This is a genomic window from Embleya sp. NBC_00896, assembly GCF_045207785.1.
Classification (GTDB): Bacteria; Actinomycetota; Actinomycetes; order Streptomycetales; family Streptomycetaceae; genus Embleya.
This window is the reverse complement of the sequence record NZ_CP108777.1, coordinates 228784-344126: the sequence shown is the minus strand read 5'-3', so window position 1 is coordinate 344126 and position 115343 is coordinate 228784. Positions and strand designations below refer to the sequence as shown.

At 69.0% G+C, this 115343-nt stretch carries 105 protein-coding genes and 2 pseudogenes (1 of these 107 running past the window's edge); 55 read left to right on the top strand and 52 right to left on the bottom strand.

Annotated elements, in window-relative coordinates; translation table 11 throughout:
• Together OG928_RS34790 and OG928_RS34785 are read right to left on the bottom strand one after the other, a co-directional pair.
• On the bottom strand, nt 1–809 hold the 5' portion of the coding sequence (locus OG928_RS34790) for a sugar ABC transporter permease (protein ID WP_331765988.1). Its footprint begins 163 nt before the window's first position; the window shows 809 of its 972 coding nt (coding positions 1–809); it begins with the start codon at nt 807–809; the stop codon falls past the left edge of the window.
• Nucleotides 806–2164 carry an extracellular solute-binding protein gene (locus tag OG928_RS34785; RefSeq protein ID WP_331765987.1) on the bottom strand — a complete coding sequence of 453 codons (1359 nt, stop codon included), beginning with the start codon at nt 2162–2164 and terminating at the stop codon, nt 806–808. Before OG928_RS34785 ends, OG928_RS34790 begins: the two co-directional genes overlap by 4 nt.
• Before the next feature lie 134 nt (nt 2165–2298).
• Here OG928_RS34785 and OG928_RS34780 point away from each other — a divergent pair, with 134 nt between their 5' ends.
• From OG928_RS34780 to OG928_RS34770, 3 genes are all read left to right on the top strand, one after another.
• Nucleotides 2299–3015, top strand: a complete 717-nt coding sequence (locus OG928_RS34780) for a GntR family transcriptional regulator (RefSeq protein WP_331765986.1) — start codon at nt 2299–2301, stop codon at nt 3013–3015.
• Nucleotides 3016–3212: 197 nt separating this feature from the next.
• Complete coding sequence (locus OG928_RS34775) at nt 3213–5588, top strand: discoidin domain-containing protein (protein ID WP_331765985.1); 2376 nt, start codon at nt 3213–3215, stop codon at nt 5586–5588.
• Between the two features lie 166 nt (nt 5589–5754).
• Entirely contained in the window at nt 5755–5904 is a 150-nt protein-coding gene (locus OG928_RS34770) for a hypothetical protein (RefSeq protein WP_331765984.1), read from the top strand.
• Here the strand turns inward: OG928_RS34770 and OG928_RS34765 are convergent.
• The 8 genes from OG928_RS34765 to OG928_RS34730 all read right to left on the bottom strand — a co-directional run bounded on the left by OG928_RS34765 (nt 5891) and on the right by OG928_RS34730 (nt 13175).
• Nucleotides 5891–6301 (bottom strand): hypothetical protein, encoded by a 411-nt coding sequence (locus OG928_RS34765; protein ID WP_331765983.1) that lies wholly within the window; start codon nt 6299–6301, stop codon nt 5891–5893. The genes OG928_RS34770 and OG928_RS34765 overlap by 14 nt on opposite strands.
• Before the next feature lie 139 nt (nt 6302–6440).
• A complete protein-coding gene (locus tag OG928_RS34760; protein WP_331765982.1) occupies nt 6441–7472 on the bottom strand; it encodes a sugar kinase in 1032 nt (343 codons plus the stop codon).
• Between the two features lie 69 nt (nt 7473–7541).
• A complete protein-coding gene (locus OG928_RS34755; RefSeq protein ID WP_331765981.1) occupies nt 7542–8492 on the bottom strand; it encodes a DUF4432 family protein in 951 nt (316 codons plus the stop codon).
• 5 nt (nt 8493–8497) lie between these two features.
• Entirely contained in the window at nt 8498–9361 is an 864-nt protein-coding gene (locus OG928_RS34750; protein ID WP_331765980.1) for an SMP-30/gluconolactonase/LRE family protein, read from the bottom strand.
• 32 nt (nt 9362–9393) lie between these two features.
• Nucleotides 9394–10164: an SDR family oxidoreductase gene (locus OG928_RS34745; RefSeq protein WP_331765979.1), complete on the bottom strand. Its 771-nt coding sequence runs from the start codon at nt 10162–10164 to the stop codon at nt 9394–9396.
• 89 nt (nt 10165–10253) lie between these two features.
• Nucleotides 10254–11243: a substrate-binding domain-containing protein gene (locus OG928_RS34740; protein ID WP_331765978.1), complete on the bottom strand. Its 990-nt coding sequence runs from the start codon at nt 11241–11243 to the stop codon at nt 10254–10256.
• A 52-nt stretch (nt 11244–11295) separates the two neighbouring features.
• A complete protein-coding gene (locus OG928_RS34735; RefSeq protein WP_331765977.1) occupies nt 11296–12351 on the bottom strand; it encodes an ABC transporter permease in 1056 nt (351 codons plus the stop codon).
• Nucleotides 12348–13175 (bottom strand): ATP-binding cassette domain-containing protein, encoded by an 828-nt coding sequence (locus OG928_RS34730; protein WP_331768216.1) that lies wholly within the window; start codon nt 13173–13175, stop codon nt 12348–12350. The genes OG928_RS34735 and OG928_RS34730 overlap by 4 nt, the downstream gene beginning before the upstream one ends.
• Nucleotides 13176–13316: 141 nt before the next feature.
• Between OG928_RS34730 and OG928_RS34725 the strand changes: the two genes are divergently transcribed.
• From OG928_RS34725 to OG928_RS34715, 3 genes are all read left to right on the top strand, one after another.
• On the top strand, nt 13317–14036 hold the full coding sequence (locus OG928_RS34725) for a GntR family transcriptional regulator (RefSeq protein WP_331765976.1): 720 nt from the start codon (nt 13317–13319) through the stop codon (nt 14034–14036).
• A gap of 97 nt (nt 14037–14133) precedes the next feature.
• Nucleotides 14134–15165, top strand: coding sequence for a mannonate dehydratase (locus tag OG928_RS34720; protein ID WP_331765975.1), 1032 nt, complete (start codon nt 14134–14136; stop codon nt 15163–15165).
• An 88-nt stretch (nt 15166–15253) separates the two neighbouring features.
• Nucleotides 15254–15718: an SDR family oxidoreductase gene (locus OG928_RS34715; protein WP_331765974.1), complete on the top strand. Its 465-nt coding sequence runs from the start codon at nt 15254–15256 to the stop codon at nt 15716–15718.
• Between the two features lie 235 nt (nt 15719–15953).
• On the opposite strand, the gene OG928_RS34710 is transcribed toward OG928_RS34715, so the two are convergent.
• Together OG928_RS34710 and OG928_RS34705 are read right to left on the bottom strand one after the other, a co-directional pair.
• Nucleotides 15954–16673 (bottom strand): GntR family transcriptional regulator, encoded by a 720-nt coding sequence (locus tag OG928_RS34710; RefSeq protein ID WP_331765973.1) that lies wholly within the window; start codon nt 16671–16673, stop codon nt 15954–15956.
• Nucleotides 16674–16903: 230 nt separating this feature from the next.
• Nucleotides 16904–17887, bottom strand: a complete 984-nt coding sequence (locus OG928_RS34705) for a DUF5937 family protein (RefSeq protein WP_331765972.1) — start codon at nt 17885–17887, stop codon at nt 16904–16906.
• An 80-nt stretch (nt 17888–17967) separates the two neighbouring features.
• On the opposite strand from OG928_RS34705, the gene OG928_RS34700 reads away from it, so the two are divergent.
• Nucleotides 17968–19299, top strand: a complete 1332-nt coding sequence (locus tag OG928_RS34700) for an MFS transporter (RefSeq protein ID WP_331765971.1) — start codon at nt 17968–17970, stop codon at nt 19297–19299.
• 54 nt (nt 19300–19353) lie between these two features.
• Here OG928_RS34700 and OG928_RS34695 read toward each other — a convergent pair whose 3' ends face one another.
• From OG928_RS34695 to OG928_RS34685, 3 genes are all read right to left on the bottom strand, one after another.
• Nucleotides 19354–20040, bottom strand: a complete 687-nt coding sequence (locus OG928_RS34695; RefSeq protein ID WP_331765970.1) for a GntR family transcriptional regulator — start codon at nt 20038–20040, stop codon at nt 19354–19356.
• 118 nt (nt 20041–20158) lie between these two features.
• On the bottom strand, nt 20159–21331 hold the full coding sequence (locus tag OG928_RS34690) for a methyltransferase domain-containing protein (RefSeq protein ID WP_331765969.1): 1173 nt from the start codon (nt 21329–21331) through the stop codon (nt 20159–20161).
• Between the two features lie 217 nt (nt 21332–21548).
• On the bottom strand, nt 21549–21896 hold the full coding sequence (locus OG928_RS34685; protein ID WP_331765968.1) for a hypothetical protein: 348 nt from the start codon (nt 21894–21896) through the stop codon (nt 21549–21551).
• Nucleotides 21897–22096: 200 nt separating this feature from the next.
• On the opposite strand from OG928_RS34685, the gene OG928_RS34680 reads away from it, so the two are divergent.
• The gene (locus OG928_RS34680) at nt 22097–23773 is read left to right on the top strand and encodes a TerD family protein (RefSeq protein WP_331765967.1); all 1677 of its coding nucleotides are present in this window, start codon (nt 22097–22099) and stop codon (nt 23771–23773) included.
• Between the two features lie 155 nt (nt 23774–23928).
• Here the strand turns inward: OG928_RS34680 and OG928_RS34675 are convergent, their stop codons facing one another.
• On the bottom strand, nt 23929–24291 hold the full coding sequence (locus OG928_RS34675; RefSeq protein ID WP_331765966.1) for a DoxX family protein: 363 nt from the start codon (nt 24289–24291) through the stop codon (nt 23929–23931).
• A gap of 172 nt (nt 24292–24463) precedes the next feature.
• Nucleotides 24464–24958, bottom strand: a complete 495-nt coding sequence (locus OG928_RS34670; protein ID WP_331765965.1) for a cupin domain-containing protein — start codon at nt 24956–24958, stop codon at nt 24464–24466.
• Nucleotides 24959–25038: 80 nt separating this feature from the next.
• Between OG928_RS34670 and OG928_RS34665 the strand changes: the two genes are divergently transcribed.
• From OG928_RS34665 to OG928_RS34645, 5 genes are all read left to right on the top strand, one after another.
• Nucleotides 25039–25890 carry a LysR substrate-binding domain-containing protein gene (locus OG928_RS34665; RefSeq protein ID WP_331765964.1) on the top strand — a complete coding sequence of 284 codons (852 nt, stop codon included), beginning with the start codon at nt 25039–25041 and terminating at the stop codon, nt 25888–25890.
• Nucleotides 25891–26244: 354 nt separating this feature from the next.
• The gene (locus OG928_RS34660) at nt 26245–27117 is read left to right on the top strand and encodes a thermonuclease family protein (protein WP_331765963.1); all 873 of its coding nucleotides are present in this window, start codon (nt 26245–26247) and stop codon (nt 27115–27117) included.
• A 480-nt stretch (nt 27118–27597) separates the two neighbouring features.
• Nucleotides 27598–28251 (top strand): hypothetical protein, encoded by a 654-nt coding sequence (locus OG928_RS34655; RefSeq protein WP_331765962.1) that lies wholly within the window; start codon nt 27598–27600, stop codon nt 28249–28251.
• A gap of 373 nt (nt 28252–28624) precedes the next feature.
• Nucleotides 28625–29074 (top strand): hypothetical protein, encoded by a 450-nt coding sequence (locus OG928_RS34650; protein ID WP_331765961.1) that lies wholly within the window; start codon nt 28625–28627, stop codon nt 29072–29074.
• 197 nt (nt 29075–29271) lie between these two features.
• Nucleotides 29272–29886: a dihydrofolate reductase family protein gene (locus OG928_RS34645; protein ID WP_331765960.1), complete on the top strand. Its 615-nt coding sequence runs from the start codon at nt 29272–29274 to the stop codon at nt 29884–29886.
• Nucleotides 29887–30239: 353 nt separating this feature from the next.
• Here OG928_RS34645 and OG928_RS34640 read toward each other — a convergent pair whose 3' ends face one another.
• Nucleotides 30240–30545: a hypothetical protein gene (locus OG928_RS34640; RefSeq protein WP_331765959.1), complete on the bottom strand. Its 306-nt coding sequence runs from the start codon at nt 30543–30545 to the stop codon at nt 30240–30242.
• A 44-nt stretch (nt 30546–30589) separates the two neighbouring features.
• Between OG928_RS34640 and OG928_RS34635 the strand changes: the two genes are divergently transcribed.
• From OG928_RS34635 to OG928_RS34615, 5 genes are all read left to right on the top strand, one after another.
• Nucleotides 30590–30886, top strand: a complete 297-nt coding sequence (locus OG928_RS34635; protein WP_406291471.1) for a hypothetical protein — start codon at nt 30590–30592, stop codon at nt 30884–30886.
• On the top strand, nt 30876–31685 hold the full coding sequence (locus tag OG928_RS34630; RefSeq protein WP_331765957.1) for a MerR family transcriptional regulator: 810 nt from the start codon (nt 30876–30878) through the stop codon (nt 31683–31685). Before OG928_RS34635 ends, OG928_RS34630 begins: the two co-directional genes overlap by 11 nt.
• On the top strand, nt 31682–32680 hold the full coding sequence (locus OG928_RS34625) for a BtrH N-terminal domain-containing protein (RefSeq protein WP_331765956.1): 999 nt from the start codon (nt 31682–31684) through the stop codon (nt 32678–32680). The genes OG928_RS34630 and OG928_RS34625 overlap by 4 nt, the downstream gene beginning before the upstream one ends.
• 96 nt (nt 32681–32776) lie before the next feature.
• Entirely contained in the window at nt 32777–33217 is a 441-nt protein-coding gene (locus OG928_RS34620; RefSeq protein WP_331765955.1) for a VOC family protein, read from the top strand.
• 302 nt (nt 33218–33519) lie between these two features.
• Nucleotides 33520–34227 (top strand): signal protein, encoded by a 708-nt coding sequence (locus OG928_RS34615; protein ID WP_331765954.1) that lies wholly within the window; start codon nt 33520–33522, stop codon nt 34225–34227.
• Nucleotides 34228–34647: 420 nt separating this feature from the next.
• Here OG928_RS34615 and OG928_RS34610 read toward each other — a convergent pair whose 3' ends face one another.
• The 3 genes from OG928_RS34610 to OG928_RS34600 all read right to left on the bottom strand — a co-directional run bounded on the left by OG928_RS34610 (nt 34648) and on the right by OG928_RS34600 (nt 38682).
• Complete coding sequence (locus tag OG928_RS34610) at nt 34648–35208, bottom strand: PspA-associated protein PspAB (RefSeq protein WP_331765953.1); 561 nt, start codon at nt 35206–35208, stop codon at nt 34648–34650.
• Nucleotides 35208–36149 carry a zinc metalloprotease HtpX gene (gene htpX / locus OG928_RS34605; RefSeq protein ID WP_331765952.1) on the bottom strand — a complete coding sequence of 314 codons (942 nt, stop codon included), beginning with the start codon at nt 36147–36149 and terminating at the stop codon, nt 35208–35210. Before htpX ends, OG928_RS34610 begins: the two co-directional genes overlap by 1 nt.
• Before the next feature lie 1825 nt (nt 36150–37974).
• On the bottom strand, nt 37975–38682 hold the full coding sequence (locus OG928_RS34600) for a 2-phosphosulfolactate phosphatase (protein WP_331768215.1): 708 nt from the start codon (nt 38680–38682) through the stop codon (nt 37975–37977).
• Between the two features lie 160 nt (nt 38683–38842).
• Between OG928_RS34600 and OG928_RS34595 the strand changes: the two genes are divergently transcribed.
• Both OG928_RS34595 and OG928_RS34590 read left to right on the top strand, forming a co-directional pair.
• Complete coding sequence (locus OG928_RS34595) at nt 38843–39277, top strand: VOC family protein (protein WP_331765951.1); 435 nt, start codon at nt 38843–38845, stop codon at nt 39275–39277.
• A 33-nt stretch (nt 39278–39310) separates the two neighbouring features.
• A pseudogene (locus OG928_RS34590) lies at nt 39311–39480 on the top strand (IS5/IS1182 family transposase); the annotation flags it as partial.
• Between the two features lie 9 nt (nt 39481–39489).
• Here the strand turns inward: OG928_RS34590 and OG928_RS34585 are convergent.
• Together OG928_RS34585 and OG928_RS34580 are read right to left on the bottom strand one after the other, a co-directional pair.
• Nucleotides 39490–40044, bottom strand: coding sequence for an isochorismatase family cysteine hydrolase (locus tag OG928_RS34585; RefSeq protein ID WP_331765950.1), 555 nt, complete (start codon nt 40042–40044; stop codon nt 39490–39492).
• Nucleotides 40045–40186: 142 nt separating this feature from the next.
• Complete coding sequence (locus OG928_RS34580; RefSeq protein ID WP_331765949.1) at nt 40187–40855, bottom strand: class I SAM-dependent methyltransferase; 669 nt, start codon at nt 40853–40855, stop codon at nt 40187–40189.
• A 575-nt stretch (nt 40856–41430) separates the two neighbouring features.
• On the opposite strand from OG928_RS34580, the gene OG928_RS34575 reads away from it, so the two are divergent.
• Nucleotides 41431–42762, top strand: coding sequence for a protein kinase domain-containing protein (locus OG928_RS34575; protein ID WP_331768214.1), 1332 nt, complete (start codon nt 41431–41433; stop codon nt 42760–42762).
• Between the two features lie 410 nt (nt 42763–43172).
• Entirely contained in the window at nt 43173–43595 is a 423-nt protein-coding gene (locus OG928_RS34570; RefSeq protein WP_406291466.1) for a hypothetical protein, read from the top strand.
• A gap of 97 nt (nt 43596–43692) precedes the next feature.
• On the opposite strand, the gene OG928_RS34565 is transcribed toward OG928_RS34570, so the two are convergent.
• A complete protein-coding gene (locus OG928_RS34565) occupies nt 43693–44205 on the bottom strand; it encodes a hypothetical protein (RefSeq protein ID WP_331765947.1) in 513 nt (170 codons plus the stop codon).
• Between the two features lie 246 nt (nt 44206–44451).
• On the opposite strand from OG928_RS34565, the gene OG928_RS34560 reads away from it, so the two are divergent.
• Nucleotides 44452–45882 carry a cellulase family glycosylhydrolase gene (locus tag OG928_RS34560; protein ID WP_331765946.1) on the top strand — a complete coding sequence of 477 codons (1431 nt, stop codon included), beginning with the start codon at nt 44452–44454 and terminating at the stop codon, nt 45880–45882.
• Nucleotides 45883–46030: 148 nt separating this feature from the next.
• On the opposite strand, the gene OG928_RS34555 is transcribed toward OG928_RS34560, so the two are convergent.
• A complete protein-coding gene (locus tag OG928_RS34555) occupies nt 46031–46495 on the bottom strand; it encodes a MarR family winged helix-turn-helix transcriptional regulator (RefSeq protein WP_331765945.1) in 465 nt (154 codons plus the stop codon).
• Between the two features lie 143 nt (nt 46496–46638).
• Here OG928_RS34555 and OG928_RS34550 point away from each other — a divergent pair, with 143 nt between their 5' ends.
• The 3 genes from OG928_RS34550 (at nt 46639) to rox (ending at nt 49404) form a co-directional block, all read left to right on the top strand.
• A complete protein-coding gene (locus OG928_RS34550; RefSeq protein ID WP_331765944.1) occupies nt 46639–47010 on the top strand; it encodes a cupin domain-containing protein in 372 nt (123 codons plus the stop codon).
• A gap of 170 nt (nt 47011–47180) precedes the next feature.
• Nucleotides 47181–47783, top strand: coding sequence for a dihydrofolate reductase family protein (locus OG928_RS34545; RefSeq protein ID WP_331765943.1), 603 nt, complete (start codon nt 47181–47183; stop codon nt 47781–47783).
• A gap of 184 nt (nt 47784–47967) precedes the next feature.
• Nucleotides 47968–49404, top strand: a complete 1437-nt coding sequence (gene rox / locus OG928_RS34540) for a rifampin monooxygenase (RefSeq protein ID WP_331765942.1) — start codon at nt 47968–47970, stop codon at nt 49402–49404.
• Between the two features lie 265 nt (nt 49405–49669).
• Here the strand turns inward: rox and OG928_RS34535 are convergent, their stop codons facing one another.
• Both OG928_RS34535 and OG928_RS34530 read right to left on the bottom strand, forming a co-directional pair.
• Nucleotides 49670–50878 carry an ROK family protein gene (locus OG928_RS34535; protein WP_331765941.1) on the bottom strand — a complete coding sequence of 403 codons (1209 nt, stop codon included), beginning with the start codon at nt 50876–50878 and terminating at the stop codon, nt 49670–49672.
• 138 nt (nt 50879–51016) lie between these two features.
• Complete coding sequence (locus tag OG928_RS34530; RefSeq protein ID WP_406291462.1) at nt 51017–51175, bottom strand: hypothetical protein; 159 nt, start codon at nt 51173–51175, stop codon at nt 51017–51019.
• 314 nt (nt 51176–51489) lie between these two features.
• Between OG928_RS34530 and OG928_RS34525 the strand changes: the two genes are divergently transcribed.
• From OG928_RS34525 to OG928_RS34510, 4 genes are all read left to right on the top strand, one after another.
• Nucleotides 51490–52797 carry an extracellular solute-binding protein gene (locus OG928_RS34525; RefSeq protein WP_331765939.1) on the top strand — a complete coding sequence of 436 codons (1308 nt, stop codon included), beginning with the start codon at nt 51490–51492 and terminating at the stop codon, nt 52795–52797.
• Between the two features lie 122 nt (nt 52798–52919).
• Nucleotides 52920–53870, top strand: coding sequence for a sugar ABC transporter permease (locus tag OG928_RS34520; protein ID WP_331765938.1), 951 nt, complete (start codon nt 52920–52922; stop codon nt 53868–53870).
• Nucleotides 53867–54700 carry a carbohydrate ABC transporter permease gene (locus tag OG928_RS34515; RefSeq protein ID WP_331765937.1) on the top strand — a complete coding sequence of 278 codons (834 nt, stop codon included), beginning with the start codon at nt 53867–53869 and terminating at the stop codon, nt 54698–54700. Before OG928_RS34520 ends, OG928_RS34515 begins: the two co-directional genes overlap by 4 nt.
• Nucleotides 54701–54821: 121 nt before the next feature.
• Entirely contained in the window at nt 54822–56129 is a 1308-nt protein-coding gene (locus tag OG928_RS34510) for a Gfo/Idh/MocA family protein (RefSeq protein WP_406291459.1), read from the top strand.
• 249 nt (nt 56130–56378) lie between these two features.
• Here the strand turns inward: OG928_RS34510 and OG928_RS34505 are convergent, their stop codons facing one another.
• The 5 genes from OG928_RS34505 to OG928_RS34485 form a co-directional block, all read right to left on the bottom strand.
• A complete protein-coding gene (locus tag OG928_RS34505) occupies nt 56379–58067 on the bottom strand; it encodes an NPCBM/NEW2 domain-containing protein (RefSeq protein WP_406291457.1) in 1689 nt (562 codons plus the stop codon).
• A 232-nt stretch (nt 58068–58299) separates the two neighbouring features.
• A complete protein-coding gene (locus tag OG928_RS34500) occupies nt 58300–59340 on the bottom strand; it encodes an ABC transporter permease (RefSeq protein WP_406291455.1) in 1041 nt (346 codons plus the stop codon).
• Nucleotides 59337–60884 (bottom strand): sugar ABC transporter ATP-binding protein, encoded by a 1548-nt coding sequence (locus OG928_RS34495; RefSeq protein WP_331765936.1) that lies wholly within the window; start codon nt 60882–60884, stop codon nt 59337–59339. The genes OG928_RS34500 and OG928_RS34495 overlap by 4 nt, the downstream gene beginning before the upstream one ends.
• A gap of 130 nt (nt 60885–61014) precedes the next feature.
• Nucleotides 61015–62037, bottom strand: coding sequence for a substrate-binding domain-containing protein (locus OG928_RS34490; protein WP_406292079.1), 1023 nt, complete (start codon nt 62035–62037; stop codon nt 61015–61017).
• Between the two features lie 38 nt (nt 62038–62075).
• Nucleotides 62076–62255 (bottom strand): hypothetical protein, encoded by a 180-nt coding sequence (locus OG928_RS34485; protein ID WP_406291452.1) that lies wholly within the window; start codon nt 62253–62255, stop codon nt 62076–62078.
• A 215-nt stretch (nt 62256–62470) separates the two neighbouring features.
• Here OG928_RS34485 and OG928_RS34480 point away from each other — a divergent pair, with 215 nt between their 5' ends.
• The 4 genes from OG928_RS34480 to OG928_RS34465 all read left to right on the top strand — a co-directional run bounded on the left by OG928_RS34480 (nt 62471) and on the right by OG928_RS34465 (nt 66682).
• Entirely contained in the window at nt 62471–63262 is a 792-nt protein-coding gene (locus tag OG928_RS34480) for a DeoR/GlpR family DNA-binding transcription regulator (protein WP_331765934.1), read from the top strand.
• A gap of 317 nt (nt 63263–63579) precedes the next feature.
• Complete coding sequence (locus OG928_RS34475; protein ID WP_331765933.1) at nt 63580–63726, top strand: hypothetical protein; 147 nt, start codon at nt 63580–63582, stop codon at nt 63724–63726.
• Between the two features lie 107 nt (nt 63727–63833).
• Entirely contained in the window at nt 63834–64334 is a 501-nt protein-coding gene (locus OG928_RS34470; protein ID WP_331765932.1) for a GtrA family protein, read from the top strand.
• The gene (locus OG928_RS34465; RefSeq protein ID WP_331765931.1) at nt 64331–66682 is read left to right on the top strand and encodes a phospholipid carrier-dependent glycosyltransferase; all 2352 of its coding nucleotides are present in this window, start codon (nt 64331–64333) and stop codon (nt 66680–66682) included. The genes OG928_RS34470 and OG928_RS34465 overlap by 4 nt, the downstream gene beginning before the upstream one ends.
• 242 nt (nt 66683–66924) lie before the next feature.
• On the opposite strand, the gene OG928_RS34460 is transcribed toward OG928_RS34465, so the two are convergent.
• A complete protein-coding gene (locus tag OG928_RS34460; RefSeq protein ID WP_331765930.1) occupies nt 66925–68133 on the bottom strand; it encodes a phosphotransferase in 1209 nt (402 codons plus the stop codon).
• A 660-nt stretch (nt 68134–68793) separates the two neighbouring features.
• Between OG928_RS34460 and OG928_RS34455 the strand changes: the two genes are divergently transcribed.
• Genes OG928_RS34455 through OG928_RS34440 form a run of 4 tightly spaced genes read left to right on the top strand, consistent with a single transcriptional unit; the run spans nt 68794 to nt 72605 of the window.
• Entirely contained in the window at nt 68794–71217 is a 2424-nt protein-coding gene (locus OG928_RS34455) for a nitrate- and nitrite sensing domain-containing protein (RefSeq protein WP_331765929.1), read from the top strand.
• Entirely contained in the window at nt 71214–71648 is a 435-nt protein-coding gene (locus OG928_RS34450; RefSeq protein ID WP_331765928.1) for a roadblock/LC7 domain-containing protein, read from the top strand. The genes OG928_RS34455 and OG928_RS34450 overlap by 4 nt, the downstream gene beginning before the upstream one ends.
• Nucleotides 71645–72028 (top strand): DUF742 domain-containing protein, encoded by a 384-nt coding sequence (locus OG928_RS34445; RefSeq protein WP_331765927.1) that lies wholly within the window; start codon nt 71645–71647, stop codon nt 72026–72028. The genes OG928_RS34450 and OG928_RS34445 overlap by 4 nt, the downstream gene beginning before the upstream one ends.
• Nucleotides 72009–72605: an ATP/GTP-binding protein gene (locus OG928_RS34440; RefSeq protein WP_331768210.1), complete on the top strand. Its 597-nt coding sequence runs from the start codon at nt 72009–72011 to the stop codon at nt 72603–72605. The genes OG928_RS34445 and OG928_RS34440 overlap by 20 nt, the downstream gene beginning before the upstream one ends.
• A gap of 42 nt (nt 72606–72647) precedes the next feature.
• Here OG928_RS34440 and OG928_RS34435 read toward each other — a convergent pair whose 3' ends face one another.
• The 7 genes from OG928_RS34435 to OG928_RS34405 all read right to left on the bottom strand — a co-directional run bounded on the left by OG928_RS34435 (nt 72648) and on the right by OG928_RS34405 (nt 84608).
• A complete protein-coding gene (locus OG928_RS34435) occupies nt 72648–73652 on the bottom strand; it encodes an STM4015 family protein (RefSeq protein ID WP_331765926.1) in 1005 nt (334 codons plus the stop codon).
• A gap of 101 nt (nt 73653–73753) precedes the next feature.
• Nucleotides 73754–75163: a serine hydrolase domain-containing protein gene (locus tag OG928_RS34430; protein WP_331765925.1), complete on the bottom strand. Its 1410-nt coding sequence runs from the start codon at nt 75161–75163 to the stop codon at nt 73754–73756.
• 653 nt (nt 75164–75816) lie between these two features.
• On the bottom strand, nt 75817–78675 hold the full coding sequence (locus OG928_RS34425) for a discoidin domain-containing protein (RefSeq protein WP_331765924.1): 2859 nt from the start codon (nt 78673–78675) through the stop codon (nt 75817–75819).
• A gap of 126 nt (nt 78676–78801) precedes the next feature.
• A complete protein-coding gene (locus OG928_RS34420; protein WP_331765923.1) occupies nt 78802–81522 on the bottom strand; it encodes a hypothetical protein in 2721 nt (906 codons plus the stop codon).
• The gene (locus OG928_RS34415; RefSeq protein WP_331765922.1) at nt 81519–82454 is read right to left on the bottom strand and encodes a carbohydrate ABC transporter permease; all 936 of its coding nucleotides are present in this window, start codon (nt 82452–82454) and stop codon (nt 81519–81521) included. The genes OG928_RS34420 and OG928_RS34415 overlap by 4 nt, the downstream gene beginning before the upstream one ends.
• On the bottom strand, nt 82451–83350 hold the full coding sequence (locus OG928_RS34410; protein WP_331765921.1) for a sugar ABC transporter permease: 900 nt from the start codon (nt 83348–83350) through the stop codon (nt 82451–82453). The genes OG928_RS34415 and OG928_RS34410 overlap by 4 nt, the downstream gene beginning before the upstream one ends.
• Nucleotides 83351–83447: 97 nt before the next feature.
• Nucleotides 83448–84608 (bottom strand): extracellular solute-binding protein, encoded by a 1161-nt coding sequence (locus OG928_RS34405; protein WP_331765920.1) that lies wholly within the window; start codon nt 84606–84608, stop codon nt 83448–83450.
• Nucleotides 84609–84978: 370 nt separating this feature from the next.
• On the opposite strand from OG928_RS34405, the gene OG928_RS34400 reads away from it, so the two are divergent.
• The gene (locus OG928_RS34400) at nt 84979–85956 is read left to right on the top strand and encodes a LacI family DNA-binding transcriptional regulator (protein WP_331765919.1); all 978 of its coding nucleotides are present in this window, start codon (nt 84979–84981) and stop codon (nt 85954–85956) included.
• A gap of 217 nt (nt 85957–86173) precedes the next feature.
• Here OG928_RS34400 and OG928_RS34395 read toward each other — a convergent pair whose 3' ends face one another.
• Entirely contained in the window at nt 86174–87040 is an 867-nt protein-coding gene (locus OG928_RS34395; protein WP_331765918.1) for an AraC family transcriptional regulator, read from the bottom strand.
• 55 nt (nt 87041–87095) lie between these two features.
• Here OG928_RS34395 and OG928_RS34390 point away from each other — a divergent pair, with 55 nt between their 5' ends.
• The 3 genes from OG928_RS34390 (at nt 87096) to OG928_RS34380 (ending at nt 91000) form a co-directional block, all read left to right on the top strand.
• Nucleotides 87096–87638 (top strand): hypothetical protein, encoded by a 543-nt coding sequence (locus tag OG928_RS34390; protein WP_331765917.1) that lies wholly within the window; start codon nt 87096–87098, stop codon nt 87636–87638.
• A 183-nt stretch (nt 87639–87821) separates the two neighbouring features.
• The gene (locus tag OG928_RS34385; protein ID WP_331765916.1) at nt 87822–90218 is read left to right on the top strand and encodes an Ig domain-containing protein; all 2397 of its coding nucleotides are present in this window, start codon (nt 87822–87824) and stop codon (nt 90216–90218) included.
• Between the two features lie 392 nt (nt 90219–90610).
• Entirely contained in the window at nt 90611–91000 is a 390-nt protein-coding gene (locus OG928_RS34380) for a CDGSH iron-sulfur domain-containing protein (protein ID WP_331765915.1), read from the top strand.
• 155 nt (nt 91001–91155) lie between these two features.
• Here OG928_RS34380 and OG928_RS34375 read toward each other — a convergent pair whose 3' ends face one another.
• Nucleotides 91156–91971 (bottom strand): hypothetical protein, encoded by an 816-nt coding sequence (locus OG928_RS34375; RefSeq protein WP_406291443.1) that lies wholly within the window; start codon nt 91969–91971, stop codon nt 91156–91158.
• A 140-nt stretch (nt 91972–92111) separates the two neighbouring features.
• Here OG928_RS34375 and OG928_RS34370 point away from each other — a divergent pair, with 140 nt between their 5' ends.
• A complete protein-coding gene (locus OG928_RS34370) occupies nt 92112–92891 on the top strand; it encodes a hypothetical protein (protein WP_331765913.1) in 780 nt (259 codons plus the stop codon).
• A 162-nt stretch (nt 92892–93053) separates the two neighbouring features.
• Here OG928_RS34370 and OG928_RS34365 read toward each other — a convergent pair whose 3' ends face one another.
• From OG928_RS34365 to OG928_RS34355, 3 genes are all read right to left on the bottom strand, one after another.
• A complete protein-coding gene (locus OG928_RS34365; RefSeq protein WP_331765912.1) occupies nt 93054–93197 on the bottom strand; it encodes a hypothetical protein in 144 nt (47 codons plus the stop codon).
• Nucleotides 93198–93333: 136 nt separating this feature from the next.
• The gene (locus OG928_RS34360; protein ID WP_331765911.1) at nt 93334–93816 is read right to left on the bottom strand and encodes a hypothetical protein; all 483 of its coding nucleotides are present in this window, start codon (nt 93814–93816) and stop codon (nt 93334–93336) included.
• Nucleotides 93817–94001: 185 nt separating this feature from the next.
• On the bottom strand, nt 94002–94523 hold the full coding sequence (locus OG928_RS34355) for an ATP-binding protein (protein ID WP_331765910.1): 522 nt from the start codon (nt 94521–94523) through the stop codon (nt 94002–94004).
• A gap of 149 nt (nt 94524–94672) precedes the next feature.
• On the opposite strand from OG928_RS34355, the gene OG928_RS34350 reads away from it, so the two are divergent.
• Nucleotides 94673–94831: a hypothetical protein gene (locus OG928_RS34350; protein WP_331765909.1), complete on the top strand. Its 159-nt coding sequence runs from the start codon at nt 94673–94675 to the stop codon at nt 94829–94831.
• Between the two features lie 107 nt (nt 94832–94938).
• Here OG928_RS34350 and OG928_RS34345 read toward each other — a convergent pair whose 3' ends face one another.
• Nucleotides 94939–96966, bottom strand: a complete 2028-nt coding sequence (locus OG928_RS34345) for an AAA family ATPase (protein WP_331765908.1) — start codon at nt 96964–96966, stop codon at nt 94939–94941.
• Nucleotides 96967–97637: 671 nt separating this feature from the next.
• Here OG928_RS34345 and OG928_RS34340 point away from each other — a divergent pair.
• Together OG928_RS34340 and OG928_RS34335 are read left to right on the top strand one after the other, a co-directional pair.
• Nucleotides 97638–97937 (top strand): annotated as a pseudogene (locus tag OG928_RS34340) (DUF4913 domain-containing protein); the annotation flags it as partial.
• A 522-nt stretch (nt 97938–98459) separates the two neighbouring features.
• Complete coding sequence (locus OG928_RS34335; protein WP_406291440.1) at nt 98460–99290, top strand: helix-turn-helix domain-containing protein; 831 nt, start codon at nt 98460–98462, stop codon at nt 99288–99290.
• A 327-nt stretch (nt 99291–99617) separates the two neighbouring features.
• Here OG928_RS34335 and OG928_RS34330 read toward each other — a convergent pair whose 3' ends face one another.
• The gene (locus OG928_RS34330; protein ID WP_331765906.1) at nt 99618–100412 is read right to left on the bottom strand and encodes an alpha/beta hydrolase; all 795 of its coding nucleotides are present in this window, start codon (nt 100410–100412) and stop codon (nt 99618–99620) included.
• Nucleotides 100413–100495: 83 nt separating this feature from the next.
• Between OG928_RS34330 and OG928_RS34325 the strand changes: the two genes are divergently transcribed.
• The 5 genes from OG928_RS34325 (at nt 100496) to OG928_RS34305 (ending at nt 106534) form a co-directional block, all read left to right on the top strand.
• Nucleotides 100496–103255 carry an AAA family ATPase gene (locus OG928_RS34325; RefSeq protein WP_331765905.1) on the top strand — a complete coding sequence of 920 codons (2760 nt, stop codon included), beginning with the start codon at nt 100496–100498 and terminating at the stop codon, nt 103253–103255.
• Between the two features lie 89 nt (nt 103256–103344).
• A complete protein-coding gene (locus tag OG928_RS34320; protein WP_331765904.1) occupies nt 103345–104166 on the top strand; it encodes an alpha/beta hydrolase in 822 nt (273 codons plus the stop codon).
• Nucleotides 104167–104213: 47 nt separating this feature from the next.
• On the top strand, nt 104214–105023 hold the full coding sequence (locus OG928_RS34315) for an alpha/beta hydrolase (protein WP_331765903.1): 810 nt from the start codon (nt 104214–104216) through the stop codon (nt 105021–105023).
• A gap of 95 nt (nt 105024–105118) precedes the next feature.
• Nucleotides 105119–105919: an alpha/beta hydrolase gene (locus tag OG928_RS34310; protein WP_331765902.1), complete on the top strand. Its 801-nt coding sequence runs from the start codon at nt 105119–105121 to the stop codon at nt 105917–105919.
• Nucleotides 105920–105991: 72 nt separating this feature from the next.
• Complete coding sequence (locus OG928_RS34305; protein WP_331765901.1) at nt 105992–106534, top strand: DNA starvation/stationary phase protection protein; 543 nt, start codon at nt 105992–105994, stop codon at nt 106532–106534.
• A gap of 219 nt (nt 106535–106753) precedes the next feature.
• Here OG928_RS34305 and OG928_RS34300 read toward each other — a convergent pair whose 3' ends face one another.
• Nucleotides 106754–107059 (bottom strand): ferredoxin family protein, encoded by a 306-nt coding sequence (locus tag OG928_RS34300; RefSeq protein WP_331765900.1) that lies wholly within the window; start codon nt 107057–107059, stop codon nt 106754–106756.
• 187 nt (nt 107060–107246) lie between these two features.
• Between OG928_RS34300 and OG928_RS34295 the strand changes: the two genes are divergently transcribed.
• Nucleotides 107247–108329 carry a protein kinase family protein gene (locus OG928_RS34295; RefSeq protein ID WP_331765899.1) on the top strand — a complete coding sequence of 361 codons (1083 nt, stop codon included), beginning with the start codon at nt 107247–107249 and terminating at the stop codon, nt 108327–108329.
• Nucleotides 108330–108477: 148 nt separating this feature from the next.
• Entirely contained in the window at nt 108478–108684 is a 207-nt protein-coding gene (locus OG928_RS34290; RefSeq protein ID WP_331765898.1) for a hypothetical protein, read from the top strand.
• A 7-nt stretch (nt 108685–108691) separates the two neighbouring features.
• Here the strand turns inward: OG928_RS34290 and OG928_RS34285 are convergent, their stop codons facing one another.
• Nucleotides 108692–109072 carry a hypothetical protein gene (locus OG928_RS34285; RefSeq protein WP_406291434.1) on the bottom strand — a complete coding sequence of 127 codons (381 nt, stop codon included), beginning with the start codon at nt 109070–109072 and terminating at the stop codon, nt 108692–108694.
• A gap of 109 nt (nt 109073–109181) precedes the next feature.
• Nucleotides 109182–111518 carry a helix-turn-helix domain-containing protein gene (locus OG928_RS34280; RefSeq protein ID WP_331765896.1) on the bottom strand — a complete coding sequence of 779 codons (2337 nt, stop codon included), beginning with the start codon at nt 111516–111518 and terminating at the stop codon, nt 109182–109184.
• Nucleotides 111519–111633: 115 nt separating this feature from the next.
• Here OG928_RS34280 and OG928_RS34275 point away from each other — a divergent pair, with 115 nt between their 5' ends.
• The gene (locus tag OG928_RS34275; RefSeq protein ID WP_331765895.1) at nt 111634–111834 is read left to right on the top strand and encodes a hypothetical protein; all 201 of its coding nucleotides are present in this window, start codon (nt 111634–111636) and stop codon (nt 111832–111834) included.
• 154 nt (nt 111835–111988) lie between these two features.
• On the opposite strand, the gene OG928_RS34270 is transcribed toward OG928_RS34275, so the two are convergent.
• The gene (locus tag OG928_RS34270; RefSeq protein WP_331765894.1) at nt 111989–113314 is read right to left on the bottom strand and encodes a UDP-glucose/GDP-mannose dehydrogenase family protein; all 1326 of its coding nucleotides are present in this window, start codon (nt 113312–113314) and stop codon (nt 111989–111991) included.
• A 173-nt stretch (nt 113315–113487) separates the two neighbouring features.
• Between OG928_RS34270 and OG928_RS34265 the strand changes: the two genes are divergently transcribed.
• Nucleotides 113488–114483: a hypothetical protein gene (locus OG928_RS34265; protein WP_406291432.1), complete on the top strand. Its 996-nt coding sequence runs from the start codon at nt 113488–113490 to the stop codon at nt 114481–114483.
• A 127-nt stretch (nt 114484–114610) separates the two neighbouring features.
• Here the strand turns inward: OG928_RS34265 and OG928_RS34260 are convergent, their stop codons facing one another.
• Nucleotides 114611–115279, bottom strand: a complete 669-nt coding sequence (locus tag OG928_RS34260; RefSeq protein WP_331765892.1) for a hypothetical protein — start codon at nt 115277–115279, stop codon at nt 114611–114613.
• Nucleotides 115280–115343: the final 64 nt, after the last annotated feature.

The following is a 115343-nucleotide window of genomic DNA, read 5'->3' as shown; positions in this document are numbered from 1 at the left end:
GTGCCGGCGCTCTTGGTGACGGCGTAGATCAGTTGCGGTTCGACGAACAGTTGCAGGCCGGTCGCGAACGACAGGATCACCATGTAGAGCACGTACTTGCTCACCAGCGGGAGCTTGACGAACACCGCGGTACGGATTCGGCCGCAGCCGTCGATCGAGGCGGCTTCGAGCACGTCGTCGGGGACGTTCTGGAGCGCGCCGTACATGATCACGATCCACTGCCCCGCGCCCGTGGTGAACGCGATCAGCGCGAACACCACGGTGAGGTTGCCGCTTTGGAAGACGTCCGAGTTCTTCTCGAAGCCCATCGCGTTCAGGGCGGGGCCGAACGGGCTGAGCGTGGGGTCGAGCATGAAGTACCACAGGACCACGCTCGCCGAGCCGGTCACCGCGGCGGGCAGGAAGAAGACCATGCGCATCGCGCCGCTGAACCGGTTGACCCGGTCGTGCAGGAGCAAGGCGAGGATCAGCACGCCGACCACCATGATCGGCAGCCAGACGGCGAGGAAGATCGCGACGTGCGTGACGGCCGGCCAGAACCGGAAGTCGTCCATCAGGCGCGTGTAGTTCATCCCGCCGAGGCTGCCGTCGCCGCGTTCGTCGACGAACGACTCGAAGATCGCGTAGCCGGTGGGGCCGAGGCCGAAGCCGATCAGCAGGACGACGTAGGGCGCGAGGAAGAACCAGCCGTGCGGGTCGCGGACGCGGCGTTTGCGGCGCGCGCCGGGCGGGGGCGCGGTCGGGTGGGCCGGGCCGGTGCGCGCGCTCTGCGCCGCGTCGCGCGCACCGGGTGCGGTCGTGGTGCTCACTTGACCGTGTACCCGCTCATCTGGGCGAGCTGGGTGAGTTGCTTGTCCAACTCGGACAGGCCGTCGGCGATTTTTCCGCCGCCGCGAACCTTTTCCACGACGGTGGCCGTCATCGGGGCGTCGATCTGGTACCGGGTGTTGGCCTCGATCGGGTTGACCCGGTCCACGGCCCCCTGGAGCACCGGGAACGGGTCGCTCGCGTAGAAGCCGTCGGCGTTGACGCGCGAACTCCACACCTGTGCGGCGGGCCCGTACGCGGGGTAGGTGGCCGCGGTGCTCTGGTACTCGTTGCTCGTGGCCATCCACTGCGCCATGTCGTAGGCGCCCTTGGTGTTCTTGGTGTGCTTGGACACCATGTAGATGCCGCCGCCGGTGGAGCCGGACCAATTCGTCGACTCCCCCTCCCACTTGGGGTAGGCGGCCGCGGCGATCGTGCCCTTGGCGCTCTTGAACGAGTTGTCCGGCTTGAAGACGAAGTCGCCGTACCAGGACGCGCCCGGCATCATCAGGATCTTCTTCTCCTGGCCCAGCTTGATCACGTCGGTGTCGAACGGGCCGCTGCGGGAGACGGATCCGGCCGCTATCAGCGGGTCGAGCAGGTCCGCGACACGGGTGCAGCGCGGGTCCTTGGTGTCGATGACCACCTGGTCGGGGCCGGTGACCTGCTGGAGCGGGCAACCGCTGGCCCAGAAGAAGTCGTAGTACAGGAACTTGAAGCCCGCGGTGCCGACGAGGTAGCCGGGGTGTTCCTTGGCGACCTTCAGGCCCAGGTCGCGGTACTCGTTCCAGGTGGTGGGGACCTGGTATCCGAACTGGTCCATCAGGGATTTGTCGTACCAGAGCACCGACTGCGCCAGGTCGTTCTTGAGGCAGTACAGCTTGCCGTCGATCGTGCAGTCGGCGTTGGACTTGCCGAAGCCGGTCCGCACGTCGGCCGGGATGAGCGCGTCGAGCGGCTGCGCGAAGTCGTACTGCTTGCTCGACAACGCGGCGACGTCGTTGGGGACCTGGCTGAACAGGACGTCCGGCCAGCCCTTTCCGGTCCGATTGAAGAGCTGGATCTTGGTCAGCAGGGTCTCGCTGTCGTACGTCTCGATCTTCATCGGCACGTTCGGGTGGGCCTTCTTGAACTGCTCGAAGCCGGGCTGGCGGGTCGAGTCCGTCCATACCAGGAGTTGTGCGCTCGGGTCGTCGGCGGCGCCCGGCTTCTTGGCACCGCCGTCGCCGGATCCGCACGCGACCAGGAGCAGGGAGGCCGCCGCGGCGGCCGGGAGAGCGCGACACCAGCGGGACTGCCGGCGCGTTGCCGGTGGTGTGGTTCGTTGCTGCGGTCGCGGGGACGTGGGGAGGGTCACGGACACTCCTAGTGACTGAGCGAGCACATTGATTGAAAAATCGTGTACGATGTTCGAAGTTTCATGTTCGGCTGACGTCGTGTCAACCGGATGTGTCAAAATTGTTTCCACACGATGAACCCGAAGAGGGAGCCATGGCTGCGGTAGCGGGGACAGGCGAAGGTCTGCTGGGGGGTGCGTCCCTCCAGCGGCGCAAGATGCTCGCGGACGACGTCTACGACGTGCTGCGCGCCAACCTGGTGGCCAATCGCGTCGCGCCGGGCAGCAGGCTCAATCTGGATCGGCTCGCCAAGGAACTCGGCGTCTCCAACACGCCGATCCGCCAGGCGCTGGCCCGCCTGGAATCGGAGGGCCTGGTGCGCAAGGAGCCGTATCGCGGCTTCATCGTGTCGCCGCTGCTCGACCGCTCGGCGATCGAGGATCTCTACGAGTACCGGCTGATGATCGAACCGCTGTCGGCCCGCCGGGCCGCCGACCGCAAGGACCCCGCCGCGGTCGCGGCGCTGCGTGCGACGTGCTGGCCGTCGCTGGTCCAGGCCGCGGATCCCGCACAGGATCAGGGCCGGGAGAGCGCGGCGCGGGCCGACGAAGCGGGGCGCCGCGACGGCGACTTCCACGTCGGGATCGCGCGGATCGCGGGCAACCTCGTGGTGGTCGAGCACCTGGACCGCGCGCTGACCCAGATGAGCGTCTACTCGATGTACGGCCACAACGGCCTGGCCGCACAGGCGTTGGCCGAGCACGAGGAGATCATGCGGTCCGTCGAGGCGGCCGACGGGCGGGCCGCGCAGCGGGCGATGACGGCCCATCTGACCCAGTCGCGGGAGCGGATGCGGCGCGCGTTCGGCTGAGCACGCCGCACGGCGGTCCGCCGAGGGCGCCGCGCGCTCTCGGCGGACGATTCGTCAGGCGCGGTGCTCCCGTGGGGAGTTGCGGCACGGCCCGGCACGATCCTGGTGATCTGCCGGGCTTTCGTGTTTTTCCTTGACTGTCTTTCGTTTCGGCCTCCACACTCCAGGCACAAATCGTGCATGAAACTGGAGGTTTCGTGTTCCATATCAGAGCGCTCGGATCACTCGGAGCATACGGATCACTCGGAGTACGTACGGCGGTCCTGGGCACGGCGGTCGCGGTCGCCGCGTCCGGTCTGGTGCTGACGGCCGCGGGTGGGGCCTCGGCCGCCGCGACCTTGGTGCACGTGTCCCCCACCGGCGGCGGCAGCGTGTGTTCGGCCGCGGCGCCGTGCGACCTGGCCGGCGCGCAGGCCAAGGTCCGCACGCTCACCGCCGGCATGACCGACGACATCGAGGTGCGCCTGGCCGGCGGGACCTATCGGGTCACCGGGCCGCTGACGTTCGGCACCCAGGACTCGGGCCGCAACGGGCACCGCGTCACGTGGACCGCCAAGCCCGGCGCCACGCCGCCGGTGATCAGCGGGGGCCGGACCGTGCAGGGTTGGTCTCCCGTCGACGCCGCGGGCACGCTGTATCGGGCACCCGTCGGGCAGGTGACCTCGCGTCAGCTGTACGTCGACGGCGAGCGAGCGGTGCTCGCGCGCGGCGCGTACAACCCGGCCGGGTTCACCAAGACGGCCGACGGCTACACCACGACCACCGGCCTCGGCTCGTGGCGCAACCCGACCGACATCGACATGGTGTATCGCGTCCACTGGACCAACTCCCGCTGTCCCGTGGGCGCGGTCTCGGGCACCGTGATCACGATGGCGCAACCGTGCTGGAAGAACGCGCACAGCTCGCCGTATCTGCAAAACAATGCGCCGTACTTCGTGGAGAACGCCTACGAACTGCTCGACGAGCCGGGCGAGTGGTACCTCGATCGCACCGAGGGCAACGTGTACTACCGGCCCAAGCCCGGGCAGCGGATGACCGGTTCGGGCGCGGTGGCGGTCACGCTCCCGACGGCCGAGTCGCTGCTGCGCGTGGAGGGGAGTGCGACGGAGCGCGTCCAGGCCTTGGATTTCCGGGGGTTGACGTTCGCCGACAGTACGTGGTTGCGACCGGGGACGGCCGAGGGATTCGCGGAGGAGCAGGCCAACTTCACCCTGGTCGGGCCGAACGCGTCGCACTACGACTACGACGGCTCGACCAAGACCGCGGCGGCCGTGACGATCGCACGGGCGACGGACGTGCTGTTCCAGGCGAACACCGTGACCCGGGTCGGCTCGGCCGGCATCAACGTCGAGCGGGCCTCGAACACCGTGACGCTGCGCGGCAATCGGGTGTTCGACGTGTCCGGCAGCGGGGTGCAGGTCGGTGACATCCTGCCCGCCGATCATCGACCGGCGAACGTCGCCGATCGGGTGCACGACATCACGGTCGAGAACAACGCGATCCACCACGTCGCCGTCGAATTCCAGGGCGGCGTGGGCATCTTCGGCGGCTTCACCGACACGCTGCGCGTGCTGCACAACGACGTCACCGACGTGCCGTACACCGCGATCAGCCTCGGCTGGGGCTGGGGCTACCTCGACAAGGACGGCCTGAGCGGGTACACGACGCCGACCGTCGCCCGCAACAACCAGGTCGTCGGGAACCTGGTGAGCGACTTCATGACCGCCGGCGCCGATGGCGGCGGGCTGTACACACTCGGCGCGCAGCCGGGCTCGATCGACAGCGGCAACGTGTACGCGAACGGGCCCGACATCTGGCCGTCCGGCGCGCGCTACCTCGACAACGGCACGGCCGGGTGGACCTCCAGCGGGAACGTGATGGAGAACGTCGACACGTGGTTGCTGGTGAACGAGGGCTCCGCGTCCGACCCGTTGCACGTGCCGCCGGCGCACGACAACACGGTCACCGGGAACTGGGCTTCGACGCTCAAGCAGCTGTGCTGCTCCCTCCCCTCGAACGCGGTGACCGCCCCGACCCTGGTGACCGGCGGTGCGTGGCCGGCCGCGGCGCAGGCGGTGCGCGACGCCGCGGGCCTGGAACCGGCGTGGCGCCGGTTGCGCGACAACCGCGTCGACCTCGCCCGTGGCGCGACGGCGACGGCGAGCGCGGTGTACAGCGGCGCCGGCGGCTACGGCGCGGCGCAGGCGAACGACGGTTCGGGCGTGACCCGTTGGGCCACGGACGCGTCGGTCACCACCGCGCAGTTGACCCTGACGTTCCCGGTCGCCACCACCGTGGACCGGGTCGTGGTGCGCGAGGCCAAGCACTACGGTGCGCGAATCTCGACGTATCGGATCGAGTACTGGGACGGCAGCACGTGGGTGCCGACCGCCACGCGGTCCTACCCGTCGGTCGTGCAGACCGAGCGGTTCGCGCCGGTGACGACGACGCGCATTCGGCTGAACATCACCGGTAGCGGATCGGGGCCGACGGTGCAGGGGTTCGAGGCGTACCGGGACGGGCTGCCGAGTGGACAGCGCCCGATCGCGGCCGGCGAGGCTTCGGACACGTAGGCCGCGATGGCGCTGTGGTCGCCGCCGTCACCGGGAACCGGGAGCCGACGGTGAGCGCGTTCGAGGTGTACTGAGTTCGGGTGCGGGTCGGCGACCCGGGTTCGGCTTGGTTTCGGCCCGGGTGGGGGCGTCCTGCGGACGCCCCCACCCGGGCGGGATCGGGGCGGTGCGGGCGTGGGCGTGCTCGTGGGTGATCGGTTCGGTCGTCTTCCCCGGCACCGGCGGCCCGATCGAGGTCGACAGCTACGGGATCGACACCGCCATCGCCCTGAGATCCGATCGAGGTCGGCGGCTCGCCAGGGTCACCCAGCGGTGATGGACAGCCCGGTCGACGAACTGGTGATGGTGTGGCTGATGCCCTTGAACATCACTCCGGACAGTGTTCCGTTGAACCCGCGTGACACGGTGGCGTCCTGCAATGCCGTCTGCGAGCCGTTCGGGGTGTAGCCGAACAGGTCGCTGATGATGACGTCGGCGAACTTGCCTCCGCAGATGCAGTAGTAGGTCATGACCAGCTCTGCGGGGACCCCGACGGCCGGGACGGTCGAGGCGGCCCCGAAGACCAGCGCCTTGCCGAATCCGGTCCTGCCCGTCGACCAGGTCGTGGCGTCGCCGGTCGGGATCGCCGTCCCGGTGGTTGCCTCGGTGGTCGACGAGCCGGTGCCCTCGTCGAAGGGCAGGCGCAGAAACGTGCGACGACTTGTCTCACTCATTTCGGGCACTCCTGGTGTTCGGTTGCTCCCGGGGAGGATGAAGGCCCGGGCCACGGACTGGTGGCTCGGCCTTTGGGCGTTGAGCAGGCCCTTGAGGCGGTCCGGCGCGGCGCCGATACCGGGCACAGTGCGGTGTCGATCAGGGTGTGCGGTCGGGGCAGGGGTGAGTGAATCCCGCGGCGGTGACCCGGGTCGCGGCCCATTGGTCGGGGGAGGCGGCGAGCAGGACGGCGGTGAGGTCGGGGGAGGGCGGGGTGCCGTGGTCGCCGTGGGTGGTGAGGGCGGTGGCGGCGGTGACGTGGCCCAGGCGCAGGCGGGAGCGCTGGTCCAGGCCGCGCAGGGTCGCGGCGAGGTATCCGGCGGCGAACGCGTCGCCGGCGCCGGTGGGTTCGACGACCTCGACGACGAGCGCGGGTTCGCTGACGGTGGTGCCGTCCGCGTTCAGCGCGGTGACGTGGTGCTCGGAGTTCTTGACGACCACGGTTGCGGGGGCGGGGAACGCTGCCCGGATGGCGGCATTGCCGCTGAGGCCGAAGGCCGCTTCGGCCTCGTCGGCTCCGAGGAAGAGCAGGTCGGCGGCGTTGCAGAGGTCGAGCAGGATGGCCGGATCGCGGTCGCGCCAGAGGGCGGGCCGCCAGTTGAGGTCGAAGCTGACGGTGCGGCCGGGGCGGGGAGTGGTGAGCAGAGCCCGGATCAGGCCGAGGCAGCTGTCGGAGAGTGCGGGAGTGATGCCCGACAGGTGCAGTAGTCGGGCGCCGGAGACGAGGTGGTCGAACACGGGGTCGGCGAAGGTGTCGGGGCCGAGGGCGGAGGCGGCGGACCCGGTGCGGTAGTAGCGCATCCGGCTGTGCGGGTGGGTTTCCTTGAGGTAGAGGCCGGTCGGACGCAGGTGATCGATGGTGACGGCCGAGACGTCGACCCCGCGGGCGGTGAGTTCGTCGGTGATGCGTCGGCCGAAGCCGTCGTCGCCGACGCGGCTGATCCAGGCGGTGGTGATCCCGTGCCCGGCGAGCCCGCAGGCCACATTGGACTCGGCGCCGCCCACGCCGACCCGGAACTCCTCGACGGACTCGGTGGGGCCGGGGTGTCCGGGCAGGAGGACGGCCATGGTCTCGCCGAGGCACACCGCTTGCGGGTGGTGGACTGCTGATTCGGTGCCGGCGTGGATCATCGGTCTGTGGTCCTTCCGTGTTCCGTCCGGTGCCGGGGGCGGCGCGCTGCGTGCGGGCGACCGCCGGCTTCAGGGGAGATCGGTGATGCCGAGGGTGATGTCGCTGGTCCAACTGCTCCCGGCCGGCAGGAGGGGTGCCCGGCCGCGGATGGGGCAGGCCGGGGAGGGGTCGCCGGGCAGGACGTTGGCGGGTTCGATGGCGACTACGTAGGCGCGGCGGTACCAGGGGAAGCCGCTGCTCGCGTGGCATTCCTGCCACAGCCAGGCATGGGGGAGCACGGTGGTGTCCCATTCGAGCCGGACGCCGAAGCCGGCGGTGGGGCTGTTGATGGTGAACCAGCCGGCGTCGAGGTCGGTGAGGCAGGCGAAGACGGACCGTCCGCTGTCGGGGCCGGGGACCTGCCGGAGATCGACGGTGCCGCCGTCGGCGGTGGGGACGAGCGGGAAGGCGGCCCGGGTGTCCGGCGGCAGGGTGTTGCCCGGCTGTTCGGCGTCGGTGAGCACGACGCGCGCCGGAGTGCTGACGGTGCAGTGCTCGTCGATGAAAGGCGCACCGAATCCCGGGTGTTGGACCCACATGACGGGGACGGGTTCGTCGGCGGTGTTGTGGATGGTGTCGCGCACGCGCAGGACCGGGCCGTCGAGGTGCAGGGCGCGCGTGAGCCGCAGGGGGGCGGTGATCAGCTCGGTGACCAGCCGGGCCCGGGAGTCGTCGGCGTCGACCACGGACCAGGACACGATCGCCGCCTCGCCGTGGTAGCCGCGGGGGACCCCGTCGATGTCGCGTTGGGGGCCGGCGTTGGGGACGAGTTGTTGCCAACCGCCGCCGTACCGGGCGAGCCAGTCGGCCCGGCTGTCGCCGGTGACGGGTGCGCCCGCGAGGTCGCGGCGTCCCCAGGGGGCGCGGAAGAGGATGTCGATGCCGGTGACGCGCTCGGTGATCGAGGTGATGTCGGCGCCCTTGTCGGGACGGACCTCCACCGAGAGCTGGTCGGAGTGCAGCCACAGGGAGGATGTCATGACGGTCAGCCCCCGAACCGAGGGACGGGCAGGCCTCGTACGCCGAGGCCGCGGACGGACAGGACGGAGCCGGCGGGACCGACAGGGTGGGGTCCGAGGCCCTCTCGGGCGGTGGTGACGTACAGGACGTCGAGGTCGGGGCCGCCGAAGGCGCAGGACGAGGGCTGGGTGACGGGCAGAGGGACTTCGCTGAGGAGGCGGCCGTCGGGGGCGAGGCGAACGAGCCGGCCGCCGCCCCACATGGCGATCCACAGGCAGCCTTCGGCGTCGATCGCCATCCCGTCGGGTTCCCCGCCGCCGGAGGGAAAGCGTGCGAGGGCGCGGCGGTTGCCGAGGGCGAGCCGGTCACGCGGAAGGTCGAAGGCGTTGACCTCCCGGGCGACGGTGTCGATCAGGTAGAGGGTACGGCCGTCCGGGCTCCAGCCGAGCCCGTTGGGCTGGGTCAGGTCGTCCAGGACGTGATGGACCGTCCAGTCGCTGTCCAGGACGTGCAGGGCACCGCGCGCGGGGGCGAACTCCAGGTCGCAGCTGCCGGCCCACAGTCGCCCGGCCGGGTCGCACTTGGCGTCGTTCATCCGGCGGCCGGGCGACAGGACGGTACGGCGGGTGGTCCAGCTGCCGTCGCGGCGGATGTCCGTGAAACCTTCGGTGGTGGCCGCGACGAATCCGCCGGAGCGTTTCGGGACGGCAGCGCCGACGAGGGTCGACAGGACGGTGGTGCGCGGGTGCGGCCGGGTGGGGTCGGCCGTGTGGATGGCACCGTCGAGGATGTCCACCCAGGTCAGCTCGCTGGTGGCGGGGTCCCAGAACGGCCCTTCCCCCACCCTGGCGGTGCCCGGGACGGCGACGGTGATGTCGATGGCCAACATCGGTGCTCCGGTGGTTGGTTGGTGTCGGCGGGTCAGTCGGGGAGCGCGACGGCCACCTGGGCCAGTAGGCCGCCGTCGACGGGCAGGGCGATGCCGGTCACAAAGCTCGCGCGGTCGCTCGCGAGGAAGGCGATGGCCTCGGCGACCTCGTCGGGGCGGGCGACGCGGCCGAGGGGGTGGCTACGGCCCCAGGTCGCGATCAGCGATTCGGCCTTCCCGGGACTGCCCGCGAAGCGGGCGGCGGCGGTGCGCAGCATGGGGGTGTCGACGGAGCCGGGGCAGACGGTGTTGGCGCGCACGCCGTACTGCGCTTCGTCGACGGCGATGGAGCGGGCAAGGGCGTTGAGGGCGCCCTTGCTTGCGGTGTAGGCGGCGACGTTTGTCTGGGTGACGAAGGCCTGGACGGACGAGACGAGCACGATCGAACCCGCCCCGGAGGCGCGCAGGGCGGGCAGGGCGTGTTTGGCGGCGAGGAAGGCGCCCTCGACGTTGACCGCCATCACCTCCTCCCAGGTCGTGCGCGGGGTGTCGGCGGCGGTGCCGTAGCGTTGGATGCCGGCGCAGGTGACGAGGACGTCGAGTCTGCCGTGGTGCCGGACGGCGTGACCGACGGCGGCGGCGACCGAGGACTCGTCGGTGACGTCGGTCTCGACGTGGGTGATCGCGTCGTGGGCGGCGGCCTCCGGCCGTGTGACGGACGCGCACACCACCTGCGCGCCGCGGGCGGCCAGGAGCTCGGCCGTAGCCAGGCCGATGCCGCCGGCCCCACCGGTGACCAGTGCGGACTTGCCCTCGAATTCCATGGGTGTGCGGTCCTTCTGCGAGGAGACTGCGGGAGGAGGTGCCGGGGTCGCTGGGGGGCGGCCCCGGGACGCGGCGCGGGAGGCCGGGGTTACTTGTACAGGGCGGTCTGCGAGGCCGGTTCGTTCAGGTTGTCCTTGGTGAGGACCAGCGGGACGAGCGGCTGATCCTTGGGGATGCCGCGGTCGCCCGCGAGGTACTTCAGTGCGTTCTCCACGGCCAACTGGCCTATCTGGTACGGGTTCTGGGAGACGAGGGCGGTGAGGGTGCCGTCCTTGAGGTGGGTGGCCTCCTGCGGGCTCGCGTCGTAGCCGAGCACGGCGATCTTGCCGGTTTTGCCGGCGGCCTTGACGGCGTTGGCCGCGCCCTCGGAGGTGATGACGTTCGACGCGAAGATGGCGACCAGGTCGGGGTTGGCGGTGATGGCGGCCTGCACCAGGCCGGCGGCCTGCGTGGCGGAGTCGTTGCCGGCGTACAGGTTGGGCAGCACCTTGTACTGGGGCTGACCGACGAAGGCATCCCGGTAGCCCTTCTCGCGGTCGTCGATGGAGCTGATGCCCGGCTTGATGTGGACGAAGACCACCTTGCCGCCTTCGGGCTTCTGCTTCATGAGCTCCTGGGCGCCGAGCTTGCCGCCCTGGACGGAGCTGGCCGCGATGGCGGTGAAGATTTTGTCGCTGTTGACGTTGTTGCCGGTGGTCATCACCGGGATGCCCTTGGCGACGGCCGCGGCGATCGGGGCGGCGAGCGCGGTGGCGTCGGTCGGGTCGATGACGATCGCGTCAGGCTTCTTCTGAGCGACCGCCTGGAGGACGGGGATCTGCTCGGAGGCCTGGAAGTTGGCCGGGCCCTGCACGATCGCAGTGACCCCGGCGGCCTTGGCGGCGGCCTTGAAACCGGCGATCTCGGTCGAGTAGTACGGGTCGCAGGTGCACCCGGGGATGAAGGCAATGGTGCGGTGCTTGCCGGAGCCGCCGCCGTTGTCGCTCGCGGGGGCTTCGGAGGAGGAACAGGCCGACAGGGTGAGGGCGGCGGCCGTGGCGGTGGCCGCCAGCGCGGCTCGGGTGGTTCTGCGGGACATGGGGTGATCCGTTCCTTGTCTGCGGCGGAGGTCCGGGGTGGTGCGAGGGAGGTCAGGACGCGCGCAACTGCTGACGGCGTTTGATGTCGTCGATGGCGACGGCGACGATGAGGATGGCGCCGATGGCCACCGTCTGCCAGAACGGCTGGACGTTGACGATGACCAGTCCGTTGTTGAGCACGGCCGGGATCATGACGCCGACAGCGGCGCCGAAGATGGTGCCGCGGCCGCCGAAGAGGCTGGCCCCGCCGATGATGACGGCGGCGATGGCGACGAGGTTGTCGGCACTGTGGCCGCTGACCTGGGTGGTGGTGTAGCGGGCGACGTCCAGGACGCCGGCCAGGCCCGCGAGGGCGCCCATCATGGTGAAGAGCACGATCTGATGGCGGGTCACCTTGATGCCGCTGCGGCGGGCGCCCTCGGCGTTGGAGCCGATGGCGTAGGTGTGCCGGCCGAACTGCGTGCGGGCAAGGACGAGTCCGGCCACGACGGCCACGACGGCGGCGATCCACACGGGCAGCGGCAGCCCGAGCACCTCGCGCATGCCGATATCGGTGACCATCTGCGGCGGCAGCCCGGTGACGTCGGTGCCCTCGGTGATGACCTGTGCCAGGCCGAGGCCCATGCCGAGGGTGCCGAGCGTGATGATGAACGAGGGGATCTTCAGCCGGGTGACAAGGACGCCGTTGAGCAGGCCCCACGCCGCGCCGACGGCCACGGCAACGGCGATGCCGAGCGCGATGGCGGCACCGGCGTTGGGGTAACCGCCTTCCGCGGACCCGGTGACCGCGACGATCGTCTTGGCAGCGACCACCTGGCTGAAGACCAGCACGGATCCGATCGACAGGTCGAGTTGCCCGCCGATGATCAGATAGGCGGTGCCGACGGCCAGCAGGATTGTCCCGGAGGCGTTGAACAGGATGTTGCGGAAGTTGTCCGCGTTGAGGAACGTGTCGCCGGCCTGAACCGAGAAGGCCAGGACGAGGACGACCAGCGCCAGGAAGACCCAGTTGCTCGTCAGTGCGGCGACCGCGCGGCGCACGCGGTTCGCGGTGTCCGGACCGGACGCGTCCGCGCCGACCGTGGAGATGGGGAGAGGGGCAGTCATGACGTGCTTCCCGGTTGGTCGGTCGGGGTTCCGGTGGCCGCGCCTGTGATGGCGGCGACGATCTCGTCGTGCGAGGTGGTGGCGGGCGACAGCGTCGCGGCGGTGGAGCCCAGGCGGAGCACGACGATGCGGTCGGCCACGTCGGTCACGAACGGCACGCTGTGGCTGATGACGATGACGGCGATGCCCCGGTCCCGGGTGCGCTTGATCAGCTGGGCGACCTGCTCGGTCTGGACGAGGCCCAGCGCGGCGGTGGGCTCGTCCATGATGACCAGCTCGCGGGCCCAGATCCCGGCCCGGGCGATTGCCACGGTCTGGCGTTGGCCGCCCGAGAACATCCGCACCGGAGCCCGGTAGTCCGGAACGCGGGCCCCGAGGGTGCGCAGATAGTCCTCCGCCTCGGTCTGCATCCGCTTGTTGTCGAGGACGCCCAGTCGGCCCAGCAGTCCCGGCTTGCGGCGCTCACGGCCCAGGAACAGGTTGGCGGGGGCGGACAGGTCGTCGGCCAGCGCGAGGTCCTGGTAGACGGTCTCGATGCCGGCGGCGCGGGCGTCCGAGGGGTTGACGAAGTGGACCCGTTTGCCGCGCACGCGCAACTCGCCGCTGTCCGGAGCGAGGGCGCCCGACAGGATCTTGATCAGCGTGGACTTGCCCGCGCCGTTGTCGCCCATCAGCGCCACGACCTCGCCGGGGGCCACCTCCAGGGACACGTCGGTCAATGCCGTGACGTGACCGAAGCGCTTGGAGATCCCGTTGGCCGAGAGCGCGGGGACGTCCGGGCCGGAGGGGCCGGGGGGTGGTGTCGCATTCGACAGATGCTGCATCAGCACGAGTCTTCCTCTCTCGTTGGTGACTCAGCTGCTCTCCGCAAGAAGTTCCAGGTGTCTCCGCTTGTGAACCGGAGGTTGTGTGGAGGTAACGTGGATGCTTGCATACAAGTTCTCCAGTATGCAAGGATTCCTTTCGTGAAATCGGATCGAAACTTCGCGGGCGGCCTGCCGGCCCTCTCATCGGTGGGGCGGCCGCGTGTCCGCCGGCGCACCTCCGACCGTGTGTACGAGGAACTGGCCGCGGCCATCCGCGACCTGCGGATCGAACCGGGTGCGTCGCTGTCGGAGACGGATCTCGCCGAGCAGTTGCAGGTCAGTCGTACGCCGCTGCGCGAGGCCATCGCGCGGCTCGTGGACGGCGGTCTGGTATCCGTCGTGCCCCAGGTGGGCACCCGGGTGGAGCCGATCCGGCTGCACGACGTGGAGCAGGCGCGCTTCGTCCGCGAGAGCCTGGAGCTGGCCGCGTTCGCCGCGGCCTGCGAAAAGCCGGAGCGGGACGTCACCGGGCTGCGTACCCTCCTCGCCGAACAGGAACGGTGCCACCGGGCCGACGACCTCGGCGGTTTCTTCGCCGCCGACGAGGCGCTCCATCGGCAGGTCTTCGAGGCGAGCGGCCATCTCGGCGCCTGGCAGCTGATCCAGCCGATGAAGATGCACCTGGACCGTTTCCGGCGGCTCAGCCTGCCCGACCCCGAGACGGTGCGCGTCCTCATCGACGACCACACGGCGATCGTGGACGCGCTGGAATCCGGCGACGCGGCAACCGGCCACGAACACATCAGCAGGCACGCGCGCAGGATCCTGGAGATCGCCCCCGGTCTCCACGGCCGCTACCCCGGTTACTTCGCCGGATGAGGACCGGAACCGGCCGATTCCCCTATCTCACCGAAGGCGACCTCGTCGAGGTCGAAATCGACGGCCTCGGCCGGCAGACCCAGAAAGCGGTACGAGCATGCTGAGGCTCTCCCTCGGTCACATCGACGTCTACGACGACAGGACGGCGACCTTCGCCCATCAACTCGGGCTCACCGGCGTCCAGTTCCACACCCCCGACCTGCTGCCCGGCGAGGGGGGCCACTGGAGCCTGGCGGAACTGCGGGCGCTGCGCGAGCGCTGCGACGCCGACGGGCTGCGGATCGACGGCCTGGAGAACGTCCCCCTGGCCCACTTCTGGAAAGTCCAGCGGGGCCTTCCAGGGCGCGACGAACAGATCGAGAACTACCGCACGACCATCCGGAACATGGGCGCGGTCGGCATGGACATGCTCGGCTACAACTGGCTGCCGACGTTCGTGTGGCGCACCGACATGGACGTGGCGGGCCGCGGCGGCGCAAAGGTCACCTCCTTCGACCTGGCCGACATCGGTGCCGGCAACGCGCTCGCCTCCTACCGGCTTTCACCCACCGAACTGTTGTCCGAGCCGATCACGGCCGAGCAGATGTGGGCCAACCACCAGTACTTCCTCGACGCCGTCCTGCCCGTCGCCGAAGAAGCCGGGGTGCGACTGGCACTGCACCCGGACGACCCGCCGGTGGACGAGCCGCTGGGGGGCGCGGCGCGCATCTTCAACTCGCCGGCCTCGCTGGCCGCAGCGCGCGAGCAGGCGAAGGGAAGCCCGGCCTGGGGACTGGACTTCTGCCTCGGCACGGTCTCCGAGATGGGTGGCGAGGACAGCGTCAACGAGGTCATCGACACGCTCGGTCCGCTCGGTGCGATCTTCTACGTCCATTTCCGGGACGTCCAGGGGACCGTCCCATCCTTCCGTGAGTGCTTCCTCGGTGAGGGCAACTACAACCCCGCCCGTGTCATACGCCGCCTCCACGATGTGGGATTCGACGGCTTCATCATCGACGACCATGTGCCGGCCATGGTCGGCGATCCCGACACCTGGCTCGACATCTCCCCCGACGCCTACTGCAGCCGCGGCCGCGCCCACGCGATCGGCTATCTCCAAGGTGTCCTCAACGCACTCGGCCTCGACTGACGCGCCATTTGCCCAGGAGAGGACGGCCGCGTGGGGCGGCACGGGGGATTTGCGCCAGGGCATCGCGGCCGGGCGCAGATCCGCCGCCATGCCCGCCGCGTCCTGGATCACGGCCCGCAGCTGCGAGCCCGATACCCGCGGCGCCGGCTCCGGTATCGGCCGCGAGATGGCTCGCCGGTTCCACGCCGATGGCGTCATCGTCAACACCGCGTCGGTCGCCGGACTCGTGGGACTCAAGGACCGTGCCGCATACTACGCCGGCAAGGGCGCGGTCATCGCTTTCACCAGGCAGGTCGCCGTGCAGTACGCGGGCACCGGCATCCGCTGCAACTCGATCTGTCCCGGCACCGTCGACTCGCCCTGGGTCGGGCGCCTGGTGGCCGCTGCCGACGACCCGGAGCAGGCCCTGACTGGCCTTGTCGCCCGTCAGCCCATGGGGCGCCTGGGACGACCCGACGAGATCGCCCGGGCCGCCCTCTACCTGGCGTCCGACGCCGCCGCGTTCATCACCGGCACCGAACTCGTGCTGGCCGGTGGCCTGCTGGCCGGCTGACCGTGCTTGCCCGCGAGCGAGGGCGTTCCCGGCGGCCGTGTCGGCGAGGCCGAAGGCTGTGACCTCGGCACCGGGAGTGGAACCGGACGCTCTTCAGACCGAGCCGATGCGCGAAGGCGGCGGTCCGGTCGTCGTATTCGTCGACGTGGCCGAGCGAGATCCGCATGGTCACGTCGATACTCCTTCCGGTCGTGGCACAGGCGAGGCGGGGATGTACCCGCGGCCCGCGAGGGTGTCATTCGGTGAAATAGCTGGGGTATTGCGCCTGCAGGGCGGGGCCGTTGTCGAGCACCCGCCGTGCATGCCGTCGGATGTGGGCTCGCCCGCCGAGGACGTCGCCGGCCTCCAGCGCGTCGACGATGGCCGTGTGTTCATCGATCAGGCCCAACACGGTGTCCGGGTCGGGGAGTGACAACCGCCGCAGCCGGTCCAGGTGCATCTTCATCGGCTGCATGACCTGCCAGGCCCCCGGATATCCGCTGATGTCGAAGATCTGGGCGTGCAGAGCCTCGTCTGCGGCGAAGAAGCCGTCGACGTCGTGGACATCGAAGTACCGCCGCTGCTCGGCCAGGAGGGCACGCAAGCCGCTGACGTCACGCTCCGGCTTCTCGCAGGCCGTCTCGAACGCCGCCGACTCGAGGTTCTCTCGCACGAAGCGCGCCTGCTCGACGTCGTGCAGACGGATCAGTTCGACCCGCGTCCCGACCTGGGGGACCACGGAGACGAGTCCGGTCTCGACCAGGCGGGCGATCGCCTCGCGCAGCGGAGTGCGGCTGACGTGCAACTGCTCGGCCAGGTCGGTCTCGGACAGTGACGCCCCGGGCGGGAGCCGCACATCGCGGATCGCCGAAGCGAGCTCCTCGTAGACGCGGTCCGAAGTCCGCTGACGCGGCCGGGACCGGCCTACCGAGGACAGGGCACCCGCGTTCACCGAGGGGATTCGTTCCTTATTCACGAGACCATCCTTGCATGCTGGTCGACTTGTATGCAGGAATTCGAAAAGAAAATGAAATGCCCGGTCTATCCGGAATACGGAGCATCCGAGTCGCCGGCCCGGAGGGGGACTTGCACCGATGCATGTGTCGCACGCGACCCCGGATCGCACGGACCCCCGGCCCTGATCGCGAGCCGCACCACTTCGACCGGCTCGCCGACGTGCGTGACCGGGCGAAGCGCGCCTCCCGCTCACTGTGCCAAAGCGTTGCCCAGTGGCGTCCGTTCGTAGCGGACCTGATGACCGTGCCTGCGCGACGACAGGAGGCCGGCGTCGCGCAGCACGGACAGGTGGCCCGAGACGGAGGACAGCGCCAGGCCGTAGCGGTGGGCGAGCGCGCTGGTCGTCGCCGGCGCGTCGAGTTCGACGAGAATCGTCGCGCGGTTCGCGCCGAGCAGTCGGACAAGGGCGTCGGACGCCGGCCGCGCGGGTTCGCTCCACAACTCGCCGATGCCGCGGGCGGGATAGACCAGCGTCGGCTGCCAGGGCGGGTCGAATCCGCCGACCACCTCCGGCCAGACGAACACCGCGGGCATCAGGACCAGGCCGTCACCGTCGAGGGCGCGCGTGTGGGTGAGCGCGGTGTTGCGGGTGGTCACGGTGAGCGTGTGGTCCGCCCACTCGATGCGCGGGTGCAGGTCGGCGAACAGGCCGGCCAGACCCTCATCCGCCAACCGCTTCGTACGAAAGGCGATGTCCGCCTCGAGGAGCGATCGCAGCCGCGGCCAGTAGGGGGCGATCAGCGCGTCCCAGACGCGTTCGTGGAGGTCGGCGAGTTCACGGATCGTGCGCGCGGGATCCGCGAGCATGGCGCGCGCGAGCGGAGTGTCCGCGGCTCCGGGAACGTGGGTCAGCGTGCGGGTCATCTCCGCGTACGCCGCCGCCGGTTCGGTCGCGCGCACCCGCGCCGTCTCGCTCGCCATCGACGCCAGCGGGCCGGCCGGCGGCGGGCACAGGAAGTCCGGGGTGTAACCGCACTGCGGCATCATCAGCCACAGCGGCTCCAGGTCGAGGTCGGTGAGCACCTCGCGAGCCCGACGCACCCATCGCGGGTGGTAGCCGTGCCGCTCGGGCCGGGCCAACGTCCGAATGGCTTCCTGCGTTTCCCATAACGGCGAGATCGCGAACCGGCAGCGCAACAGGTCGGGTGCACCGAAGTGCATGTGCATGGGCACGGAGCCTCCCGCAGCCGGCCGAACTTTCGGGTGGGGCCGAAACAGTACAGCTCGCGAAGGCATCCGACCAGGCTGCCGCCATGACAACGACGCGAAACGAGGGAGCCGAGGCCGCGGACCCGGCCCGGGACGAGGGAACCACTCCGGCCGGCTCGGCGGTCGGCGTCCGCGAGACCTTCGACACCGCTCCGGTCGCGCCCGCGGCGACATCGTCGAAGACCGGCTCCGGCTACGGACAGGTGTTCGCCGTACGCGAGTTCCGGCCGGTCTTCGCGGCGCACGTGCTGTCGATGACCGGCTCGGTGTTGGCCCAGGTCGCACTTTCGGTGCTGGTGTACCGGCTCACCGGCTCCGCGCTGCTCACGGCGCTCACCTACGCACTGGGTTTCCTGCCCTACGCGATCGGTGGCACGGTGTTGGCCGGGGTCGCGGATCGGTACGCGGCGCGCACGGTCCTGGTGGTCTGCGACGTGCTGTGCGTGGCGTGCGCGGCGGTGATGGCGACGCCGGGGACCCCGGTGGCGGTGCTGCTGACGCTCCGGTTCGCGATGGCGCTGGTGGCACCGGTGTTCAGCGGCACGCGAGCGGCGAGCCTGGCGGACATCCTGGGCGAGGGCGACGCGCTGATCCTGGGCCGGTCGCTGATCCGGATGGTGGCACAGGGCGCGCAGGTCGCCGGGTTCGGCCTCGGCGGGCTGCTCCTGGTGGTGGTCGGCCCGCGCGAGGCGTTGATGATCACGGCGGTGACCTTCGCGGGGTCCGCGCTGCTGCTGCGTTTCGGGACCCGGAACCGTCCCGCTCGCGCGCCGCGCGAGGGCGGCCCCGAGAGCGGGGGAGGGGGTACGCGCCGGCTGTTGGCGAATCGCCGGCTGCGGAACCTGCTCGTGCTCTTCTGGATCCAGCCGTTCTTCCTGGTGGTACCCGAGGCATTGGCGGCTCCGTACACCGACGGGATCGGCGCGGGCACCACCGGGCTCGGGCTGTTCATGGCGGCGATGCCGGTGGGCACGTTGCTCGGCGAACTGCTCGCCGGGACACTGCTCGGCCCGGAGGCGCGGTCGAGGATCGCGGGGCCGCTGGCGCTGCTCTCGCTGCTGCCGTATCTGGGGTTCGCGGTGCGACCGTCGCTGCCCTGGGCGATCGCCGCGATGTTCGCGACGGGGCTGTGCGGGGCGTACACGTTGGGCGTGGACCAGTGGATCCTGGCAGCGATTCCGGAGGGAATGCAGGGTAGGGCGATGACGCTGATGGCGGCCGGGCTGATGACGATCCAGGGCGTGGGCATGGCGCTGGCGGGGGCGGCGGCCGAGTTCGGCGCGCCGCACGTGGTGACCGCATGGGCGGGGCTGCTCGGGACGGTGTGCGTGGCGCTCGCGCTGCGGTCCGCTCGGCGTGCTCACGGAAAGTCGTAGGACCGCTCGGGAGAAACGCCTGCGGCGCGGCAGGCAGTGGGCCGATCACCGGCGTCACGCGTGCGGTTCGTCGGTGTCCAGGATCATGGCTGACGTGGCGCCGATCAGGCGGCGCAGGATGGCGTCGGCGCGCTTGCTGTCGCGGGTCATGACCGCGTCGAGCAGGTCGCGGTGTTCCTTGTGACCCGCCTGGTCGGTCGTCCGGTGGCGCGCGTCCGCCGGTGTGGGTCGGCTCCACCGTCGGTACAACTCGGCCTCTTCCCGAAGCGAGGCGGCCAGGTCGCGCAGCCGGGGGTTGGCGCAGCCGGCCAGGAGCGCGGTGTGGAAGTCGGCGTGGGCGATCAGCCAGTCCTCGCCGGGTTGGTCGCCCACGCCGAGTGGGGTCTGCTCGAACGTGTGGTGGGCGGCCAGCACTTGGGCCTGCCACGCCAGGTCGCCTTCGTCGATGGCGCGGCTCAGGGCGAGGCACTCGAGCTCGGTGCGGGCGTCGGTCAGGTCGGCCAGCCCGCGAGCGGTCACGTCGGTGACCCGGAAGCCGTGGTGCGCCTCGGAGCTGACCAGGTTCTTGGCGACCAGCCTGAGCAGGGCTTCGCGTACGGCGCCGGTGCTCACCCCGTACCGCTCGCTGAGCTCGGGGAACTTCAACCGCCGGCCGGGCCGGAGCCGGCCGCCCAGGATGTCGGCCCGGATGCGATCGTGCACCGCTTCGCTGCGGGTCTGCTGCCCGGCTTCTCTCGCCACGAGACGGATCCATCCACCAGCCCCCGACCGGCACTCCTTAGCGAGCACGATCCACCTCGCCCACCTGGCCACCCGGCCGAACACGGCCTGCTGCGCTCCGGACGAGGGTCCGGTGGCCCTACCCGGCGTGGCGGCCCTGGTCTTCGGTGAAGGGCCGATCGGCCTCGCCGAGCCAGTACACGGTTCCCTGCCGGGTGACGGTGGCGCCGAAGTCCCAGAGCCTGGGCTGGTCGGCCTTCTCCCACAGCGTCAGGGCGTCGTGGACCTCCCGCGCCAGGTCGCGGGGCCCGAACCGGTTGACCTCGCCGCCGACTCCGGCGGTGGTGTCCCGGACGACGGCCCAGGACGTGCCGGCGGCGTCACCCAGCCACAACGTGCGGCCCCGGCCTCGGTCGAGTTCGAGGAGGTGGTGGACGTCGGGGACGCGCAGCGAGATCGCGAACCGGGCGTGGACGTCGTCCAGGGCGGCGACGTCCAGCGCGGTGACGCCCGCGTCGGAGTGTTCCCACGTGTCGTCGTCGACCACGGTCGCGGGGTCGAAGCGGGTGAAGCGTTGACCGCGCGTGGGCATGAACATCACCCCGCCGTCGAAGACCCCGGAAGCGGTCCCGTCGCCTGCGACGGTGAGCCGGAGCAGGCCGCCCTGATGGAAGGGGACGATCCGGGGAGCGACGATCACACCCCCCGGTGCGGTCTGTTCCACCCACGCGTAGGGGACGCGGCCCACGGCGGCCGTGGCGATCACCCGGTCGAAGGGCGCGTGTTCGCGGTGCCCGAGCTCGCCGTCCGCGCACACCACGTGCACCCGGCACCCCGCCGCCTCCAGCGCCCTGCGCGCCCGGTCGGCCAGCACGGGGTCTATCTCGACCGTGCACACCCGCCCCGGTCCCGCGCGCTCGCACAACAGCGCGGCGTTCCAGCCCGTACCGCCGCCGATCTCCAGGACCCGGTCACCCGGCTCGACGCCCAACGCCCGGAGCATGAACAGCACCGCCGAGGGCGCGCTGATCGAACTCGACGCCACCTGCCCCACCCCGGGCCGGACGGGCCGGCCGTCGTCGACCTGGACGACCAACGGGGCATGCGGCGCGTACACCGCCTCGGCCCACCGCCCCGGCTCCCCGGCCCGCTCGAGCGCCCGGTAGCCGTCGTCGCCGGGCACCCACACGGTGTCGGGGACGAAGCGGTGCCGAGGAACCCGCGCGAAGGCATCGCGCATCCAGGGCTGCTCGAACTCGCCGAGGGCATCCAGGGTTTCGACCGATCGTTCGAGATGCTCCTGGTCGCTCACTTGGGCTTCTTGTGCGTACCGGGACCCGGGTTGCGCAATGTCGGGTCGTCACCGTCGGGGGACGGCTCCGGAGCGGGTTGCGGGGGCGGCGTGGGCTTGTTGTGCGTACCCATATCGATGATCCCTCCTCGCGGTGACGTCGAGTCATCATCCCGTGACCGACCGCATGATCGCCAGTGCCCGGCGATCGGCGGGGCGGTGCCGACGACCGCATGGATCACGTGTCGATCAGGGCCGTCATCACGATCGCCGGTATCAGCGACAGCGCCACGCCGGCGAACCACCAGGGCCAGTGCCGTCCGCGCGAGAGCGCGCCCCAGGTCCCCACGCCGCCGGCGATCAGCGCGCCCAGCACGGGCAGCCACAGTGCCAGTGGTGTGAACCACCCCGAATCGCATTGGAACCCCTCCTCGAAGTCGCAGTTCGCCGTGGACATGGCGCTGCCGAACATCACCACCCACCCGGACACGACGCACCAGACCCACAACGCGACCACGGCGACCACCCGCACCGCCGTGCTCCACGCCTTCCGAACCCGCGTCCCACCATTCACCGTCGTCGTCATGCACCGAACCTACGAACACTCCTCCCGGACCACCCGGGTCCACGTACTCACGAGATACTCGACCCTCGTACTCACCTGTCCCCGCGCCCGCGCCTCGCTCGAGACCCTGCGAGCCGCCCTTCGCACGCGCAGGTACTTTCGCGGATCGCCGCATAGGATCCCGGCGGGGGACTGTGTCGACTCTGGGGGGTTGGTCATCGATGTCGCATGTCGTGTTGACGACGGGCGCGAACGCGCCGCTCGGCGAAGAGATCGTCGAGATCGTCGTGTCGTGGGAGGGGCGCGCGGGCGTCGACGTCTCGGCGTTGCTCCTCACCGCCGATCATCTGGTGCGCGGTGACGCGGACTTCGTCTTCTGGAACAACCCCGCGAGCCCCGACGGCGCGGTCCGACTCGCCGACGGCGGGCGGATGACCGTGGTCACGAGCGCGGTCGCCGCCGACGTGGCGAGCCTGGTCGTGGTGGTCGCGGCCGACGGGGAGACGGGCGCGGACACCCTGGCGGACGTCCGCGGCCTACAGGCGGTCGTGGGCGGGCTGGTCTACCGGCCCGACGACTTGACGCGGGGCCAGACCGCGGCCGTGTTGGTCGAGGTGTACCGGCGCGCGGACGCGTGGAAGGTACGCGCGGTCGGTCAGGGGTATGCGAGCGGTCTCGCGGGTATCGCCACGGACTTCGGGATCGAGGTCGCCGAGGAGCCCGACGACACGCCGACGGCGCCGGAGCTTCCGGTGGGCTTCGCGATCCCCGACGCGGCGGAAGCACCCTCGGGCTTCGCCGCCCCCACCGCACAGCCGGCGCCCGTCGCCTTCGCTCCACCCGCCGCACAGCCACAGCAGCAGGCCCCTGGGCCCGAGTTCGCCGTGCCCCCGGCCACCGCCGCTCCGGAGTACGCCACCGGCTTCGCGGCCCCCGTGCCCACACCGGCCCCCGTCGCGTTCACCCCGCCGCCGGCCATCGCACCGCCCACGGCCCCGGCGCCCGCCCCGGCTCCCGCCTCCCCGGTGTCCCGGGCGCTGTCTCGGCTGCGTCGCCGCCCGGACACCCCGACGGAGCCGGCCGCCGCGCCGACCACCGCGCCGACCGCCGCGTACGTACCCACCACGCCGTACCCGGCGGCGACCCCGTACGCAGCCGCCCCGGCCGCCGCCGCGCCGTTGAACATGACCAAACCACCGCTCGGCGCGATCAAACTGACCAAGAGTCAGAGCGTGGCACTGCCGTGGGACGGCGACCCCGGCCTCGTGATCACGGCGGCGCTCGAATGGGACGGGGGCACCGCGTACGACGACTTCGGCGAGGCGGACCTCGACCTGTACGCGATGTTCGTGCCGCGCACAGAGGCGGTTCCGCCGAGCGACAAGCGAATACCGACCAAGGGCGCGGTCTACTACCGCAACTTCGGCTCTACGACCGCCGAGCCGTACCTCCACCTGGACGGCGACGCCCGCGGCCCGGGCCGCGAGGTCATCCGGATCACCCGCCCCGACCTCCAGGGCCACGTACTGATCTGCGCGTACAGCGCGCTCGGCAACGGTAGCGGCAGCTTCAAGTCCTACGGCGCCAAGGCCGTCGTCGACGACGGCCGGGGCTCGGTCGTGACGATTCCGCTCCTCGACGACAACGACATCGGCTATTGGGTCGCGATCGCGCTGATCGACTTCACCCGGCCGGAGGGCCCGACGGTCCGGCACGTCGAGCGGTACTCCGAATCGGGTGAGGAACGCCCGATGCTCTACGCCGACGGGCGCTTCGCGATGAGCATGGGCCCCTACGAGTTCAAGGACGCCGAACCCATCTCCGAGTGGGAATGGGAGAGCGTCATGGACCCGACGCATCACGAAAGCATCCGCGAGGGCCGCAACCTCTACCCCTGACCGAACCGGACAAGCACCCTCATGCAGGGCATGGGGGTGCACCAACTCCCGTACATCACAGCCGGTGGCCTGCGGGCTTGATCTGCTGACGCTGTCTCAAGAGCGCCAACTCGTGACCGTCGTGCGAACTCTCAGGTCGCTGGGACTGACTGAAGTCACAGCCATGTCGTCGCCATCCAGACGGTCACGGCCGCCGCGAGCATGAGCGTGATGTTGAGGGCGATCCGGCGGTCTTCGCGGCTCAGGTGAACTCTGGTCGCGCCGATCTGGAGGACCACGAACCCGATGGCCGCAACCAGGGCCAGCCAGGGCGCGATGCCGGTCAGCGGCGGGAGGATCAGCCCGATCGCGCCGAGCACTTCGATCACCCCGATGGCCCTGACGGCCGGCATCGGCGTGCTGTCCACCCAGGCCATCATCGGCCGGAGCTGCTCACGGCTCTGGACCGCCTTCACCCCGCCCGCGTAGAGGTAGAAGAGAGCAAGCAGGCCGGCAACGATCCAATATGCGACGTTCACGATTCCCATCCACGGTTACCGGTTGTAGGTGACCTCATCGTCACCAGCAGAGAGCGGGCAAAGGCACAAGCGAGTGCGCGAGTTCGTCAGCGGCACGGACCTCCCGAGGTAGGAGCCGCCGCGGCTGTACGGTTTCGGTACGGGCAGCCGGGCGGCGTTGTCCTTCCGACTTCTAGGCGAAGTCGGTGGCGGGTTCGGTGGCGTAACGGCTCATCACCCGGAGGGTCGCCTGTGGGGTCAATGCCTGGCCGCCGGCGATCATGTCCTGCAGGTCTCGGAAGTACTGCACGTACAGGTCTGGCGTGAAAGTGCTGAGCATGACGGCCTGTTGGTCGGTGACGTTGGCGAAGGTGTGCGGGGCTCCGGGCGGGACCATCACGAGCGTTCCGGCCGTCGCGTCGTAGTCCTTCTCTCCGACCGTGAACCGCACCGTGCCGGAGATGATGTAGAAACCCTCGTCGTGCTGGGCGTGACGGTGCTGCGGAGGTCCGGGCGTGTGCGGCGCGAGGACGGACTCGGCGAGCCCGAGGCGGTGCCCGGTGTTGCTGCCGTCTTCGAGGACGCGCAGTCGCGTGGTGCCCAGGAAGATCGTCTCGCCGTCGCCCGGACCGACCACCGATACGGCGGGGTCGGCAATCGGCTCACTGGTCTTCGGTTCGTCAGTCATGCTTCGATTCCACGTCCAGGGCACTGCGACTGTCCAAGACCCTTTGTGTGGCGTCGATACCGTACGAGTATCGTTGCACCATGGAGTTACGCACGCTGCGCTATTTCGTGGCGGTCGCCGAGGAACTCCACTTCGGCCGGGCCGCCACCCGGCTGCACATGAGTCAGCCGCCCCTGAGCCGGGCGATCAAGCAGCTGGAGATCGAGGTCGGCGCCACGCTGCTCGACCGATCGTCCGCCGGTGTCACGCTGACTCCGGTGGGGGCGGTACTACTCGATGAGGCGCGCGCCCTGCTCGAACAGGCCGACCGGGTACATGTACGCGTGGCCGCGGCAGCGGGAGCCGCGACCCTCACCGTCGGCATCCTGGGTGACAGTACCGACCCGGGCGCAACCCGGCTGGCCAGTGCCTACCGCCGGCGGCACCCACGCGTTGAGGTTCGCATCCGCGAGACCGACCTGACCGACCCCACCTGCGGGCTGCATGCCGGACTGGTCGACATCGCCCTGACCCGCGCGCCGTTCGACGAGACCGGCCTGACCGTACACGAGCTGCGCGCCGACCCGGTGGGAGCGCTGTTGCGCACCGACGATCCGCTGGCCCGCCGCGACAGCCTGAAGCTGTCCGACCTGGCCGACCGCCGCTGGTTCCTGTTCCCGGAGGGCACCGACCCCATCTGGCAGTCGTACTGGAACGGTGGGGAATCTCGCGAGGGTCCGGTGGTGCGCGCCGTCCAGGAATGCCGGCAAGCCGTTCTCTGGAACGGCACGGTCGGCATGACACTCCTGGACCACGAGCCGGCCGAGGGGCTCACTGTGGTGCCGCTGATCGATATGCAGCCGAGCCGCGTGGTGGCGGCGTGGAACGAGGGCGACACGAATCCGCAGATCCGCTCGTTCGTCCAGATCGCGGTCGCCGCCTACCGCGATTGAGCGCCTCACCGGCGGCACGCCGACTTGAGGGCGCCGCGGTCGGGGGCGCTGTCGGGGGCGCTGTCGGCACCGGCCTCGGCCCGGGCGGGGATCAGGGCCCGCATGGCGGTCAGGCGGGCGGCCCGACCATGCGCTGAATGTGCTCAGCCTGGTAGCAGGGGTGAGTGATCGCCGGCCGGGAGCGCAGGCGGTCATCGCATCGGATCCGTGCGCACGCCTCCGGATGCGACCCGAACAGCCCTCGTGCATTCTGTATGCGGTCAATAACATTCAGTGATGGTCGTGCCGGTCGCTGCGCCTGCCGTCCACTGCTCGTCGGCCATCTTGTTTCCCCGCTACAGGAAAGGCGTCGCCATGCCCATGCTCCTCATCGAGGGTGTCTATCGGATCGTCGGGACGCGCCCGGACGGCGACACGATCCGCTTCGTCCCGAACGACCCCACCGAGTGGGACCTGGTGCCCGGCCCCAACCTGGTGCATCGCAACGCCGCCGGCGGCGCGAGCCTGCGCCTGGAGGGGATCGACGCGCTGGAGACCCACTACCGGCCCCCGACCGGTGGACCGGAGCTGCACCAGCCGGCGCCGTTCGCCGACGAGGCCGGCGACGAGCTGCTCACCTGGATCGGCTTCCAGCCCGTGCAACGTGAGCCCGACGGGACCGTCAAGGCGCCGACCGTCCCGGCCGAGGTCCCCGGGTTCATCCTGACCAGGGGCGCGGACAGGTACGGCCGCTGCGTGGCCGTTGCCGGGCGCGGTGCGGGCCCGGCGGCAAGCGGTACGCAGGTCCACGTCACCGCGGCGATGTTGAAGACGACCGCCAACCACCACATGCTCGCTACCGGCCTGGCCTTCCCGACGTACTACCGCAGTCTCTTCCCCGAGCTGCGCAACGAGTTCACCCAGGCAGTCAAGGCCGCCCGGCAGGCCGGCAAGGCGCTGTGGTCAGTGGACAAGACGACCTCGGGGGCGGAGGTGGTCGCATCACCGGTGATCAGCGAGGACGTGGTGCTGCCCAAGTTCTTCCGCCGCCTGGCCGAGTACATCGCCCTGAACGACGGCGATCCCGCGCTCGACGGGTTCCTCGACTTCCTGGCGCAGAAGGCCGACAAGTTCACCATCATCTCCGACGCCCACTTCACCACCGGTCTCGACCTGGTGGTCGAGGTCAACACCACCAAGGTCAAGATGACCCAGCCCCCCGAGAACCTGCTCTTCGACGAGGCATGAGGGAAACGGGCACCATGACTGAGCGAACGAGGTAAGGGTGTCTCCTGGGTCGCAAAGCGGCGCGCGGTCTTGCGGTCCAGGCCCAGGACGCGGGCGATCGCGCCGATCGTGTAGCGGCGCTCCTGTAGTTCGTGGATGTCGGCGTGCCGTTGCCGGCTGCGGGCCAGGAACTGGTTGTCCGGAGGGTCCGTCGGTGGCGGCGGGATGCCGATCAAGGCGACCGCCTTCGCGACGTCGGTGGCGCCGTTCCGCCGGTCGGGGAGCGTGTACTCGGGGTCTTTGCGCAGGCGGGGGCGGTGGGCGTGGCCCCACCTCCCACTCGGGATCGGGACAGACCTGCTCAACGAAGTTCCTGACCACCAGCGGCTCCCGCGGCGACGCCGGGAGAAGGAGCGACGTGCAGTCTCGGTTCGGCCCACCGCGCGGCTCGGCTTGCCGGCGAGACGTCCCCTAGCGCCCGGGGCATCTAGCATGCCCGGCGTGACCAATCCCAAGGACGTACTCTTCACCGGCAGCGTGGTCGATCGGCTGCTGGACGTGGCCGTGGCAGCACACCTCCCGACAACCCCGCCGCTGGAGGACGAACTGCAGCGCTTCGCCCGGGTCATGGTCGACTCGCAGACAGTCATGTGGATGAACCCGCTGGACGCGACCGCCGCGCTGCTCGACCTCCTCGCCGAAGAGACCGACACCCCCGTGTTCGCGACCCGCCCCGCCGCGTACCGCGACAAGCTGGCCCGCGCCGCACGCGACGAGCCGATCGGCGACTTCCTCCACGGCCTGGCAGCGCTCGTGCGCGAGTTGACACGGGTGGTTCCTCCGGGGTTCGACGAACTGCCGATGTCCCAATGGGAGGCGGGGATCACCTTCTCGCAGACCTGCGGGCTCACGGAGTACATGCGCTCAGGCGAGTTCGACGACGTCCGCGCGGCGGCGCGCGAGATCGCCGGCATGGACCACCCCGACTGCCAGTGGAGGATCGCCGGGCTCGGCGGCGAACTGCAGCGCCTGCTCTTCATGTTCCCCCGGCCCGAAGCCATGGACGCCGCCTTCGCCGCCGTCCATGGCCCAACACACGCCGATGTCGAACTGCTGCTGCACGCTGTACGGACCCATTTCGCCGAAGAACACTGACGACCGCTGTCACACGAAGGGGGATTCGACCAACCGAGATGCCTGTTCGCCCCTCCGCTTCTCGGGGTGCGCACCGGATCGGCCTGGGGAGCCGAGCAACACCGGATGCCGTCGTCCTTCGTGGACGTGGGCGCTCGCCCGCCCGGCTACTGCTCAACCGAGTACCGCAGACGAATGCGATCACGATTGCGGCGTTGATACGTTGGCGCGCACGGACAGAGCCCCAGTCGACTCGCGTCCCTCGCGGGCGCGGCCGGCCGGACGTCTCGGGCGGCGGGCTCTCGGACAGGCACAGTGCTCCACGGTCATGAACGCGGACCGACATCGACGTCTCGAAGTATGCGCAAGTTATCCGATTTTAAAGGGAGAGCTCATGCAGCGCATAGCCTTACGCCTCGGTGTGGCGGCGGCCACCGTGACGGCCCTGGCGGCTGTCACGACGGGATCGGTGACAGCAGCGCCCAGTGCCTCCGATCGTTCGGAAGTGGCGGCGTGCGATCCAGTCGGGGTTACGCGGTTCAATCACACCGGGTACAAAGCCTGCAACACCCGGACGGTGGACGTCGACTGGAACAAGGACGGGCAGTCGGACGAGTCGTTCGTGGTCGCGCCCGACCGAACGATATGGCACATCGAGGCTGCCTCCGACGGCTGGAAAGAGATGCCTCACGGTTTTCGCGCCGACGACATGGTCGGGGCCGGGTGGACCTACGGGCAGCGTTGCGTCAGGGTATTGGTGAAGACCCTGATAAACGAAAACCAAATCTGGTCCTCGTGTTTCAGCGACGGCTCCTGGCACCCGTGGTGGCGCGTCTACGTGTGAGCGGAGAGTCCGCGCCGCCGCCGCACGCCGCCCCGCCGCCTCGACGGCCGCCTCCACACCCGCCCCGGCCGAGCCGTCCTGCGGATGGGCTTCGAGACGGCAATATCGGGTGCCCGTGTGGGGCTATCGGGTTAGCAGCCGGCACACGCTTGATGTGTGAGCGATGAGTTTGGGCGGCGGATCGGGTCTGCCCTGGTATGACTCGAATCATCGCCGACATCTCGGTCTCCCTCGACGGCTTCGTCACCGGGCCGGACCCCGGCCCGGACAACGGTTTGGGCACCGGCGGCGAGGCCCTGCACACCTGGGCGTTTTCCGACGACCCCGACGACCGCCGGGTCCTGCGCGAGGCGACCGCCCGCTCGGGCGCCGTCGTCCTCGGCCGCCGGCTCTTCGACCTGGTCGACGGGCCGAACGGCTGGGACGACACGTCCGGCTACGGCGCCGGCGAGGTCGGCAAGCCCGCGTTCGTCGTCGTGACGAGCTCGCCGCCGGAGTCGGTGCGGCTCACCGACCTCGACTGGACCTTCGTCACCACCGGTCTGCCCGATGCCGTCACCGCCGCGCGCGAGCGTGCCGAGGCGGCGTCGTCGAAGAGCGGCAAGGACCTCGACGTCGTCCTCATGGGCGGTGGCGCCACGATCGGCTCGGCGCTCGACGCCGGGCTGGTCGACGCGCTGACGCTGCACCTGGCGCCCGTCGTGCTGGGCGCCGGGACGCCACTGTTCACCGGCGGAGCTCCGCGCACGCTGGTGCAGCGGAGCGTGACCTCGACATCGACCGCGACGCACCTGACCTACGACTTCCTCTGACGACGTCGTTGCGGAACGGCATTGCCCGCACCGATCTGGAGCCGCCGGCAAACCCACCATCGCCGACCACCGACCGCCGGAACTCCCCGCTCCCCTTGGGGACTTCGACCGCAGAGCCGTCGACAGCCGCCGACGGCCGGGCGGTTGCCACGCCGGACCGCGAGTGCGGCGGGCGCGCCACCTTGCACGATCAGCGGCAGGTCGCGGCGGGAGGCGTAGCCCTCGCGGTCCAGCAAGGCGACATCGAGTGAATTACGTCCGGGGAATCGGACGGCCACCCCTGCGTGCGCGGGTCGGTGTAAACGCAGGAGCGGCCGGCCGGCCGGATCGGCGTGGCAGGTTCCACGGCGGCGTCAGGTGCGGTTCAGGGCCATGTCGAGATGGGCGATGGTCAGGCTCTGGTCGGTGACGGTGACGTCGGTACCGGTGAAGCGGGCGGCCTGGAGTCGGTCACGGATGAGGGCGCGCAGGGCGGGGTGGTAGGAGTCGAGGTCGTCGAGGACGGCCTGGGGGATTTCGATGGTGCCGTAGAAGCTTCTCGGTTCGGAGGTGAGCCCCGGAGCACGGGGGGATTGGCGTAGGCCGTCGACCGTGTGCAGCACGATCCGGAGCTTCTGGTCGCCTGCCTGCAGGGCCAGGGGTGTGGTCGCGACCGCCACGTCGAATTCATCCCGGCGACGGTGGGCCGCGGAACCCCTTGATCGTGTCGGCCCGTGTGCCGAGGCGGGGCCAACGCATCGACGAGGCCGTCGAGTTGCCGCGCACGCACATCGACGGGGCCCGGCACACTTCTACGAACAGCGTGGAGGAGATGGCCGTGATCCTGGCCCGGCACGACCCGCCGGAGGAGCTGCGCGATCTCGCCGCGCCCGTGTGGCGGGCGTTGGCCGATCGCCCGTGGGATCTGCTCGACGTCGATGGGCAAGGTCGCGTGTGGTTCCGGGCGGGGCGCTGGACTCTCCCCCCGTGGGAGGGTTCAGCATGGTGGCATGCACGATGAACTGCTCGCCATCGGGCGCTTCGCCCGCCTGTGCCGGCTGAGCGTCAAACAACTGCGGCACTACGACGAGGTGGGGCTCCTGGCCCCGGCGTGGGTGGATACCGGCACGGGCTATCGGTACTACGCCCCCGAGCAGGCGCGTGACGCGCTGACCATCGCCCTGTTGCGGGACATGGACGTCCCACTGGCAGTGATCGCCGAGGCGCTGACCGCCGACGCCTCGTTTCGGGCGCGCGTCCTTCGCGCCGAGCGGGACCGACTGGCCGAGCGGATCACCCGGGATCAGACGCGGCTGGGGATGCTGGAGCGGCTGGCGGAGGGCGGTCTGCCCGGGTACGAGGTGAGTCTGGGGAGGGAGCGGGAACGGCGGCTGGCCGTGGTGCGGGCAGTATGCGCGCCCACGACGGTGGGGGCGACAGTCGGGGAGTGCGTCGGGCGGCTCCTGGCCGGGCTCGCAACGGCGGGGATCGCGTGGGAGCCGCCGCTGTGGGGGCTGTACCCCCTCGACCTGGAGGATGGAATGCACATCGCCGTCGGGGCGGAGACGACGGCGGGGACGAACGTGCCCGGCCTGGAGGTTGAGGTACTGCGCGGCGGGCCCGTGGTCGAAACCGTGCATATCGGGCCCTATGCCCAGCTGCCCCTGGCCTACAACGCGCTGTTCGCCGCCGTCCACGAGCGCGGGCTGCGCCCGCAGGCACCCGTGCGCGAGGCCTATCTCGTCGGGCCGGGAGAGGCGACGGACGAGGAACTGATGACCCGGTTGATCCTTCCCGTCGAGGAGGTTGCAGCAGCATGACCGTCCTCAAGGGCGTCGAGGCACACGGTACGCAGCACTGCGAGACGACGGCGCTGGGGGTGTTGCTGCGGCACGAAGGACTGGATCTGTCCGAGGCCATGCTGTTCGGGCTGGGCTCCGGCCTGGGCTTCATCTACTGGGACGGAAAGGGCATGGACTTTCCCTTTCTCGGAGGCCGTGTCAAGCCCTTCGAACTCACCCGGAACCTGGCCGCCACACTCGGACTGGCGCTGGTGGTACAAGAGACCACATCCCAGCGAAAAGCGTGGCAGAACGTCACGGCCCACATCGACGCCGGTCGGCCCGTCGGGTTGCAACTCGACAGCTACCACCTGGACTACTTCCGGTCGAAGGTGCACTTCGGCGGCCATGTCGTAGCCATGTACGGCTACGACACACAGCAGGCCTATCTGGTGGACACCGACCAGCAGGGCGGAGCGGTAACCACCACCTTGACCAGCCTGGCCAAGGCCAGAGCCGAGCGCGGCCCGATGACCGCCAAGAACCGCTCCTTCACCCTTACCGTGCCGCACGACCCGCCTTCACCGCAGGACCGGATCGTTTCCGCGATCAAGGCTTGCGCCGACGGCTTCCTCAACCCGCCCATCGCGAACCTGGGTTACCGCGGCATCGAGAAGACCGCCACACAGGTGCGGAAGTGGCGGCACCGCAGCGACAACCCACAGCGGGACCTGCCACAGGCCGCCCTCCTCATGGAGCAGGCCGGCACCGGCGGCGCTCTGTTCCGCAACCTCTACCGCGACTTCCTCGGGGAGTGTGCCGAGCTGATCGACGACGGCAACCTTCGCACCGGCCACACGCTGTACACCGAAGCAGCCGCCCTCTGGACGGACGTAGCCGAGTTGATCGCAAAGGCCGGCGACGCGGACGACGCCGGCGGCGCAGCGCACCTGGCGCAGGCCGGCACAATCCTCCACGATCTCTCGCGAGTGGAGCACGACGCCATGCAGGCGCTGAGCCGGATGCAGACGTGAGACCTCCGCAGAACGACCTCCGTTTCGAGGTCAACACGTTCTGGGTCATTTCGGACGTCGGACCGGCGGCTCACCGCGTTCCTTATGCTCGGAGACATGACTATTCAGCGGATGGACAACGTCGCCATCGTCGTCGACGACCTGGACGCGGCTGTCGAGTTCTTCACCGAGCTCGGCATGGAGCTTGAAGGCAAGGGGCAGATCGAAGGCCTTTTCGCGGACCGTACCGTCGGACTCGACGGCGTCCGGAGCGACATCGCGATGATGCGGACCCCGGACGGCCACAGCAAGCTGGAGCTGACCAAGTACCACACCCCCGTGGCGTCCAGCGCCGAGCCGGAGAACCCTCCGCCCAACACCTTGGGCCTGCATCGCGTCATGTTCGCCGTCGACGACATCGACGACACCATCGCCCGCCTGCGCGCCCACGGCGCCGAACTCCTCGGCGAGGTGGCGCAGTACGAGAGCATCTTCCGGCTCTGCTACCTCCGCGGCCCCGCGGGCATCATCGTCGCTCTGGCCGAACAGATCGGCTGACGCGAGCCTGCCGCGCGGGGCGGTGCATCAGCGACGCGCGAACGGATCGCATGAGCATGCCGATACGACCGTTCTTCGCTCGACGCGACCCATGAGGGTCGTGGATGCCGGAATGAAGGCATCCACCGCGTTCGAGCAGGTGGCCACGACGGCGTCGAAGTCGCGGAAGAGATTTCCGAGTTCGCGCCGCCGGCCGTTTTCGTCGCGGTCGGCGGGGTCGTACGGGGCGATGGGGTGACGCGTCGGGTCGTCGAGGTCGCCCCGGTCGCCGGGCGGGAGCGGGGCCGGCCATACTCTCGCTCATGAAACCCGGACGCTCGTTCGCCCTGCTGATCGGCGCGCTCACGCTGATCACCGCGTGCACCTCGGACAAGTCCTCGCCGTCGGCGGCCGACCCGAAGAGCACGCCGCCGTCGGTCGCACCGCCGGCCGCGCCGGCCTCCTCTCCCGACGCGGCGGAGTCGGCGTCCCCGACTCCGATCCTCGCCGTCGACCCGAACAACCCGAATCGGCCGAACCTGCCCGACCTCCAGGGGCGTTGGTGGGCATGGGTGGCCAAGAGCACGAGCGCCACGAATCCGCTCGCCGACCCGAACGGCGGGCAGTGCGCTCGCAATCAGGGGACCACCGCGTGGTACCTCGCGGGCACCTCCGAGGGCGCGGCGATCCGGCGCTGCCGCATGGTCACCCTGGCCCCGATCGCGTTCCCGGTGGTGAACATGAAGGGCACACAGGCGGACTGCGCCATGTTCATGGCCGACGCGAAGGGCTCGGTCGAGTTGGACGGCAAGCAGATCCGGCCGGACCGGTTCGACGCCGCGCCGATCCACTTCACCGGCGTCGAGGGCAACCCGATCACGGGCAATGCCGAGGAGGTGAAAACCTACGCGTGCGGCCTGTGGGTGCAGTTGGCCCCGCTCGTCGAGGGCACCCACACACTTGCCATCCGCGGCTCCTCGGGCGCGTCGACGAGCGTCGTCGACTACACCCTGGTCGTCACCGCGCGCTGACCGGCGGTCGGTGGGCGCGCAGGGCGGTGATGTGTGTCGCGGGGGACGGGGCCACCGAAGCGGAGTCGGTCGTAGTCGGTGAAATCCGGCTCCAGGGCATCGAGATCGTCGACCAGGGCAGCCGGTCAGCCGGGCAGCCGGCAGTCCGAGTCGGCCGTCGGCCAAGACGGCGTCGATCGCGGCGACCGGTTCGCCCTTGTGTCGGATGGTGGTCGCGGACACCGTGCGCAGGCATTCGTCCGGCTGCGTCGCGCTTTGCCGGCGGGTGCGTGGGGCCTGGATGTGCCGCCCGCATCGTGGCGGACTCCGATGCGGACGACTTCGACTGAGCTGGTCGAAGAGGAGAAATCCGACCCAGGCCACACAGCTCGGCCGGCCGGCGAACTCGGCGCGCGCTGCTCGGACACGCAAGGTGCCGCTCTAGAGGCCCGGTGCCCCCCATACCGGGAACCAGCGAGCCAGGTCCTTTTCCACGCGCAGATCGTCCCGTACGGCCGCCGACACTTCGAGTTCCAAGGCGCTGTCGCGTTTGTCGTGCGCGCCGGGGACCGGTGCGAAGGGATAGAAGGTGCCACGCTTGTACAGGTAGACCAACGCCAGGCTGCGGCCGTCGTCGTGGTGGAAGGCCACCAGGGAGCACAGCAGCTGCGGACCGAAGCCGGAGCCCTCCAAGGCAGAGTTGACCGCGTGCAGGTCGGTGACCAGTGAGCCGATGTCGTCGGGGGCGCCACAGGCGACCAGCCACGTGTACCCGTACGTGTCGCGGGTCTGCGTAAGGTCGCCCAACAATTGCTTCACGTCGTCGCGTACCGCGTCGAACGCGCCGCCCTCGACCGACGCGAAGCACACCGAGCCGCTGCCGGTGGGGGTGAACCCGGCCGCGGCTTGGAGGGTGATCGCCGCCGACGGCAGTCCGAAGAGTTGGTCCAAGTCGGCCCGTACGGGCTTGTCGCGGCCGAGGAGGATGTCGAGGAAGCCCATCAGGCGGCCCGACCCAGTTCACCGGAGATGCGAGCGAGCTGCTCCAGGCGCCGTTCCAGGGTGGGGTGCGTGGCGAAGATGTTCGCCAGGCTCTCCTTGTTCGCGATCGCCGGCGCGAAGAAGAACGCGTTGAACGGCTCGGCCTTGCGTAGATCGCGTGTGGGGATCTTTGCCATCTGACCGCTGACCTTGGTCAACGCCGAGGCGAGCGCGGAGGGCCGGCCGGTGAGGAACGCCGCCGAGCGGTCCGCCGACAGTTCGCGGTAGCGGGACAGGGTGCGGATCAGCACAAAGCTGAGCGCGTACACGACCACGCTCGCCGCCGTGACCACGAGCATCACCACCGCCGTGTTCTGGTCGTTGCCGCGCCGGTTGAAGCCGCCGAACAGGCCGAACTGGATGCCGAACCGGGTCAACAGGCCGGCCAGAACGCCCAGGAACGACGCGATCGTCATCACCACGACGTCCCTGTGCGCGACGTGCGACAACTCATGGGCCACGACACCTTCGAGCTCTGCGGGTTCGAGGCGCCGCATCAGGCCGGTGGTTGCGCACACGACGACGTTCTTGCTGTTGCGGCCCGTCGCGAACGCATTGGGTACGTCGCTGTCCGCAATCGCCACCTTGGGCTTGGGCATGTCGGCCAGCGCGCACAGGCGATCGATGGCGCCGTGCAGCTCGGGCGCCTGTTCGGGGGTGACCTCACGGGCACCCATCGCGAACATGGCGATGCGGTCGCTGAACCAGAACTGGGCGATGAACACACTGCCGACCAAGATCACCGCGAGCGGCCACATGCGGCCGAGGGCCACCACGAGTACACCGACGAACACGACGTACAACAGGCCGAGCACGAACATCGTCACCAGCATGCGGGCGACCAGGCCGCGATCGGCCACGAACCGGGTGCGGCCGTTGCTGACGGTACCTGCTCTGGGCATCGAACCCTCCTCGCGAGTGCCCGGACAAGTTCGGCGCTCGCTCGGACGCGAGTAAGCCTCGAAGCGGGCGAAAAGGCGCTCTTCTTCGATTCTGCCTCGCAAAACGCGGAAACAACGGAGCAACGGCGTCCGATCTGGATTCCGAGGCGGGAAGCGGGACGCCATCTCGATGTAGTGGCCACGCTTGGTGGGCCCAATGGTCGGTGCCCGGTCGCGGCGCTTGGCCAAAGTGACGGCAACAGACTCTGCATGCTTCGCGTGCATGGAGCCCGCCACCTGAAGCCTTCCGGGCCGCCAGACCCGAGATCGCTCGCCTCTTCCCGGACACCGGACCCGACGTCCACCTCGACCTGACCGACGCCGCCGAGACCCACACTTTCGACGCGTCCATCCGATGGGCCTGGACCGACACCGGCCCCGGCCCCGCCACCACCCGCACGTCGGCTGGGCGTTTCGGGGCACTCGGATGGCTGCCCGGCGATGGCCGTCACCGCAGGAAGGCGAGGGCCCGCCGAGGGTGCCGGACATCGTGACCAGGCCGGCCAGGACGGAAGGGGAGAGGTACACGTGCACGCGGACGTGTCGGCCGATCCGCAGGTCCAATCCCCGCGTCGGCGCGGGAACGCCGGCGGCGGTGGGGGTCGGGCGGGCGGGCTTGTTCTTGGCCATGGTCTGCTCCGAAGGGCTCGGTCCGGCGTGGTGCTGTCCTGGTTCGCGGACGCGAACCTGAATCCCAACGCCGCCCACAGGAAACTGCAGGAGGACCACTTCGAGGACGGGCGGATTCCCGGGCGCGCCACGATCTACGCCGTGTACGCCGGAGAGAGCAGCCTGACCTGTCGGCTGGTCCTCGCCTTCGCCGACATCAGCTCGCCCGACCGCAAGACCGAGGAGGAGCGACTCCACGACGCCGACGCGCTCCTGACCGAACTCGAAGCCTCGCCCGCCCCGGTGCCGAATCGACCCCCGCCCCCGCGCCGGTGGTCGACGACACGCTCCTGGACAGCACCGACGACTTCCTGGAAACGGTCCGTCGGGACCTTGCCGGGCACGAGGAAGCCGTACGAGCCCGCCTCCACGACCAGAGCGCACCGGTCCCCGCGCACGACGGCGGCCCGGACACCGTCACCACGGAATCCGCGCAACCGGCGCCACCGGTCTGGGACACGCGCGGATGGCGGCCTCCCGCGCCGACTTCGCGCGGCCCTGTACGGCGGGCGCCGTACGCGACGCGCTCAACGAGAGTTCCTCGCGCACAAAGCTGGACGTCGCGGCCAGGAGCGGGCGCCCGCTCTCGGACCGCGACGTGTTGCGGCTCGTCAGCTTCGAGAATGGTGAGCGGGTGCTGGGCGTCGTGGATCGGCTGGAGGCGGTCGGCGACCTCACGGCCCGGGACGAGGTGATCCGCGGCGGCTTCGAGGGGAACGGGAATCCCCTGGCGGGCCTTTATCCCGCCATGCGCCGTCTGCTCTGGCACGGGCGCTATCTGGACGCGATGCTTCTGCGATTCGACTTCGAGCGCGTCGCCGCCGGCGTCGACCTGCCCAGGGGCTGCCCCGACCCGTTCAAGGCCGCCGGCACCCTGGGGACCCCCGAACAGGTCATGGAGGTGCTGGACTTCCTGCGCGATCGCGACCGTCCACGGGACGCGCACGCCGTCGTGGCCGCGGTCACCCGACGGCGCGACCAACCTGTGACGGTTGTTCCGTTGGTTCTTCTCGCGCTGTCCGCGTTGAGTGTTTTCGCCCCGCTCACCCTTCGCGGCGGCCTACTTCAGACCATGTTCCTTGTCCTGATCCTGCTGTGCACCTCCACGAGCGCGGTATTACGACCAGGCCGGGTCCTCGTCAGTCAGCGAAGGCATCGCGTGTGGACGCAGGACCATGAGCGAGCCTTCCAAGGTCGCCACCATGGCAAAGGGGAACCGGTCGACCTCAAGACAGAGCGCGACGTCATCAGGATGGACTCCTTGGCGCACCCCCTCCGCCAGTTCGGCGGCGGCGCGCGACTCGGCAGCGCGGCGGAGGAACTCGGCAGCATACGTCCCACCCTCGGTAGCCCTCCGAGCGATGTATTGAGCACACGCCAGATCTTCATCGGCCTGCCCATCGTCGCCAGTGACCACGAACGTGACACTGTCACTCTCGCGCGTCCGCAAGAGCCGAGCCGTTGCCTCCGCCACCACGAAGCCGGCACACAGCACCAGCGGCGCATCCTTGACCGCAAGGGCGCCGACTGTCCCTGCCGTGGTTTTCTGCACAACGGTCCGTCCGCCAAGGTCAATGGACCGCAGCAGGCCCGGCGAGTTGACGGTGTCGAACCCGGGCGCGGGCGGACCGTCCTTGAGCGCCACCCAATCCGGGTGGCGAGCCTTGAGCGCCAGGGCTTCGTCCAGCGACTCGGCAAGAACGATCTTTTCCGCCCCCTGGGCAAATGCCCAGGCAGCCACGGTGAAAGCACGCATGACGTCGACCACGACCGCCACGGACGGGTCTTCGACCAGATCGGCGATACCAAGGAAACGAGTGTCCATTCCGGTCATGATCGCGCATGCCCGACCCGAGGCACCCGGAGAGTGATAGGCATCGCATCGACGGTCTCGGAATGCACCACCTCCGGCTGCCTGCGCGCCACAACCCGGCCAGGGGCGGGTTCGTGGAGACAACGAAAGACCCCGCCTCTATGGTGGACCGATGGCGTCGATCAAGCAGTTCCAAGTCACCTTCGACTGCGCAGAACCTGAGCGCGTCGCTCGTTTCTGGTGCGAGGTATTGGGGTACGTCGTACCGCCGCCACCGGAGGGGTTTGCTACTTGGGACGATTTCGATCGCGCGCTGCCGCCTGAGCGTCAGGGTTCGGCGTTCGCTTGCATTGATCCCTCAGGTGTGGGCCCGCGACTGTTCTTCCAGCGCGTTCCCGAAGGCAGGGTCGTCAAGAATCGGGTGCATCTTGACGTGCGGGTCGGCACCGGGCTCGTGGGTGAAGAGCGCCTGGCCGCACTTGAGGCCGAATGCGCACGACTGGTCGCGCTCGGCGCGGTACGCGTGCGACTACTGCCGGCCGATGGCGTCAACGAGTCGTGCATCCCGATGCAGGACATCGAGGGCAACGAGTTCTGTCTCGACTGAGTGGCCGCGAACGTGGCACCTTCGCGAATCGACAAGGGCGGCCGGCCGCCCGCATTCGACCGCGAGGACTGCAAGGCCCGTCACGCGGTCGAATGCGGCATCAACCGGCCTGAAAAGGAACCGTGCCGTGGCGACCGGGTACGACAGGCTCGCCGTTCCATTCGAAAGCCACCAGCGCCATCGCCATCATCGGCGAATGGCTGCGATCGAGATCAGCTTTGTTCTCCATGCCAACCGGCGCAGGGCATGACCTCGAATCCCCGGCTGGGGAAGACGGCATCCATGAAAAAGTCGTGCATTGCCGCATCACCGTCGGCGCAACCGTCACGCAGCACGGTCACCTGGTAGCCACGGTCCGCCGCGTCGTAGCACGTCGCAGCCACCATTGCGCTGGTCGCGACTCCGGCGATCGCGAGAGTGCTGACGCCGTTCGCGCGGAGGACAACGTCAAGATCTGTGCCGGCGAACGCGCTGGCGCGGCGTTTCACCACGACGACGTCCGCGTCGGCGACCGGCAGAGCGATTTCGGTTCCGGTCGATCCCTCGTGGAAGGTGTCCCCGGCTTCGTAGAACGTCCTGAAGAGTGCGTTGTCCGGTGGCAAGTCGGCCCCGTTGACCCGGAAGGCGAAGTGCACGAACACAACGAGGGCACCGGCCGCGCGGGCACGCGGCAGCAGTTCGGTGAGCGGCGGCACGACACGCCTGGCGAACGGGTAGCTCCTCGTGATGCCCTGCTGGATGTCGCCGATGATCAGTGCGGTGGTCACGACAGGCTCCCGTCCAGTCTTTCCATCCAGCGCCCTGTAGTCAGCAAGACGGCTGTTCCGGCGGCTGCCATGGTGAATGGCGATGGCCAACTGTGCGTAGGTGAAGCTACCAGTCGCGGTCGCAATGGTCCTGGTGAGGTCTTCAGGTGGGGCGCTTGGCCATGATGACCAGGCCCGGCCCGACTTGCTCATCTGCGGGGAGCCGAAGTTCGGCGACCGGGCGCAGTCCAGCCTGCTCGATCAGGTCCACGAGCTGTTCCGGCCGCCACTTGTGCGTGGTCCAATTAACGGGCACTCCTCCGTATGCCTCGGTGCGCACCGCGTCTTCGTCGCCGACGTGTGTTGCGGTGATGAAGTGGCCGCCTGGCTTCAGGGCGCGCGCGAACAGGGCAAGAACCTGAGGAAGGACGTCGCGGGGGAGGTTGAACAGTGACCACCACCCGAGCACGCCGCCAAGGGACGCTTCTCCAAGGTCGAGGTCGGTGGCAGAGGCGACGCTGAAGCGGCATTGCGGATGAAGACGGCGCGCGTTTTCGATCATGCGGGACGAGAGATCGACTCCGGACACGTCGAGTCCGCGTTCGGCGAGGTAGGCGGTCACCGTTCCGGGCCCGCAGCCGACGTCGAGGACAGGCCCAAGCCCGCTCACCGTGTCAGCGAAGGCGTCGATTGATGCCTTGAGCCATGGATGGCTACGGATGTCACCGACTCCCGTCGTCACCACCATGTGGGCGTAGTTGTCAGCCACCCGGTCATAGGACTCACGGACCACGTCGAGATCTGCTGGGCGGTCAATGTGGTGTGCGCGCATCAGCCAACGATAGGACTGCGGTCGTGGTTCACCCCCACCCCCTCGCCCGACAAGCGGCAACGGCCCGACGGACGAACCGACGGGCCGTCACGAAGGATCGAGGCGAGGCCGACACCCCTCGAAGGCCGCATCCGATCATGCGCCTTCGGATCGTGTCAGCCGACCTTCATTCGGCGAACCCCGGCCGCCGCCTGCTCCGTCAGCCGATTCCGTAGATCAGGCTCAAGCGGCCATCCGAAAGCTGCTCGACCTTCCGTAGTTCGAGCCCACGACGACGCTCCGCCGTGGCAAAGAGCGCCTTTCCCTCACCGACGCGGCGCAGGCGGCGGCTGGCGGCATCATCGTCGAGACCGGACCAAAGTAGGCAACGGTCACGACAAGGCCGACGAGCGGCGAACTGGTTGGTTGATGCGCGGGTGTCCGAAGTGGGGGTTCGCGTAGAACGGATCTCCCGTCGGGTCGTACATCGAGATCCGCTCTGATCGTTGCGGTCGTGTAGGAGGATGCGATGTTCTTGGGCGTTCGACAGCCTCGGCCCTCGTGCGGTCGGGGATCGGTTGTGAATCGGGGGCGTGATGGAGCTGTTGAGCACGGGGGATCCGCAGCAGGTGGGGCGGTTTCGGCTGGTCGGCGTGTTGGGGTCGGGCGGGATGGGACGGGTGTTCCTCGGGCGGGCCCCGGACGGGGCCGCGGCGGCCGTGAAGGTGGTGCACCCGTACCTGTTGAACGGTGACGAGACCGAGTTCCGGCGTAGGTTCGTCCGAGAGGTGGAGGCGGCGCAGCGGGTGGGTGCGGCGTTCACCGCGCCGGTGCTGGACGCCGATCCGCATGCGGAGCTCCCGTGGCTGGCAACGGAGTTCGTGCCGGGGATCACGCTGAGCGAGGCGGTGACGCGGTTCGGGCCGTTGCCGGAGGCGTCGTTGCTCGCGCTGGGCGCGGGTCTGTTCGCCGCGCTGGCCGGGATCCATGGAGCCGGTCTGGTGCACCGGGACATCAAGCCGTCCAACATCATGCTGGACGTCGACGGTCCCAAGGTCATCGACTTCGGGATCGCGCGGCCGGCCGGCGCGACCGGCCTGACCCGGACGGGCCAGACCGTGGGGACGATGGGCTTCATGTCGCCGGAGCAGTTCGAACGCTCGGATGTCGGGCCGGAGAGCGACGTGTTCTCCGCCGGTGCGGTCCTGGCCTATGCGGCCACCGGCCGCCCGCCGTTCCCCGGGGACAACCTGCCGGTGCTGTTCGCCAACCTCACCACACGCCCACCCGACCTCGACGGCCTCCCCGCCGCTCTCGCGCCCCTTGTCGAGGCCGCCCTCGCGAAGCACCCCGCCGCCCGACCTTCCGCCGAGGCCGCTCGCGCGCTCGTCCCCGCCCCGCCCACGCACATCGGCGCGGACACCGGATGGCTGCCACCCGCCGTCACCCACGCCATCCTGCGCGCCGCGGCCACCGCGCTGCGGGCCCCGGGAGTGGAACCCGCGTACGACAACGCCGCCACCGCCACCATCGCGCCCTCGCCAGTGATACCCGGGAACGCGGCTGTGCCTCCCGCTGTCGTACCGCCCGCAGCGGCCGGCACCTCGGAACCGGCTCCCGCACGCCGGTCTCCGGCACGACCTGCCGAGCCCAAGGTCACCACCGGCGGAGTGTGGTTGGCCGTCGCCGGTGTGCTGTTCGGGGCAGCGATGCTGTTGGTCACCTTCGGGGGATCCGCCGTCGGCACGGACTCGGCGGACGAGAAGCTCAAATGGTGCAGCGTCGCCCTCTGCTTGGGCACCTACCCATTGGGGGCGGGCCTGAGGGACCTGTTCCGGCTCCGGCTGCCGGCCAAGACCGCTTCCAGGATCGGTGACGCCGTGGCCTTGGCCGCCTCACTGCCTGTGGTGCTGTCCATCGTGTTGTAGCCGCCGTGGCGGTCCGGACCGTCCGGGCGCCCGGAATCGAGCAGGCGGGCTACGCGTCGCAGATCTGGCCGGCCGCGAAGCTCCACGTACTGCACGCGGCCCCGGCTGCTGCCGCGACTGCCCAATGACGAGAGCAACATCAAGGAACTCATCGGCAAGCAGATCGACGCGTTAGGGCGGCTGAAGGTCAAGCGCCGCGAGTACGTCGACAAGGGGTGCGACAAGATCGAGTGGTTGAACGAGAAGCACGCCACCGAGGCTGAGCGGAGGGCGCACCATGAGGGCGCCGTTGCGGATCTCGAAAAACAGATCGCCAATCAAAGGGACGTCCTGAGCAGGCTATGAAAGAGGCATTGGGCTTGGGTCGCGCTGTGGAGGAGGCTTGGGCGGACGTCCCTGCCCCACCCCTCGTGGACCTGCGACTCACCGGTTGGAACCGGACCCAGAAGGAGGCTGACGCCTTCGTTGATGTGGAGCCCATGGAGGTCGACATCGACTCCGTGGGCTTCCTCGCGGCCACGCCCCTCCTTGACCTGCCCCCGCAGGCCGCCGCGGCCTATCTCGGCAGCTTTCTGCGCGCTTTGATGTTGAGCCTCCACGAGCAGAAAGTGGTGGGGTTCTTCGAGGATCCGCTGACGAGGGCCCATATCATCACCTGCTTGAAGGACCGGCGCTTCTGGGACGAGGTGATCGGGCCTTACCTGTCGGGGAAGCGCCTGGAGGTCCTCCTGGAGGTGATCGATTACCTGGTGCAGGAACGGAAGGATCTAGCACTTGATGCCGAGGACGTCAGGACGCTTCGGGCGCGCGTGTCCAGTTTCCTGCAGGGGTGATGACTCGCTTTTCCATGTGTGTTTCAAATACGTGGCACGGTTGAACGCGCGGACGGTCACCTGATCGTGCTCAACCCAGCGCATTGGGCGAGAGTTTTCACGCGGCTGCGGTAAGTTCCGCGACGTGGCGTGGACGGACCAGCCATTTCGACTCAACACCCGCGGACCGTACAGGTACGAGGTCAATGACCGGTCGTGCGCAAGCGAGGTCGGACCGGATGTCGGCGCCGAGGTCGTGGTCCGGGTCGGCGTGTGCGCTGTGGAGTCCGGTGTGCCAGAAGCGGCCGGCGACAGCGTGTTCGACCTGGTCGAAGCGGTGCCAGGCGATGGCCGGGGACAGGCCGGCGGCCAACAGGTGCAGGCGCCGGCCGATGTCGGCGCTGTAGCGGGTGTCGGTGACCAACGCGGTGACGGTGTGGTGCGCCCAAGGGCAGTTGCGCCTGCGGGCCCGGTAACCAGTGCGGCCAGGTGTGGACGTCGCCGTCGTCGGGAGAGAGATCGAGGGCCTCGGCGAGCGGAGTCGGGATTTCGCACAGGGCTCCACGCCGGCCTCCCACTTCCACACGAGCGACTTCATGCAGTGCCCGCTGCCGGTTGCGGTCGTACTCATGAGCCCCGACCTCATGGGCCCGACGTACGGGCAGGTTCGGACACCGCCGAGGCCGCTTTCCGTCCCCCGGATCCGGTGAAGGCGCCAAGGCCGTGCGGTCGAATGTGTGGCGCAAACCGCTGCGGCATCTGGGAAGTTGCCGCACCCGCCAGTAACATCCGACTCGCTCGCGCACCGCCGCCGTGCCCGACTTCCGCCTGTCCCACGGGCCGTTTCCGTACATCCGCGTCTCCGAAAGGTCTGTGTATGCGCCTTCGCTTCCGAGCGTCGCCGGCTCTCGCCGTCGCCGCATTCCTGTGCACCTTCAGCGCGATCCCCGCCCAGGCCCATCCGGGCGGTGGGGGAGGTGGCCCGGCGCCGGACCGGGTGACCGTGGGAGACCGCACGTATATCGCCGACGACCGCGGCCGGGCGACCCAGTGGCGGGGCTTCGACCTCTCCGACAAGGGCCATCGCGGCGCCGAGGCGTTCGCCGACATCCACGAGTCGGATCTGCGCGAGATGGCCGCGCGCGGCTTCAACCTCGCGCGCCTCGCCTTCTTCTGGGACGACCTCGAACCCACCCAGGGTCGGTACGACCGCACCTATCTCGCCAAGATGCGCCGCATCCTCGACTGGGCCGACCGCTACGGTGTCAAGGTCGTCCTCGACGCGCATCAGGACATCTACGGCCCGCACTTCGGCGCGCGCGGCATCCCCGACTGGGCCACGCGCGACGAGGGTCTGCCGTTCGAGCCGACACCCGGCGACTGGTTCTCGGGATACTTCGAGCCGTCCGTACAAGCGGCGTTCGACCACCTGTACAAGGACAGCGACCTGCGCGCCGCCCACGCCCGTATGTGGATGACCGTCGCAGCGACACTCGGACGGCACCCGGCGCTGCTCGGCTACGACCTGATGAACGAGCCGTTCGGCAAGTTCCTCGAAGGCGAGGACCTGCCGACCGCCGCGAGCCGCTTCGAGGCCACTCAGCTGACCGACCTGTGGAACCGCCTCGCCGATGCCGTACGCCTCGTCGACCGCAGGTCCTGGGTCTTCGTCGAACCCACGGTCATCGTCGGCCTGGGCGTCCCAACCGCCCTCGGTCACATCGACGACCCGCATGCCGCCTACATGCCGCACTTCTACGAGACCGCGATGGAATCCGGCGCCGACTACGACCCGAACGGCACCTTCATCGCCGCCTACGAGGCGGCTATCAGCGACTACCCGACCCGCAAGCGCATGCCGGTCATCGTCGGCGAGTGGGGCACGAGCCCGGCCATCCCGCACGCCGCGCAGTTCATCAACGACATGACCGCTGCCATGTCCCGCTTCTCCAGCGGCTGGACGTGGTGGCAGTGGTGCCGGGGCAACCACGGCTACTGCAACCTCGACCCGAGCGGGAACTGGCGTCCCAACGCCGAACTCCTCAGTCAGCCGTACGCGTCCGCCATCGCCGGCAACCCGCTGACATCCACCTACGACCCGGCGACCCGCACCTACCGCCTCACCTTCACCACGCGTCAAAACGCCGACGGACCCACCGAGATCGCCGTCCCGAAAAGCGTCTATCCACACGGCTACCACGTCAAGATCGACGGCCCCAGGGCAAGTTGGGACGACCGAGGCCGGACGGTCAAGGTCACCACGCGCGGCCGCCAGGGCACCACGTACACGGTCACCATCACGCCGTAGGGCGCCCAGTCGTCGGCGCCCGAAACCGGCGCCGACGACTACCCCACGCTCTTGCCCGCGGACGTGGCGCGCCGCCGCAGGAGATCCAGGAACGCCTACCCACCCGCACCGCGACGATGGCGAGTCCGACGGCGGTCCCGGGGCACGGTCACACCACGGGGCGGGCCGTGCGCGGGTGGGATGCGGGGGTGGGAGCCCGGTCGGTGATGGCGGTGAGCGTTTCGCGCGTCGCGGCGACCTTGGCGGATCCCAGGCGCGCGGCCAGGGCCTTTTCGAAGGCCTGGTGGAAGTCGTGTCCGGCGGCCATGAGTTCGCGGCTGCGGGCGGTCAGTACGAGCCGCTTCACGCGGCGGTCGTTCGCGTCGGGCACCCGTTCCACGTAGCCGGCCGCGACCATGTCCTCGACCGTCTTGGCCGCGCCTTGGTGGGTGATGCGCAGTCGGTTCGCGAGCTGGCTGGTGGTCAGGGGCTCGTCGGCGAGGGCCTTGAACGCGTACCCGAAGGTCTGCCGGACGTCCGTGAAGCCCGCTTGTCCGAGGTGTTCGTGCAACTCGCCCACCATCTGCTGGTACGCCTGCGCGAGCAAAACGCCGAAGTCGGCATCGGGGTTCATTCCATCTCCTCTGTGGCGCTGGGCGGATCGGGCGAGCCGGCGGTTGGCGCCGTGCACCTGAGCGCTTGACGCGGACACCGGAGAAGTGTACAACTTCGGTTGTATTACAACCTTGGTTGTACAACCCGAGTAGAGGAATATCCTTGCCGATCATCCGTAGCACCGATGCCCCCACCTTCACCATGGGCCACGCCACCTTCACCGGCTTCGCCGCTCCCAGCCGCGGCGCGAAGGAGACCTGCGTGTGGCGCACCCGCCTCCAGCCCGGCGCGGCACCGGCCGAGCACTCGTTCAGCAACGAAGAAGTGCTGGTCGCCGTGGCCGGCGCCGCCGTCGCGTCCCTCGACGGCGTCGAACACCACATCGCCGCCGGCGACGCGGTCATCGTCCCGGCGGGAACACTGTTCAGCCTCGCCAACCCGCACGGCGAGCCGTTCGAAGCCATCGTCGCGCTTCCCGTGGGTGCCGTCGCGTACATGGGCGGCGAAGAGCTGGTCCCGCCGCCGGCCCGCTGAAGCCGACGCCGCACAGCCGGGCCCCTACCGCCGGCACCCCGACGCACCCCCACCGCCGGCGCGCGTGCAGCCGACACCAACAAGCCCTGACGCGCGCCCGCTTCACCCGTTCCCATCGTTCACTCGTGCACCGCAGACAGAAGCAGACAGAAACGGAACCCCACATCCGCATGCGCAAGCTCGTGTACTACATCGCGTCCACCCTCGACGGTTTCATCGCGGGGCCGGACGGAGGCGACCCCACCGGCCCGGACGGCTTCTGGTCGATCCCCGAGGACTACCTTCGGCACATCATCACCGAGTACCCGGAAACCCTGCCCGCCCCGGCCCGTGCCGCACTGTCCGTCACGGCCGACGGCACACATTTCGACACCGTCGTCGAAGGACGGCGGACCTACGAGATCGGCCTCCGGGTCGGCGTGGCCAACGCCTACCCGCACCTGCGGCACCTGGTGTTCTCCCGTACCTTGACCGAGAGCCCGGACCCGGCCGTGGAACTGGTCGCCGGCGATCCGGCAGCGACGGTACGGCAGTTGAAACAGGAGGACGGCAAGGACATCTGGCTGATCGGCGGTGCCGAACTGGCCGGCGCGCTGTACTCCGAGATCGACCAGCTCGTCATCAAGCTGAGCCCGACGACCATCGGCACCGGGATCCCGCTCTTCTCCCACAAGGCGGCATTCGACCCGTGCGGCTGGGAACTCACCGACCACACCGTCCTGAAGTCCGGGGCAGCCTTTCTCACCTACGCCCGCAGAACCCTCACGGCGTAAAGGCCAGGCCGTTCCGCGGTGATCAGCGTGCGGACCACAGCGGACGGTACAAAGACAAAGGCAAGGAGATCAACCACTCCTTGCCACTTACAACTTATAGCGCATGGGGGGACTTGCAGCAAGACCCGGGTCATGCCGCACAATCAGCGGACAAGGCCAGGACCTGCGTAAACGGGGATTTGTAATGATCGATGTAATCGTTGCCGGTGGTGGACCGACCGGGTTGATGCTGGCCGCCGAACTGCGGCTGCACGGCGTGCACGTGGTCGTGCTGGAGAAGTTGACCGAGCCGACCGGGCAGTCCCGCGGGCAGGGCCTGCACGCGCGCAGCGTCGAGGTGATGGACCAGCGTGGTCTGCAGGAGCGGTTCCTCGCGGTGAGTGAGAAGTTCCAGGTCGGTGGTCTCTTCGGCGGCATCGCCAAGCCGTGGCCGGACCGGTTGGACACGGCGCACCCGTACGGCCTCGCCACTCCGCAGCCGGTCACCGAGCGGCTGCTCAACGAGCGTGCCCTCGAACTCGGTGCCGAGATCCGGCGCGGCTGCGAAGTGGTCGGACTGAGCCAGGACGAGGACGGGGTGACCGTCGAGTTGGCGGACGGCACGCACCTGCGCTCGCGCTACGTCGTCGGGTGCGACGGGGCCCGCAGTGCGGTGCGCAAGGCGCTCGGCGTCGGTTTCCCCGGCGAGCCCGCCAAGGTCGAGACGCTGCTGGGCGACATGGCGGTGACGGAGGATCCGGCGACGATTGCCGCCATCGTCGAGGAGGTCCGCAAGACCCAACTGCGGTTCGGCGTCGCCCCCGCCGGGGACGGGAACGAGGGGCTGTACCGCATCGTCGTGCCCGCCGAGGGCGTGGCCGAGGACCGTGCGAGCGCGCCGACCCTGGAGGAGTTCAAGCAGCAGCTGCGGGCGTTCGCGGGCACCGACTTCGGCGCGCACTCGCCGCGCTGGCTGTCCCGCTTCGGCGACGCCACCCGGCAGGCCGAGCGCTACCGGGTCGGCCGGGTGCTGCTGGCCGGGGACGCGGCGCACATCCACCCGCCGACCGGTGGGCAGGGGCTCAACCTGGGCGTGCAGGACGCGTTCAACCTCGGCTGGAAACTGGCCGCCGCGGTCGACGGCTGGGCGCCGGAGGGACTGCTGGACAGTTACCACACCGAACGGCACCCGGTGGGCGCTCGCGTATTGGAGAACACCCGCGCGCAGATCACGCTGCTGGGCACCGATCCGGGTGCGACCGCGCTGCGGGAGCTGTTCTCGAAGCTGATGGACTTCGAGGAGGTGAACCGGTACGTCACCGAGATCATCACCGCGATCGGGGTCCGCTACGACTTCGGCGAGGGCCACGAACTGCTCGGCCGGCGGATGCGGGACGTGAAGCTGAAGCGGGGTCGCCTGTACGAGCTGATGCACGGCGGCCGCGGGCTGCTGCTCGACCAGACCGGGCGGCTGTCGGTGGCGGGCTGGGCGGATCGGGTCGACCACGTCGTCGACGTCAGCGAGGAACTGGACGTGCCCGCGGTGCTGCTGCGGCCGGACGGCCACGTGGCGTGGGTCGGTGAGGATCAGCAGGATCTGCTCAGCCGGCTGCCCGAGTGGTTCGGCGCCGCCACCGGCTGAGCGCGCGGTCGCAGCCCGAAAGGGCGGGGCCTTGGTCGAGACGCCGGAGTGGCTGCTGGAGAGCCGCGAGCGCACGGCCGAGGCCCCGGCCTTGCCGACTTCGACGCCTACCGGACCCGGCACGAGAAGCAGGAGTTCACCCGCAACCACCAAGCCCGCAACCACCAAGCCCGCTACCGCGACGCACGCCTGCCGGCGGCTCGATCGCCGGAACCCTCATTGGATCTGCACCCGTCCCGGATCCTCAAGATCCTCAAGATCCACGTCATGAGTGTCCAAGATCCGGGGTCGAGGCCCCCGCGGGTGTCGACCGGAGGGCCGCACCGGCCCCGAACAGGCGCTCCTCCACTTGCTGGAGACCGGCGCGTACGGCGCCGAGCGCGACGGACTCGTCGCCGAGGCTTGAGGCTTGCACCTCCGGCGGGAACAGGCACAGGTCTGCCAGGTGGCGGCGGACCGGTTCGACGATGGCATCGCCGGCCCGGGAGATGCCGCCGCCGACGACGACAAGCGTCGGGTCGAGGGTCATCGACATGACGGCGACTCCGGTGGCCAGGTCGCGGGCGAAGCGGTCGACGAGTTCGCGCGCCTGGGCGTTGCCGTCGCGCAGATCGGTGAAGACCCGTAGCGTCGCGTCGCCCGTCGCGCCGTCGCCGTCGGGGACGTAGGACAACAGCCGGCGGTAGCTGTTCTCCCAGTCCAGGAGGCTGAGGGTGCCGATCTCCCCGGCTGCGCCGCGGCTGCCGCGGTAGGGCTTGCCGTCGATGAGGATGGCGGCGCCCATGCGATGGCCGGCGTGGATGTACAGCAGGTCGGGGACGTTGGCAGCGACGCCTTGCCACTGCTCGGCCAGGGCGGCCATGCGCATGTCGTTCTCGGCGCTCACGGTTCCGTCGACTGTGCCCGGTCCCAGGATCCGGATGAGTTCTTCGGCGACGTTCAGCCCCGTCCACTCCGGCAACGCGTTGGCCAAGACGACCCGGCCTTGGGCGTCGATGACCCCCGGGGAGGCGATCACGGCTGCCAGTAGGCGACTGTCGTCGCGGGAGGGGTCGGCGGCCAGACACGCGGCGACTGTTCCGTTGATCGCCGCCAGGCGCTCTTTGGCGGGCAGGGCTGGATCGACGTCGGTTCGCCGGACCGAGGTCACGGCGCCGCGCAGGTCCGCCGCTATCGCGAGGATCTTGTGGGCGCCGACGTCCACGCCCAGGACCCGCCCTGCGGCGGCGTTGAACTCGTACCTCTTGGCCGGCCGCCCCGGCTGCCGGACCTCGGTCGGCTCCGGTGGCGCGGACTCGACGGCCCAAGCCTGGGCCACGAGCTCGACGACACCCTCCTCGCAGGTCGGCCGGGACAAGCCGGTGGCCTGGGCGAGCCCGGTGACCGTCTGGGGCTCGCCCTCGTACATCGTGCGCAGCATCGTCGCCAGATTCCGCCTGCGCAGCGCCGACGGGTCCCCACCCTTGATCCGCATACTGGCCCTTCCTCGGTTCCGGCCCGATCGTTCCGCGTGCCCTGTGGCACCGCACGGTAACGCGGCATTGAATTCTCTCCTTCTGATGTTAAACAAGTTTTATTATCTATTCAAGTTGGACCGTGGAAGGACGACGCGTCAGTTTGATGATCGTGTCGATCGGGTCACGGACGGCCTGGTGGACGTCGACCAGTCGGCCTCCGGGTCGCTGTGCCCGTAGGAGTCGAACCACAGGACGTCGACGGTTCCGTAGCCGGTGAGCAGTTCATCGCGGCCGAACGGGCTCTCCGGCGCCACCAGTCGAGCGCGGTCGAGGTGGCGCGCCAGGGCAATGCCGCGGGCAGCGGGTCGTACCCGGCTTGGGCGCCGGTGAACTGCGTGCCGTACTTCTCGATCTCTTCGGTCATCGTCTGATCCCCAGAGGTGCTATGGCCGGGGCCGCCGTCGTGGCGTGAGTCGTGGGCGGCGTCCGTGGTCGGGTGCCGGGAGGCGCAGATGTCGGCCGGACCCCTTGACAGAGCACCGCAGCGGGCCATTGAATCCTCCTCAACTCAACTGGAATGTTAAACAACCCTTGTTATCTATTCAAGTCACTGTGGAAGGAGAGCTCCGTGAGACGCAAGCTGATATCGCTGGCTACCTCAGGCCTGGCGGCGGCCCTTGTCCTGTCGGGCTGTACGGCCGGCGGCAGCAGTGCCGAATCGTCCGGTGGAGGCGGCGGCAAGGGGAAGGTCACGCTCACGTTCCTGACGTTCGAGACGCCGAACCTGACGGCCAAGTACTGGGACGACGCGATCGCCCGTGTCTCGGCCAAGGTGCCCGGCGTGACGATCAAGAAGCTGGTCTCGCCCACGGTGGACCGGGACGGCTACGCCAAGCAGCTCGCCGCGTCCGGGCAGCTGCCGGACATCATGATCGCGGTGAAGCCGAACGCGTTCGCGCAGGCCGGGAAGCTCGCGCCGTGGAGCGACGCGCAGCTGTCGGACTTCCTGTTCCCGCATTCCAACGCCATCGGCGGGAAGGTCTACCAGCTCCCGTACAACAGCCAGCCGGCGCCGGTCGTGTACTACAACAAGGCCGACTTCGCCCAGGCGGGAATCGCCGCGCCGCCCAAGACCTACCAGGAGTTGCTCGACGCCTCGGCGAAGCTGAAAGCGAAGGGCATCAACCCGTTCGTGGTCGGCGGCGGCGGCAAGGACACCTGGGCCGACACGTACCCGCTGGTCGGGGCGGTGGGCACGGACGTGTACAAGCAGAACCCCGACTGGCTGGCGCAGAAGGGGGCCGGCACGGCGAAGTTCACCGATCCGGTGTTCGTCAAGGCCGCGGACAAGGTCGCAAGCCTGGCCAAGGCCGGATACATCGACAAAGCCGGGCTGTCGCGGTCCTACGCCGACACCGAGCAGGCCTTCCGCGACCACAAGGGCGCGATGTACCCGATGGGCTCGTGGTTCGCCTCCTCGGCCGACAGCAGGAAGCCGGGCTTCGACGTCGGCGTGTTCCCCTGGCCCTCCGACGACGGCTCGATGGCGCTGCCGGTCGTCACCGGCGGCGGCATGTCAGTGAGCTCCAAGGCACCCGACGTCGCGCTGGCGCAGCAGTGGGCGCTGGCGTTCATGCTCGACAAGACCTTCCTGGACAGCTCCGTGCTTGCCGACGGCTCGATCATCGCGCTCAAGAACTACACGCCGCCGACCGACACCGGGCCGGTCTACAACGACGTGCTGCGGTTGTACCAGGACGCGGTGAAGGCCGACGGCGTCGTGAACGCCTTCTCCAGCGAGAGCGGTGACGGCTCGATGCCGCCGGGGCTGTCGGACAAGACCGCTGCCGGCGCCGCGGACCTGATCAGCGGAAGGAAGTCGGGATCCGATTTCGCCTCGTTCCTGGACAGCGAGTGGGCCAAGGCCATGCAGTAGCCGCCGACTCGCGCACAGACCCCGCCGGGGGTCGGCAGGCGCCTGGCCAACGTCCGCCGACCCCGCACACCAGGAACGCGACCCATGAGTCCATCGGACGTCCGAAGCGAAAGATGAGAGCCATGTCCGCCACACTCGCACCACCAGGGACCGGCAAACAGGGCACACCCAAGTCCGGCGTCACTCGCCGTCCATCGCGCCGGCTGTCCAAAGCGCTGAAATTCCTGACGTTCGGCGTCCCCGGCCTGGTCGTCTATGTGGCGTTCGTTCTGGTGCCGATCGCGATGACAGTCGGCGTCAGCATGACCAACCGCAACCTGGAACGCCCGCCGACCAGGTGGGTCGGCTTCGACAACTACCGTCGCCTGGCCGACGACTCCGCCTTCACCGGCGCGTTGAAGAACACGATCGTCCTCACTGTGATCGTGACGGTCGCGGCGAATGTCGGCGGCTTGCTGATCGCGCTGCTGCTGGACCGGCGCGGCTGGCTGTACAACGCGCTGCGCTCGGTGTTCTTCACCCCCGTGGTGCTGTCCGGGGTCGTGGTCTCGGTGATCTGGGGGGCGATCCTGACCGACGACGGCCTGCTCAACTCGATGCTGCGCGACCTGGGCCTGCACCACCCGCCGGGCTGGCTGTCCGATCCGGACATCGCCTTGTACTCGGTGGCGTTCATCATGATCTGGCAGATGCTCGGATTCTGCGTCGTGGTCTACCTGGCCGGCCTGCAGGCCGTGCCGGCCGAGTTGCACGAGGCCGCCGCCATCGACGGGGCCGGGGTGCTGGCCCGGTTCCGCAACGTCACCTGGCCGATGCTGGCCCCCGCGCTCACCATCAACACCGTCATGGCGCTGATCGGCGGGTTCAAGACCTACGACCAGATCCAGGTGATCACCAACGGCGGGCCCGGCATCGGCACCACCTCCACGATCGCCTTCGAGGTGGTCCAGACGACGTTCACCGGCAACCGCATCGGGTACGGCGCGGCGATGGCCACCGTCATGCTCGCCGTCATCGCCGTGATCTCCGTGATCGCGCTCCGCATCCTGCAGCGCCGGGAGGTCACGCTGTGAACAGGCCTTCGAACTTCGCATGGTTCCGTCCGGTCGCGGCGCTGTTCGTCGCCTCCGTGTTCTTCCTCCCGCTCTACCTGGTCCTGGTCAACGTCTTCAAGCCCGGCGGCGACATCACCGAGCACCCGGTGAGCCTGCCGATCCCGCCGACGCTGTCCTCGATCGACCAGGTGCTGTCCCGGCCGGACCACCTGTTCTGGTACGGCCTGGTCAACAGCGTCGAGGTCACCGCCTTGTCCATCACCGTCCTGACGGTCATCTCCGCGATGCTCGGGCACTACCTGGCCCGCGCCAAGGGCGCCTGGGCCAAGGGCGTCATGGTGATGCTGCTGTGCGGGCTGATGATTCCGCCGGCGGTGATCCTCGAGCCGGTCACCGAGGTGCTGCGCGCGGTCGGGCTGATGACGACCGTTCCCGGCCTGGTCCTGGTGAACGTCGGCTATTACGTCCCGTTCGGGGTGTTCGTGTTCGCCGGCTTCGTCAAGACCATCCCGATCGATCTGGAGGAGGCCGCCGCTCTGGACGGCGCGGGCAGCCTGCGGGTGTTCTGGCAGGTCGTCTTCCCGCTGATGCGCCCGGCGTCGGCCTCGGTCCTGATCTTCCTCGGCGTGTGGATCTGGAACGACTTCCTGAACCCCCTGATCATCCTGGGGCCGGCCGACGGCACCACCGTCACCGTCGGCATCTACCGGGCGATCGGCGAGCACCAAAGCGACTTCGGCGCGGTCTTCGCCCTGATGTTCCTGGTCACCCTGCCGATCCTGATCTTCTACCTGGCGTTCCAGAGCCACTTCGTCAAGGGCCTGGTCGGCGGCGCCACCAAGGGATGACCCGCACGCCGGCCGACCACTGCATCGTCGATCCCAACGCAGAGGGGCGACCAAGGGATGCCCGCCCCGCCTCTTTGACAACCAGCTCCGACACCTCGCCACACACGACACGGGAGAATCCTTGTACAGCGCCGCCGACACCGCGTTCATCTCCGGGGACCTGTCGGCCCCGATGGATCGCCCGTTGACCTTTGTGATCCTGGGTGCGGGCGCCCGCGGCTCGGCCTATGCCGACCTGGCCGGCAAGCGCCCCGGGCAGGCGCGGGTGATCGCCGTCGCCGAGCCCCGCGACCGCGTCCGCGCGGCGTTCGCCGCCAAGCACGGCATTATCGATCAAGGGCTCTGCTTCACCGACTGGCGTGAGCTGTTGGGTCGTCCTCGGCTGGCGGACGTAGCGGTGATCGCCGTCCACGACGCCGATCATGTCGAGGCGGCGATCGGGCTGGCGGCTCTGGGCTACCAACTGCTGCTGGAAAAGCCCATGGCCACCACCGAGTCCGACTGTGTCGCGATCGCCGAGGCCGCGCGCCGTTACGGCACCGCATTCGCTGTCGCTCATGTCATGCGCTACACGCCCTACACCGTCGCGGTGAAGCAGCTGCTGCGAGAGGGCGCGATCGGCGACATCGTCTCGATCCAGCACCTGGAGCCGATCGGCTACTACCACTTCGCCCATTCCTTCGTGCGCGGCAACTGGCGCAGCCAGGACGAGACGACGTTCCTGCTGTTGGCCAAGTCCTGCCACGACATCGACTGGATCAACGACATCGTCGGACTCCCGGTTCGCCGGGTCTCCTCCTTCGGGTCGCTCAGCCACTTCCGGCCCGACCAGGCCCCGGCCGGCGCCACGGCCCGCTGCATCGACTGCCCGATCGAGCGCGACTGCGCCTACTCCGCCAAGCGCATCTACCGGGACGGTCTGCGCCGCGGCGGTACCAAGCAGTATTTCACCCAGATCGCGACCGCCGGCGACCTCACCGAACAGGCCCTGGACGTCGCCTTGGCGGAGGGCCCCTACGGGCGGTGCGTCTACCACTGCGACAACGACGTCGTCGACCACCAAGTCGTCAACCTCGAATACGAGGGCGGCGTCACCGCCTCGTTCACCCTCACCGCGTTCACCCCCATCGAGAACCGTCACACCAAGATCTTCGGCACACGTGGCCAACTCACCGGCGACGGCCGCCACATCCGGATCTACGACTTCCGCACCGAGCGCACCACCGTCATCGACACCTCCCTGGATGGCTCCTCGGCCGCGGAAGGCCACGCCGGCGGCGACGAGGCCATGTTCAACGACTACCTCGACGCGCTGCACGGCAGCCGCGGCGAACTGATCGTGTCCGGGATCGAGGCCAGCCTGGCCAGCCACCGCGTCGTCTTCGCCGCGGAACGATCCCGGATCGCGGGAAACGTCGTCGAGTTCTGAGCGCGCAGCCCCGCCGGCCGGTGCCGACATGCGCTGCCTGGCCTTGGCCAAGCAGCGATCCCCGGATGCCCCAGCCTTCTTTACAGACCCTGCGCCGGGTGGGTCGGCTCGCGGGGGTGCGTGCGGGGGGGAGCACCGTGGTGGGTGTGGGGACGGCCGACTTCCGGAAGGTGTCGAATCCCTGTCACGGTGAGGTCGACCATGACGTGGGAACCGTTCCGGAAGCCGGCCGATCGAGCCGTCGGTGGGTCAGTTGCAGGTGAGCCTGGGGGTCGCCCAATCGGCGTGGTCGTAGTTGATGCCGTTGCCGCCGTCGGTGACGACGAGGGTCAGCGTCCGGCCTCCGGTCAGGTCGGCGGTGAGTCTCCTGGAGGCGTCCGACGTGGTAATCACGCCGCTGTCCGCCACCTTCGTGCCGTCCCGGTAGATCTGGAAGGTGACCGCCCCGGTGGAGGCGCTCTCGTCGTCGACGCCCACGTCCACCGTCAGGCCGGTACACCGGGCACCCAGGTGGTAGGTGATCCTGCCGGCGGCGTGTGCGCCGAGGCCCTTGGCGTACACGGCGCCGTTGATCGTCAGGGCCCTGCCGTCGTCGGCTGCTCGCTCACCGTTGCTCCGGTCCTTCTCCACCGGTCCCCAGCCGTTGACCATGCCTGTCCAGGGGACGTCGGACAGGTGGGACGTGCCGGAGGGGGGCAGCGGGAGCGAACCGGGCGTGATCCGGTAGGCGACGGTGGCGTGTGAGGGTACGGAGGCGCTGATCGTGCCGGTCGTGTTCGTGGAGACGGCCTTGGTCCACAGGTCCTTCAGCTGGTAGGGGCCGCGGTTGGCGATGCCCAGGGCGTCCGTGGTGGTGGAGACGGTGGCGGTGGTCCAGGTCTCATTGGTCAGTGAGACGGCCCGGTCTCCGTTCGCCAACTCCTTGACCATGACCACCAGGCCTCCGCTGTTCGAGACCACCGTGCCCTGCTTGCCCAGGGGGTCCTGGTCGACCGCGATCACATCGGCGTTGGAGAGGGTCTCGAAGGTGTCGGCGCTCGCCGTGCGCAGATCGGTCCCGATCAACAGCGGCGCGGACATCATCGACCAGAGAGTGAAGTGGGTGCGGTACTCGGCGGTGGTCATACCGCCGTTGCCGACCTCCAGCATGTCCGGGTCGTTCCAGTGGCCGGGGCCGGCGTACGGGGCGAGCTGTTGGTTCCGGTGCGCGATGCCGATCATCGAGTACCAGTTGTCCCCGATGTCGCCCGTGGTGCGCCACAGGTGACCGACCGGGGCCGCCCACTCCCAGGGCTTGCTCTCGCCCCAATCGCAGATGGACAAGACGATGGGGCGGCCGGTGTCGCGCAGGGCGTTCGCCATGTCGGTGTAGCGTTTCCTGGCATCCACGCCCTGGTTGTTGCAGTTGTCGTATTTGAGGTAGTCGACGCCGAACGAGGCGAACAGGTTCGCGTCCTGCCGCTCGTGGCCGAGGCCGCCGGGGAATCCGGCGACGTCGCAGGTCTTGGTGCCGGCGCTGGTGTAGATGCCGAACTTGAGACCCTTGCCGTGCACGTAGTCCGCGACGGCCTTGATGCCGTGTGGGAAGCGGACCGGGTCGGCGACCAGATTGCCCGAGGCATCCCGGTTCGGTAAGGCCCAGCAGTCGTCGAGGTTGACGTACCGGTAGCCGGCGTCCTTGAGCCCCTTCGATACGAAGAGGTCGGCGATGCCCTTGATCATCGTTTCGTTGAAATCGGCCCGGCAGTGGGTCGAGTTCCAGTTGTTGAACCCCATCGGGGGGAGCGCTGCCTGGCCGTCGGGCGCCGCGGCGGCCGACGGGGCGGCGACGACGGACGCGCCGGCCAGTGCGGCCGTGCCCACCGTCGGGATCAGGAGTGGCAGCGCGGTGAGGGTGGCCGCAAGGCGGCGGGCGAGGGTGGTTCGTACCGTATGCACGGACGGCTCCAGAGCTCGGGGATTCGAGAGAGCGCAGGTGCAGAGTGGTGCGATGGGTACTTCCGGGCCCGTGAAATCATCGAGATCGAACTTATTTCAACGGGAAGTAACATCCCATCGTTGCGGCGGCGAGTGTGTCAAGGGGGCAAATCGCGGCAATTCGTGTCACTTGCTGCAAGCGCTCGGGATGTTGTGATGTTGATATATGTCGGGTTGTTCGGGCTGACAGGCCCTAGGTGGGCAATCCGACGGCGCGTTCGCCGTTGCGCCGTTGTTGGATGACGACGGCGACGACGAGGAGTGCCCCCTGGGCAACGTTTTGCCAGAAGGAATTGACGCCGACGACGTTGAGGCCGTTTTCGAGGGCGCCGAGCAGGAAGACGGCGAGGAGTGTGCCGCCGATGCCGCCCTTGCCGCCCTTGAGGGCGCAGCCGCCGAGTGCGGCCGCGGTGATGGCCTTGAGTTCCAGGCCTTCGCTGCCGGAGGTCGGCTGACCGGAGCCGGTGCGCGCGGTCAGGATGACTCCGGCGATCGCCGCCACGACGCCGGCGAGGGCGTACACGGATACGAGGTACTTGTTGATGTTGATGCCGGCAAGGCGGGCCGCGGTGTCGTTGCCGCCGATGGCGTATATGTTGCGGCCGATGTCGGTGTACTTGAGCAGGATGTGCACGGCGACGGCGACCACGAACAACGTCCAGATCTGGACGGACAGTCCGAGGATCTTGCCGCGTGCCACGAAGATGAAGAAGTCGTCGCCGAGGACGTAGCCCTGTGCTCGGCCGCCCGCGAGCAGTTGGGCGACACCCTTGTACGCGGCGAGGGTGGCCAACGTGGCGATGACGGGGTTGACCCGCCCGTACACGATGATGACGCCGTTGACCACGCCCGCCGCGATGCCGACGCCGATCGCGGCGAGAATGCCGAGGGCCGCGTTGCCGTCGGTCGAGGTGAACGCCATGGCGCTGACGACGGACGCGATGCCCGCTTGCGAGCCGACGGAGATGTCGAGCGCGCCGCAGATGATGACGACGGTCTGTACGACCGCGAGGAGGCCGGTCACCGCGACCGTGTCGCCGATCACGGTCATGTTGGCGGTGGTGAGATAGCCGTCGTCGAGCCAGGCGAAGGTGCCGACGACGACGATGAGCGCACCGATGAGGCTGGTGTTCTGCGCGCCGACGGCCGTGGCGACGCGGCGGGGTAACGCCCGGGTGTGGGTGCCGGGGGTGGTGGCGGGCATCGGTGGCGGCGCGTTGGTCGTGGTGGTCATGACGGGTTCCCCTGGGTCGGTTCGGCGAGGTCGTGTGCCATGGCGAGGGCGAGGATGCCCTCCTCGTCGGCGTCCGCGCGGTCGAGTTCGCCGGTGATCCTGCCGTTTTGCATCACGACGATCCGATCCGCGAGACCGAGCACCTCGGGCAGTTCGGAGGAGATGACGAGGATGGCGACACCGGTTCCGGCCAACTCGTCGATGAGGCGGTAGATCTCCGCCTTGGCGCCGATGTCGATGCCGCGGGTGGGTTCGTCCAGGATCAGGATCTTGGGTCGACGAGCGAGCCAGCGAGCGAGGACGACCTTCTGCTGGTTGCCGCCGGACAGCTTGCGCACCTCGTGGTCGATGGACGGGGTGCGCACTTCGAGGCGGTCGACGAACTCGTGCGCGAGGCGTCGTTCGCGACGCGAGCTGACGAATCGGAAGCGACGCAGGCGGTCGAGGACGGCGACGCTGATGTTGTGCCGGACCGAGCCGGTCATGAACAACGCCTGGGCCTTGCGTTCCTCGGGCGCGTAGCCGATGCCCGCCCGAACGGCGTCCCGGGGGATGCGCAGCCGGAGCGGCCGGCCCTCGACGCGTACCTCGCCGGAGCGGATCGGCAGATCTCCCACGAGCGCGGCGGCCAGTTCGGATCGCCCGGCGCCGACCAGGCCGGCCAGGGCGACGACCTCGCCCTCGTGTACATCGAGGTGCACGTTCGACACGTGTTCGGTGGTGAGGTCGCGTACGTCGAGGACGACGCGGTCGCCGGCGCTGCGCCCACGCGCGAACAGCGTCGACAGGTCGCGTCCGACCATGAGTCGCACGACCTCGCCTTCGTCGGCCTGCGAGGCGTCGCGTACGCCGGCAAGCTCTCCGTCGCGCAGCACCGCGATGCGGTCGGCGAGGCGGAAGATCTCCTGCATGCGGTGCGAGACGTAGATGATGGCGAGGCCCTGGTCGCGGAGCCGCCGGATGAGGTCGAAGAGCGCTTCCACCTCGTGTTCGGACAGCGACGAGGTCGGTTCGTCGAAGGCCAGGACGGTGGCCTCGGTGGTGAGGGCGCGCAGAATCTCCACGAGTTGGCGCTGCGCGGGCGAGAGCCGGCAACCGAGTGTCTCGGGGGCGATGGCGTGTGCGAATCCCAGGCGTTCGAGGTCGGAGCGCATGCGCTGGTACAGCGCGCCTCGGTCGAGCATGCGGCCCGTCTTGCGCGGCAGTGCGCCGATGTAGACGTTCTCGGCCACGCTGACGTGGGGGACGATCTCGGGCTCCTGCGCGATCACGCGGATCCCGTGCCTGCGTGCGTCGGCGGGGCTGTGGAGTTCGCGTGGTGTGCCGGCGACGAGGACACGGCCGTCGCCGGGTCGGTGGTCGCCGTTGATGATCTTGATGAGGGTCGACTTGCCGGCGCCGTTCTCCCCCATCAGCGCGGTGACGGTGCCGCGGGGGAAGTCCAGCGTGATGCCGCGCAGTGCGTGGACTCCGGCGAAGTCCTTGTGGATGTTCTCGACGGCGAGCGCGGGGCCCGGGAGGCCGAGAGGTGGGCTTTTCGTCATGGCTGGACCTCGAGGGCGGTTCGGGAGGTCGCGGCGACCCATGCGGGCGCCCGGGTCGCCGCGACTCGTGCCGGGCGGTGGCGTCAGGGGTGACGGCGGGCGGGTCGACGCGGCCGCGGGCCGGGCCGGGTCACGTGCACTTGAGGCCGGATTGTTGCCAGTTCGACGGGTCCACCATCTTCGTGGTCGCGAACGCCTCGGCGGGGAAGGGCTTGCCGCTCCTGAGCCGATCGACCATGGTCTGCACGGCGAGACCGCCGACCTCGTGGCCGTTGATGAACAACGCGGCCTTCATCCCGGTCGGCTTGCCGGAACCCCAGTCCTTGCACGCCAGATAGGCGCCCAGTCCGACGCCGATCACGTCGTTGGCTCCGTAGCCGCCGTTCTGCAGCGCGGTGACCGCGCCACTCACGTTCTCGTCGTTGCAGCCCCACACGATCCAGTGCTTCACCGATCGGTTGCCGCTCATCGTGGCGGCTGTCTTGTTCTGGGCGTCGGGCGGCGTGTTGTCGGTGCCGACCTTGAGTACCTTGACGTCCGCGCCGGTCGCTTGTTTGAACGCCTCGTGGGCGGCGTCGACCCGATCGGTGCAGACCGTCACGTCCTGCTTCCAGGCGGCGATGATCGCGGTGTCGGCGGGAGTCCAGCCCGCCTTCTTGAATTCCTCGGCCGCACGTTGGCCCACTTGCGTGCCCATCTGGGGGCCGCTGAAGCCCACGCGCGGGACCAGCTTGTCCTTGGCGCATTTGGTCGGGTCGGCCCCGCCGACGCAGATCTGGTCGTCGGACGCGAGCAGCGGTGCGCCGCCACGCGTGGCGATGTCGACGACCTGCGGTCCCACGGCGGGGTCGGGCACGACGATCACGACACCGTTGTACTTCTGTGCCACTGCCGCCTGGACCTCGCTGACGGCCTTGTTGGTGTCGTTGCCGAGGTTCACGACCTTGAGGTCGACTCCGAGTTCCTTGGCCTTCGCGCGGGCGCCGTCCGCCTCGTCCACGAAGTACTGCTGGTCTCCCTGCTTCTGCAGATACGCGATCTTGATGGTGCCGGATAAGGAGACCGGTGGGCCCGAGGGTGCTCCAGACTTGCCCTCGTCCTTGCCGGACGAACAGGCCGTGAGCGTCACGGCGAAGGCGAACGCCGCCACCATCGCGGCCCTGCGCCGGGTGCGTCTGCGGTGCGTCATGGTCAGCCCCTGTGAATGTCGGCGGTCCGGGAGGACCGCGTGTGTTCGATGGTCGATGCGTCGACCTGCCCGGCCGTCACGTTTCGCTCCCGTCGACGGAAGCGCTCCGACCTGCGGAAGGGCGGCATCTGCGAATCGGAATCTCCTTGCGCACGGGAAAGGTCGATCTTGAAATCGAACATGGATGCGCGGTATTCGCTCGTAATGCGACTCACATATCTAGCAGTTCCAACATTAACCAACAAGACTCGGTTTGGTAACACTCCCGCCGCAGCGGCTTCTCCCGGGCGGGAAAGGCCGTACACATAAAGATCTTTCCCGGCGACAATGCGCGGTGTGGGAAACGAACACTGCTATGTTGGAATATGTTGGTTACCTGCGGGCGAGAGGATCGGGAATGCTGGCACGTCAGCGACAAAACACGATCTTGGAAATGATCGCCGATCAGGGGTCCGTCCGTGTCGCGACGCTGGTGCGGAAATTCGGGGTCTCGGACATGACCATTCGACGCGACCTCGAAGTGCTGGCCGCGCAGGGTCTGATCGCCAAGGTGCACGGTGGGGCCACTTCGAGGGACGGCAGTTCGACCGAGGAGCCGGGGTTCGTGACGAAGTCCGGGCTCCAGGCCGCGGAGAAGGAGGCGATCGCCCGGCGTGCGGCGGCGATGGTCGCGCCGAACAGTGCCATCGCGTTGTCGGCGGGGACGACGACATGGACACTGGCCCGGCAACTCGTCGACGTTCCCGGGCTCACGGTGGTCACCAACTCGATTCCGGTCGCGGACGTGTTCCACCAATCCGGCCGTTCCGACCAGACCGTGGTGATCGTCGGCGGCGTGCGCACGCCGTCGGACGCGCTGGTGGGTCCCGTCGCGGTCGCGGCGTTGCGGAGTCTCAACGTCGACATGCTCATGCTGGGCGTCCACGGCATCAGCCCGCGCGTCGGGTTCACCACTCCCAACCTGCTGGAGGCGGAGACCAATCACGCCCTCGTGCGAGCCGCCCGCCGCTTGGTCGTGGTCGCCGACCACACCAAATGGGGCCTGATCGGGATCAGCACGATCGCACAACTCGGCGACGCCGACACGCTGATCATGGACACGGGCCTGCCCCAGGAAGCGCGTGACCAACTGAGCGAGCACATCGAAGAACTCGTCGTGGTCGATCCCGTCGATCCCGCCGCCTCCTGACGGCGTATCACCGCAGGGCCCCCGATCGCTTGTGTGACCCGCGTCACGCGGCGGGAGCGCGCACGGCGGTGCCGGACAGCTAAGGGTGTGGAAGCTCTAACCGCCGCGCCGCCAAGCCGCCTTCGTCTCGCCGATCGACGATGCGAAGCGCGGCCGCGTGGAACACACACCGAACAACGGCCCGAGTCGGCCCATGGTCAGGTTCGCCCGCAGATACCACGCGACCTTCCCCGTCTTCCATCACTTCCGAAGGCGTATCTGCCGCGGCCCTGGTGCGTCCTGTCCGCGCCGAGGCACCGGAAACGGACCGGAGACGGATGACCACCGAACTGCCCATGGAACGAATGGGACTTGGGCGCCGTCGCAAAGCATTCGCCTCCACGCGCGCGCTGACCGGGCGAGGTATCACCGACTTCGCCGACCTGGTCGCCTCCGGCCGCCTCTTCACCGAGACACCCATGTAACCCAACCTCGGCACCGCACATCGACCCCGACGCCATGGGGGAGTTCGTGCTGCCCGAAACCAGCGCATCGGCAGCGTTCGCCCCAACTGGTCACGACGGGAAACCCCATGCTCGCTTCACTGCTCAAAATCATCCGCAACCGCGCATCCGAGGTGTCGAAGTTCGCGATCGTAGGCGGGGTCGGCTACACGGTCGACGTCGTCACGTTCAATGTCCTGCGTTCCTTGCTCGGTGTCCCCGCTCTCCCCGCCAAAGTCATATCTCTCACGATGGCCACGTCGGCCGCGTACCTCGGGAACCGCCGATGGACGTACCGAGAACGGCTCGAAGCCGGCACGGCGGACGCTCGACGGCAGTATCTGCTGTTCGTCGGTTGGAGTTGCGGTGGCATGGCGATCCAGATCGCCTGCCTGTCGGTGTCTCGCTTCGTCTTCGGATTCGACAGCCTGCTCGCGGACAACATCTCCGGCAATCTGATCGGAATGGGGTTCGCGACGGCGTTTCGCTTCTGGGCGTATCGCACCCGGGTGTTCCGGCCACCGGGTGAGACTCCGGCGGCGAAGTCCCTGGTGACCGCCGATCAGGCGCCGCTGCGGGAGGCGGCGTGAGCGCCTTCGGCCTCGTGATCGCGCTGGTGGCCACGCTGGGCGGGTGTTGGCATCTCGCGTGCGCGACCACGGCGCGCGGATCGGTCGACGTGGTCCTCACCTGGTTGCTGCTGACGACGGCTCAACTGTCCGCCTTGACCCTGCTGGTCGGCGGTCTGTTTCGCCAACTGAACGCGGGCGCCTTGTTCGTGGCCGCGATCGCGCTCGCGGCCGTGGAGATCGTGGTGACCCGACGAGGTGGCGCCCAGGTGGCCCGGCTGCGCGGTCGGGCCCGCGTGAGCGTGCTGACACCGCGGGCGCTCCGGTCTTGGCGGCATCCGGCGGTGGTGGTGATCGCCGTGCTGGTGGCCGCGCAATACTGCTGGCGGTCCGCGATGGGCACATTTCTGGGCCCCCTGGACTACGACGGTCTCTGGTACCACCTGCCGGGTCCGGCCATCTGGCTCCAGCAGGGGCACGTCGGACACACGCCGCAGGTGTTGTGGGCCGACGTGTACCCGCAGGGCCAGGAACTGCTCACCGCCTTCAGCGGTGCGTTCCTGGGCACGGTCCGTCTCGGCTGGGCGTCCGGCCTTGCCTATCTGGCCATCGGGGCCGTCGCGACGGTCGGGCTCGCGCGTGCCGCGGGAGCCCGCCGTGCGCACGCCGCGCTCGCGGGCCTGGGGATACTCGCGGTGCCCGCGGTGTTCCTGGAGGCGTCGACGACCTACGTCGACTTCGGCGCGGCGGCGACCACGCTGGCCGCGCTGTACCTGGTGCTCGCGATGGGGCCGGCCCTCGCGACCGCGGTCGAACGCGGCGAGGACCTCGCGCCGCATCTTCGCCGCTGGTTCGTCCTCATCGGGGTCGCGCTGGGGCTGGGCATCGGTGTGAAGTCCTCCAATCTCCTGACCGCCGCGATGGTCGGTGTCCTGACGATGGTGCAGACGTGGCGGACAGTGCGCCGGACACGTGCCGCGTCCATGCCCCCGACCGGACTCGTTTCCCGCTTGCGCCGCGACTGTGCCGGTACCGCCCGGCTCGCGCTGCCGAACCTGGCCCTCATGAGTGTGCCCGTACTGTCGCTGGGGGCCTACTGGTACATCCGCACCTGGGTCGCGTACGGGAACCCGTTCTACCCGTTCACCATGTTCGGCTTCCCTGGCAAGGGCTCCGTGCACGACCTGATCATCACGACCACCATGGCGCCGGAGGTGATGGGGAAGGGCAAACTCGCCGCGACCTGGCATTCATGGCTCCTGGATCGCGAACGCCTGGCCTACACCCACGACCAACAGCCGGGCGGGTTCGGGATGCAGTGGATATACGTTCTGCTCCCGGTCGTGGTCGTCGCGATCGGACTGTTCGTCCTCAAGCGCCGATTCGACCTGCTGTGGGGCCTGGTACTCCCGGTGGCCATATGGGGCGCGGCATCCCCGGCGCCGTGGTGGGCCCGATACCAGCTGGTCCTGCCGGCGTTGGGCTGCGTGTGTCTCGCGGCCGTCCTCACCACCGTGGCCGAACGGCCGCCGGACTCCCGCCGATTCCGTCCGGTCGAACCCCTGCTGCGGCGCACCGTCGCGGGATTCGTCACAGGCGCGTTCGTCGTGACCACGGCGACATCCATGTGGTGGGCGACCCAACCCACCAACACGTGGACGAGCAGCGGCCGGTCGTGGCACCGAGCGGATGTCCGCGAGGCACTGGAGTTGATGCGCGCCCCCGACCGGGACCGCAGGATCATGCCGACTGCGGCCTACGCGGGCGTGCGACGGATTCCGGACGGTCGGACCATCGCGTTCACCGGGTACACGCGCCAACACTTCTTCCACCTGCTCATCGGCGAGCGCGGTCAGCGGCGGATCACCAGCCTCGGTGAGCCCCGCGACATCGCGGACTTCACCCGGCGCCTTCGAGCCTCGGGAGCCCAGTACGTGATGCTGTCGGCCGCGGGCAAGGACCGGGATCTGCTTGTGGCCGTATTGCAGGACCGCGGCCACTACCGGCCGGTCGTGCGAGGCAACGGCGCGCTCGGCAGGGCCGGGGAGCAACCCGGAGCGGAAGTGTTCGAGACAGGTGACTTCACCGAACGGCTCTGCGCGGCCCGCGTCCCCGAATTGGTCGCCACGACGGGCGGCCCGGGCGCGGTCACCGTATCGCTGCGCGACGCCTGCGCAAACCCGCTGTTCGAGGTCGAGGTGGCCCTGGTCGACGACGGCCGCGTGGTGACCCGCGCGCTGACGAACGACCGAGGCGACGGCGTACTTCGGGTTCCCGCCGATCTCACAGGAAGGCCACTGGTGGCGCGCTTCGCGGGTGACGGCTACTACGGACCGGCCGAGGTACCGGTGCGGCCCGCGGGTGGCTGACCAAGGATCAGGGCAAGCTCCGGTCCGCTGCCACCCGCGCGGCGCCGAGTCCTTGCGGCAATCCGCCGCCGGCTTTCCGGCCGAGGCTTCGGCGGAAAGCTTGAGCCGTCCCGAGTGTCTCATCGGATGCCGGTGTACGGCACTGCGCGCGCCGTCCCACCCGAAACAGGGGAGGGGCGGCGCGCCTTCGCCCATGTGCCCTATCGCACGCTGCCCGGCGGAATCAGGATGGGCGACAAGAGCTACCGGTCGACGTCGAGCGCGTCGAGCGAGTCCAGGTCCACCAGGGCGTTGGTCGTGCGTTCGATGATGCTGAGGCTGGTCTCGGACGGTTGCATCTTCGGTTGGAGTGGGCCACGTCCGATCGTGTACAACCAGGCGAAGCAGGGATAGAACGTCTGACGACGGTAGGCGAGCCACGCGGCGTCGAAGTCCGGTGCCTTGACGCCGGCCGTTTCGAGCTTCTCCAGGTAGAGGCTCAGCAGATCCTTTTCCCAACTGCGCCGGTCCTCCACCGCCAGCGCGGTGGTGACGGTATAGGTGTAGTCGAAGGCCCAGTTCCCCCGCATGACGACCTGCCAGTCGGTGAAGCCCATCCGGCCGGCGGAGGTGATGTACGTGTTGCCGACATGGCCGTCACCGTGCAGAAGGGTCTGCGGGCCCTCGTCGGCGATCCGAAGCGACGCCTCGAGCCCCTTGTAGAGACGGTCGAACAAGGGTGTCAGCGCGTCCGGAATCACGGCTGCCGCTCGTTCCGTGCCGACTTTGGAGCGCTTCCGCATCTGGATCAGCCGATCCAAATTGTGGAAGTGATCACTGGGCTGCTTCAACCAGGAGGCGTGCTCCGTGAGTTCGGGGGCCTCCCAGTAACGCGCGTGCCAGGTGGCCATACTCGCGACCAGATCCTCGATCTGCGGGCGCGTGATGGGCGTTCGGGGCGTGCAGAACGTAGCCCCCTTGGTCTCGCCGAGGTCCTCCATCAGCACGATCGACCGGCCGGACGCCTTGTCGGCCGCTCCGTGGTATCCATGCGGCGCCTCGATGTCGAGATCGTTCCGCAGGTACTTGAAGAACCCGGGTTCTCCTTCGAGGACATCCGCCAGTCCCAGCGTCAGGCGCTGGGTGAAGGAGGCGGTGGTCTTCGCGAAGAGCGTCTCCGGCAGCCCGGCACGGCCGCCCGCCTCGTTGTAGGTGATGTGGATGCGCAGGCGGGTGGACGTACCGCTGGTCGCGTCCTCGACCCGGAACGACTCGATCGCCGTGCCGGGATGCCCGTCACACAGGACCGCCGTCAACCATTCCCGGGTGATCTGTCGGCCGGAGACCGGCACATCGGCCGGTCCGTTCACGCGTGGCGACGAGACTCGCTCGAGGAGGGCGTGGCGGCCGTAGCGCACAACACCCTTGGCCATGTCGAGGGCGGGACTACCGGCGTGTGTTCGGGATGCCATGAGCGTCCTTAGGGAGATCGGGTCGGGCTGATGCCGTGGTCGGCGGGTGGCGTCGACATCGGGACGACTGAGTCGTGGCGGTCCACACGGCGGGCGCGAAGGCACCCTCGGACACCGGGACGTCGCCGTGACCGCGAACCCTCCGGCGACGGCCGGCCGGAAACCGACCCACGATCCGCCGGATCGGGCAACGGTGGCCGATGGCTCCGCCGGGACGCGCACAGGGTCCGGTCGGCCCGCGACGCGGTGGCCGAGCCCGCCTGTGAACAGGCTCGGAACCACGCTGTGTGCCCGGGCGTTCGCCACGTCGGCGGCAGACTATCCAGAACATCTCACCGAAAAACCGCCGAGGTACGAATTGCGCTGCGGCTGTCCGAAACACGAATGCTGTGGCTCAAATATGGCGCTTCGCCACGTGCCTGTGATCAACTTGCGGGCAAGCGCCCCGGGTTGGACACGGCCCCCGCGGCTTCGGCTTGCGATGCGGTACGACGACGAACCCGGTTCTTTCCATGGGAAAGACAGCCTGCCCGAGGCATGGAGGACCGTACGGGGGCGGTGCGGCACGACTCGCGCGCCACCGGGTTCACCACGTCGGACAGCGGATTCGCGACTTGCCCATGGCAACTCGGCAACCCGCCCTAGCCCCACGAAGAGAGCATGAACCTACTCAAACGGGCCCACGGCCCGCGGAACCGAACCCGGCACCGCGCGTCGATCCGCACGCTTCTGATCGTGCTCACGGTCATTCCCTCCCTGACGTTGTTGCTGCTGTGGGGCTTCACAACGCAACGGTTGTGGAAACAGAGCGACAACCTCAACAACCAGTACAAGCTCTCGCAACGTGCGGGCTTCCCCACGCTCCTGGTTCTGGGCTCTCTCCAGGAAGAACGGCGGCTCAGTGCCGCGTGGCTCACCGCGCCCGACGATCCGCGAGCCATCGAGGCCCTCAAGACCCAACGGGCGCAGACCGATTCGGTCGCGGCCCGATTCGAGGTGCTTGCCCGGAAGGGATTGCCGGACTCACTCGGCGACGTCCGGCGACACGCCAACACGATCCGCAGTGCCCTGTCGCAGCTGCCGGAGGCCCGCTCCCGCATCGATGCCCGCCAGGGCGGGCAGACCGACCTGCTGCGCTTCTATGACAATGGCGTGAACCTGCACGTCACGATGTTCAACGCGTTCACGTATCTCGACGACGGCCCGTTGGTCTTCCTGTCCCAGATGCCGGTCAACGCCTTCCGCGCCGACGAGATGCTCGCGCGCGAGGACGTGCTGCTGATGTACTCGCCGCGAAACGGCGTCATGCCCGCCGCGGAATACGCCGAGTTCCTCCAAGTCGTGGGCAGCCGACGCGCGTTGTACGACCAGATGCTGACGTTCACGCCCAAGGACCTTCGAGACGCGTTCGTCGAGATCACCAAGACTCCCGCCTGGCAGTGGATGGTCGCCGCCGAAAACGCGATGATGACCGCGCGCCCGGTTGTCTCCGCGAAGGAGCAGGGGGTCACCGTCCCGGTACGGGCCGCCGAGTGGCGCGCGAATCTGAACGAAGTCAACGCGGCGCTCGACCAGTTCGCCAACCAAACAGCGCTGCGGGCCAACGGCGTCAACAAGGACAAGGCCGACGAGCTTGAGCTCACCGCGCGGCTGGTGGCGGTCCTCGGACTCCTTGCGATCGTGGTCGTGGCGGTTCTCTGCTGGCGCATCACCCGCTCGCTGCGCCGCCGACTGCTCAGTCTCCGGTCCGCGACCGTGGAACTCGGCGAGGAACGCCTGCCCATCGCCGTCGAACGGCTCCGCCGCGGGGAATCGATCGAGGAGGCCCGCGCGGATGCGGGAGGAGCCGAACTTCCCTATGGCAACGACGAGATCGGTCAGATCGCGCACGCGTTCAAGGCGACCGAGCGGGTCGCTCTCGACAGCGCCGTGCAACTCGCCCGCGAACGTCAGGGCTACGCCAAGGTCTTCTACAACGTTGCCCTGCGCACCCAATCCCTGATCAGTCGTCAGCTTGGCGAACTCGACAGCATGGAACGACGCCACCAGGATCCCGACGTACTCAAGGACCTGTTCACCCTCGACCACCTCGCGACCCGCGTCCGCCGGTACGAAGAGAACCTCGTCATCCTGAGCGGGCACCAACCGCGGCGTCGGTGGAGCAGGTCGGTGCCGGTGATCGACGTCGTGCGCAGCGCGCTCGGCGAGATCGAGGACTACGAACGAGTGACGGTCAACGCGGACGCCGCTACCGTCCTCGCCGGTCCGTCGGTGGGAGCGGTGGTCCACCTCCTCGCGGAGTTGGTCGAGAACGCCATTTCCTTCTCGCCGCCGAAGACGCCCGTGCAGATCCGTGCGTCCAGCGCCGCCAAGGGCGTCGTGATCGAGATCGAGGATCGTGGTCTCGGCATGTCCGAGGCCGAATTCGACGCGATCAACGCCAACTTGGCCAATCCGGCCCCGTTCGAGGTGGTGGCGCTCGCGAAGGACGTGCGCATCGGCCTGTTCGTCGTCGCCCAACTCGCCGCGCAGCACGACATCACGGTGACCCTGCGGAGTTCGCCCTACGGAGGGACCCTCGCGATTGTGTTTCTCTCCGGAGAAAAGAACGTCGAACCGTCGCCGGAACCGGGTGACGACGACGAGGCCGGCCGGCGCGAGGAATCGGTGCTCGAACCGACCCGCGCCCGGGTCGAGATCGACATCGCCGAGTCGTCCCCGGACGCCCCGGCGACCGTGATCGAACCGCCCCCCTCGCCGCAGCGACCGACCGTCACCGTAATGCGCGCGCGGGGCGAGGAAGCACGGCCCTCGGGGCGCAGGCCGCTACCACGGCGGGTACCCCAGGCGGACCTGCCCGCACCACTGCGTGGGGAGGCCCCCGAACCGGAACCGGCGAAGGAGCCACGCGAGTCGGCGCCGAGATCCCCCGAATCGGCAGCCGCGATGGTCAGCGCCTTCCGGAACGCGTCCGAACGCGCCCGAGCGGGACACCAGGCCCCACAAGGAGCCCAGACGGACGCCGCACCGGCGCCGGACGGAGACCCGATCGACAGCACATCGGCGATTGAGGAACCACGATGAGCCAGCCCACGACCGCCACGAACAGCCGACTCGACTGGCTGCTGACAGACCTGGTCAAGCGCGTTCCGCGGACCAGGCACGCCGTCGTCCTCTCCGAGGACGGCCTGATGATCAGCCAATCCGAGACGTTCGGACGCGACGACGCGGAACAGCTCGCCGCCGCCACCTCGGGACTGCAGAGTCTCGCGCGGAGCATCGGACGGGGGTTTGAGGGCGGAGCCGTCTCCCAGACGCTCATCGAGATGGAGGACGCCTTCCTCTTCGTCACCTGCGCCGGCCGCAGTGCACATCTGGCCGTTCTCGCGGACAGCGACGCGGACGTCGGCATCGTGGCCTACGAGATGAACACCCTCGTACAGAAGGTCGGTGAATACCTCGGCACGGCGCCTCGGGACGACGCCGACGACCCGTCGAGAGGTGGGCATGGGTGACCGACCTCACCGAGCCGACCTGGGATGACGACGCCGGACCGCTGGTGCGCCCCTTCACCCTGACCCAAGGACGCACCCGGGCCGCCCGCGACGACCTGACGCTCATCACCCTGGTGACGACCGTCGAGAAGGACGCCGAAGAAGCCGCGGAACGCCGGGAGTTGTACCCGGAGCACATCGAGATCCTGCGCATGTGCCGCGAACCCCAGGCCGTTGCGGAGATCGCCGCGCGTATCGACCTGCCGGTCAGCATCGCGAAGGTGATCATCGACGACCTGTTCGACGCCGGGCACGTCCACGTCCGCCCACCGGTCGCCATGGCCCGGACCCCCGACATCGAAATCCTCAGGAAAGTGCGTGATGGTCTCCGCAGACTATGACACGGACGGCGGGGGTCTCCCCGCGAACGCAGCTGCTGTCAAGATCCTCGTATCGGGCGGCTTCGGCGTCGGCAAGACGACACTTGTCGGCTCGATCAGTGAGATCCCGCCGTTGCGCACCGAGGAGGTGATGACCTCGGCCAGTGCCTATGTCGACGACCTCGAAGGCATCGAGGAGAAGGTCACCACCACGGTCGCACTCGACTTCGGTCGTATCACCGTCAGCGACGACCTCGTGCTCTACCTCTTCGGCACACCGGGCCAAGAGCGCTTCTGGTCCATGTGGAACGACCTGGCGGTCGGTGCGCTCGGCGCGGTCGTCCTGGTCGACTCGCGTCGGCTGGGTACCAGTTTCGGCAGTATCGACTTCTTCGAACGCCGCGGCATTCCCTTCGTCGTCGGGATCAACAACTTCCACGGCCGGATGGAGTATGCCGAGGACGAGATTCGCGAGGCGCTGAGCCTGAATCCTCGGGTGCCGAGCATGGTCTGCGACGTCCGCCGCCCGGATTCCTGCCGTGACCTGCTGCTCACCCTCATCGAGCGCATGCTGGCCGACGCCGGCGCCCCCGGGTAGGCCGCCGCGATGGCTCCGCCTGCCGTCCGAAGTCTTCCGTTGCTATTCGGCGACCTGGGTGTACCTGCCCTCTTCGGGAGTTGCCGCTCCGCCCCATGGGGTGCACGGCTCGGAAAGGTCCACGGTTACCCCGGCCGGTTCGAGGGCTTCGCGGAGCCGCCGGGCGGCGCCGTCGCCGAGGAAGTGGTGGTGGACGGTGAGGCGTTCGAGGTGGGTGAGCGACCGGCCGGCCAGCAGGGCCTCCGCGCCGGTGTCGGAGAGCACGCCCATGGACAGGTCGAGTGAGCGGAGCTGTGCGACGACGGGCGCGACGGCGACCGCCGCGGCGATCTCGTCCTGGATCTCGCTGTTCATCAGACCGAGGTGCCGCAGCGCGGGGTGCCGGGTGCCGTCGAGAAGGTCGGCCAGGTCGGCCGTGGTCGCGTCGCCGCCGTACATCTTCACGCCGAGCCACAGGTCGAGGTGGTCGAGTGCGGGCAGGTCGCTCGCCGCGACCGCTCGGGCCACGTGCGCGGGCATGCCGCCGGTCTGCAGGACGAGCCTGCGCAGCCGCTCGTGCCGCGTCGGACGCAGGACGGGTTGGCTGCCCTGGCCGAACCGGTAGCCCAACTCCTCGAGGTGCGGAAAGACGTCCAGGAGCGGTGTGATGTCCTCGGGCGTGATCCACGAGACTTCGTGCTCTTCGCCGGTGATGTCGCCGACGAACAGGTGGCGCAGCGCCCGGAACCGGTCGGCGTGCTCGCACAGCACGCCGACGACGCCGTTCTCGTCGTCCAGGATGTCGGTGGCCCAGTAGCCCAGGACCAGCGCACGCACCTGCGTGGTGTCGACAGTCTCGAGGAACATCCCGAAAATGTCCGCGAATTCGAGCTCGGCGTCGAAGTGGGTGGCAATCTTCCAGGCGACCGATCCGGGTTCCGGCATGGAGGCGACGAGCCGCGCCAGATGCTCGTCGTTGTCCGTCTCGAAGGTTTCGATATCCTCGTAGGCCAGGAACGGATGCACCGTGAGCCCGCCCAGCTCGCCGAGATGGTTCCACACGCTCATGAGGGTTGCTCCGTTCCCCGCCCCGATTTCCTGCCGGCCGAAGCCTACGGACCCCCACCCACATTGCGCCTGGGCGGGGGCCCTCGGGGGATGCCGACGGGTCAGGGTGCCGGGCAGAACTCCGCGGCCAGGATTCCGTACATGTCGTAGAGCTCGTGCCGCGGCCAGTCGCCGTTGAGGTTGAAGGCGATGGAGTGGCCGGCGTCCGGGGTCGTGTAGACGTACGACATCGAGCCGGGGATCGCGCCGTTGTGGCCGTAGAGCATGACCTTTCGGCCGGTGGAGCAGGTGAGTTCGCGCTGGGTGAGGCCGAGGCCGTAGTTGGCGACGGCTTGGGTCCACGGCTCGTACGCGTACCAGTTCGTGGGCGCGTCGGCGTTGGCCGTGACGTTGAACTTCGCCGGATTCGGGATGCACTCCGGCCACGACAGGCCCGTGTTGCAGGTGATACCGGGCGGCAGCGCGGGAGCCGGCGTGCCCATCGTGTTTGGGTTGACGCGGGCGATCATCTGCTGCAACTGCGCGGGTGGCAGCAGTTGTCCGCCGATCAGCGCCTTGATGAACGTGATGAGGTCGGCGGTCGTGGAGATGATGTTGCCGCCGCCGTACCCGTACGACGCGTTCTGGTCGGCCGCCGGAAGCGTGTTGAACGAGCTGCCGTTGCGCGGGAACAGCAGATTCGACACGAACGCGTCGTGCGGGCCCGGCAGGACGGTGTCGGCCGGGGCCGGAACCCGGGTCCCCGTGAGGCCGAGCGGTGTCACGACGCGTTCGGTCAGCGCCTGGTGCCACGGCTTGCCGGTGACCTTCTCGATGATCAGCGCGAGCAGCGCGTAGTTGGTGTTCGAGTACGCCATGGTCGTACCGGGTGCGGCCTGTGGTCCGTGACTCGCTCCCTCCGCGACCAACTCGGCCGGGGTGAAGGCCATGTTCGGGAACTGCGCGGCCACCTTCGCCTGGAAGGACCAGTCGGCCATGTTGTTGAAGATGCCGCTGGAGTGCTGGAGCAACTGCTCGACGGTGATCGGCGCGGCGCCCGGCCCCGGCGGGTTGAAGCACTTCCACGTGGCCATATTGCAGCCCTGGACGCTGTTGTCCTTCAGGATCGGACCAAGGAGTGTGAACACGTCGTCGGTGAGGTTGAGCCTGCCGTCGCCGACGAGTTGCAGGATCACGGTCGCGGTGAAGATCTTGGCGACGCTGCCGGCCCGGAAGACGCTGTTCGCCTGGCGGGTTGCCATGCTCGCGGGGTTGTCGGCGGCGCCCGCCCACTGCACGCCGCCGATGTCGGTCCGGGCGATGACGCCGGGTATCGCGTCCATCCCGTGCGGTCCGGGCGGCGTATTGCCGTCGTTGACGTCGAGCGTCACCAGGCGCATCGCCTCGAGCAGGCGACTGTGGTCACCGCCGTCGTAGTGAGTCGCACCGGGTGTCACGGCCCCGGACGCGGGCGTCGCCGCCGACACGAGAACGGCGGTACTCGCGAGAACGGCGAGCAGACCGCGCCGCACCCGTGATCCCGGTCGCCGCCGGGGTCCGCGTCGCGCCCGGGTGTACCCGCCTGACTGGCTGGAGCGCACTGTGCCTCCCTGTTCCGGGGACCCACGGCCGTCGTGGTCGGCTCGCACAGTCGCACCGGCCGGACCCGCCGGTATTGGATTTTTCCGACGCGGATCGGGGTGGACACGTGTCACCCGACCAGGCGGTACGTCCGACTGCCGGGAAGGAGACAGCGGCGCGGGCACGGCGCGTCCCGGGGGCCGGACGACCGCCGCGGGCCGTGCGCACGGTGAGTCGGCCGCGACCGAGGAAACGGTGGATCGATCGTATACAACGGGCAGGAACTGACGGCAGGGGACTGGATGTTCATCCCGGCCGGGGTGCAGTACTCCTTCGAGACCGGTCCCTTCGGGGCCGTCATGTGCTACTGCTATTGCTGCTGCTGCGCCTGAGCACCCGAGGCTCGCCTCCGGACACCTTGGTGATCCACACCCCCGACTTCACGTCCTCATCCACCCCATCCGGCCCGGTGACGGTCTGTGCGGGGGGTGGTTCCGTACCGACTCGGTACGGAACCACCCTCCTGTCCGCCGCACAGCCCTCGCCGCGCCGCACACCGCAAGCTGTTCAGGCATCCGGCCGGATGAGGCAGGCAGGCGCGGCGTCACGCGCCTGACGTCGGAGTGGGGCGTGCCGCGCGGAAGAGGTACCTGCTGCGGGCCCGCGTCTTCACTGTGATGATTCCGTCCTTCAGGGAGAAGGGGACGTGGTGGCCGCGGTCATCGGTGACGGTGAGACGCGAGGTGTCTGCCCAGGGGTTGCTCAGGCGCAGAGTGCCCCCGACTCGGCTGGTGATCTCGGCGTAGGTCACCGTTTTGTTCAGCAGGGCGGCCGACACCTCGAAGGCGCCCGGCTGGAGCAGCCCGTGGAAGCTCGCGTCCCGGTCGGCCGGCCACACCGGGAAGAGCACCATGGTTCCCTGGAAGCTCTGCACCAGCATGTTGTTGATCGCCTCGGTGGCACCGGATTTCTCGATGCCGTGGTACCCGTCGTTGATCCTCAGGTTGGCCGCGAGCTGCTGCTGGATGGTTTGCTCGAAGTGCGCGATGAGCGACGCGGCGGGATAACCCACGCGGGCGGCCTGGGTGAACACCTTCGGGAAGCTGTTGTTCTGACCCCACGAGTTCATCACGTCCACCGTGTCGATGGCGATCTTCCGCTCCGCGGCGGGTGAGGTGATCCCCAGCACCTCGGCCGGGTGGATGAATTCGAGGTTCACCGTGTTGTCCCCCGGCCGGATGTCCCGGGTGTCCCCACCCTGCATGGAGCCGGCCTCCGCCAGGGAGTACACGGTGACGCCCCTGTAGACGCTGGTGGGCTGGGCCGGGAGGTGGTCGAGCATGTTCTGCCAGTCCCGCCGCGCGTCCTGATCGGTGCCCAGTTCGTGGCTCGCCTCGATCAGCGTGGTCAATGTCTGCTTGAGCATGCCGATGTCGGTGGTGTTGTTCTTCCCCCACGACCCCTCATGGGGCCCGCTCCACAGCACGTACTGCCCCGTGCCCGCGTTCCACTCCAGCCAGTGCGCGAAGAAGGCCGCGACCAGCTTGAGGTACGGATATGCCTTGTCTCGCAGGAAGGCGGTGTCCCGCGTGTACTCGTAGTACACGCAGAACTGGGTGGCCGCGAAGAGGCAGTTGGCCACCTGCTGGAGGTAGACGTCGTCCGTCGTCGACCCGAACGGTCCGATGCCCACGGGGAAGAGCACCCCCGTCGGGACGCCACCGCTCGGGAAGCGCTGCGCGACGTAGTCCGGCTTCACCCGGGCCAAGTCGTGTTGTGCCCGGCGTTGCGCCTCCGGTACGTAGTCGAGGATCACGTCGTGGAAGGGCAGGGCGAGTTCGGGGCGGTTGCTGGAGTAGACCCCGTAGAACGGCGCCTGGGCGTTGTAGTTCAGGTGGATGTCGCCGTGCCAGCCGGGCTGGTCCGTGGTGGTCCAGACGCCGTAGAGACCCGGCGCGATCCTTCCCGGGCGGCTGGCGGAGCCGACGAAGTACTGGGCCGCGTAGTAGTACTTCTCCAGCACCGGGCTGCCGATGTCGATGCTGGACGCCAGCCAGTACCGCTTCCACCATTGGGCGTGCTTCTTTGCGAGTGTGGAAAGCGTGCGTCCGCTCTGCGCGCCCGCTGCCCGGATCGCGTTCGTGTGCACCCCGCTGGGGTTCTTGCCGCCGCCGCTGACGGTCGTCACGATCGTTACGGTCCGGCCGGGCTGCAGGGTGAACACTGTGCTCGCGGTTGCGCCCTTCACCGACGGCGCCTTCGCGGAGTCGGCTCCCAGCACCCGAGTGGCCAAGGCAGCGGTCGACACCCAGTTGGTACCGGAGGCGGTCGACCGCTGCGCCCAGGCGGTGTCTCCGTCGACCCCGGCGACCGCCGGGTACGAGGAGGAGTTCGCGTGGGCCCAGGTCTGGGCCACCAGCTCCACCGGTGAAGTCCCCTTCGAGGTCACGGTGACGACGAGGATGTTGTCCTCGGCCGCGAGCCAGGTGTCCAGCTCCAGTGTGGCGCCGCCGATCACGACGGACGTGGTGATGTGGGCGTCCAGGATCCGCTGCACCTCGTGGAAGGCATCGGGGCTCGGTGCGCCCGGATCCGGTGCGGTCTTCGGCAGCGCGTACAGCTCCAACTGGCCTATGCGGGCACGGGGGTTGCGGATCGAGTCGTCGGTGGTGCCCTGGGTGGGTTCGGTGATGTACAGCCGCAGGTAGCGCGTGGTGAAGGTGGCGACGTTCCGGTCGATCACTGCGGCGGTGTTGCCGGTGACGATGTCGACGTCGGTCCAGGTGCTGCCGTCCCGGCTGATTTGCACGGCGAGGTCTTTGGTGTTGAAGGCCTGGGTGCCGGGGCGGGCGGCTTCGTCGTTGCGGATGACGTACCGTGCGATGGACTGCTCGGAGCCCAGGTCGAGGGCGATCCACTGGGGCTTGCCGACGGCGGAGACCCAGCCTTCGTAGCCCGGGGCCCACTGGCCGTTGACCGCACGGTCGGGCGTGAAGGGTTGGTTGACACTGCCGGCGGTCGCTGTTGCCCCGACTGCGAGGTTGTCGCTCCCTGCCGTCGACTTCAGCGTGATGCCGCCGATCGGGAGCGGCTGGGTGTCGCCGTTTCCGTTCCAGAAGTCGCCCTTGGAGATGTAGAACGTCTTCACGCCGACGCTGCCGCCGGAGGTCACACCGACATCGCCGTTGCCCAGGAGCGCCGTATTGGGCATCGTCGTCGAGATCGAGCCGCTGTACGTCTGGTTCGTCCACTGGCCGGTGATTCCGGCCAGCTTCGCCTGAAGCTTCGACCAGTGCTGCTCTGCGGTCAGGGGCGCCGGCGTACCGCCGTTTCGTTCGTCCGCCGGCGCGGACAGCGCCGTGGCGGGACCCGCCGACAGCGCCGTGGTGCCGACTGCCGCGAGGGCGCCCGCGAGGACTGTTCTTCTGGCCGGAGGCAATGAGCCTGCGATGTGGTGGGTCATCTGTCTCTCCTTTGATGGCTGAATCCGGGTGCGGAACACGGCAGTCGGGAGGCAGCTGTCGAGGTCACGACCTCGCACTCGGGCCGCGCGGTCAGGCGAAGCGCGGTACCCGGCCTCGGCTGGGAATCAGGGAAGAGGTGTCCGGGCGGGATTGACGGATGAGGCGACTGCGCGCACGTGGACGTTGCGCAGCTCGCCGAAGCGATTACGGACGACGTCCTCTTGTGTCTCGTCCGGTGTGCCGACTCCGAACAGACCCGCGATGACAGCTTCGGTGACGGCGACCGCGGCCACGCTCTCGCGGTTGGAGACCCCGCGTTCGGCGACGCGGTAGCTGCCGTCGGCGGTGACCTCCATGGCCTGTCCCCACAGCGCGCCGGAGGTGGTGCGGTGGGCCCGCCGCAGCAAGCCCACCGCGAGATCGGATCGGCCGAGCCGGCACAGACCGTAGGCGGTTGCTCCGGGCCAGGCGGCGAAGGCGCCCGCCGCGCCGTGGTCGGGCCGGTCCGCGTAGGGCGCGATCGGGTCCTGCGGATCGAGGGCCCGCATCCAGTCCCCGTCGACAAGGCTGTCGCTGACGAAGTCGACCATCGCTTCGCGCTGGTCGGCTGTCAGGCTGTCGGCCATGTCGGCCGCCACCAGGACGAAATCGAGGACGTGTCCGATGACTTCGCCGCCTTCCGGATGGCCGATGTTCCACCGGCCCTTTCCGGCGTACTGTCCGACGACCGCTCGTGCGAGTGCGGAACCTTCCGCCTCCGCGGCATCTGCTTCCGCTTCGTGACCGAGGGTTCGCAGGAGCGCGGCGAGCGTGTGCAGCATGCCGGCGTAGCCGGCGTTGAAGGACACCACGGCGTCGCGGTAGTTCGGCACGCATTCCAGCAACTCCCAGGCGTCGCGCCCGAAGTCGGCCAGCACTCCGTCTCCGAACACCGACCGCCGCGACCGCGGCCGGTATGCCATGGCGCGCAGGTGGTCCAGCACGCTTTGCCCACCGGCGACTTCCGTCAGCAGCCCGGTCTGCCCGGTCACCGCGACATACGCAGTGATCGTGCGGAAGAGCGCGTGGTCGTTGGCCGCATAGTGGTTGCCGATCGGCAACAGGTTGTAGGTGTCGAAGGAGTGGCAGTGATCGTACGGCTGAGCCAGCGCTGCCAGAATCCACGCGCGCATGCCCTGCGGCTCCAGCATCGTGGCCGTGCGGGCGAACTCCGACTGGTCCCAGAAGTACGTCGTGGTCGGCCCCAGCCGTGGCCCTCCGGTCAAGAACACCGGACCGGTCCGGGACACGCGGGTGTTGCGCATGTACACGGCCAGCAGCACGCCCAGGTAGTAGGTGCGGGCCAGGTCCTTGTCATCGGTGACCAGTGCCGGCAGGTGTCCGGAGAACTCGGGGTTGCCCGGCTCGAAGGCGTGCGACCACGTGCTGCGCCACTGCTTCGCGACGTCCGAAAGTGCGGCGTCGAAGTCAACCGCGGCGCGGCGCGACCCGTCCAGCGCGGTCTGCTCGGACCCGGACACGTCCAGCACGAAGTCCAGGTCGATGCTCTCACCCGGAGCCGGCGACACCTGCCAGCAGGCCAGGCCGCGAGCTCCCTGCGCGGTCAGGCGGTGCGGGGGCGTGCCGAAGGCATACGCGCCGCGCGCCACGCTGAGGGAGTCGGTGACCAGCAGCGCATCGCTGTCGCGCACGGCTGCCTCCCACCGTTGCCCCTCCCACCAGGGAGCAGTGCGTGCCGCGACCACGCCGTCCACCAGCAGCTCGGCGCCCGAGCCCGTCACGCGCACGCCCACGGTGTGCCAAGAGCCGATCGGCAGCGGGTCGGGAGCCACCGCCAGTTCTCCGCCGATCCGCAGGGAAACCCTCCCGTCGCTGAAGCCGAGCTGAGCGGAGTCCGGATGGTTGCCATGGGTGGCGACTACTCCGTTGGTGGCCTCCCGGTCGACCCGCACTTCCAATACGAGCGCGTCCCCCTCGTCGAGAGCGGTCGTGCCGACCCGTAGATCCGTGCCGGCCCGCACGGTGTACACGGCCAGGGCGTCGCCGATCGCCACCCGTGAGCCGTCCGCCCGGTCCACCGCCAACTGCCGGACCAGGCAAGGCGCTCCCGGAGCCCGCACACGTCCGGAGTCCGGCGCGGAGTGATCCGGAAGTTCGGACTCCAGCAACATGGGGGCGGAGTCCTCGTCACGCTGGATCCCGGGGATCCGCGGCGAGCCGAGCCGTACCCATCTTTCGCCGTGCGGAAGCAGTTGCACCTGGCGCGGCCGGTCGGCGATGACCTCGGCGCGCAGCCGCTCGGTGGCGTAGAAGTCGTGGTGGTGGCCGGAGTTCCACGGGGTGCCGTAGAGCCACCCCCAGTCCACCTCGGAGTGCGCGAACATCGCGAGCAACTCCTGCTCGACGACGGTGTGCACGGGGTCCGGCGAGTCGTTGCGCAGGGTGATCCGCCACAGCACCCGGCTGCGCTCGTACGCCATTCGCACGTCGGTGGTCACCGTCAACGCCCCATGAGTGGCGGTGCGTTGCACACCCCACGGCGACCAGCGCATCCGCTCGGCAGCGATCGGCCGGCCGTCCAGGCGTAGGACACCGGTGTGATAGCCGCCGCTGTAGGGAGGGAAGGCCAGCCACGACAACGATGTCAAATCGTGGTTGACGTGTCCTTGGCCCCACTGATTGCGCAGCGACGGCAGGTGTGCGAGCGAGGCGACCGGCTGCCACTCCCCGGCCAGTTCGTCGAGCGCGGGCACACCCGCGGCGGGTGCGTCCCGTTCGAGTGTGTCGGTGCGACCGCCCGCGCGGCCCGGCACGTCCACGGTCTGCGCAGGCTGTGCCGCCGTCACTTGGTCGACCCCGCCGTCAGGCCGGCGACGAACTGCTTCTGCAACGCCAGATAGCCGACGACCGGGATGACTCCGGCCAGGAACATGATGCCGAACAATTGTCCGTAATCCATCTGGAACTGCCCCACGGAAAGATAGAGACCGGTGGTGATGGTCTGGCCCTGCAACGGGCCGAGGATGAACTGAGGGTTCAGGAAGTCGTTCCAGATCCACAGTGAGAGGAAGATGGCCACGGTCGCGGTGGCCGGTCGTACGAGCGGCATGATGATCGTCCACCAGATCCGCAGACCACCCGCGCCGTCCAGGCGGGCCGCCTCGACGAGCTCGTCGGGCACCGCCCGCATGAAGCCGACGTAGACGAAGACGGCGAAGGAGAAGTAGCCGCCGCCAAGGTTGGACAGGATCAGTCCGGGATAGCTGTGGTCCAGGCCGATGAAGGTCAGGATGCGGATCGTCGGCAGGAGCACCACCTGCGGTGGAATCATCAGCCCCGCGGCCAGCGTGGCGAGGATCGCCGCACGGATCCGGGTGCGCCGACGTGAGATCCAGAAGCTGAAGGCCGAGCCCAGCGGGATCAGCAGCAGCACGGAACAGACCACGACGATCAGGGAGTTGCGCAGGCCGTACTGAATCAGGTGGTCGGGCCGGTCGAGTGCGGTGGACAGGTTGCTCAGCGTCGGGTGGAGTGGGGGCGCCGCCGGATTGGCGACGATGTCGTCCTGCTTCTTGAAGGCGTTGACGATCGTCAGATAGATCGGGCTGACGAACACCAGCACCACGACGATCGCCAGCGTGAGCCGGGCCGGGCTCAGCAGCCGGCGCCTGGATCTGTGCTGCGTCGGCGCCGAGGGATGCGGCGCGGCGGCGCGGCGGCGCGAGCGATGGGCCTTGGACGACACGGCACTCGGCGAGGAGGCGGTGTGGATGGTCACAGCTCGACCTCCCTGCGGCGCAGGACGCTCGTGACGGACAACGCGATGACCGCTGAGAGCGCCAGCAGGAACATGGCGATCGCGGAGGCGTAACCGAACCGGTTGTTGGTGAACGCGCTCTTCACGATGTACTGGGCTGTGGACTGCGTGGCGTAGGCAGGCCCACCGGATGTCAGCACCTGGATGACGTCGTAGAGCTTGAGCACGGTGATCAGGGAGATGGTCACGCTGATGGTGGTGGCCGGGGCCACCATGCGCAGCGTGATCATCCGGAACTGCTGCCGGGTACTGGCGCCATCGATCGATCCGGCTTCGTAAAGCTCGCGTGGGATGTTCTGCAAGGCCGCGAGGTACACGACCGTGGTGAAGCCGGACAGCACCCAGGCCACCACGATTCCCACCGACAGCTGGGCCAGATGTGGCGTGCCCAGCCAGTCGACCGGCCGGCCGATCAGGTGTGTCTTCATCAGCACGTCGTTGAGCAGGCCGTCCTGGGTGAGGATCGTCTTCCAGACGAAGCCGACGATCACCCCCGAGATCACCTGCGGCAGGAACGCGATGGTGCGCAGTACCCGGTAGCTCAGCTCGGTGCGGTCGAGCAGTATCGCGAAGGCGAGGCCGGCCACGTTGGCCACGATCGTCACGCCCGCGGCGAGCGCCAGAGTGTAGAGGACACTGGCGCGCAACTCGTCGTCGTGCAGCATCTCCGAGTAGTTGGACAGACCGATCCAGTTGCTGCCCGGCTTCAGCGGGTTCTCGTCGGTGAGGCTGCTCCGCAGGCTCATGATGACGGGCAGTACGATGAAAACCAGGTAGAGGAACAGGCCGAGCGCGGCGATCAGCCGCAGCCCTATGTCATGAGTGGCGTCGCGAAACCAGTGCGAGAGCGGCTTCACAGTCCCCATCCCTTCGTGCCGGGGTACCGCCGGAGGCGGACACTCGTCCAAGCCCGCCCCCGGCGAGGGTGATCGGTGGTGGTCGCGGGGCGCAGGCTCACTTGGTCGCGGTGTCCCACGACTTGTCGAGCTTCGCCATCTGCCCCTTTACGTCACCGGAGTTGAACAGGGCTTGCGCGGCCGCGTAGAAGTCGTTGTTGCCGGTGCCGGGCAGCGCGTCGTCGTTGGTCGCCCAGCCGATCGAACTCACCTTGGTGTCCGTCTTGGTGACGTAGGAGTACGAATCGGTGAAGGCCGGGCTCACCGTGACGTGGTAGTCGTCCAGCGTCTTGTTCTTCAGCATCGGGAACGCCCCGTCGCTTTCGATGAGCGCCTTGAGGTTCTCCGGGTCCAGCGACCACGCCTGCGCGAACTTCGCCGCACCGGCCTGGTCCTTGGCCTTGCCGGCGATCGCCATCGAGCCGCCCACGAAGAACGGCACCACCACGGAGCCGTCGTCGGTCGGCCACGGGAAGACGCCGATGTTGTCCCACTGGTCCTTGGGGATCGAACCCAGGTACCAGCTCCCCATCGGGTACATCGCGGCCTTGCCGGCGTTGAAGTTCTTGATCGAGTCCGCGTAGCCGACGCCGAGTGCGCCCTGCTCGAAGTAGCCCTTCTCCACCAGCGTGCGCATCTTCGTCGCGGCGGTGACCACGTCGGCGTCGGTGAACTTCACCTTGCCCGCGTACCGCTGCTGGATCCACTGCGGGTTCTTCCCGAGCACGTCCGCGCTGAGTGCTCCGGTCAGCGGCATGGCCGCTGCGAACGGGTCGTTGCCGCCCAGCTCGATCGGCGTGATCCCGGCGGACTTCAGCTTGGCGCTGACGTCGAGGAACTGCTGCCAGGTGGTCGGCACCTGCACCCCGGCCTTGGCGAACAGCGACTTGTTGTAGAAGACCAGCGGGATGATCTGCGAGTTCGTCGGCGGGATGTAGACCTTGCCCTTGATCGCATTGCCCTGCGGCAGCAGGAAGTTCTGGTCGACCCAGGACTGGTCGTACGGCGTGAGCAGCCCCGCCTCGGTGTACTGCGAGGGCGTGATCGACTGCAGCAGGTCGGGGAACTGGCCTGACGCCTGCAGCTGCTTGGCGTATGCGTCACGGTCCGTACTCGGCGCCACCACCTGCCTGATCTTCACACCCGGCGCGCTGTTCTGGGCTCGGGCGATGGACGCGGTCCAGAAGTCCGGAGTCAGCGTCGGGGTGTTGAAGGTCATGTATGTCAGCTTCGTGCCACCTCCCGACCCACTGTCCGACGGTGAACTGGAGCACGCCGCGAGCAGCGTCAAGGCTGCGGCGGCAGCCACTGCGGCACTTCGTCTGAGCATGGCCGTCCCTCTCGTGGTGAGTGTCGGGAGACACGTGTCCCAGCCGACGAGGCCGGTCGGGAATGGCTGGATCTCGCCGTTGAGATAACGTTATCTTGGCCAGTACAGTACGGTTCCGCAGCAGCAAGTCAAGACTTTGTGCGATCACGGACCGGTCTCGGAGCGCGTAGCGTGATGCACGACCGATCTACGGAGGGGCAGAGTGTCTGGTCCAGGGGGTTCCGGAAAATCCGTGCCGACGCGTTCTCGCAGACCTACGATGGTCGACGTCGCCCGGGAGGCCGACGTGGCGCTGCGCACGGTGTCGAGGGTGGTGAACGGCGACGCCACGGTCGGCGGTGCGCTGGCCGAGCGGGTCAGGCAGGCCATTTCACGGCTCGGTTACAAGCCGGATGAACGGGCCCGCCAGCTCCGTAGCGGACGCACCGGGACATTGGGCGCCGCGGTACGACACATCGCCGATGCCCACCCGGCGCTGCGAGCCGTGGACGAAGCCGCACGTGGCGCCGGTCTGACCGTGGTCGCGATGTCCACGGAGGACGACGAGGTGCGCGAGCGCGAGGCTGTGATGTCCATGTGCGCTCGCCGCATGGACGGGATCATCATCGAGCCGATCGCTGACGGGCATCAGTACCTTCAGCCCGAAATCGACTCCGGTCTCGCGGTGGTGGCCTTCGATCGCCCCGCTACCGGCGTCTCGGTGGACACGGTTCTCTCCGACAACCGCGGTGGCATCGAGCAGGCCTTCGAGCACCTGACCCGCCAGGGACATCGGCGCATCGGCTACATCGGCGACGACGAGCGGATCTACACCGGCAAGGAGCGAGCCGCCGCATTCCGAGAGCTGGTCAGCGGGATCGGTGAGCCGCTCGACGACCGGGTGCACCCGGGGCCGGTGGACCGAGGGCGGATCGCTGCCGCCCTCCATCGGCTACGCAGCGGGCCCGCCCCTGTCACGGCGATCGTCGCCGGCAACTTCGAAACGACGATCGAGGTGATCCGCGCCCTCGGTTCGGATTTCGGCAGTACCGCACTGGTCGGCTTCGACGATTTCGTGCTCGCGGACCTGCTCAGGCCGGGGCTGACCGTCATCGCACAAGGAGATGTGGAGATCGGCCGGACGGCGGTCGAGCTCTTCCAGCAGCGGCTGGCCGATCCTGCCCGGCCGGTGCGCACGGTGACCGTTCCCACGCGGCTTGTCGTGCGGGGGTCGGGTGAGATCCCGCCGCCGCGGTAGAGAGACGGTCGGTTGTGGCGAAGGCGGGTGCGCTGTGGCTGTCGCTGCCGATGTGCACCCAGGCCGATTCGTAGCGGCGCGGGCCCTTCGCACCGCTGCCCGCGCTGTGCCGCTGCCGGCGCGCCGATGGCCAGGTTGCGCAGGGCGGCCCCACGGCGGGGATGTTCCCGCGACGCACGCGGGATGCGTCCTCGCCATGGGCCACGTCCCTGACCGGCTATGCCTGTCCCTTGCGGCGGTATTCCTGGGGTGTGCAGCCGTCGGCCTGACGGAAGGCTCGGGCGAAGTGCCGGCCGGACCCGAATCCGATCTCGATGCCGATCGCGGTGATCGTCAGGTCGCTGGCACCCAGCAACTGCCGGGCTCGTTCGATGCGGCGCTCGTTGAGGTATCGATGTGGCGACATGCCCGTCTCACGAGCGAACAGTCCCGCGAGGTAGGTGGGTGCGAGGCCGACGCGTTCCGCGAGGTCTGCCAGGGGCCATCGGCGTGCGAACTCGTTGTCCAGAAGGGTGCGGATCCGGGCCACAGCGGGGTGGACCGACAGTTCGGATGTGCTCGGGCCGGGCATCAGCAGCCGGCCGGCCTCCAGGATGAGCCTGTCGGCGGCCAGCGCGACCCCCTCGTCCTGGTGCGAGCGTTTCACTGTCAGCTCTCGAACCAACTGCGCGAAGGGCTCTGCGAGCGATTGCGCGCCCGGGCGGTGCACGACAGTCGGCAGATTGCGCCACTTTTCGCTGAGGGCCGGGTGGCGTCCGAACACCGCGGCGGTGTCGATGGCGGCAAAGTAGAAGTGATGGTTGCCGGGGGGTTCCTCGGCCATGTGATGGACGGTCCCGGGCGCCACCATGAACATGTGCCCAGGACCCAGGACGTAGCGGCGCCCTGCCGCGGTCCACCTGCTCAGGCCGTGGACTCGCAGGTAGATCTCCCGTTCCGGATGGGTGTGCTCGTGGATCAGGAAGCGGGCCGGCACCCACTGTTCTCCGGCGTGACGGACCCCGCTTGCGGACTCGCTCAGTTGGGCATGGAAGCCGGCGCGAAGGCCGGTCGGCCGTGACACGGATACCTGAAGATTGTCCACGCAATGCGATTTTTCAGGCAAGCCCCCCGTGGCCGGCGCGGTCTAACGTCTCGCCATGAACGAATTCACGCTCAGCCCGGAACAACAGGCTCTGCTCCCCGGCCCCCAGGACGTCGATTTCTATCGGCGGCACGGGTACTGGATCTCTCCGCAGATCGTTCCGGAGGAGGTGCTCGACGCCGCCGAGCGCGGCATGCGGCGTTTCTACGCCCGTGACTACGACGCCGAAGTTCCCGGGACGCTCGATTTCGGACCCGGGCAGGAAGAAGGCCTGCGTAAGCACGACTACACCTCGCAGCGCGTGGGCGAGCTGGCACAACTGCTCGCCTATCCGCTGATCGGAGCCTCTGCGGCGGTTCTGGCCGGGGCCGCGGGGGTCCGGATGGGCCACCCGGTTCGCTCGCGCTCCGTCCATCATTTACCCCCGTGTCGCGATGTGCCGGGCAGCGTACCGTCCGCGCGGACCGGCGGCCAGTCCGTGGCGCGATGCCCCCGGCTTCGGTTCGCCGGTCACGGCCGGGTGCGATGGCCGGCAACGTCGCCGACGCCGGCGGCAGTTGCGCGTGTCCGCGGAAGACTACCGCCCGGAAACCCTTGACAACCCCGTCGTATGCGGCCTTGAATCCCCACTGGCCATAGATATTAAGCCAGTCTTGCTATCTATTCAAAGGTTCCATGGGGAGGAGCGGAAAGTCCGCAGGAAAGAGACCTCCGCATCCCACGTCCTGGGCCGACGAATGTCCCCGACACGCACAGGCGAACGGCGAATCAGGAGCAGATCATGAGACCCGCACGCACATGGAGCACGGCAGTCGGTGTCGGCGCTCTGGCGCTGAGCATCGGCATGACGACGACCGCGCCGGCGAACGCCGCGAACGATGCCGGAACGACGTCCCAGGGGGCGGAGGCCCAGACCAAGGCCGCGATACAGCTCTCGGCCGGGTACCTCGCCATCGGCCTGGACTCCAGCGGCGCCGTGACCAGCCTCAAGGACTCCCGGACCGGGGCGGACTACCTGGCACCGGGGAAGTCCGCCTCGCTGGTCAGTCTTGTCGTCAACGGCCGGCAGGAACGTCCGACCAAGGTGACCCGCTCCGGCAACCGCCTGACCTTCACCAACAAGAAGGCCGGCATCCGGATCGTGGTGAAAGCGGAGAACCGGGCCGACTACAGCACACTCGAGGCGGTGGAGGTCGACGGCCCCGCCGGAGCGGATGTGCAGACGCTGCTGTGGGGTCCGCTGCCCACATCCGTCGACCAGACCATCGGTCAAACGGTCGGCGTGGTCCGCGACAACCGGTTCGCCATCGGGCTGCGGCCGTTGAACGACCGGACCGAAGGCACCTGGCCGCAGGAGTACCAGGACTTCGGTTGGGAGAACGAGGTCGCGGACAATCCCGACAATCTGCAGGTGGACTGGCTCGAGGAGTGGAGCGCCGCAGGCAAGACGCCCTGGGGTTCGGTGTTGCGGGCCTTCACCTTCGACTACACGAAGGAACGCGCGCGACAGAACATCGACGGCTACCGGATCCCGGTCGGCCCGTTCTCCGGCCGCAGCGGAAAGATCGCCGGATCCAAGATCGCGCTGTTCGGCGCTTCACCCGAGATGGCTCCGACCGTGCTGTCGAACATCGCGACCGGAGAACACCTGCCGTACCCGACTCAGAATGGGCAATGGCAGAAGACGGCCCAGGCGAGTTCGCAGTCCTTCCTCGTCCTCGGGGATCTCCAGACCGGCAACACCGCGACGGCGGCCGGCTTCGCGAAGGCGGCGGGGCTGGACTACATCTACTCCCTGCCCAACGCGGTCGGGCCGTGGCAGTCGACAGGGCACTACCAGTTCAACTCCAGCCTGGGCGGCAACGACGCCGGTGCCGCGAAAGCGGTGGACATAGCCAAGGCCAACGGCGTTCGGCTCGGGGTGCACACCATCTCGAACTTCGTCAGCCTGAACGATGCCTACGTCAAGCCGGAGTGGAGCCCGGATCTCACGCTCGGGCAGCGCGCGACGTTGACCCGGCCGATGGCCGCGGGTGACACCACTCTCCATCTGTCCAGCTGCGCGCCGCTCGCCTCGGGGCTGCGTGGCAGATCCCTGCTGATCGACAACGAGATCGTGATCTACGCGGCGTCGAGCCAGGTCGGGAACGAATGCCAGGTCACCGGCCTCGATCGGGGCGGCTGGGGTACCGTCGCGGCCGACCACGCGAGCGGCGGCACCGTCGCCCGCGTGCCGCAGAACGAGTACGGCGGTCCGTTCGGCGGACTCGGCATCCTCAAGGACATCTCCGGCCGCTTTTCCACCATCTGGAACACCACGGGGATCATGTCCAACTCCTACGATGGCCTGGAAGGCGCCTCGAAGACCGGCTGGGGCGCGTACGGCATGGCCCAGCTGGTGAACGGCACTTACGAGCAGACCAAGGCGAAGGACGGCTTCGTCACCGAGACCAGCCGGATGACCTCCAACACCTGGGACGCGCTCACCAGGGCGAGTTGGGGCGAGGTAGGCGCGACCTCCATGAAGCAGGTGTTCATCAACAACGCCTTCTACCAGGCCAACTTCCTCCCGGGCATGCTGGGCTGGATCAGTCTGGACGGCTCGGAAACGCCGCTGAGCCTCGAATCCAAGCTGGCACGGGGCGCGGGCCTGAACGCCGGCGCCGGATTCCAGACAACGGTGAGCAGCCTCACCAAGGGTGGCGACCACGCCAAAATGCTGCTCGACACCATCAAGCAGTGGGAGACGGCGCGCAACCTCGGAGCCTTCACCGAGGCACAGAAGGCACGTTTCCGTGACACGTCCACCAACTGGCACCTCAGCGTCGTCAAGCCCGGCCAGGAGTGGTCGCTGCAGGAACTCGACTCCAACGGGAACCCGACCGGCGAGCCCACGAAGGTCGTGACACCGACACCTCGGCTCAGCACGGACACGCTGCCGTCGGCGGCAACGGCACACAGCCTCTACGAAGGAAAGGTGACCACCAACACTCCGGCCACCATCCGGTACGAGGTGACCGCCGGAGCCCTGCCCAAGGGCCTCCGGCTGAACCCGGACACGGGCGGCATCGTCGGGACTCCGGTTCAGGCCACGACGGCCGACTTCACCATCACGGCCTACAGCACGGACGGTCTCCCCGCCGCCAAGGAACAGTACAAGATCGCCGTAGGCCGCTGACACCGTCCGTCGCATCCAGACGACATCGCGAGGGTGTCCGTCCCGGTCGTCAAGACCGGGACTGGACACCAGGGCTCCGTCGTTCTCGCAGAGCGTCGGGGCTGATGACGGTCGAGGCGGTTGCGACAGGTCGCGGTTGATCGCCCGGCGGCGAGACGAGGGCAGGCACGGCTACGGCTCCCGGTGATCACGAGGCGTCGACTCCCTGATCACCACGACGGAAGACCGTGCCTGCCCGCGCGTCATCGCCCGTCCCCACCAGCCCGAACCAACTCGCCGCCGCTGTACCGCCCACGCCCACCGAACCACCCTGGACTCCCGGCCCGCCTGGCCGCCGTACCTGATCCACGGCGGGCCCGGGGGCGGCGCCACCCAAGACGCGCTCCAACATCATGGGGCGAATCGACCACTGCCCCTCCGGCTCCTACAGCTACGCCCTGGAACGCGGCGGCGAGAGCATCGAGGCCGACCTTCCGCGGGCCGTCTCGGTGCTCGAAGAAGAGGATGGCCTGGCCAGTGCCCTGTGGATCACGGGCGCAGTCGAGGTGCACCGCGCGGACGGAAGGTCCCTGGAGCCCCGCAACCGGATGACCCTGTGCCGGTGCGGCCACTCGTCCGGCAAACCGTTGTGCGACGGAACCCATCGAAAGATCGGCTTCCGCGAGGAGCCGACCACCGCAGAGAAAGGAGAGACGCCACCGCGGCCGGGCGTCCGACCTACCGGGGTTGTCCGGCGGCCGGCGGACAACCCCGGGAGGTCGGCGGCCGGCGACTTCGGCTGAGCGCGATGGTGCGCAGGGCGTGGTTGGCCGTGCGAGCGCGAGGGCCTTTCGTCGGTCGGTGCAGATGTCGCCCTCCACACCGAACCCGAAAGGCCCTCACTCGTTCAAGATCGCCCCGCCATGCGATCCGTCACCGACCTCTCTGGGCAATACCGCTAGCGCTTGTAGGTGTTGCCGCCGGTGTCCTTGACGGACTTGCAGGTGCGGCCGGTATCCGTCCCCGAGTGGACGGCCGGCGCTTTCTTGTTGTAGTAGTTCACGGCGTAGGTGTTGCCCGAGAACGTGTTCCCACCTTTTCCGCAGGTGTCGGCCCTCGGGAACGCCCAGTAGGTGAACATCCCGTGGTTGCCGTTCCCCCGGATCTTCCCCTCGTAGTCGCGGCCCTTCTGGAAGACGTTGTCTTGGACCTTGTTGCCGCTGCTGCCGTCGCTGGCACGGACCGGGTCGCCGGAGATGACCTTGAAGGTGTTCCCCTTCACCAGGTTCTCGTTGCTCCCAGGGGTCTTCTCTGTCTGGTTGAAGGCAAGGTAGACACCGTGGGTGTTCCCCGGGACGTCCTTGTTCTCGAGATTGACGAACGAGTTGTTGGCGATCCTGGCCTTCGAAACGTAGTTCAGATGCACGCCGGCGTAGCCGTTGCCGCCCTTGACCCAGGCATTGCCGATCTCCTTGAAGGTGATCCGGTTGACCACGAGCCCTTTGACCGGGCCGTCCTTCTTGGTTCCCGTGGCCTTGATCCCACCGTCGCCGTAGCGCTGCACGGTGTACGGCCCCTGGAAGTTCAGCTTGGGCGACGTCGGACCGACCTTCATCCAGTACCCGGCCGTGGCCTCCCGCCCGTCGAACGTGACGGGGCCCGTTCCCGGCTGAGCCGTGACCGTGATCGTCCCGCCGGCGATGCCCGGCGCCCACTCCACCCCGGCATCGGTGACCGTCGGGCGCGGCGCGCGACCCGCGCGTGCGCGCGGCACGGACGGGGTAATGCCGGGGTGTCCGCGGAGCATCGCCGAGGGGGAGCGCGTGGCGCAGAACGGCCCGCCGTCCGACTTTGACACCGGCGAACGCCGGATGTGGGGCGCAGTCGGGCGAATGGTGCGACGGAGTCCCGGAAGTGCGCGGCGACGCGGTGCGGCGCCTGCTGCTGACGGCCCCGGCAGCGCGGCCCGGGAACCTGGCGCGGCTGCGCCTGCGCGGCATCCGGGTGCGCGGTGAACTCGACCTTGCCGACGCCGCGGTGGCCACCGCCGTACGGTTGCGCGACTGCGTCTTCGACACCGCGCCGCGACTGGATGGGGCACGGTTCGAGGCCCTGCAGCTGACCGGCTGCGAACTGCCCGGACTGCACGCGCACGCCGCCTCCACCGCCCGGGAGTTCGAGCTCGAACAGTGCACGGTGAACGGTACGGTCGACCTGCGCTCGATGACCGTGGGCACCCTCCTGTCGCTGCGCGACACGGTGGTGCGGCCCGCACCCGGAGACCGAGGCCACGGCCGCGACGCCGACGCCCGCACGGTACTGGTCGCCAAACAGCGCGGCCTGCGGCCGACCCTGCCGAGGCCCGGACGGCTGTGGAGCGTCCTGCAGGACGTCACGGTCGGCTTCGGCTACCGCCCGCTGCGCGCGGTGGGTCTGCTGGTCGCATTGATCGCGGCCGGCACAACGCTGTTCGCCCTGCGGCACCCCGACCCGGTCGGCGACGGCCCGCACCCGCCCTTCCAGCCCGCGATCTACACGCTCGACCTGCTGCTGCCGCTCGTCGACCTCGGCCAGGAACGCCACTACGGCCCGGCAGGAGCGATGCAGTGGGTCGCCGTCGTGCTGATCGGCACCGGCTGGCTGCTCGCGACAACGGTCGCGGCCGGTGCGGTGCGGGTCCTGCGGCGTACTTGACGGCCTGCGGCCGCTGCCCGCGACCCACCTCAGGTCACGCACCGACGAACCGCGAACGGCAACGTCCAACGAACCGCCGAAGCCCTTCAAGCCGTCAGGCCGGACGGCGCCCGGAATCGCTGCCCGCGATGCCCGCCGCCGACGGCGAGACGGCGCGCACCCTCAGCGGCTGCGAGGCGGGGCGAGGTCTTCCCGGGCGTCGGTTGCGGTGGCGTAGCCGTTGCGGCGGAGCTTGTGGCGGGTGCCGTCCTCGGTGTGGGGCAGTTCCTGGCGCAGCGACGAGGTGTCGTGGCGCTTGGGCGTCAACTGGGGGCAGGCGGAGCCGTATCGGCGTCCGGTGTCGGGGTTGGGCAGGAGCGGCGTCGGAAGACAGCGGCGCAGGCGATTTCGCCGACTGCCGGCGTCACCCGCCCGGTCGCCCGTCCGCTCGGCTCAACAGCTCCTACGTGCTGCGAAACAGCGGCTTGCCCTCCCGCAGCCGGCCGCAGACCCGCTCGTAGCTCGGGCGGCGAAGCTTCGGTGGCAGCCCCTGCTTGGCCCGCTTCGCGCCTCCGTCGTACACCTGCGGGACGAGGATGTCGCGGGCCGCCCGGAGTTGCTTCTTGGCCGGGTAATAGGCCTCCACCTCCACCTCCACCTCGCCCGTGTTGTAGTAGGCGGACTTGTCGTTCAGCACCAGCGCCCGGGCGTGCACCTCGCCCTTCACCTCGAAGGTGAAGTCGTTGTAGTAGCCGTAGACGATGCCCTCCGCACGCAGGTCGCCCCCGACGTACACCGAGCCCCAGGAGACCAGGTCGCGCACCACCAGGTCGCCGAGCACCACCAGCATGCCGATGTCGTAGACGTAGTCGTCCAGGAAACCGTGCACGATCAGATCGCCGTCGACGACCAGCGCGATGTCGAGGGCGAGGTCCTCCGGGACCACCAGGTCGCCCGCGTGGTGCTGCCAGGCCGAATACGCGCAGCCAGGTACGCAACCACCTGCTGGTCGACGCCCGTGCGGCACACGCGGGCGGGGCTCCCGGCACTCATGCCCGGACACGGATCGAACCCCAGGGCGAAGATCGTTCCTCGTTGCCACCCGCTCCTGTTTCGCGTGGCGGGCGGGCCTCAACTCTTGACGGCCTCTGCGATCCGCAGGGCGGCCTGGGCGGGCGTGAGGTGCGTGGTGTCGACAACCTCGGCCTCGCCGTGTAGCCACGTGCGGGCCGCCTCGGCGTAGGGCTCAAGGTATTTGAGACGGAATGGGGAGGGGCCAAGGAGAGTGTCCCCCTCGATGCGCCCGCGGAGGGTTTCCTGGTCGGCGTGGAGGACGAAGTGTCTTACCGGGATGGCATGTCGGGCGAGGCCCGTGCTGATCTCGCGCCAGTACTCCTCGACCAGGACAGTCATGGGCATCACCAGGGTGCCGCCGGTGTAGTCGAGCACGCGGCGGGCGGTCTCGACTACGAGTGGCCGCCACGGCGGCCAGTGCTGGAAGTTGTCCGTCGCGGGCAGCCCCGGCGTGACGTCCATGAGTGTCTCGCCGACCTTCTCGGCGTCGAACACCCGTGAATCCGGGATCAGTTGCTGCACGAGTGCACTGGTTGTCGTCTTTCCTGCACCATGGGTGCCGTTGAGCCAAACGATCATGGGATCCGACCCTAGCGGACGGCCGGCGAACTCGACGGAGCCGACGAGGCGACCGAAAGGGCTCTCGTTCGCTGGGCGACGTCGACTCCGTTCGAGGTGGGCCCGCAGCCCGGCCCCGAGGCAGGTCCGATGCCCGACCCCGGGATGCGGTGGCCGGGTTCGGGGCCGGCCTCGGTGCCGGGTGCGCATTCTGCAGCACGCACGAACTCGGCATCGAACCCGACGCGTACGACCCGAAGCTCGACGTCGACTTCACCCTGCTGCGCGAAGGGGATCCGAACGCCGTCGGCCTGGACCAGGCCGCGTGATGCCGAGTGCGGCCGCGAGCGGTGAGGCGGCGAGCAGCCCCGTGCGCGCGGGCCAGTGTTTGTACCGCGCCGGGTGCGCCCGCGGCAAAGACGCGGGCGCTGATCCGTCAGCCGGGCTGGACGGTGATTGTGCAGAGGCGCTTGGTGGCCCGGGTCAGGGCTACGTACAAGTCCCTTTCCCCACCGGGGCGGGCCGTGATGATCTCCTCGGGGTTCATGACGACGACACCGTCGAATTCCAGGCCGCGTGCTTCGGATGCCGGCACGATGCGTGCGTGTTGTGCGATGCCTTGGGCCGTCAGTTCGCCCACCCTCGTGTCCGCGCAGAGCACTCCCAGAAGCTCGCCCGGGTACGCGGTGCTCTGGGCTCGGAGCTCCTGGGCGACGGCGGTGACCAACCCGTCCGGAGGCGTGGTCACGGTGCGAGGGCTCTCACCGCTTCGCAGTGACCATGTCGGCTTCTGGTCCGGAGCGATCCGCGCGAGCAGCTCTCGGACGCTCTCCAGAATCTCCTGCGTGGTGCGGTAGCTGACGGTCAGGTTGTGCAGTTTGAACCGCGGTCCGACGTGCGGGCTCAATGCTTCCTCCCAGTCGCGTGCTGTCGCGACCGGGCCGGCCTGGGCGAAGTCGCCCACCAGAGTCATCGCCCTTGCCGGGCAGTGGCGGACGATCATCCGCCACTGCATGGCGGTCAGCTCCTGCGCCTCGTCGACGACGACGTGCCCGTATGTCCGCTCCGGCGGGCCGTCGACCAGGCTCGCAGCCTCGTCCAGCAACGGCACATCGGCATTGGTCCACGGGTGGTCCGGACCGCGCAGCAGAAGTGACCGCTCCTCCGCAGTCAATCGGGGCAGGCGCTCGGCGAGAGCGTCGGCGTTCGTCAGGAGCGCCTTCACGAGGTCACCGGGTACCAGCCGCGGCCACAACACCTCGACCGCTCGGTCGACGCCGGCGTCGTCGAGGAGATCGGCCCGGATGGCGTCCAGGTCCAGCTCGTGGACCGGACCCGAGTCGACTGCACCTTCGGCATGGCGCTGGGCGGCTCCAGTGAACCGGTCGAGGTCCATGCCCGTCATCTTGGCGGCATCGGCGTCGATCTGCTCCAGAAGGTCGCCCATGTCTCGTTGCATTGCGTCGGTGACGGCCTCGACCAGGAGCTCTTTGAACACCTGGCGTGCGGGGTTGTGCCCCGGTGCGGCTGCCACGGCGGCGTCGCGTGCCGTGGCGACTTCCTCGCCGGACAGGTGAACCAGTTCCTGTCCGACCCGCACGGTGAAGTCGCCGTGGGGAGCTTGGTGGACGCGCAACAGGCCGGCCAGAGCATCGGCGAGGTCGGAACTGCCCTTGAGACGCGCCGTATCGAACGGGTCCACCCTGTCCGTGGACACTCCGGCCAGTTCGTGGCAGGTCGCCAGGACGACGTCGTTCTCACCGAGCGAGGGAAGCACCTGGGAGATGTAGTCGAGGAACCGGGCATTTGGGCCGACCACCAGGACACCGTGCTCCGCGGCGCGCGGGAACGCGTACAGGACATACGCCGCCCGGTGCAGGGCGACCACCGTCTTTCCTGTACCGGGCCCGCCCTGCACCACTGTCACCCCGCGGTGGGCGGAGCGGACGATCTCGTCCTGCTCGGCCTGCAGCGTCGCGACGGCCGCGTGCATCCTGCCCGTACGCCGTGCCGACAGAGCCTCGGTCAACGGGCCGTCACCCACGACGTCTTCGTCAGTCGGGGCGGTACCGTCGAGCAGTTCGTCGCTCACCGAGATCACCGTGCGCTCCTCAAGGCGCAGGTGCCGGCGGCGGCGCAGATTCATCGGGTGGATCGGCGTCGCCTCGTAGAAGGGCCGCGCCGCGTTCGCGCGCCAGTCCACGAGCAGAGGCAGCTCGTCGTCCTCCGTATGCAGGCCGATCCGCCCGATGCGCAGGGCCGTGCCATCCGTCCAGTCGATGCGGCCGAAGACCAGCCCTTTTTCGGCGCCCTCCAGCCGGCCGATTTCCTTGGCCAGACGCTCAGCGGCGATCTCTCTCTCGTATGCCTCATCGGCACTTTCCGCCGGGGCCTTCAGCACACTCGCTCGGTGTACTCGCGCCTCGGAAAGCCGCTCGGTGAGCAGCTCGTACAAGGTGGACACATAAGCCCGCTCCGATTCAACCGCACACACAGCAGGGTCGTTCACTTGCGACAACAGGGGGCTCCTTCGATTCGAGCCACATCATACGGTCATAATTCCCTGAAAATAAGCCTTGACTTACTGGGGGTGCCGTGGCCCCGGATCTGCTCGCGGTGGGCTCGTTAGTCATGGCGGTAAGAGGGTGCTGACCTGGGCAAATGAAGATCTGTTGCGGCTCCTCCGAGTATCGAATGAGCGTTGACTTGGTGCATACGGCGATGATCTGGAGCTGTCCACCGGGCCGGGCGGTGCACTGGGCGGCAGTGGCAAGACCGAGGGCATACGGGACTGCATCATGACCTTACGAATGAATCCATGACGGCTGACCGTATGGCGAATCATGCATTCCGCCGTTCCGTCTATTGCTAGTTGCGATCTCGATGCCCGTATGCCTTATGGCGAGCCCGCCCTTGGATGCCTGCGATGTTTTGTCGCGCTCGGGAAAAGAGGGAAGAGCCGCTGAGGCGACCGGCGCCATCGAGCTCACTGAGGCTTTTCCAGGTGGCCCCTGAGAGGGTGAACTTGGCGGGCGCGTGACCTGGACGCGTGACGGACGAGGCTCCTTGGCGGTTGCGGCTGGTGTCTGAAGCCACGGGAGCCAGGTCGATCCCGACAGCCCCGAGCGGGCCTGGTGTCCGGCGTGGTGGAGGCACGCCGAAGCGCGCGCCCGGCTTGCAGCCCTGTGGTACTCGTACGAGTATCACCAAGTGAGGGCCTCGATGTCCCACTGGCTGCTGTACCGCGCCGACCCGCAATTGAAGGCGCTGCGCGACCCCGGCCGCGGCCCCTTCTCGCGGTGTTCGGCCACACTCGGTCACGAAGACACCCTGATCGACATGCCGATCAACCCCCCGCCGCCGGGCTTCGCCATCGACCAGCGCGGCATGCCGACGCTGCTCCCGCCGCCGCCGCCAGGCGACGGCATCGTGTGAGTCCCGAACCGACACGCGGCGCGGGTGGGCCTGGAACCCGAGGTGTTGTTCGGCCCCGGCGTCATGTGACCTGGAGGTATCCGGCTCCCCGGGCGCCGGCCCGGTTCTGCACAAAGGCCCACGGACCGCATTCCCAGCGGTCCACAGGCCGGGAGGTCCGGCCTGTCGTGAGTGACGATGCCGGAAGGTTGCTGAGAGTCCGCCGAGAGTGACATTGTCGTCTGTGAGGAGCCGTCCCGGCCGGATCGGGCCGGAACCGGTCAAGTCTGTGAACCACTCCCGCACACAGGCCTGTTCGCGGCATACTTGGGCAGTGACCGCCTGGCCCGCGCCGACGTGATCGTGCGGGGAGTCTGTTGATACGGCTGCCGCGGCAGGCCGTGCCGTCACAACGCCGGGGGCGACGTGCTGATCCTGGATACGGCTGAACTCCCGGTGTCAGAGCGGGCCGAGGCCTACCACGCCGCAGCCGCGGGTGAGACCGGTAGCTGTTCGGTCGAGCAGGAGCGGTCCGGTGCCGGAGTGTGGAAGAGACTCGAGGCCTGGAGCTTCGGCCCGCTGACCCTGTTCGCCACCCACGGTTCGGGGATGAGCATCCGGCGCACCGTGCACAACGCACGGTTCGACTCGATGAACACGGTCTCGATCATCACGCAGAGCCAGGGCCGGGGCGCCTTCACCTGGAACGGCCATCAGCAGTACGTCGGCCCCGGCACCCTGGCCCTGGCGCAGAAGAGCGCCGGCTATGAATACGGCTGGTCCGGACCGGGGCTTTCCATCGCGTTCATGGTCGACGCCGACCGCTTCGGCCTGCCGGAGCACCTGGTCCGCGAGGCGGTCCCCCTGCTGTCGAACAGCAGCATCGCTCCACTGCTCCTGCACCACATCCACGCGCTGCACCAGAACGCCGACCGGCTCAGCGCGGAGGCCGGCGCGGAGAAGCTCGCCTCGGCCACCCTGGAGCTCACTCGCGCCCTCATCGTCTCGGTGACCCGGGAGGGACCGGTGCGCCGGAAGGTCGCCGAGGACACCCTCGTCACCAGGATCCTCGCCTACGTCCGGCTCCACCTGGCGGACCCGGAGCTCACCCCGCGGCGCATCGCCTGGGCCCACGGCATCTCCCTGCGGACCCTGTACCGGCTCTGCGAGGAAAACGGCTTCAGCCTGGAGCAGTGGATCATCCGCCGGCGGCTGGAAGGCTGCCGTCGCGATCTGACGTCAGCGGAACACGCCCACCGCACCATCGAGGCCGTCGCCCGGTCCTGGGGCTTCAGCAGCCCCGTCTTCTTCTCCCGCCGGTTCCGTCAGACCTACGGGACCACCCCAAGCGACTGGCGCCGGCACTCCCGCTGAACGGCCCGCCGGGCTCCGGACCTCCCCCGGCGGCGGAGTGGCAGCCAGAGTTCAGCATCCGGCACGCGAGATTGGGTCTCCCCGACCCCTAGCCGCCGGGCTCATCGGCGTCAACGCGGCCGGTCACGGCCGCACCTCGTACCCCGGGCCGGTCGTCTACCCGGCCACCGGCCACAACAGGCCCGGTCGAGGCTCCAGCAGACCTGGGGTAAGTCCTGGCGCCGTGGGTTCATCAACCGGCACGCACAGTCAAGTCCGCGCTCCGCGATGCTGCCACGATGCACGGAAAACCGCGTCTGACAGAGTCCGGCGGCACCACACCGGTCGTCAGGCGAGGAAGTCCAGCAGGATCCGCGTCCACTGTTCAGCGTGGGTGAAGGGCGCGGCGTGCGGGGCGTGGGGGATCTCCACACGCACGACGTGGGGGATCAGCGCGGCGATCTGTACAGGACCGGATTCGAACGGCGCGAAGGCGTCGGAGGCACCGTGGACGATCAAGGTGGGGGGCTTCAGGTGGGTGAGGTCACGGGTGAACCGGGAGTGCGCCCAGGCGGTGATCGCGTCGATGCCGCCCTTGGGGGACGCGGCGGCAGCCAGGCCGAGCAGGTACCGGTGGGTGGCCTGGTCGAGGGACGGCCGGCCGTCGGCGGAGAACAGGCGGCGCAGGACGTCGTCGAGCATCGCGATGCGGTAGCCGAGACCGGCGTCGGTCAGATCATCGGCCACCGTCGGGTCGGTGTCCGGGTCCAGGCGCAGGACCGGATCGGCGAGCACCACCGCACGCGGCCGCACCGCACCCGAGGCGGCGCACCGGACGACGTCGCCGCAGCCGGTCGAATGCCCGACCAGCACCGCGTCCTCCAGGTTCAAGGCGAGCAGGAGTGCGGTGAGGTCGGCGGCGAAGGTGTCGTAGTCGTACCCTTCCCACGGCTGGGCGGAGCGGCCGAACCCGCGCCGGTCGGGACAGACCACCCGGTGGCCCGCCTCGACGAGGGCCCGGACCTGCCCCTCCCAGAACCGGCCCGACAGCGGCCAGCCGTGCAGCAGGACGATCGGCGGACCGGCACCGAAGTCCTCATAGAACAGCTGTGTGTCCGGGGAACCCGAACGGATGAACGGCATGGTTACCCCTCACTCGCCGCGGCCTTCAGCCTCGCACCCAGCGCCCGGCGTGCCATCAGTCAAATGACTGCATCGGGGGAGCGATGAACAGTGACTTGATCATTGGCCGGGAGCGGGAGCTGACCGAACTGCGGCGGGCCGTCGACCGCGCGCCGGGGGCGCTGCCCAATGTGGTCCTGCACGGCGACCCCGGAGTCGGCAAGACCGCCCTGCTGAACGCGGGCATCGCCTACGCCCGCGACCAGGGCGTCCGGGTCATCGGCGGCTGCGGATTCGAGAGCGAGGCGAAGCTGGCGTTCGCCGGGCTGCACCAGCTCTTCGCGCCGGTCATGGACTATGTCGAGAAAGTCGAGCCATTCCAACGGGACGTGCTGCGGCGGGTCCTCGGCCTTGCCGACGGGCCGGCTCCGGACCGGCTGGCGATCTCGGTGGCGTCGCTGGCGGTGGTGGCGGCCGTGGCCGCGGACGGGCCGGTGCTGATCGCGGTGGAGGACGCGCACTGGGTCGACCACCCCACCCGCGAGGTCATGATGTTCATCCTGCTGCGCCTGGGCCGCTGGGACCTGCGGGCGGTCTTCGCCCGCAGGTCCCTGACTGCCGGTGAGCGCGTCACGCCGGGCATCAACACGATCGAGGTCGCGCCGCTGGCGGGTGCTGCCGCCGGGGAACTGCTCGACCTCCTGCACCCCGGACTTCCACCCGCGGTACGGCAGCGGGTCCTTGACGAGGCGGCGGGCAACCCCCTCGCCCTGGCCGAACTCCCGGCCGTGATCGGAACCGACGCCGCGACCCCGATGGAGATGTTCCCCAGCGGCACGCCGGTGCGGACCCGGCTGGAGGCCGGGTTCGCCGGCCGCGCACTGACACTTCCCGCTCCGCTGCGCGCCGCGCTGCTGGTCACCGCGCTGGACGGTGGCGGTCTGGAGAACACCGCCCGCCCCGTCGCGCTGACCGCCGCCGACGTGCTGGAGATCGAACGCCTGGGTCTGGTCACCCGCGACTCGACGCCCTCGGGCGTCCGGTTCCGCCATCCGCTGGTCCGCTCGGCGATCACCGGCACCGCGTCGCCCGACGAGCTGCGCACCGCCCACATGGTGCTGGCCGAACGGTACAAGTCCGATCCGGAACACCGGATCTGGCACCTCGCCGCGGCCTCGGTGGAACCCGACGAGGCCGTCGCCGCCGAGATCGAGGTCGCCGCCCAGGCGATCAGCGTCCGCGGCGGCACCGGGCCGGCCGTCAACGCCCTGGGCAAGGCCGCCGACCTCACCCCCGACCCCGCCGAAGCCTCCCGCAGACTCCACCTGGCCGCCGAACTCGCCGACGAGTCCGGGCAGCTCGACCTGGCCGCCCGGCTGCTCGACAAGGCCAAGGACGCCGGCGGTGATCCCGGACGGGTGCTGCAGGGGCGGACCACCCGGGCCAGGATCCTGCTGCTGCGCGACGGGGACCTGGCCGCGGCCCGCAGCATCCTGGCCCGGCTTCCCGACACCACCGGCCCGGCGCTGGACCGTGCCTTGACCATCCGCGTGATCGTCGCCTCCTACCGGCAAGACGCCGCCGACTGGGCCGAGGTTGACGCGCTGCTGGCCGGGCGTTCCGGAGGCGGCCTCGTCGACCTCGTCAACGGTGTGCTGAACCCTGGAGCCGTTGAGGACCGTTCGCCGGCGCTGAGGTCCGCCTTCGACGACATGCCCGACCCCGCCCCGCCCGGGCATGTCGCCGAGCTGTGCCGGGCCGCCGCCTGGCTGGACACCCTGCACGAACACCGCGTACGTATTCGCTCCTTGATCGACCAGGAATCCGGCGCCGGGGCGATCACCCACGCGGCCGGCGGCCACTGGTTCGCCGCCCATGAGCAGTTCCTGGCCGGTCAGTGGGACGAGGCGGAGACCTCGGCGACCACCGGCCTTGACCTGTGCATCCGGCACGACCTCGAACTGCCCGCCCACGACCTGCGGCTGACCCTCGGCTGGATCGCCGCCGCACGGGGTGATGAGGACACCGCGCGTGAGTACAGCCGCACTGTCGAGCGGTGGGCGGCCGCACGCGGGAGCGGCCTACATATGACGCTGTCGGCCCGCAACCTCGCCCTGGCCGCCTTGTCGGCCGGTGACTACGAAACCGCGTACCACTACTGCGTCCAGGTCGCCGCGCCCGGTGACCTGCCCTGCGCCGCGGCCTACGCGCCGTGGCTCGTGTTCGACCTGGTCGACGCCTGCGTGCACCTGGGCCGCCTTGGTGAGGCCGAAGTCCATCTGCGCGCCGCCGACGGGCTTGAAGCCCGCACCCCGAGGCTGCGGCTGCACCTGACCGCCGCCCACGCGATGACCGCCGACTACGACGACGCGGTCACCCGGTTCCAGACGGCCCTGGCCCTGCCACGGATTGAGCAGTGGCCGTTCGACCACGCCCGCGTCCGCCTCGCCTACGGCGAACTCCACCGCCGCAACCTCCAGCCGGGCGAGGCCCGCCCCCAGCTGCGCCGCGCGGCCGACATCTTCGGCCGGATCGGCGCCACCGCCTGGCATCGGCGCGCCGAACAGGAACTGCGCGCCACCGGCGTCACCGCCACCGGACACCCGCGTCGCGCCGCTACGGCCGCACGTCCGGCGGCGGTGCCGGAGCTGACCGCCCAGCAGCTGGAGGTCGCCGAACTGGCGGCCTCCGGAATGACGAACAAGGAGATCGGCGAGCGCCTCTACCTGTCGCCGCGCACTGTCTCGGCGCATCTGTACCGCATCTTCCCCAAGCTCGGCATCACCTCGCGGGCCGCGCTCCGTGACGCTCTGGCCGACTGCAGTACCGCATCTCCGGACGCTTCCGGCGGTGCAGTCATGTGACCGATTGCCGCGGCGGACCGCCGTCCTAACTTCGAGTCATGCCCCGCTGCACACCGCAGCGGACGGCGACCCGGGAAAGGACGCACACCGTGCCGTACGTCACCACCACCGACAAGACCGAGATCTTCTACAAGGACTGGGGCACCGGCCGGCCCGTCGTGTTCAGCCACGGCTGGCCGCTGAACGCCGACGCCTGGGACCCGCAGGCCCACGCCGTGGCCTCGGCCGGATACCGGGCGATCGCCCACGACCGGCGCGGCCACGGCCGCTCCTCCCAGCCCTGGCAGGGCAACGACATGGACACCTACGCCGACGACCTCGCGGCCCTGATCGAGGAACTCGACCTGCGTGACGCCGTCCTGGTCGGCCACTCGACCGGCGGTGGCGAGGTCGCCCGCTACATCGGGCGCCACGGCACCTCGCGGGTGGCCAAGGTCGTGCTGCTCGGTGCGGTACCGCCGCTGATGCTCCAGACCGAGGAGAACCCGCTCGGCCTGCCCGTCGAAGCGTTCGACGCCATCCGCGCCGGCGTGACCGCCGACCGCTCACAGTTCTACTACGACCTGTCCATCCCCTTCTACGGGTTCAACCGCGACGGCGCGCAGGTCTCCGAAGGTGTGTCACGGGCGTTCTGGGCCCAGTCGATGCAAGTCGGTATCAAGGGCGCGCTCGACTGCATCAAGGCGTTCTCCGAGACCGACTTCCACGACGACCTGAGGAAGTTCGACGTACCGACGTTCATCGCACACGGCGACGACGACCAGATCGTTCCCATCGTCGCAGCCGGTCTGGAGAGCGCCAAGATCATCAAGGGTGCCGAGCTCAAGGTCTACCCGGGCGCCCCGCACGGCCTGACCGGCGCTTTCGAGGCTGAGTTCACCGCCGACCTGCTGGCGTTCCTGGCCTCCTGATCCTACGAATGACCACTCCGAACCCGCTGAGAAAGTAGGGCCCGACCATGACCTCCCGCCGCCCCAAGCGCCTGATCGCCGCCACCGCCCTCGCCGTCTCCGGCCTGCTGCTCGCCTCCGTCGGCCCGGCGTCCTCCGCCGGAGCCGACAAACGCCCGCCCAGGCCCACCGTGGTCCTGGTGCACGGCGCGTTCGCCGACTCCTCCGGCTGGCACGGTGTCATCGAACGCCTCCAGGACGACGGCTATCCGGTGATCGCGCCGGCCAACCCGCTGCAGTCCCTGCCCACCGACGCCGCCTACATCTCCAGCGTCCTGGACACCATCACCGGACCGGTCATCCTCGTCGGCCACTCCTACGGCGGCATGGTGATCACCAACGCCGCCAACGGCCACGCCAACGTCAAGGCACTGGTCTACATCGCCGCGTTCGCCCCGGACCAGGGCGACACCGTCGCCTCCCTGACCGGGAAGTTCCCCGGCAGCCGGCTTGAGGCGAACCTCCTCGTCCGGCCGACGCCCGCCGGAGCCGACGGTTATGTAAAGCCGGAGGCGTTCCGCAAGGTGTTCGCCGGCGACGTCCCCTGGCACGACTCCTCGGTCATGGCGGCCACCCAGCGCCCGGCGAACGTCGCGATCCTGCAGACACCCAGCGGCCCGCCGGCGTGGAAGACCATCCCCTCCTGGTACGCCGTCGCCGAGAACGACCAGGTGATCCCCGCCGACGCCGAACGCTTCATGGCCAAGCGGGCCAACGCCAAGACCATCGAGATCAAGGGCTCCTCGCACGTCGCGATGATCTCCCACGACAAAACCTCCACCGACCTGATCAAGGCCGCGGCGAAGGCCACGCGGTAGTCGCCCCCAATTCCGCGGACACGAATCCCGATGCCGGAACACGTGGGCCGGGGACCGGACAGGTCCACGTGTTCCGGCGACCTGAGGAGATCCCCATGAACACCAGGCCCGACACCATCGTCCTCATCCACGGCTTCTGGGTGACCCCGCGCAGCTGGGAACACTGGGTCACCCACTACAAGGCCAAGGGCTTCCGTGTCCTGGCCCCCGCCTACCCCGGATTCGACGCCGAGGTCGAGTCCCTGAACGCCGACCCCACGCCCATCGAGCGCCTCCAGGTCTCCGAGATCCTCAGCGGGTTCAAGGAGGTCATCCGCGACCTGGACACCCCGCCGATCCTCATCGGCCACTCCGCCGGCGGCGCGTTCACCCAGATCCTGCTCGACCACGGCTACGGCGCCGCGGGCGTGGCGGTCAACTCCGCCCCCACCGAAGGCGTCGCGGTCACCCCGCTGTCGCAGATCCGCGCGGCCTTCCCGGTCCTGCGCAACCCCGCCAACCGGCACAAGGCCGTCGGCCTGACCTACGACCAGTGGCGCTACGCCTTCACCAACACCTTCCCCGAGGACCAGGCCAAGGCCACCTACGAGCGCTACCACGTCCCCGCCTCGGGGCACGTGTTCTGGGGCAGTGCCCTGGCCAACATCCACCCCGGGCACACCGACACCTACGTCGACTACCGCAACCCCGACCGCGCCCCGCTGCTGTTCGTCTCCGGTGAGAACGACCACCTCATGCCGGCCAAGGTGCAGGCGTCCAACGCCAAGCACTACAAGGCCCCCGGCACCGTCACCGAGCACGTGACCATCCCCGGCCGCTCGCACCTGATGCCGGCCCAGGACGGCTGGGAAGAGGTCGCGGACCTCGCGCTGACCTGGGCGCTCGACCACTCCTGACCTCCCGCTGTGTGGCCGGGCCCGAACGGGCCCGGCCACACAGCACTCCGCACCGACCAAGGAGCACACCAGATGACCACCGATACCGCCGCGGTCCGGAACCCCGGCACCCGCGAGACCGCCGGAGAAATCCTGCAGGCTTCGCTCGTCGACCTGCTCGGCCTGGCGATGACCGGCAAGCAGATCCACTGGAACCTCCACGGACCCGGTTTCCGCTCGCTGCACCTCCACCTGGACGAGGTCGTCACCGCGGCCCGCGAATCCGCCGACGACCTCGCCGAACGTGCCGCCACCCTGGGCACCGCGCCCGACGGACGGGCCGCCACCGTCGCCTGCGGCGGCCGTGCCGTGGCCCTCCCCGGCGGCCGCATCACCGTGACCGAGGCACTGGCAGCCCTGGCCGTCCACTACAACCTTCTGCTGGACGGGATGCGGCGGCGGATCCACGCCACCAGCGACCCCGTCACCCAGGACCTGCTGATCTCCGTCACCGCCGCGCTGGAGAAGCAGCACTGGATGCTGCGGGCCGAAGGCTCCTCTGCTGCCGCAGCCGTCCGGGATACGGAATCCACCTCGCCTCCGACCGGAACTGCCCGCCGTTGGCGTTCGTCCTGACCGCGGGACAGGCCGCCTCCCTGTTGAGAACGTCAGCCGTTCTGCCGCGAGACGCGTCAGCCGTTCCTGTCATCGGGGAGCGTCGGGGGTTCGCCGTCGATCGCTGCCTCGCCGGCGGCGGCGGCGGTGGCGTCCCGCGGCGGAGGCGTGTGGCCGGCGGTTCAGGCCGCCGGCCGAGGTCGCGCCTTGCCAGGAGCCCGGGTTCGGGTCGCAGTGGCCCTACTTGCGGTCGACGGTCTTCCGCTCCTCGGCGTCCTGGAGCGCATCGCGCCGCTCGGAGATGACGGGCCATTCGGCGGCGTAGGTGCTGTTGACGGTGGTGTATTCGGCCCATTTCTTGGGCACGTCGTCCTCGGCATAGATGGCGCTGGTCGGGCAGACGGGCTCACATGCTCCGCAGTCGATGCACCCGTCGGGGTTGATGACGAGCATGTTCCCGCCCACGTGGAAGCAGTCGGCGGGGCACACCGCCACGCACTCGGTGTTCCGGCACTTGATGCACGGTTCGGTCACTACGTAGGTCACGAGCACTCCCGCTTCGACGACATCTCGGTGAGCGCCCGGCGTCGTGGGAGACGGCCTGACAACGCAACACCATGGGTCATGGATACTCCACTCTCAAGGTGACAATGATGAGGGTGCCGGGTCCTTCGACAGCGCCTGTCGCCTTGGACGCCCGGCGTCAGCGACGAGAAACGAGGTCGGCATCCGGATGCAGGCGATGGCCGACGGTGCTGGGTTGTGGTCGGATGAGCGGCCGGCTGCGTACAGCGCCGTTTCCACGTCCCTGGCCCTGCGCAGTGATCGAGCACTGGGCGAGATGGTGGACTCCGCTGCACCGCTCGGTTCCGGTATCGGCGGGAGGTCGGCGCTGCTGGAGGTTGCAGGTACGCCGGTCTTCGTGAAGCGGGTCCCCCTGACAGAGGTGGAGCTCCGGCCTGACCATGTCCGGTCCACGGCAAACGTGTTCGGGCTGCCTGTCCTCTGTCAATACAACATCGGCGGGGCGCCCAGCTTCGGGGCTTGGCGGGAGGCCGCCGTCCACACCATGACCACCAACTGGGTGCTCTCAGGGCAGTATCAGGGGTTTCCGCTGATGTACCACTGGCGGGTTCTGCCGGACACGGCACCGGCTCTTCCGGAGGAGCTTGCCGACGTGGATCGGGTCGTGTCCAATTGCGGCGGCAGGCCGGAGGTACGTCGCCGTATCGAGGCCCTTGCGGAGTCTCCGGCGAGTCTCGTGCTGTTCCTGGAGTACATCCCGCAGACGCTGCACGAGTGGCTCACCGAGCAGGTGCGAGTCGGTGACGAGGCGATCGGCCGGGCCTGTGTCCTGGTGGAGAGGGAACTGGAGGCGGGTACTTCCTTCATGAACGACCGCGGTCTCCTGCACCTTGACGCCCACTTCGGGAACATCCTGACTGACGGCCGGCGCCTCTATTTCGCCGATTATGGCCTGGCTCTGTCGTCCCGTTTCGACCTGAGCCCCGCCGAGGCCGACTTCTTCGAGACGCACCGAACCTACGATCGCGCGTACGCGCTCAGCTACTTGGTGAACTGGCTGATCACGGGCCTGTATGGGTACGAGCGGGCGGAACGGGAGGCGCTGATTCGCGCGTGTGCGGAAGGGGCGCGGCCTCCTGCGGGTCCGCCGGAGGTTACGGCGACTCTTGTCCGTCACGCACCGCTTGCGGCAGTCGTGACGGACTTCATCGGGAGGTTGGAGCACGAGAGCCGAGAGACTGCGTACCCGCTGGCGGCAATCCACCGGATCTTCGAGTCGCGCCACGGCTGAAGGCCGCGAACGCCGTCCGACGAGCCCGCCGGTCATCGCGTTCGCCGACCGGTGACAGGTGACGACTTGTCAGGTCCGGCGGGCGGCGAGGTGGTCGGACCAGGAGTCGCCCGCGAGCCGTGCCCGGCGGTCGGCGGTGCCGGGGCTGATGCCGACGAGGTCGGAGATCACGGACCAGTTCCCGCTCGGCGACGACATCATGGTGGTCCCCGTCGTCACCAAGGAGGCGGTGACCCGGGAGGCGGTGATCCCCCCGGGCACCTGGCAGGCCGACGACGGCGCGGGGTACTCCGGACCCGCGATCGTGACGGTCGACGCGCCGCTGTCCCGCCTGCCGTGCTTCCGGCGCCGCTGAACGGCGGTTACTGCAACGAGATGTAGTAGTAGTTGCTCTCCGGCTGGTTGACCGGAACGGAGTCCCAGCCCCAACCGACCTTGGTGCCAGTGCAGTTCGAGTTGTAGTAGGCCTGGTAGCTCACGCTGCCCTTCCACCAGTAGCCGGACAGCACCGTTTCCTTTTCCGGGGTGTTGAAGCAGCCCTGGGTCCAGGCCCCGTTCTGGTTGTAGCCGTACACGTAGATCGACCATGCGTTGCTGTACTTGTCCACGAAGACGAGCTGCTGGCCGTTGCCGCCCGCATGCGCCGGGGTGGCGATGCCGACGGCACCGGCGGCGGCCATTGCCACGGCGGCTGCTGATGTGGCGATCCTGCGGATGGCACCCACGATTCCTCCTGAGAGCAAAGCGAGACGGCGTGATGATCGACATCATCACCGTCGTCCGGCCGTTCCGGCCCTCGGCCGCGCAATGTGGCTACCGCACCGCGTGGAGTGGATCGAGAACGAGCTGTTCTCAGGAGTAGTCCGCACTCCACGGAGATGAGGGTGAACCGTCCGGTTCCAGTCCGTACTGCCACCTTTCCCCGAGCAGTGAGGGGAGATGGCCGGCGTCGGCGGCGTGCCGGTAAAGGGCTTCGACACCCTCCAGGTCCCCGGCCTCTTCCCGCATCCGCGCCAGGTCGCGCAGGACGTAGAAATCGCCGGCATCGGCGGCCTTCAGGGCAAGGGCTTCGGCGCTCTCCTTGTCACCGGCCTCCTCCCGCATCCGCGCCATGTGGGCGATGGTGGGGCCGCCGTTGGCGTCCGAGGCCTGCCGGTAGGCGGCTTCGGCACCCTCTCGGTCCCCTTCCTCCTCCCGCATCCGCCCCAGTCCCAGCAGGGCGTTGGCATCACCGGCGCCGACGGCTTCCAGGGCGAGGGCTTCGGCACTCTCCCGGTCCCCGGTCTCCTCCCGCAATACCGACAGGTTGGTGAGGGGGAAGGCGCCGCCGGCATCGGCGCTTTGCCGAGCGTAGGTTTCGGCACCCTGCCGGTCTCCAGCCCTTTCCCGCATAAACACCAGGTCGGTGAAGGCGTTGGTGTGACCGGCGTCGGCAGCCTGCCGGTAAAAGGCTTCGGCGCCCTCCGAATCTCCGACCGCTTCCCGCAGCCGCGCCAGGCCGCGCAGGGCATCGGCCTCACCGGCGTCGGCGGCCTGCTGGTAGAGGGCTTCGGCGGCCTCCCGGTCCCCGGCGCCCTCCCGCATCTGCCCCAGGAAGCGGGCGGCTTCGGGATCGCCGGCGTCTGTGGCCTGCCGGTAGAAGGATTCGGCACCCTCCCGGTCGTCGGCCAGTTCCCTCGCCCATCCCAGCTTGACCATGGCGCCGGTGTGGCCGCCGCGGGCAGCCCGGAGGCGGAGGTGGTGGGCCCATTGCAAACGGCCCCTGTCCTTGGCGGCCTCGGCGAGGTTGTTGAGGTCGCCGGGGTGAGTGAGGTGGGTGTGGGCGGCGTGCCAGAAGGATGCGGGTGGGCAGAGTAGGCGGCGAGCGGTGCGGCCGTGCTGTTCGAGGTAGTCGGCGAGGCGGAACATCGACCCCGTGGGCGGGGTCGCAGCAGTGGCCGATGTCGGACCGACCGGCGGACGGCGTGTGGGCCGGGGATTGGTCCGGCCCAGCGGGGCTTGCTTGCCGTGGACGGGGCGGGCGAGGTCCGCGTAGGCGGCTTCCGCCCAGTCGTCGGTGAGCTGGTCCCAGTCGTGGTCGGTGAGGTAGTCGGCGGCGGCATCGGTCAGGAACGCCTGGGAAAGGTGAAGGCCCAGCCCGAGACGACGGGCGTCCATCGCGGCCTCCAGCAGGGCCCGGACGGCCGGGGTGCCGTGCTGATAGCGGCGCAGGAGTTCGGGGGCGCCGGCGAGGTCTTGGGCGACGCGCCCGTCGGTGCCGGCGCGAGTGAGGGCAGCCGCCAGCAGCCGGTCACCGGCGTTGGCGAGGGAAGCGGCAGCGTCGAGCGCGTCCTGGTTGAAGGCGTGGGGGACGGTCACTGTGCGGCCGGCGAGCAACTCGCGGGCGCGGCTGTGCGGGTCGGGACCGCCGGGTCTGGGCACGGCTGTGTACAGGTCCTCGTACTCGGGCCAGAGGGTTCCCAGGATGAGGACCGGTCCGCGGCCGGGATCGGTGAGGAGGGCATGGAGGGCGGCGGCGATGCGTTCGCCGACCTGCGGGTCGCCGAGGTAGTGCTGGGCCTCGTTCAGCCACACCACCGTTCGCGGTGCGACGCGCGCGAGGTCGGCCAGGGCGGCTTCGGCCCGGGTCGGGTCGAATGGATGCCACAGCCTCCACGCTTGGTTCGCGAGCGGTTGGACAGCCTCCCAGCACGCCCTGGTCTTGCCGGTCGAGGACGAGCCAACCAGGACCAGCATCCGGTTCCGGCCCGCCTCGGCGTCCTTCACGGCGTCGGCGAGGACCCGGTCGTGGGCGCGGTGCACGTAGCCGGACAGCACCCGTCCCGTCACTACCGAGCCGGAGGAGGCGGCGATTCCGGCGGGGTGGACCTCCAGGTCGTGCGGGTCCCATTTGGCGATCGGCCTGCCCGGACCCGCTGCCGGTACCGCTGCCGGGGCGGCTTCCTGGGCAGCGGCCCGCTGCAGCGCCGGCAACTCCTCCGCCGGCAGGCGCAGCGCGCGAGCCAGGGCCGCGACCGTGTCCGCCGACGGAACCGGTCCGTCGGCTTGGAAGGCCGCATGGACGGTGGTGCGGCCCAACCCGGTCCGGGCCGCGAGCTGGGTCATGCTCAGCCCGGCGAGGACCCGCCCGTCGCGCAACCGCTCGCGCAGTTCCGCGAGAGCCGATCTGCCGCTGTGTTCCTCGACCACATGATCCCCAGCTCGGTGTTCGCCGGTGTTCGTTTTCGTCCGAGCCGAACTGCGGCGAACACCCCTTCCGGGACGCTGGGTCACGTCAAGACCCCGCCCCCTCTGGGAGGTTACCGTGACCCACTTCGCCGTTGTTCTTCTCGCCGTCGCTCTTGTCGTCGTGCTCGCGCTGCTTGCCGCGGTCGTGGCGGGCGTACTCACCCGTCTCGACGGCGCCACCTATCCCGCCGCCCTCCTGCGCGGAGGCACCACCTTCGCCGCCGTCCTCACGCTCGGCGCAGTCGTCGCCCAAACGCTCACCTCCGTCCTCACGTGAACCACGTGGCACCGCAGAGGACCGCCGCACCGTGCGATGGCCACCCGGCGTACATCGACCGCGAGAGCGCACAGATCGCGTCGACTGCGGCCGCCGGCGCGGCATCGCGCCGTGACCGGCCACGCCGCCCCGGGCCGGCCGGTGTTCTCTTCGGTTACCTGGTGGGTTGGGGCCGCCCGAGCTGGTGGACGGTCCATCCGGCCTCGCGCCACCGGTCGGCGTCGAGGACGTTGCGCAGGTCGACGACGACCGGGAACGCCGCGTGTTCGCGCAGCGTGACCGGGTCCGCGTCGCGGAACTGGGGCCATTCGGTGCCGATCACCACGGCGTGGGCGCCTGCGGTGGCTTCGACGAGGGTGTCGGCGTAGTCGAGTTCGGGGTGCCGGATCAGGGCCGACGGGTTGGCGTGGGGGTCGTGCACGGTGACTGTGGCGTCGTGGGCGTGGAGAAGCGCCGCGAGGGCGAGGGAAGGCGACTCGCGCACGTCGTTCGTGCCGGCCTTGAACGACGCGCCCCACAGCGCGATCCGGGCGCCTGCGACGGGGCGGCCGAGTGCGTCCTCGATCAGCCGCAGCGCGGCGGCGGGGCGGTTCTCGTTGATCCTTTCGGCCGCTTGGAGCAGCACTGCGGCGTCGCCGGCGCCGAGTTGCTCGGCGCTGGCGGTGAATGCGCGGACGTCCTTGGGGAGGCAGCCGCCGCCGTAGCCGATGCCGGGCTGCATGCCGCCGGCACCGATGCGCGGGTCCATGCCGAGGGCGCCCACGAGGGTGGCGACGTCGGCGCCGGCTTGGGTGCACATGTCGGCGACGGCGTTGATGAACGAGATCTTCAGGCCGAGGAAGGTGTTGGCGGCGCCCTTGATGAGCTCGGCTGTCTCCGGGGTGGTCACGATGAGCGGCGTGCCGTCGGCGAGGATCGGCGCGAACACCTCGCGGACGGTCTTTTCCCCCTCTGCGCTGGTGACTCCGGCGACGAGCCGGTCCGGGTGCAGGGTGTCCTCCACCGCGTGTCCCTCGCGGAGGAATTCCGGGTTCCACACCACCTCGACCGCCTGCCCCGCGGGGGCGAGCTTGTGCACGAGGCGGGTGAGGTGAGCGGTGGTGCCGACGGTGACGGTGGACTTGCCGATGATCGTGCACGGGCGGGTCAGGTGGGACGCGAGGGCGCGGGCGGCGCCGTAGACTTGGCCGGGGTCGTAGGAGCGGCCGTCCGCGTCGATCGGGGTGCCCACGGCGAGGAAGTGCACGTCGGCGAAGGCGGCGGCCTCTTCGATGCTGGTGGTGAAGCGCAGCTGCCCGGATCCGACGTGTTTCGCGAGGAGTTCGGGCAGACCGGCTTCGTGGATCGGGGCTTCGCCGCGGTTGAGCCGGTCGACGCGGGCCTGGTCGAGTTCCACACCGATGACCTCGTGGCCGAGTTGGGCCATGCCGGCGGCGTGCGGGATGCCCAGGTGGCCGCAGCCGATGACGGAGACGCGCATCTTGATCCTCACTGTTGGTGTTCCGGACCCGACGCCTCGTGTCGGAGCGTCCCCGCGACGCTACCGCTCGGTGCCCGCTGTGTTCGGGGCGTTCAGATACTGCACCGCCCGCCGGTCGGCGTGCAGCCCGACCACGAGCTTTGAGCGCGGGTCTGACAGGTCGAAGCGGTAGCGTGCCCGGCGTGCAACGACATCCCGAAGATGAGGCGCTGATATCCGAGTTCCCGCAGTTGGGGGACCTGGCCCGGGTCGCGGTGTTGCTGAATCCGACGAGTGGTGCACCCGGCGCGGGTGACAGCTCCGTGGGCGGGCCGTTGTTGTGGCCTTTCGGCGAGCCGTGGCCGGAGTGTTCCGTCGGCCACTGGGTGTACCACCGTGAGCCGCTCAGTGAGGCGGAGCGCCGGGAGTGGCAGGAGATGGATGAGGCCCGCGAGATGCGCGCGCGCAACGGCACCGGCCAACGGAACGTCGTCACACACGAGGAGGCAGCCGCGCAAAAACGGATCATGAAGGGTGCGAGCGCCCTGGACATGATCACGTGGGAACGGATCTCGACCCGGCCGGACTCCTGCACCGACCCCGTGGCGATGGTGCCCGTGATTCAGTTGCACGCGTGCGATGTTCCCCGCGCGTTCGAAGGACGCGACGCCGACCTGCTCCAGGTGCTGTGGTGTCCGAATGACCATGACCGCGAGGACGTGGCCGGTGGATACCCCTACGGCGGACCGCGCCTCGAGTTGCGGTGGCGTCGCAGCGCCGAGGAAACGCTCTTGCCGGCCGCGATGCCGCGGCCGCGTCGGGCCGCGGAGACATATATCCCGCGGCCGTGCACGTTGAGTCCCGTCGAGGCGCGGGACTTCCCCGAACACGACGAGCTTCCGGACGGCCTCCAGGACGTTGTCGAGGCCCGGTGTGAGGAACAGGATCTGGACTACCACGACGACTTCGCTTGCCTGGGGGGATGGAAGATCGGAGGCTGGCCGTCCTGGCACCTCACCGATCTCCAGCGGATCATCTGTTCCCGGTCCGATTGCGGACGCCGGATGCAGTTGTTCCTGACGGTGGACAGCGGCGGTGATCCGTCGGTCAGTGTCGGCCGCTTCGGAGAGCTTCGTGTGTTTGTCTGCCCCGACGGGCCGGATCATCCCATTGCCTTGAACATCCAGTAGGCAGGCCCTGCTGGGAATCGATGGCCGTTCCAACGGCGCGAGGACGTCACCGAAAGCGCGGCACCGGCCGGCTCGCTCCGGAACCGGTGGCCCCGAACTGGTCGTGCGGGAAGCGCCGGGCCGGTGATCAGAACCGACAGCTCACTCCGCTGAAGTTGCAACTGCCGCCGCTCGTGGGCGCTTTCAGCTCGAAGTAGACGGTGAGTTCCTCGTGGGGGAGCAGTGGCCGGTTGGAGATCGCCTTGGCGGTGGTGGTGCCCACGTCGGTGGTGAACCCGTCGTTGCCCTCGGCTCGGAACTGGATGAATCGGGATCCGGCGACGGTGATGGTGAGTGTCCAGGATGCCAGGGGGCGTTCCGTCGGGTTGACGAGGTCGATGTATCCGGTGGTGGCGCCGCGGTCGACGAATACGCTGATGTCGCCGGGTCGGGTGCCGCCCGCCGGGGTGGAAACCGGTGTCGGTGCCGTACCCGGGGGCGAAGCCTGGTTGTTGTGTGACGGGTCCGCGATCGGTCCGGGACCGGTGGCCTGTGGCCCGGCGCTATCGGAGGGCGGGCGGGCGGTCGACGCGGGTGCGGTGGGCGTCCGTGAAGTGCCCGGGCCCAGTGTCGGCGCCCCGGACGGAACCTCGGTCGTGTCCGGCACCTGGCCCCGGGACGACGAGGCATGTGGCGAGGGTGGTGTCGATCTGTTCAGCCCGTTCGGTTGCCGCGCGTCGTTGTTCCCGCTGAACAGCCAGGCGGAGGAGGTGGCCAGCAGACACACGACGGCGACCACGATCAGCGGAATGGCCACCCCGCCGGTCGTCCCGTCCCCGCGTCGCGACCGCGAACCCGCGCTCACACGTTCGCCATGCCCG

Excerpts from the sequence above, each read along its gene's own strand:
- OG928_RS34680 (WP_331765967.1), top strand. The coding sequence starts at position 22,097 with ATGTCGCATGTCGTGTTGACGACGGGCGCGAACGCGCCGCTCGGCGAA.
- OG928_RS34740 (WP_331765978.1), bottom strand. The coding sequence starts at position 11,243 with ATGTCCCGCAGAACCACCCGAGCCGCGCTGGCGGCCACCGCCACGGCC.
- OG928_RS34735 (WP_331765977.1), bottom strand. The coding sequence starts at position 12,351 with ATGACTGCCCCTCTCCCCATCTCCACGGTCGGCGCGGACGCGTCCGGT.
- OG928_RS34290 (WP_331765898.1), top strand. The coding sequence starts at position 108,478 with ATGCCGACGAGGTCGGAGATCACGGACCAGTTCCCGCTCGGCGACGAC.
- OG928_RS34610 (WP_331765953.1), bottom strand. The coding sequence starts at position 35,208 with ATGGGCTTCCTCGACATCCTCCTCGGCCGCGACAAGCCCGTACGGGCC.
- OG928_RS34400 (WP_331765919.1), top strand. The coding sequence starts at position 84,979 with ATGGTCGACGTCGCCCGGGAGGCCGACGTGGCGCTGCGCACGGTGTCG.
- OG928_RS34625 (WP_331765956.1), top strand. The coding sequence starts at position 31,682 with ATGACCGTCCTCAAGGGCGTCGAGGCACACGGTACGCAGCACTGCGAG.
- OG928_RS34330 (WP_331765906.1), bottom strand. The coding sequence starts at position 100,412 with ATGCCGTTCATCCGTTCGGGTTCCCCGGACACACAGCTGTTCTATGAG.
- OG928_RS34500 (WP_406291455.1), bottom strand. The coding sequence starts at position 59,340 with ATGACCACCACGACCAACGCGCCGCCACCGATGCCCGCCACCACCCCC.
- OG928_RS34755 (WP_331765981.1), bottom strand. The coding sequence starts at position 8,492 with ATGACATCCTCCCTGTGGCTGCACTCCGACCAGCTCTCGGTGGAGGTC.
- OG928_RS34555 (WP_331765945.1), bottom strand. The coding sequence starts at position 46,495 with ATGAACCCCGATGCCGACTTCGGCGTTTTGCTCGCGCAGGCGTACCAG.
- rox (WP_331765942.1), top strand. The coding sequence starts at position 47,968 with ATGATCGATGTAATCGTTGCCGGTGGTGGACCGACCGGGTTGATGCTG.
- OG928_RS34630 (WP_331765957.1), top strand. The coding sequence starts at position 30,876 with ATGCACGATGAACTGCTCGCCATCGGGCGCTTCGCCCGCCTGTGCCGG.
- OG928_RS34620 (WP_331765955.1), top strand. The coding sequence starts at position 32,777 with ATGACTATTCAGCGGATGGACAACGTCGCCATCGTCGTCGACGACCTG.
- OG928_RS34765 (WP_331765983.1), bottom strand. The coding sequence starts at position 6,301 with ATGAGTGAGACAAGTCGTCGCACGTTTCTGCGCCTGCCCTTCGACGAG.
- OG928_RS34645 (WP_331765960.1), top strand. The coding sequence starts at position 29,272 with ATGACTCGAATCATCGCCGACATCTCGGTCTCCCTCGACGGCTTCGTC.
- OG928_RS34485 (WP_406291452.1), bottom strand. The coding sequence starts at position 62,255 with ATGTTCGATTTCAAGATCGACCTTTCCCGTGCGCAAGGAGATTCCGAT.
- OG928_RS34565 (WP_331765947.1), bottom strand. The coding sequence starts at position 44,205 with ATGAGTACGACCGCAACCGGCAGCGGGCACTGCATGAAGTCGCTCGTG.
- OG928_RS34560 (WP_331765946.1), top strand. The coding sequence starts at position 44,452 with ATGCGCCTTCGCTTCCGAGCGTCGCCGGCTCTCGCCGTCGCCGCATTC.
- OG928_RS34480 (WP_331765934.1), top strand. The coding sequence starts at position 62,471 with ATGCTGGCACGTCAGCGACAAAACACGATCTTGGAAATGATCGCCGAT.
- OG928_RS34460 (WP_331765930.1), bottom strand. The coding sequence starts at position 68,133 with ATGGCATCCCGAACACACGCCGGTAGTCCCGCCCTCGACATGGCCAAG.
- OG928_RS34440 (WP_331768210.1), top strand. The coding sequence starts at position 72,009 with ATGGTCTCCGCAGACTATGACACGGACGGCGGGGGTCTCCCCGCGAAC.
- OG928_RS34310 (WP_331765902.1), top strand. The coding sequence starts at position 105,119 with ATGAACACCAGGCCCGACACCATCGTCCTCATCCACGGCTTCTGGGTG.
- OG928_RS34305 (WP_331765901.1), top strand. The coding sequence starts at position 105,992 with ATGACCACCGATACCGCCGCGGTCCGGAACCCCGGCACCCGCGAGACC.
- OG928_RS34665 (WP_331765964.1), top strand. The coding sequence starts at position 25,039 with ATGGAGTTACGCACGCTGCGCTATTTCGTGGCGGTCGCCGAGGAACTC.
- OG928_RS34745 (WP_331765979.1), bottom strand. The coding sequence starts at position 10,164 with ATGGAATTCGAGGGCAAGTCCGCACTGGTCACCGGTGGGGCCGGCGGC.
- OG928_RS34715 (WP_331765974.1), top strand. The coding sequence starts at position 15,254 with ATGCCCGCCGCGTCCTGGATCACGGCCCGCAGCTGCGAGCCCGATACC.
- OG928_RS34670 (WP_331765965.1), bottom strand. The coding sequence starts at position 24,958 with ATGACTGACGAACCGAAGACCAGTGAGCCGATTGCCGACCCCGCCGTA.
- OG928_RS34435 (WP_331765926.1), bottom strand. The coding sequence starts at position 73,652 with ATGAGCGTGTGGAACCATCTCGGCGAGCTGGGCGGGCTCACGGTGCAT.
- OG928_RS34730 (WP_331768216.1), bottom strand. The coding sequence starts at position 13,175 with ATGCAGCATCTGTCGAATGCGACACCACCCCCCGGCCCCTCCGGCCCG.
- OG928_RS34450 (WP_331765928.1), top strand. The coding sequence starts at position 71,214 with ATGAGCCAGCCCACGACCGCCACGAACAGCCGACTCGACTGGCTGCTG.
- OG928_RS34580 (WP_331765949.1), bottom strand. The coding sequence starts at position 40,855 with ATGCGCGCACACCACATTGACCGCCCAGCAGATCTCGACGTGGTCCGT.
- OG928_RS34750 (WP_331765980.1), bottom strand. The coding sequence starts at position 9,361 with ATGTTGGCCATCGACATCACCGTCGCCGTCCCGGGCACCGCCAGGGTG.
- OG928_RS34475 (WP_331765933.1), top strand. The coding sequence starts at position 63,580 with ATGACCACCGAACTGCCCATGGAACGAATGGGACTTGGGCGCCGTCGC.
- OG928_RS34595 (WP_331765951.1), top strand. The coding sequence starts at position 38,843 with ATGGCGTCGATCAAGCAGTTCCAAGTCACCTTCGACTGCGCAGAACCT.
- OG928_RS34455 (WP_331765929.1), top strand. The coding sequence starts at position 68,794 with ATGAACCTACTCAAACGGGCCCACGGCCCGCGGAACCGAACCCGGCAC.
- OG928_RS34425 (WP_331765924.1), bottom strand. The coding sequence starts at position 78,675 with ATGACCCACCACATCGCAGGCTCATTGCCTCCGGCCAGAAGAACAGTC.
- OG928_RS34535 (WP_331765941.1), bottom strand. The coding sequence starts at position 50,878 with ATGCGGATCAAGGGTGGGGACCCGTCGGCGCTGCGCAGGCGGAATCTG.
- OG928_RS34325 (WP_331765905.1), top strand. The coding sequence starts at position 100,496 with ATGAACAGTGACTTGATCATTGGCCGGGAGCGGGAGCTGACCGAACTG.
- OG928_RS34380 (WP_331765915.1), top strand. The coding sequence starts at position 90,611 with ATGGGGCGAATCGACCACTGCCCCTCCGGCTCCTACAGCTACGCCCTG.
- OG928_RS34575 (WP_331768214.1), top strand. The coding sequence starts at position 41,431 with ATGGAGCTGTTGAGCACGGGGGATCCGCAGCAGGTGGGGCGGTTTCGG.
- OG928_RS34490 (WP_406292079.1), bottom strand. The coding sequence starts at position 62,037 with ATGGTGGCGGCGTTCGCCTTCGCCGTGACGCTCACGGCCTGTTCGTCC.
- OG928_RS34520 (WP_331765938.1), top strand. The coding sequence starts at position 52,920 with ATGTCCGCCACACTCGCACCACCAGGGACCGGCAAACAGGGCACACCC.
- OG928_RS34650 (WP_331765961.1), top strand. The coding sequence starts at position 28,625 with ATGCAGCGCATAGCCTTACGCCTCGGTGTGGCGGCGGCCACCGTGACG.
- OG928_RS34685 (WP_331765968.1), bottom strand. The coding sequence starts at position 21,896 with ATGACGACGACGGTGAATGGTGGGACGCGGGTTCGGAAGGCGTGGAGC.
- OG928_RS34615 (WP_331765954.1), top strand. The coding sequence starts at position 33,520 with ATGAAACCCGGACGCTCGTTCGCCCTGCTGATCGGCGCGCTCACGCTG.
- OG928_RS34385 (WP_331765916.1), top strand. The coding sequence starts at position 87,822 with ATGAGACCCGCACGCACATGGAGCACGGCAGTCGGTGTCGGCGCTCTG.
- OG928_RS34780 (WP_331765986.1), top strand. The coding sequence starts at position 2,299 with ATGGCTGCGGTAGCGGGGACAGGCGAAGGTCTGCTGGGGGGTGCGTCC.
- OG928_RS34495 (WP_331765936.1), bottom strand. The coding sequence starts at position 60,884 with ATGACGAAAAGCCCACCTCTCGGCCTCCCGGGCCCCGCGCTCGCCGTC.
- OG928_RS34600 (WP_331768215.1), bottom strand. The coding sequence starts at position 38,682 with ATGGACACTCGTTTCCTTGGTATCGCCGATCTGGTCGAAGACCCGTCC.
- OG928_RS34545 (WP_331765943.1), top strand. The coding sequence starts at position 47,181 with ATGCGCAAGCTCGTGTACTACATCGCGTCCACCCTCGACGGTTTCATC.
- htpX (WP_331765952.1), bottom strand. The coding sequence starts at position 36,149 with ATGCCCAGAGCAGGTACCGTCAGCAACGGCCGCACCCGGTTCGTGGCC.
- OG928_RS34700 (WP_331765971.1), top strand. The coding sequence starts at position 17,968 with ATGACAACGACGCGAAACGAGGGAGCCGAGGCCGCGGACCCGGCCCGG.
- OG928_RS34760 (WP_331765982.1), bottom strand. The coding sequence starts at position 7,472 with ATGATCCACGCCGGCACCGAATCAGCAGTCCACCACCCGCAAGCGGTG.
- OG928_RS34295 (WP_331765899.1), top strand. The coding sequence starts at position 107,247 with ATGCAGGCGATGGCCGACGGTGCTGGGTTGTGGTCGGATGAGCGGCCG.
- OG928_RS34660 (WP_331765963.1), top strand. The coding sequence starts at position 26,245 with ATGCCCATGCTCCTCATCGAGGGTGTCTATCGGATCGTCGGGACGCGC.
- OG928_RS34270 (WP_331765894.1), bottom strand. The coding sequence starts at position 113,314 with ATGCGCGTCTCCGTCATCGGCTGCGGCCACCTGGGCATCCCGCACGCC.
- OG928_RS34405 (WP_331765920.1), bottom strand. The coding sequence starts at position 84,608 with ATGACCTTCAACACCCCGACGCTGACTCCGGACTTCTGGACCGCGTCC.
- OG928_RS34720 (WP_331765975.1), top strand. The coding sequence starts at position 14,134 with ATGCTGAGGCTCTCCCTCGGTCACATCGACGTCTACGACGACAGGACG.
- OG928_RS34470 (WP_331765932.1), top strand. The coding sequence starts at position 63,834 with ATGCTCGCTTCACTGCTCAAAATCATCCGCAACCGCGCATCCGAGGTG.
- OG928_RS34315 (WP_331765903.1), top strand. The coding sequence starts at position 104,214 with ATGACCTCCCGCCGCCCCAAGCGCCTGATCGCCGCCACCGCCCTCGCC.
- OG928_RS34355 (WP_331765910.1), bottom strand. The coding sequence starts at position 94,523 with ATGATCGTTTGGCTCAACGGCACCCATGGTGCAGGAAAGACGACAACC.
- OG928_RS34390 (WP_331765917.1), top strand. The coding sequence starts at position 87,096 with ATGAACGAATTCACGCTCAGCCCGGAACAACAGGCTCTGCTCCCCGGC.